Genomic DNA, 111,258 nt, shown 5'->3' on the forward strand with positions numbered 1-111,258 from the left:
ACGCTGAACGCCAGTGGAGTCAGCGTACTTCCGTCGCGGTGGCAGACCACCACCTGGTCAGAGGCGGCCATGGCAGGCGCAGTGAGGCTGATCAGGCCGAGACCCACTACTCCAAGAGTGGCAAAGGTGCGTTTCATTTTGTCTCCCCATATATGTGTGAAACGGACCATGGCGAGGAAAGGCCAGCGGTGACGCCGTATGCCCCAGCAGCACGGTCAGCTTGCTTGAGATTTCAGGCTAGGAGCGCCGCCTTGCGCAGTCGCCAGTAGGGGATACTCGTCTTTCAACGGGGTTGGCCGGGAAAGTTACCTGCCAGTACTTGAAACCCGGCCGGACACACCTGCTTCCGGCCGCAGCACCTTGTCCCCCGGAGGGGCCGCGCCTAACGTTTAAAGCGACGCAAGGAGGGGTTTCGTGGAAATCTTTATGTGGTGGCTGGACCTGGACCTCGCCAGCAAAGAGTGGCTGCGGGAAAACCTTTATGCGGAGGAACTGCCCCTTCCGGTGCTCCAGGGCATCGCTGAGGCGGGCGGCCCGCACCCCGGAAATCCCGCCGCCGTGCTGACCGTCGCCGACTGGGACTTCATCCAGACGCAGTCGGAGTTCGTGGACTGACTCCTGCCTCTGTGAATGTGGAGCCTGCGCACCTGGAAACGTTGCGCGGTGACTGATCCGGTGGTTGCATGGTCCGCATGGCAACGGCCGCAGAATCATTTGTCCTGGCAATCGGGACCAAGAAAGGGCTGTGGCTTGCCACGAGCCGGGACCGGCAGGAGTGGTCCTTCACCGGGCCGCACTTCCTCATGGCGGAGATCCCCAGCATCGGGATCGATACCAGGGAAGGCCGCACGCGCATCCTGGTGGGTGTCCGCAGTCCGCACTGGGGACCAACGGTTGCCCACTCCGACGACTTCGGCACCACCTGGACCGAGCCGGAACAGGGCGCCATCAAGTTCCCAGAGGACACCGGGGCAGCATTGGAGCGGGTCTGGCAGATCTATCCGGACGCCGGGTCCCGCCCCGGAGTGGTATGGGCCGGAGCCGAACCCATCTCCGTCTGGAAATCCACGGACGGCGGGGAGCACTTCGAGCTGAACCGCGGCTTGTGGGACCACCCGCACCGCAGCGAATGGGGAGCGGGCTATGGCGGGGCGGCTGCGCATTCGATCGTGGTCCAGCCGGCCGGGGAAACGGTGCACGTTGCCATGAGTACTGGCGGCGTTTACCGCTCGCTGGACGGCGGCACCTCCTGGGAGGCGCGCAACAAGGGCATCTCGGCCTACTTCATGCCGGACCCCAACCCCGAGTTCGGCCAGTGCGTGCACAAGATCGCCGCCGATGCCGCCGTGGAAGGGCGCCTTTATGCCCAGAACCACCATGGGGTGTACCGGACGGACGACAATGCGGACAGCTGGACATCCATCGCCGAAGGCCTGCCTGCCGATTTCGGCTTCGTCATGCTCACGCATCCCCGCAGGGAGGGCACCGCCTGGGTTATTCCGTTGAAGGCCGACGGCGAACGCATCCCGCCCGACGGAAAGCTTGCCGTCCACCGCACCGACGACGCCGGGAACACCTGGAAGCGGCTCAGCACCGGGCTCCCTGAGCACGAATACAACAGCGTGCTCAGGGACGCGGCGTCCGTGGACACCGCAGATCCCGCCGGCGTGTACTTCGGTACGCGGGGCGGGACGGTCTATGCGAGTGCGGATGAAGGGGAGACATTCAGGGAGGTGGCCTCCCACCTGCCTGATGTCCTGTGTGTCAGGGCGGCCGTGGTGGCAGGTGCCTGAGATTTCTTTGCTGCTGCCCAGCGTCCTGCAGCCCCTGGCCGGCGGGCAGTCCGTACTGACTGCGCCCGCGGACGGGCCGGTGACGGTGGAAAGCCTGCTCGATGCGGTGGCCTCCGACTACCCGGTGCTGGGCCGGCGGCTCCGTGACGAAACCGGTGCGCTGCGCCGGTTCGTCAACATCTACGTCAACGGCGACGAGGTGCGGCGGTTGCAGGGCCTGGATACCAGGGTGGCGCCGGGCCAGGAAGTACTGGTGATCCAGTCCGTGGCCGGCGGCTAACCGGGAGGCGGGCCGGTGGCGGGCAGTCCTTACTGACTACGCCCGCAGCCCCGCATCCAGGTCCCTATGCCACACGCCAGACGGTGCATTCGTCCGTATTGATTGCTTTCCGGACCCCCGTGATCCGGTCCAGGATCCACACCACCCCGATGCCGGGCGCCGTTTCCTGCACGCTGCCGCGGCGGATCACCACGTCGTCGTAGGAAGGGCCTACGGAGAGGCGGGCTTCGATTTCGTCACCGCGGTGGAGCTGGTCCAGGGCGCGGACTCTGGTTACATGCGTGGTCGCTTTCTTCAACATCGGGGGCCTCCTGGCTGGAGCTGGTGCCGGCTCTTGCCTGCACTACCCAGTGTGGGCCGGGAATGTTGCGTAGCGGTTTCCCCGTGGTTAGCGCCCGGTTAGTTCTTCGCGCCGCTGCGGTTTCCTGCCTCTGCTTACATGTCCCCGGCGTTATTCGTCCGTGCCGTTGCGGTAGGCGGCCAGGAAGCTGGAAATCCGCCGGACGGCTTCCTCGATGTCCAGCACCGAGGGGAGGATGACAAACCGGAAGTGGTCCGGCGCGGGCCAGTTGAAGGCCGAGCCGTGGGAGACCAGGATCTTTTGGTCCCGGAGCAGGTCCAGGACGAATTTTTCGTCATTGGCAATGGGATACAGGTCCGCGTCCAGGCGCGGGAACAGGTACATGGCGCCCGACGCCGGCACGCAGGTCACGCCGGGAATGGCGGTAAGGAGTCTATGGGCAAGGTCCCGCTGCTCGCGCAGCCGGCCTCCGGGTTTCACCAGCGCCTCGATGCTCTGGTAGCCGCCCAGGCAGGTTTGGATGGCATGCTGGGCGGGAACGTTGGCGCAAAGGCGCAGCGAGGCAAGCAGCTCAAGGCCTTCACGGTAGGCGGCGGTAGCGGCAAGCGGTCCGGTGATGGCCACCCATCCTGCCCGGTAGCCAGGCATCCGGTAGGCCTTGGACAGTCCGCTGAACGTCAGGCAGCACAGGTCCTCAGCCACGGACGCGGTGTGGATATGCTTTGCGTCGTCGTACAGCACCTTCTCGTAGATCTCATCCGAGAACAGGACCAGGTTGTGCTTCCGGGCCAGCGCCGCGAACTGCTCCAGGATGTGGCGGGGGTAGACGGCGCCGGTGGGGTTGTTCGGGTTGATGATCACGATGCCTTTGGTGCGGCTGGTGATCTTTGCCTCCACGTCGGCCATGTCCGGCCACCAGTTCTCCGCCTCGTCGCAGGCGTAGTGCACGGGTTTTCCGCCCGTCAGGGTCACGGCGGCGGTCCACAAAGGGTAGTCCGGTGCCGGGACCAAAATTTGGTCGCCGTTCTCCATGAACGCCTGGAGGCACATGGAGATCAGTTCGCTGACGCCGTTGCCGATCACGATGTCTTCGACCCCGATGTTCATCAGGCCACGCGTCTGGTAGTACTGCGAGATGGCGGTCCGCGCCGTGAAAATGCCCTTGGAGTCACTGTAGCCCTGGGCGCCGCGAAGGTGGTGGATCATGTCCACCACCACGGATTCAGGTGCTTCCAGGCCGAACGGCGCCGTGTCCCCGAGGTTCATCTTGAGGATCCGGTGCCCTTCGGCCTCCATGTTTTTGGCCGCCTGCAGGACTGGCCCGCGGAGCTCATACCGGACGTTTTCAAGCTTGCTGGAGTGCTGCATTGCGTGCATGGTTGATCTTTTCACACAGCGCACACCGGGGGCAGCGGGTCACGCGGCCCACCTGGCAATGTCGGGACCGCTTGTCCGATAAGTTTGAGACTTGTAGTACTTTGTCCTGCGGCGCGGCAGGATGCGGCGGGAGCGGAAGGAAGTACCCCACGTGGGCGGTGTGCTGATCGGACTGGCGGTGATCGGCGTCGTCATTGCCGTGGGTTACATCGCCGCACGCTGCGGCCTGGGCGATGAACCCACCATCTCGGCGCTGACCCGGACCGCCTTCTTCATCACCAACCCGGTGCTGCTCTTCACCGTGGTGCTGAAATCGGACCTCTCCGTGGTCCTCTCCGCATACGTTCCGCTCGCCATGATCACGGCGGCGATCACGGCCCTCCTGTATGTGGCCGCCAGCCGGATCTGGTTTCCGCGGCCGCTCGCGGAGACGGCCGTGGGCGCGATGGCGGGCTCCTACGTCAACGCCAACAACATCGGCATCCCCATCACGCTGTATGCCCTGGGGGACGCCACTCCCGTAGCTCCGGTCCTGCTGGTCCAGCTGCTCCTGTTCGCCCCGCTGGTCCTGACCCTGCTGGACCTCTCCGAGGCCGGCCGGTTTTCGCCCCGGCTCATGCTGACGCAGCCCTTCCGGAACCCCATGATCATCGCCTCGCTCCTGGGCGTGGTCCTGGCCGCGTTCCATGTGCAGCTTCCGGCTCCGGTGATGGCTCCACTGACGCTCCTGGGCGGTGCTGCAGTGCCGGTGGTGCTCCTGGCCTTCGGGATGTCGCTGCACGGAACAAAGATGCTTCGAAGCGGCGGCCACACGGCCGAAATCCTCACTGCCACGGCACTCAAGTCCGCGGTGATGCCGGCGGTGGCGTTCGTCGTCGGCCGCTTCCTCTTCAACCTGGACCACCACATGCTGCTGGGCGTAGTGCTCATGGCGGCGCTTCCCTCGGCCCAGAACGTGTTCCTGTTCGCCAGCAAGTACGGGAGGGGGGTGGCGGTGGCGCGGGAAACCATCCTGCTCTCCACCGCCGCCGCGGCGCCGGTGCTGGTGCTGGTGGTTTGGCTGCTGGCAGGCTGAAAACCACTCCGCCGCCGCGCCGCCCTACCGTGCAGGGCGCTGGCCGGGCAAGAATGGGCACTATGGAACTTCCCGTGATGCCGCCCGTCCCGCCCATGCTCGCCAAGGCCGTCAGCGGCATTGACGGCATTCCAGGAAGCGCGGACCTCAGCTACGAGCCAAAATGGGACGGCTTCAGGTCCATCATCTTCCGCGACGGTGATGACCTGGAGATCGGCAGCCGCAACGAGAAGCCCATGACCCGCTACTTCCCGGAGCTCGTTGCGGCACTGAAGGAAAACCTGCCGCCGCGCTGCGTGGTGGACGGCGAGATCATCCTTATCGGTGCGTCCGGCGACCGGCTGGATTTCGACACCCTGCAGCAGCGCATCCACCCCGCGGCCAGCCGGGTGAAGCTGCTGGCCCAACAAACCCCGGCGAGCTTCGTGGCGTTCGACCTGCTGGCGCTGGACGACGACGACTACACCGGCAGGCCTTTTTCTGAGCGGCGGGCCGCGCTGGAGAAGGCGCTCGCGGCCAGCAGCGCCCCGGTCCATCTCACAGCTGCCACCACGGACAAAGCCACGGCCGCGCAGTGGTTCGAACAGTTCGAGGGCGCCGGGCTGGACGGCATCGTGGCCAAGCGGCTGGACGGCCGGTACGAGCCGGACAAGCGGGTGATGTTCAAGGTCAAGCACGAGCGCACGGCCGACTGCGTGGTGGCAGGATACCGCCTCCACAAGAGCGGTCCCGATGCTATCGGGTCCCTCCTGCTGGGCCTCTACAAGGACGACGGCGGCCTGGCGAGCGTGGGCGTGATCGGCGCCTTCCCCATGAAGCGCCGCAAGGAACTGTTCGAAGAACTCCAGCCGCTGGTGACCGGCTTCGAGGGCCACCCGTGGGCGTGGGGCAAGCAGGAAGAAGGGGAACGGACGCCGCGGAACGCCGAAGGCAGCAGGTGGAGCGCCGGGAAGGACCTGTCCTTCGTCCCACTGCGGCCCGAACTGGTGGTGGAGGTCCGCTACGACCACATGGAGGGCGACAGGTTCCGCCACACGGCCCAGTTCAACCGCTGGCGCCCGGACCGGGACCCGGAGTCCTGCACCTATGAGCAATTGGAGGAACCGGTCAATTTTGACCTGGCCTCGGTGCTGGAGACCGGGCGGGGGTAAGTGCCCTGCGGGACGCTTCCGAAGCAGCCCATCTTTCACGAAGGAAAGCCCGCCATTTGGGGGAATGGCGGGCTTTCCGGCTCTAAACCGGGCTGGTGTGACGTCGGCGCCTACTTCACGCCCAGCAGGTTGGTGGGGGTCCGGAAGGACTCCTTGGCCGTGAGTGCCGAGACGGCGGCGATGGCGCAGATGATGGCGGTGAAGATGCTGATCTGGACCCAGCCGCCCGCCTGGATGCCGCCCATCGCAGCCACAATGGCCGGGGCGAAGCCAGCCATCAGGAACCCGAGCTGGGTGCCGATGGCCAGGCCGGAGAAGCGGACCTTGGTGCTGAACATCTCGGCGTAGAAGGACGGCCACACGGCGTTGGAGGCGGCGTAGCCGAAGGAGAAGAAGCCGATGGCTGCAACGAACATCAACGGGATGCTGTGGGATTCCAGGCTGAGCAGGAACAGCGGGGTGAGGATTGCGCTGGCCACGGCGCCGTAAATGAAGACGGGCTTGCGGCCGATCCTGTCCGCGAGCTTCCCGAAGAGCGGCTGGGTGCCCAGGGCCACCAGGTTGGCCCCCACGACGAGCCACAGGGTGGTGGTGCCGTCCACTCCGGCCACGGTCTTGGCGTAGCTGATGGCCAGGGTGCCGAAGACGGTGGAGACGGCGGCAATGAAGGCGCAGGCGACAACACGCAGGACGTCGCGCCAGTGGCCCTTGAGGAGGTCGGCCACCGGGAGCTTGGAGATCTGGGCGTTCTTCTGCGCTTCCTCGAAGGCCGGCGGCTCGTGCAGCGTGCGGCGGATGAAGAAGGCAACCATGACCACGACGGCGCTGAGCCAGAACGGGACGCGCCAGCCGATGCCGTACTTGATCTCATCCGGCAGGGCCAGGACGGGGATGAAGACCAGGGCGGCGAGGATCTGGCCGCCCTGGGTACCGGTGAGGGTCCAGGACGTAAAGAAGGAACGCTGGTTGTCCGGAGCGTGCTCCAGGGTCATGGACGAGGCGCCGGCCTGCTCACCGGCGGCGGAGAGGCCCTGGCACAGGCGGGCCAGCACCAGCAGGACCGGGGCCCACCAGCCGACCGTGTGGAAGTCGGGGAGGCAGCCGATCACGAACGTCGACGCGCCCATGAGCAGCAGGGTAAACATCAGGACCTTCCGGCGGCCCACCCGGTCGCCGAAGTGGCCCAGGATGATGGCGCCCACGGGACGTGCCACGTAGGCGAAGCCGAAGGTGGCGAAGGACATGATGGCAGCGTTGGTGTCTGCATCGGGGAAGAAGACCTTGGGGAAGATCAGCGCCGCAGCGGATCCGAAGATGAAGAAGTCGTAGTATTCGACGGCGCTGCCCAGGAAGCTGGCGAGGGCTGCTTTCCTGGGCGTCCCGGCACGGGTGAGGGCACCCGCCCCGGCGGACGGAAGTGTCTGGCTCATGGTGTTCCTTTGGTGTGACGACATTGTCGCGGATGGATCTGGAGGTCGCAGCCGCCGCTGCCTTGGTGCGGGCGGGGCGCGATGCGGCTGGAGTCCGGAAGAAGACCCGGCGTCAGTAGCCACATGGTGGGAGCTACTTGTGCGATATAGAAACTATGACTGTGAGGGCAGTCACCTGTCAAGAAAATAATCACCATCTAGAAATAGCTCTCACATTGTGGCAACATGATTGCCATGAGTGTGAACCAAACCACAGCGGCCAATGAAGAATCCGCTGCTGCCCCTGCCGCCACGGAGCCCGTGAACGCCATGCCCCCGGAGGCGAAGGTTGGCGCGCGTCCTGCGGAACGCACGGACATGGTGGGCAAGGCCCTGGGCCTGCTTGTCCTCCTGGGGGACGAACCCCGCGGTGCCAGCGCCGCGGAAATTTCCCGCCGCGCGGAACTGCCGTTCAGCACAACCTACCGGCTGCTCGGATCCCTGACCCGTGACGGCTTTGTTGACTACGAGCCGGACGGCCGCCGCTACCACCTGGGCCTGCGCATCTTCCAGCTGGGCCAGCGGGTCTCCAACCACCACGGTTTCGCGGGCACTGCCATGCCCATCCTGCGCCGGGTGACCGAGCAGACCGGGGAAGCCACCATCCTCAGCGTCCGGGACGGCCTGCACCACCTCACCGTCAGCAAGGTGGACGGGCCGCAGATCTTCCGCGTCACCAGCGATCCGGGCCACCTGGGCTCCTTGTCCACCACTGCCGTCGGCAAGGCCCTGGTGGCATTCGCCGAGGATGCGGAACGGGAGCGGCTGCTCGCGGAACTCCCGCTCGAGGCGCTCACCGCCCGCTCCATCACCGACCGGGACGCGTTCCGGGCGGAAATCGAGGAGGTGCGCCGCCGCGGCTACGCGGTCATGGATGAGGAGAACGAGGCCGGCATGCGTGCCGTGGCGGTGCCCCTGCTCAACAGCCAGGGCCACGCCTTTGCCTCCCTGGCGACGGCCGTTCCGGTCTTCCGCCTGAGCCTCGAGGAGCTGGAGGCCCACGTCCCCGTCCTGGTCGATGCGGCAGCCGAGTTGGCTGCACGCCTTCCGCAGCGCGGCTAAGGCGCCTGTGCCGTTACTCAAAATATTTGGTTCGTATCTCGAACAGTAGTGCGAGAAGTGAACAAATGCTGTACTGTAATCCCTATCACCGGCGCAGCCCATCCCCGCATGGACACTGCCGGTGCCGTTACCAAAGGAGCTGCACGGATGAGTATTCGAACTGAGTCCTACCTCGTGGGACTGGTTGGAGACGGTGTCACGCCGTCGCTCACGCCGCCCATGCACGAACGGGAAGGTGACGTGCAGGGCCTGCGTTACCTCTACCGCCCCATCGACCTCCTGGAGCTGGGCCTGGCGGGCGAGTCCGTCGGCAGCATCCTGCAGAGCGCCCGGACGCTGGGCTTCAATGGGTTGAACATCACCCATCCCTGCAAGCAGCTGGTCCTGGAGTACCTTGACGAAATCTCCCCGGACGCCCGCCGCCTGGGCGCCGTCAACACCGTGGTGATCCGGGACGGCCGCTTCATCGGCTACAACACCGACTTCTCCGGCTTCGCCGCGGCACTGGCTTCCGGCCTCCCCGGGGCGTCGCTGGACCGCGTGGTCCAGCTCGGTGCCGGCGGTGCCGGATCTGCCGTCGCCTACGCCCTGCTGACCGCCGGCGTCAGGACCCTGCACCTGGTGGACGTGGACCCGGGACGCGCGGCAGCCCGGGCCGCCGAGCTCCAGGGCTTCTTCCCGGACAGCACCGTCACGGCAGGTACGACGGCGGAGCTGCCGCAGCTGATGCGCGTGGCCGACGGCCTGGTTCACTGCACCCCCGTGGGGATGGCCGCCCACCCCGGCGTGCCGCTGGACCTGGACCTGCTGGAGTCCCGGCACTGGGTGGCGGATATCGTCTACCGCCCCATCGACACGGAACTGGTCCGCGGCGCCCGGGCCAAGGGCTGCGACGTCCTGGACGGCGGCCGGATGGCCGTGGGCCAGGCCGCGGACGCGTTCCGGATCTTCACCGGCCTGGACGCGGACCCGGACCGCATGCGCGCCCACTTCCTGGAGCTCGTGGCAGCGGAAGAGGTGGCTGCCTGATGCGCACCGGAATCGCCACCGTCTGCCTGTCCGGAACCCTCAAAGAGAAGATGCAGGCCTGCGCCATCGCAGGATTCGACGGCATCGAGATCTTCGAGCAGGACCTGGTGACGTCCCCGCTGAGTCCCGAGGACGTCCGCAAGCTGGCCGCCGACCTGGGCCTTGGCCTGGATCTTTACCAGCCCTTCCGGGATTTCGACGGCGTCAGCCCGGACCTGCTGAAGGCCAACCTCCGCCGGGCCGAGGCCAAGTTCCGGCTCATGGCCCGCCTGGGCATGGACACCATCCTGGTCTGCTCCAACGTTGCCACCGCCACCATCGACGACGACGGCCTCCGCGCCGAGCAGCTGGCACAGCTTGCCAACCTGGCCGGCGACCACGGCGTCAAGGTGGCCTATGAAGCGCTGGCGTGGGGCAAGTACGTCAACGACTACGAGCATGCCTACCGGCTGGTGGAGATGGTTGACCATCCCAATCTGGGCACCTGCCTGGACTCCTTCCACATCCTCTCGCGGGACTGGGAAACCGCCCACATTGAGGCATTCAACCCGGAGAAGATCTTCTTCGTCCAGGTTGCGGACGCCCCCAAGCTCTCCATGGATGTGCTGTCCTGGAGCCGGCACTACCGGGTGTTCCCGGGCGAGGGCCAGTTTGAGCTGGCCAAGTTCATGGGCCACGTGGTCCGGGCCGGGTACACCGGACCCGTCTCGCTGGAAGTCTTCAATGACGTTTTCCGCCAGTCGGACGTGGAGCGGACGGCCGTGGATGCCATGCGGTCGCTCATCTGGCTTGAAGAACAGAGCGCCAAATGGCTGGCCGGTACCGAAGCCGCACCAGGCAACGGAGCAGCGCTCCGCCGTCGTTACCCCATGGAACTTGCCACCCTGCCCAAGGTGAACGAACCCGCGGGCTTCAACTTTGCCGAGGTCAAGGCGGACGACACCGCGCAGCTGGAGAAACTCCTGGGCCAGCTGGGCTTCGCCTTCGAGGGCAGGCACCGCACCAAGGACGTCCAGCTGTGGACCATGGGCCAGGCCCGGGTGATCATCAACGAACAGGCGGCCCGGCATGCCGAGCCGGCCATTGCCGCACTGGGGTTCGACGTCGATTCCCCCGTGATTGCCTCGGCGCGCGCCCAGCAGCTCAAGGCCCCCGTGGTGGCCCGCAAGGTGCAGGCGGACGAGGAAGTCTTCCAGGGCATCTCCGCGCCCGATTCCACCGAGATCTTTCTCTGCCAGGGCAGCCCGGACGGCACGGCGGCGTGGACCCACGAGTTCGGGGAGGGGCTGGAGCACCCGTCCGCCGGAGCCAGTGCCGTGATCGACCACGTCAATCTTGCCCAGCCGTGGCAGCACTTCGACGAAGCTGTCCTCTTCTACACCAGCGCCCTGGCCCTGGAGCCGCAGCCGTTCGCGGAGGTGCCAAGTCCCAGCGGGCTGGTGCGCTCGCAGGTCATGCAGACCTCCGACGGCGCGGTGCGGCTGGTGCTCAACCTTGCCCCCATCCAGCAGGCACGGAGCGAGGTCCGCAAGACCTACCAGGAGCACATCGCCTTTGCCGTGGACGACCTCGTGGCCACAGCCCGGGCAGCCCGGGAACGGGGCCTGGAATTCCTGCAGATCCCGGCCAACTACTACGAGGACCTGGACGCCCGGTTCGACCTGGAGCCTGGGTTCCTGGCCACCCTGCAGGAGCTGAACCTGCTGTTCGACCGCGACGCCGACGGCGAATTCCTGCACTTCTACACCGCCACCGTGGGCAGCGTGTTCTTCGAAATGGTGGAACGCCGCGGCGGTTACGACGGCTACGGCGCCCCCAATGCTCCGGTGCGCCACGCCGTCCAGTACGACTCGCTGCACCGCACGCCTTAGACCGCACCACACAACCCCGGACGCAAGAAACCGAACAGATCAGAAAGGAGCCAGCCATGCCGGAAGACATCACCGCCGAGCTGGAGTCGGAGGAACTCGTGCCCCCGGCCGAACCGAAGGCTGCCCACCAGCCCCTGGACAAGGCCATCGAGTCACAGGCGGACCTCAGCGCAGAGATCAACGCCATCGGCGAGGCCTACCAGCGGGCATTGAAGGACGGCGCCCAGCCGGAAACCCAGCCGCGGCTGGACTACCCGCCGTACCGCAGCAGCATCCTGCGCCACCCCACCAAGAGCCTGCACCACGCGGATCCGGAGACCATCGAGCTGTACTCGCCGGCGTTCGGGCACCAGGACGTGCACGCCCTGGAGTCCGACCTGACCATCCAGCACAACGGCGAACCGCTGGGCGAGCGGATTATCGTCGCCGGCAAGGTCCTGGACGGCGACGGCCGCCCGGTGGCAGGCCAGCTGGTGGAAATCTGGCAGGCCAACTCGTCCGGCCGCTACATCCACAAGCGCGACCAGCACCCCGCCCCGATCGACCCCAACTTCACCGGCATCGGCCGCTGCATCACCGGCCCGGACGGCTCCTACCGGTTCATCACCATCAAGCCCGGCGCCTACCCCTGGAAGAACCACCTGAACGCGTGGCGACCCGCCCACATCCACTTTTCGCTGTTCGGCACGGAGTTCACCCAGCGCATCATCACCCAGATGTACTTCCCGGGCGACCAGCTCTTCCCGCTGGACCCCATCTACCAGACCATCGTGGACCAGGACGCCCGCGACCGCCTGGTGGCCACCTACGACCACAGCCTCACCGAGCCCGAGTGGGCCCTGGGCTACAACTGGGACATCGTCCTGACCGGGCCCAAGCGGACCTGGACCGAAAACGAGGCGCTCGGCGCAGAAGGTGACGAGGAGTAGGAAAATGAGCACCAAACTTGTTCCCACCCCGGGCCAGACCGTTGGCCCCTTCTATGGCTATGCGCTTCCGTTCGAGAAGGACAACGAGCTGCTGCCTCCCGGCTTCCCGGGCTCCATCCGCCTGCAGGGCACCGTCTACGACGGCGCCGGCCACACCATCCCGGACGCCATCCTGGAAATCTGGCAGCCGGACGCCGACGGCAGGGTTGTCCAGCGCACCGGCTCCCTGGTCCGCGACGGCTACACCTTCACCGGGTGGGGCCGCGGCGCCGTGGGCAACTCCGGCGTTTTCACGTTCACCACGGTCAACCCCGGCCCCACCAAACCGGGCGCGGCGCCGTTCATCTCCGTGGCGCTCTTTGCCCGCGGCCTGACCAACCGGCTGTTCACCCGCATCTACCTGCCTGAGGACGCCGAGGCGCTGGCCAACGACCCCCTGCTCAGCTCGCTGGATCCGGAGCGCCGCAAGACGCTCATCGCCCGCCGCGACCCTGACGGCGGCCTCACCTGGGACATCCGCCTCCAGGGTGAGGGCGAGACGGTCTTCCTGGACTTCCAGTGACCAACGCCGCCCCGGGAGATCTGCGCGCCTTCGCGGAAGAGGCCGACGCCGGCCTGCTCAGTCCCGTATCAGCGTCACCGTTGGTGGCGGCGCTGACGGGGGACCGGGCAGTGCTGGCGGCGATCCTCGCCGTCGAATCGGGCTGGGCAGCCGTGCTGCAACGGGCCGGCCTGGCACCTGCCGGTTCTGCCGCCGTCGTGGCTTCCGCTGCCGAGGCAGGGCGATACGACCTCGCCGACATCGCGCTGCGTGCCCAGGGCGGCGGCAACCCGGTCATTCCGCTGCTGGCGGACCTCCGGAAGAAGGTGGCCGCGCTGGACAGCGCCGGGATCGGTGCCGGGAAGGCCGTGCATACCTCCCTGACCAGCCAGGACGTGCTGGACACCGCCCTCATGCTGGTGGCCCGCAACACCGTCCACGCCGTGCTGGCCGACCTCAAAGGCACCGCCGCGGCGCTGGCCGCCCTGGCGGGGCAACATGCGCAGACGCTGTGCGTGGGCCGGAGCCTGACGCAGCATTCGCTTCCCTATACCTTCGGGCTCCGGGCCGCGCAGTGGTTCCAGGGCGTGGCCGCCGCGGGCCGGCAGCTGCAAGGCCTGGAGTTCCCGGTCCAGTTCGGCGGGGCTGCGGGAACGCTCGCCGCCGGAACCGTGCTGACCGACGGATCCACTGCCACCCCGTTTACCCTGGCCGATGCCCTGGCCGCCCAGCTGGGCCTGGCCCCCGCGGCGGCTCCCTGGCACACCAACCGGCTGGCCATCACGTCCCTTGGGCATGGGCTGGCTTCGGTTTTGGATGCGTTCGGAAAGATCGCCGCGGACGTCCTGTTCCTGAGCAGGCCCGAGGTGGCCGAGCTTGCCGAGCCACGCGCTCCCGGGCGCGGGGTTTCCTCTGCCATGCCGCAAAAGCAGAACCCGGTCCTGTCCGTCCTGGTCCGCAGCGCCGCACTGCAGGCGCCCGGCCTGGCTGCCCAGCTGCACCTGGCCGCCGCCACCTTCAACGACGAACGCCCGGACGGCGCCTGGCACATCGAATGGCCGGCACTCCGCCAGCTCCTGGCGCTCACGCTCGGCGCTGCCGGACATATCCGTGAGCTCGCCGAAGGACTCCAGGTGTTCCCCGACGCCATGCGCCGCAACCTGGACCTGTCCGGGCCGCTGCTGCTGGCAGAAGGCGTCAGCGCGGCCGTGGCGCCCCTCCTGGACGGGAAGGACGGCCGCACCGGCAAGCAGCAGCTGCAGGACGTGGTGGACGAGACCCTTCAAGCACCGCCTTCCGACCAGGCCGCCACCTACCGGAAGCTGCTCCGCGAGGCCGTCCCTGCCGCCGTCGTTCCCGACCAGCGGCTGGAGGAGCTCCTGGACCCCGGCAGCTACCTGGGCCAGGCGGCCGAGATCTCCCGCCGCATCCTGGCGGCGTTCCCCGACTTTGATTCCCAGACCACCGACGCGAACGGAGCTTCCCGTGGCTAAGCCAACCCTGAAGGCAGCGCTGCTGTCCCCCCAGCGACCCCTTGGCGACCACCCCCTGCTGGTGGCGGGCCCATCCCTGGGCACCTCCTCCATCCTGTGGAACAGGGTGGCCACCCTGCTCGGCAATGACTACGACGTGGTCGCCTGGGACCTGCCCGGCCACGGCGTCTCTCCGGCAGCCACCGAAACCTTCGACGTCGCAGCCCTCGCGGACGCCGTGGTGGACCTGGTGGATTCCATCGCCCCCGGTGAAACATTCCACTACGCCGGCGTTTCACTGGGCGGCGCCGTGGGCCTGCAGCTGGGCATCAAGCACGGCGAGCGGCTCAAGAGCCTCTCCATCCAGAACAGCGGGGCGAAGATCGGCACCCCGGAGGGCTGGCTGGAACGGGCCGAAACGGTCCGCGCCCAGGGCACACCCGTGATGATCCAGGGCTCGGCGCAGCGCTGGTTCGCGCCGGGCTACATGGACCGGGAACCCGAGTTCAGCAGCCGGCTCCTGCACGCCCTGCGCGACGCCGACCGTTTCAGCTACGCCTTCTGCTGCGAGGCCCTGGCCTCCTTCGACGTCCGCAGCCAGCTGGGCAGCATCCGCGTCCCCACCCAGGTCATCGCCGGCGCGGTGGACGGCGTGGCGACGCCGGCCATGGCTGACGAGGTGGCAGCCGGCATCACCGCCGGGGGCGGCACCGCCACTGCCGTCACGCTGGAAGGCGTGGCGCACCTGGCACCGGCCGAGGCTCCCGCGCATGTTGCCGATCTCATGCGCAGCCTGATCAGCTGGACCGAATCCCAAGGAGCAGCCAAGTGAGCGGAAATGAGCGGCACGGCGTGGTCCAGCCCGGCGCCACCAGCCAGGAGATTTACGACGGCGGCATGGTGGTCCGGCGCGAAGTCCTGGGGGACGCGCACGTGGACCGGGCCAACGCCAACAAGGATGAGTTCACCGAGGACTTCCAGGACATGATCACCCGGATCGCCTGGGGTGGTATCTGGACCCGCCCGGGGCTCCCGCGCCAGATGCGCTCCGCCGTCACCATCACTGCCATGGTGGCGCACGGGCACTGGGAAGAGCTGGCCATGCATATCCGCGCCGCCCTCCGGAACGGCCTGAGCAGGGACGAGATCAAGGAGATCCTGCTCCAGACCGCCATCTACTGCGGCGTCCCCTCCGCCAACACCGCCTTCAAGACAGCACAGCAGGTGTTCCACGACATGGACAACACCGGAACGGATAAAACCCCATGAACCAGGCATTTGTGTACGACGCCGTGCGCACCCCCTTTGGCAAGTTCGGTTCCGGCCTCGCCGGCGTCCGGCCGGATGACCTTGCCGCGCACGTTATCAGCGAGTCCGTGAAGCGGGCACCCGGGCTTGATCCGGAGCGGATCGATGAGGTGGTGTTCGGCAACGCCAACGGCGCGGGCGAGGAAAACCGCAACATCGCGCGGATGGGAACCCTTCTGGCCGGGTTGCCGGTGTCCATCCCGGGCACCACGGTCAACCGGCTCTGCGGCTCGTCCCTGGACGCGGCGATCATCGCGTCGCGGCAGGTCAACGCCGGCGACGCCGACCTGGTGCTGGTGGGCGGGGCCGAGTCGATGTCCCGTGCCCCGTGGGTGCTGCCCAAGACGGAGAAGCCCTACCCGGCCGGGGACATGACCCTGGCCTCCACCACCCTGGGCTGGCGGCTGGTGAACAAGGCCATGCCCAAGGATTGGACCATCTCCCTGGGCGAGGCCACCGAGCGGCTGCGCGAGAAGTACAACGTGACCCGCGAGGCGCAGGACGAGTTCGCCGCGGCCTCCCACAACCTCTCCGCCGCCGCCTGGGATGAAGGGTTTTACGACAACCTGGTCGCCCCGGTGCCCGGGACGGACCTGGTCCGCGACGAAGGCATCCGTGCCGGATCGTCGGTGGAGAAGCTGGCCGGGCTGAAGACCGTGTTCCGGACCGAGAACGGCACGGTGACCGCCGGGAACGCATCCCCGCTGTCCGACGGCGCCTCCGCGGCGTGGATCGGATCCGAGGCGGCCGCCGGGCTGCTGGGGCTGGACCCGCTGGCCCGGATCGCCGGCCGCGGCGCGCACGCGAATGATCCGCAGTACTTCGGCTACGCACCCGTCGAGGCGGCGAACAAAGCCCTCGCCAAGGCGGGCATCGGCTGGGACCAGGTGGGCGCCGTCGAACTTAACGAAGCGTTCGCCGCCCAGTCCCTGGCCTGCATCAACGCCTGGGGCATCGATCCCTCGATCGTGAACCGGCATGGCGGGGCCATCGCGATGGGCCATCCGCTGGGTGCCTCCGGCACCCGGATCCTGGGCACCCTGGCCCGGTCCCTGCAGGCCTCCGGCGAACGCTGGGGCGTCGCCGCCATCTGCATCGGCGTGGGCCAGGGCCTGGCCGTGGTACTCGAGAACGTCACCGCTGGAAAGGACCAGTAATGCTGACTTTTGTTGACACCGTCCAGGAAGCCGTGGCCGGCATCAAGGACGGCTCCACCGTGATGATCGGCGGCTTCGGCAACGCCGGCCAGCCGTTCGAACTGATCGACGCGCTGCTGGACTGCGGCGCCACGGACCTGACCGTGGTGAACAACAACGCCGGGCAGGGCGACCAGGGCCTGGCCCTGCTCATCAAGGAAGGCCGGGTGCGGAAGATGATCTGCTCCTTCCCGCGGCAGTCCGATTCCTGGCACTTCGACGCCAAGTACAAGGCCGGCGAGATCGAGCTGGAACTGGTGCCGCAGGGCAACCTGGCCGAACGGATCCGTGCCGCCGGGGCAGGCATCGGCGGGTTCTTCACCCCCACCGGATACGGCACCATGCTGGCCGAGGGCAAGGAAACGCGGATCATTGACGGCCGCGGCCAGGTCTTTGAAACCCCCATCCACGCCGACGTCGCCCTGATCAAGGCACTGAAGGCGGACGGCAAGGGCAACCTGGTCTACCGCAAGACGGCCCGGAACTTCGGCCCCATCATGGCTGCCGCCGCGAAGCAGAGCATCGTGCAGGTCTCCGAGATCGTGCCCACGGGGGCGCTGGACCCGGAAAACGTGGTCACCCCCGGCATTTACGTCAACACGGTTGTCCGCGTCCCGGCCTCAGACCGCAGCGCAACCGGCACCAGCGGAAAGGTGGCCTGACCTTGACCACTGCAACATCACTCCAGACCTCCGCCACGCCCCTGGGCCGGGATGACCTCGCCCGGCTCGTGGCCCGCGACATCGCCCCGGGCTCGTTCGTGAACCTCGGGATCGGCCAGCCCACCCTGGTGTCCAACTACCTCACCGAGGACCAGAACATCACCCTCCACACCGAGAACGGCATGCTGGGCATGGGCCCCGAAGCCAAGGGCGACGAGATCGATGAGGACCTGATCAATGCCGGCAAGATTCCCGTGACCGAACTCCCGGGCGCTTCCTACTTCCACCACGCCGACTCCTTCGCCATCATGCGCGGCGGGCACCTGGACATCTGCGTACTGGGCGCCTTCCAGGTCTCGGCCACCGGTGACCTGGCCAACTGGCACACCGGCGCACCCGGGGCGATTCCCGCCGTCGGAGGTGCCATGGACCTGGCCACCGGCGCCAAGGACGTCTTCGTCATGATGACCCTCCTGACCCGCGACGGCGCCTCCAAGATCGTCGAGGCCTGCACCTACCCGGTCACCGGCGTCAACTGCGTCACCCGCGTCTACACGGACAAGGCCGTCTTCCTCACCGGTCCCAACGGTGTCACCGTCCGCGAGACTTTTGGCTGCACCCTCGAGGAACTCCAGGAACTCATCCCCGTCCCGCTCAAGGCCGCCTCGGCCGGCTAAGGACGGCCCTAGGATTGGTTACCATGACCGACGCCGCAGGTACCGATATCCAGCCAACCCCGCAGGCCAGCGACCAGTACGTCCAGTCGCTGGCCCGCGGGCTGGCGGTGATCCGCGCCTTCGACGCCGACCGGCCGGTCATGACGCTCACCGAGGTGGCGGGCCGCACGGGCCTGACCCGTGCCACGGCACGCCGGTTCCTGCACACCCTGGTGGAGCTGGGGTACGTGCGCACCGACGGCAAGACCTTCGCGCTGACGGCCAAAGTCCTCCAGCTGGGCTACGCCTACCTCTCCGGGCTGTCGCTGCCCCAACTGGCCCAGCCGCACCTGGAGGAACTGTCCCTCAAACTCGGCGAATCGACGTCGGCCGCCGTGCTGGACGGCGCCGACATCGCCTACATTGCCCGCGTCACCACGCGCCGCATCATGACCATCGGGATCACCGTGGGCACCCGGTTCCCCGCCTACGCCACCTCCATGGGCCGGGTCCTGCTGGCCCACCTGCCGGCGTCGGACCTCAAGGCCTATCTCGCCGCGGCCGACATCAAGCCCCTGACCCCCCGCGCCCTCGGGTCCGTCCAGGAACTGCTGGCCGTCCTGGAAACGGTCCGTGCACAGGGCTGGTGCCTGCTGGACCAGGAACTGGAGCTGGGCCTGATGTCCGTTGCCGCTCCTGTGTACGACGGACCCAAGGTGGTGGCCGCCGTGAACGTCTCCCTGCAGGCCCAGTCCGTGGAGGCCAAACCGGACCGGGAAGCCTACCTGGCCTCGGTGGCGCAGGAGATCATGGCCACCGCGAAACTCATCTCCGCGGACCTGACCGCCCGCGGATAACAAAAACCCCAGCCGCGCGTCCACTCCTGGCCTGAGTGCGCCGGGACTGTTCCTGCGCACTCAACCAGGGCCACGCCGCGCCGCCAGGTTAAGCAAGAGGACGACGGCGGGTGCTTCCCGCCGTCGTCCTCTTCTGTTCGTTTTGGGGCTGTGAATGCCCCTACCGGACGGGGTTGCCCAGCTCCCGCAGCGGCGTCTTGGCGGTCTCGCGCGCCCACCAGGCGCCGGCCACGGCGAGGATCGACGAGCCCGCCACGATCCAGGCTGCCGGTCCCCAGTTCGCCTTGTCGGCGCCCACCAGGGCGGTGCCGAGCAGCGGGGTGAAACCGGCGCACAGTATGCCGATCTGGAGCCCGATGGCCATGCCGGAGTAGCGGACCTTGACGTTGAAGAGCTCGGAGAACCAGGCCGGGTAGATCGCGTTGGACATGGCATAGGTGCCGGCGGTGATCAGCGTGCTGGTCAGGAAGATCATGGGGATGTTGCCGGTGGCGATCACCGAGAAATACACGAAGATCATGATGCCGGAGCCCAGGACGCCGATGATGAAGATGGGCCGGCGGCCGAACGTGTCCGACAGGCGCGCGGTCAGGGGCTGGGTGAAGACGGCCAGGATGTTGCCCACGATGCTGACCCACAGCATGGTGGAAGCGGGAACGCCGACGGACACGGCGTAGGCCAGGCCGAATGACTGCATGAACGTGTTGGTGACCGTTTCGAAGGACATGAGCGCCACCTGGAAGAACTGCGCCGGGTGGGTCTGGAACATCTTGGCGAACGGAAGCTTCACCAGTTCACCGTGCTCCTGCTTTTCCTCGAAGACCTCAGGTTCGGCCAGTGACCGGCGGACCAGGTAGGCGACGATGAGCACGATCAGGGAGAGCCAGAACGGGATCCGCCAGCCCCAGGCGAGGCGGTCGGCCTCGCTCATGGCAGCCACGGGCAGGAAGGCCAGGGATGCCAGGACGATGCCCGCGGAAATGCCGCTCATGGCAAAGCTGGCGAAGAAGCCGCGCCGGCCCTCGGGAGCCTCTTCCGTGGAGAGGGCGGAGGCGCCGGCCGTCTCGGCGCCGGCGGAGAGGCCCTGCATCAGGCGGAGCAGGACCAGCAGCGCGGGTGCCCAGTAGCCGGCGGTGTTGAAGTCCGGCAGGGCGCCGATGAGGAACGTTGCGCTGCCCATGAGCACCAGGGTGAGCACGAGCGTATTCTTCCGGCCGATCTTGTCACCAAGGTGGCCGAACACCACGGCGCCGAAGGGCCGGGCCACGTATGCCACGCCGAACGTGGCGAAGGAGGCCAGCAAGGCAACCGTGGGGTCGCCCGCCGGGAAGAAGATCTTCGAGAAGACGAGGGAAGCGGCAGTGGCGTAGATGAAGAAGTCGTAGTACTCCAGGGCGCCGCCGAGGAATGCGGCCAGCGCTGCCTTCTTGGCGCGCTTTAGCCGGCGTTGTGCCTCAGGCGTCGGCTTGGCCTGGGCTCCTGCTGCGATGTCGGTCATGTCCGGGTTTTCCTTCCACGCTGAAGGCGGGGGATCTGTTCTATTTGTACGCATTGCGAACATGTGTGCGTAATGCGCCTAGAAAGAGGATACTAGTCGGTGACGCCAATCACAACGCCGACGGAAAGGTGCTTCACGATGGAACCCTCCCGCTTAGTCCTGATCGGATCAGCAGCTTCCAAGGCCATGTCCCCGCGCCTCTGGAATCCTGTTTTCCAGGAACTCGGCCTTGGATGGACCTACGATGCCTGGGATGTGCCGGCCGGCGGCGACCTCGACGAGGTCCGCAGGCGGCTCCTGGCGCCCGGCATCGTGGCGGCCAACGTGACCATGCCGCACAAGCACTGGGCGGCGGAAACAGCGGACGAGGCAACAGACCCGGTCCTGTTGAGCGGTGCCTGCAACCTCCTGGTTCGAAAGGGCACACGGCTGGTGGGGCACAACACCGATATATCCGCCGTGACCGCGCTGCTGGGCGGCCAGTACCAACGGCACGCCCTCCTCCTGGGCGCCGGTGGAGCGGCAAGGGCCGCGATGATCGCCCTGGAGGGGCATCTGGGGACCGTTTCCATCACTGACCGCGACCCGCACGCCGCGGCGGAATTGCTGGATCTCGCCCGGGAACGCGGCATGGACGCCCGGACGGTCTCCTGGCAGCAGGGGCAGGAGCTGTCCGCCGATGCCTCCCTGATCGTGAATGCCACTCCCATCGGCAAAAGCATGTCCGACGGTCCGGCATGGGGCGACGGCCCACTCGCCCCTGACGCCGTCCTCTATGACTTCGTGTATGCCCGCCACACCACTGCAAGCGTGGCCCGGGCGCGCGGCATGGGAGTCCGGTGCATCGATGGCTGGGAGCACCTGCGGGAACAGGCGGTGGCCATGGTGCCGCTCCTGGGGCTCGACGGGCAGTCCGGGAGGCTGCTCAAGGAAACGCTGGAACGCATCCGGGCCGCCTCCTGACCGGCGGGCCGCCCCCCCGCACTCCAGTGCCCACCGGGCCGATATGATCGGACAGGCGCTGAAGCCCGGCGGACCCTGTGCCGGGGCGCCGACAGTCGGGAGAGGAACCGCAACGTTCATGGAGGAGCAGCCAGCCTACTTTGTGAAGTCGGTTGAGAAGGCCTTCGACGTGCTGCTAACCTTTTCCGCCGACCAGCCACGGCTCACTGTTTCCCAGGTTGCTGCCCGGACCGACATGACCCGCGCCTCCGCGCGCCGGTTCCTCCTGACCCTGGCAGATCTTGGCTACCTCCGCGCCGAGGGCCAGGCCTTTGAACTGACCGCCCGTTCCCTGGACATCGGTCGGGCCTACCTGGCCGGCCTTACGCTTCCCGGGGTGGCCCAGCCGCACCTCAAGGAACTGGCGGAGGACCTGAACGAGACCACGGCCTTGTGCATCCTCGACGGCGGCGACGTGGTTTACGTTGCCTGCGTGCCGTCGCCGCGGCTGTTGAGCGTCTCCATTACCGTGGGGACCCGGTTTCCGGCCTGGGCGACGTCAATGGGCCGGGTGCTCCTCGCCGGAATGCCCCCGGCGCAGCTTGAGGAGTATCTCCGCACAGTCCAGCTGCACCGCTACACCGACCGCTCCATCAGCAGCATTGACGACCTGCGTTCCGAAGTGGAGCTGGCCCGTAAAAGGGGCTGGTCCATGGTTTCCCAGGAGCTCGAGGAAGGCCTGCGCGGCGTGGCCGTGCCGGTGCGGCGGGGGAACGAGGTGGTGGCTGCGGCGAATGTTTCACTGCAGACGCACCGGGCCGCCGCCCAGGACATTGAAGCGTCAGTCCTTCCCCCGTTGATGGAGACCGCGCGGCGGATCGCACTCGATTACGGCGGCCCTGGCCCAACCACCCGCGGCTGACCCTCCCTCCCGCGGTGGACCGCACTCAAGGCCGCTTGCCATGTAACTGTTTCCACACAAGCACAGCGCACCACTCCCGCCGTAGCTGAACGGGCCATAGACTCTAGCCAACTGCGTGCAGCAGAGCCGCTGCATCGCTTGTCAGGAGGAGGGGTCGGCGGGTGAAACTGGGCATACCGCGGGAACGCCGGGAGGGCGAGCGTCGTGTGGCCGCCACGCCGGATACCGTCAGGCAGCTGGCCGGGATGGGGCTGGAGGTCCTGGTGGAGACCGGGGCGGGGGACGGCGCCGGGCACGCCGACCAGGCATACCAAAACGCCGGCGCCGCCGTCGTCCCGGAACTCAACACCACGGCCCTCGACATCCTGGCGCATGTCCGCCCCCTTGACCCGCACACCGCCGCGTCCCTGAAAAGGGGAGCCGTCACCGTGGGGCTCGCGTCGCCGTCGTCCGAGCTGCCGGCAGTGCAGGCGCTCGCGGACAACGGGGTGACCTCCTTCGCCCTTGAACTGGTGCCCCGCATTTCCCGCGCCCAGTCCATGGACGCCCTCAGCTCGCAGGCGCTGGTGGCCGGCTACCGCTGCGTGCTGGAGGCTGCCATCCGGCTGCCCCGCTTCTTCCCGCTCTACATGACGGCCGCGGGAACCATTCCGCCCGCCAGGGTCCTGGTCCTCGGAGCCGGGGTGGCGGGGCTGCAGGCCATCGGCACGGCCAAGCGCCTGGGCGCCCGGGTTTTCGCCAACGACATCCGTCCGGCTTCCGCGGACGAGGTTGCCTCCATGGGCGGCACCTTCATCCGGCTGGACCTGGAGACGGCGGAGGCGGCCGGCGGCTACGCCCGGCAGCTGAGCTCCGATGCCGGCACACGGCAGCGGCAGCTGCTGGCGCCGCACGTGGCTCAGTCGGACGTGCTGATTACGACGGCGGCAGTCCCCGGGCGCCCCGCACCCCTCCTGGTGACGCGCGGGATGGTGCAGGGCATGCGGCCCGGGTCGGTGGTGGTTGATCTCGCCGCGGAGTCCGGCGGCAACGTGGAGGGTTCGGTACCGGGCCAGGACATCCCCATCCCCACCGCCGATGGAATGGGGCACGTCACCCTGGTGGGCCTGAAGGACCCGGCCTCGGCGATGGCGTCGGACGCCTCCCGTCTTTACGCCAAGAACGTGGCCAACCTGCTGGCCCTGCTGGTGCGCCCGGATGACGCCGGTGCCGGCGGGCTCACCCTGGATTTCGACGACGAAGTGGTGGCCGGTGCCTGCCTCACCCACGACGGCGTGGTGCGGCACCAGCCCACGGCGGAGCTGCTGGCCGCCCGCGCACGTGCCGCCGCAGAGCCGGCCACGGCCGCGGCCCGGCAGGAAGGAACGCTCTGATGGACGGAACAGCCCTGCTGACCATTACGGTACTGGCGGTGTTCGTCGGCTTCGAAGTGGTGTCCAAGGTCTCCAGCACCCTGCACACGCCGCTGATGTCCGGTGCCAACGCCATCCACGGCATCATCCTTGTCGGTGCCATCATTGTGGCCGGCCAGGCAGCAGACCCATGGGTCCTGGCGGTGGCGCTGCTCGCCGTTGTCCTTGCCACCGCCAACCTGGTGGGCGGGTTCGTGGTGACGGACCGGATGCTGCACATGTTCCATGCCAGGAAGGGCGCAGCCCCAAAAGGTGCCGTGCAGCCTGAAACGGGCAGCAAATGAGCCTCCTCGACCCCATCGGGACCTCCCTGCTCTACCTCGTCGCGGCGGTCTGCTTCATCCTGGCCCTGCGCGGGCTCAGTTCCCCGCGGACCGCGCGCCGCGGAAACCTGGTGGGCGCACTCGGTGCGCTGATCGCCGTCGTCACGGTGTTCCTGTCCGCCCGGCTGGAGAACATCCCCTGGATCCTGGCCGCCATCGCGGTGGGCAGCGTGGTGGCGGCACCCGTGGCCCGGCGCGTGAAGATGACGCAGATGCCCCAGCTGGTGGCGCTGTTCAACGGCGTGGGCGGCGGCGCGGCTGCCTTGGTGGCCCTCCTGGAACTGGGCCATGCCGGCAATCCCTGGGTCCGCGTGGCCATCGTGTTTACGCTCCTGGTGGGTGCCGTTTCCTTCGCCGGTTCCGGCGTCACCTTCGCCAAGCTGCAGGAACTGATGACCACCCGGCCCGTGGTGTTCCCGGGCCTCCCGGTGGTGATGGCCGTGGTCCTGCTCGCCGCAGTGGCCGCCGGCGTGGCCGTGGTGCTCACCGCCTCGCTGCCCCTTGCGGTCCTGCTGTTGCTGCTGGGCCTTGCCGCCGGCGTCCTGCTGGTGCTGCCGGTAGGCGGCGCCGACGTGCCAATCGTCATCTCGCTGCTGAACGCCTTTACCGGCCTGGCCGTCGCGGCGTCCGGCCTGGTGCTGGGCAACGTCCTGCTGGTGGTGGCCGGGACCCTGGTGGGGGCTTCGGGCACCATCCTCACCCGGGCCATGGCCGCCGCCATGGGCCGGAGCGTGGCGGGCATCCTGTTCGGGGCTTTCAGGGGAGGTTCGACGGCGGGGTCCACCGCCGTGAGCGAGCGTCCGGTCCGTTCGTCCTCGGCCGAGGACGTGGCGGTCCTTTTGGGGTACGCCCAGCGGGTGATCATCGTCCCCGGCTACGGCCTGGCCGTGGCGCAGGGCCAACATACGGCCGCCGAGCTGGCCCTGGCCCTGGAGGCCCGAGGCATCGAAGTGGATTTTGCCATCCATCCCGTGGCCGGCCGGATGCCCGGACACATGAACGTGCTCCTGGCCGAGGCCAACGTCCCGTACGAGTCGCTCAAGGAGATGGGCGAGATCAACCCGCAGTTCAAGACGACGGACGTGGCCCTGGTGGTGGGCGCCAACGACGTGGTGAACCCCGCCGCCAAGACTTCGTCCGGCTCACCGATCTACGGCATGCCCATCCTTGAAGTGGCGGAGGCGCGGCAGGTGGTGTTCCTCAAGCGGTCCATGCGCCCGGGATTCGCCGGCATCGAGAACGACCTGCTGTATGAACCCCAGACATCGCTGCTGTTCGGCGACGCCAAGGACTCCCTGGCCCAGGTGCTGGGCGCGGTCAAGGCCCTGTAGGCGCGGAACGGCGCACCGGGCGGGTTACCCTTCTCTCAGAAGCTTGCTTTCCATCCGCCATCAGAGGACGCCATGACTGACAACAGCTCCACTTCGCCCAAACGTGCCGCCATCATCGTCAATCCTGCCAAGCCGGTGGATATCGACGTGCGCGGCCTGGTGGCCAAGCACTGCGTGGAAAACGGGTGGGGGGAAGCCATTTGGCTGGAAACCACCAAGGAGGATCCGGGCGTCGGCCAGGCGAAGGAAGCGCTGGCCCAGGGTGCGGACATCGTGATCGCGGCCGGCGGCGACGGCACCGTGAGGTGCGTTGCCGAGGTCCTGGCCGGCAGCGACACCCCCATGGGCCTGCTGCCGCTGGGGACGGGCAACCTGCTGGCGCGCAACCTGGGCATGGACGTCACCGACTACGACGGCGCCATGGCCGGGGCCCTCATCGGCACGGAGCGGAAGATCGACGTGGTCCGGGCCCGGCGCAGCGACCCGGACAAGGACCAGCTCTTCCTGGTCATGGCCGGCCTGGGCTATGACGCCACCATCATGGCGGACACCAACGAGGACCTGAAGGACAAGGTGGGCTGGCTGGCCTACGTGGACGCCGGCATCCGGAACCTGCCCGGCAAACCGGTCAAGGCTACCGTGGTGATCGACGGCAAGCCCGTGGTGCACCGGGGCGTCCGCAGCGTGATGGTGGGCAACTGCGGCAAGGTCCAGGGCGGTCTTGAAATCTTCCCTGATGCCAAGGTGGACGACGGCCTGCTGGACATCGCCATCCTGGCTCCCCACCACGGAAAGCTGGGGTGGCTCTCCGTGGTGGCGGGAATGATCGGCAAGGGCCGCGGCAAGGACACCGCCGTGGAGTACTTCCAGGGCAAGACCGTTGAGATCACGCTGGAACACAAGGACGACTACCAGTTGGACGGGGACCACGAAGGCGAGAGCAAGCACGTGCTCATGACCATGGAGCCCGGCGCCCTGACCTTGCGGATGTAGGGCGGTTTAGCCCAGCAGCCGTCCCCAGCGTGGTTCCAGCAACGGCGCGCCTGCCAGTTTCAGAGCGTGCCAGAGGGTGACGGCAACGGAGTCCAACACCGGCACTCCGGTGCTGTCCTCGATTTCGGCGGCGATGTTGGCCCCGTAGAGGTTGGTGCACAGGTACACCAGGGCGTCCGGGGCATTGGCTGCGAGTTCCAGGGACCCCGGGCGCACCTCGTCGTCGGTGACCCGGGCAAAGGACTCGTTGTCGCTCAAACCCAGCGCCCGGTGGTCCACGGTCTTGATGCCTTCGCGCTCGTAGCAGGCGATGACCCGGTGGTTCACGTCCGCGGTGTAGGGGGTGAACAGGCCGATCCGCTCCGTGCCGAAGGTCCGGAAGGCTTCCAGGTAGGCAAGCGTGGAGGTGGTGGCGGGGATGCCCGTGGCGCCGCTGATCCCGGCCGCCAACTCCTGGTCGTGCGCCGGGCCCAGCCACGAGCCTGAAGTGCCGTTCCAGGCAATCACGTCCACGTCCGCCGTCGCCAGCAGCGCTGCTGCCTCCTGCATGACTGTGGGATCGAACTGGCGGTCGGAGGAGTCATCGAGCGCGATGCGGGTGACTGGGATCCGGGTGAAGTGCACCGTGACGTCGGTGCGGACGCCCAGGATGCGGTAGGTCTGCGGTTCCAGGCAGGTGTTGGAGGACGGCACGATCATGCCGATCCGGCGGGGGCGTGTGCTTGCAGGCATGGGGGCTCCTAGAGGGCGGCGGCGAGTCGGGAAGCTTCGGGGGCAGCAGACTGGTGCTGCCGGAAGCCGGTGCGGTTGATGAAGCGGCCCACGGCGCCGGGGTCATGGAAGCCGTCCGCGTCCAGGACCACGCGTCCCTTGGAAACAACGACGGCGGGCCAGCCAGTGAGTGCCTTCCCGTCAAAAGGCGAGAAGTCCGTTCCCATGTGCAGGGCCGCGCCGTTCACGGTGCGTTCCTCTGCGGGGTCGAAAACCACCAGGTCGGCGTCGAACCCCTCGGCGATGCAGCCTTTGCCGGGCACGGCGTTGATCCGTGCCGGCGCGGCAGCGAAAGCCTCCACGAACTGCTCCACGGTTGCCCCGGCGGAGGTCATCGCGGTGAACGTCACCGGCATCCGCGTCTCCACGCCGGGCAGTCCGTGCGGCATGGCGCGCACGTCGTCGGTGCGCTCGCGCTTCTGGGACAGGTCGTAGCAGGAGTGGTCGGAGGACATGGTGTGGATGGCTCCGGACACCAGCCGCTCCTTGAGGGCGGCCACGGTTTCCGGGCTGCGCATGGGCGGGCAGCAGGCGAACCACTCGGGGAAGGTGGATCCGTAGACGGAATCGTCCAGCGTGACGTAATGCGGGCAGGTCTCGGAGTAGGCCTCCAGTCCCCGGGAGCGGGCTTCGCTCACCAGGTCCACTGCCCCGGGCGTGGACTGGTGGACGAAGTACACCGGGGCGCCGGTGTATTCGGCCATGGCCAGGGTTTCCTTGACCGAGATCTCCTCGGCCAGTTCCGGCCGGGTCCGGTGCAGGTGTTCGATGCCGATCCGCCCGTCCTCCGCGTGCTGGGCGGTGCAGTCGGCGATGATGGGATCGTGTTCGGCGTGGATGTACGTCAACCCGTCCAGCCGGACCATTTCCCGCATGACCTTCAGGATGGTGTCGCCGTCGGCCATGGTGGTGCCCCGGTTGGTGGTGTACATCTTCACCGACCGGACGCCTTCCGCTGCCAGCTGCTCAAGCTGCCACGGGACGGTTTCGTCCCAGGTGACCACGGCGCCGTGAAGGGCAACATCGCAGCGGGACTCCGTGGCGAGTTCCTTCTTGTGCAGGGCGGCGGCGAGCGGGGTTTCCTGGGCGTCGCGGGGAATTCCGAAATCGATGATGGTGGTGGTTCCGCCCCACAGCGCTGCCGTGGAGGTGGTCCGGTAGTCGTCCAGGGTGCGGAATCGCCCCGTGACCTGGGCCACGTGGCAGTGTCCGTCCACGCCGCCGGGGATCACGAGTTTGCCCGCCGCATCGATGGTGCGGTCCGCCGCGGGGACGGGCCCGGCGGCGTCGACGAGCCGGGCAATGCGGCCGTCGTGGACCACGACGTGCGCCTCCCGGCGGCCGTGGCTGTTCACCACGGTGGCGTTGGCAATGACGAGTTGTGGCTGGTGGGACATCGGTGTCCTCCTAAAGTTGTTGGGCTCTGGCTAGGCGGCGGGCTGGGGGGTGCCGGCGTGCTCCTGGCGGGCGGCAAGGGCCGCGTCCAGATTTGGCGACAGGCCCTTGCGGTCCTTGGCCGGCGGCGGGGCGAAGGCGCCGGCGCGGTGCGGCCCGGATTGCAGCGCGGCAACGGCCTCGGCCATGCGGATGCCTGCGGAGATGCCATCCACCACAGGGACGGGAATCTGCCCCGTGAGGTCGCGGGCCAGGCCGGCCAGCGGGGCGCCGGCGAGGATCACGACGTCGGCGCCGTCCTCCGCCACGGCCTGCCGGCTGAGTGCCAGCAGGGTTTCCCTGAAGTCCTGCTGGACGGAGGCGATGCTGTTCAGGGAGTCATTGATGGAACGGATGGAGGCCAGACGTCCGGCAAGTCCGAACTGCTCCACGCACTCGCGGTACCAGGGCTTGATCCGGTCCGAGATGGCGATGATGGAGAACCGGTGGCCCTGCAGTGCTGCTGCGCACAGGGCGGCCTCGGTGATCCCGATGACGGGCACCTCGGCCAGTTCCTTGAGGGCCGGCATTCCCGGGTCCCCGAAGGCAGCCACCACCACGGCGTCCACCCGGTCTGCGCCGGGACGGGTGTGTTCGGCAATGATCTCTGCCACGGCACCCGCGGCGATGAGGGCTTCGAAGCGGGTCTCGATGTACTCCACGCCGTGCCCGGCAGTCCTGACCAGCAGTTCGGTGCCGGCGGAGGCGGAACGGAGCGCCTCGGATTCAATCAGCGCGGTGACATCGGCGCTGATGTTGGGGTTGATGACCAGGAGTTTCATTTTCTCTTCCGGTGGAATTCTGGTTCGGTCTTCTGGAAGTCCTCGGGAAACTGGTCCCGGTACTTTCCAATGTGTGATGCGGACTGGGCGGCTGCCTTGTCCGGATCGCCGCTGGCAATGGCGGTGTACAGGTCGCGGTGTTCGCGGATGAGTTCGGGCAGGTCGCTGACATGCCGGAACAGCCAGTGCATGCGGCCCTGGAGGGGTTCCAGGGCGGACTTGAGGAAGTTGTTGTCCGCGATGCGGGTGATGGCGTCGTGGAATTCGCTGTTGGAGCGGTGCGCCTCCATCACTGATCCCTTGGCCAGGAAGGTTTCCGCATCGTCCAGCAGCCCCTTCAAATGGGCGAGGTCCTCCTTGGTGGCCCGTTTGGCGGCGAGCCGGCATGCCAGGACTTCCAGGGACTGGCGGACATCGAAGAGGTCCTCCACGTCCTTGGGGCTGAGGCTGCTCACCTCAGCCCCGCGGGCGCCCCGGTCGCTGATCAGGCCTTCCTGGCGAAGCATGCGCAGGGCCTCGCGGACCGGCAGCCGGGAGACGGAGAATTCGGCTGCCAGGTCGCGTTCCACCAGCCGCGTGCCGGGAGCGTAGTGTCCTTCGAAAATCCTGGTGCGGAGGGTGTCCCGGACAGTCTCGCGGAGGGGGCGGTCCTTGTCCTGGGTCTCTTCTGCGGTCAGCATGATGCTCCATTCGGATTTTGTACGGCACTGCTCCCGGCTGCCGGGGCGTTGGTTGCAAGTTTCCCTGCGAGGGTCAGCTTAGACAGGAAGCCGCTTGTTGTAGTTCAGCGTCAGGACTGAGGCGCCCATGATCACCGCGGAACCCACGAAGTACAGCAGCGCCCAGGTGTAGGAACCTGTGGCTCCGACGATCAGGCCGACGGCGATCGGCGTGACGAAGCCGGAGATGTTGCCGCTGAAGTTCATGGCACCGCCCAGGACGCCTGCGTTGGTGCGGCCGCCCAGGATGGAGGGGATGCTCCAGAACAGGCCCACCCAGCGCAGGAAGAACATGACGAGGGACAGCAGGACCACAGCGGTGGTGGGGTCAGGGACCACGGTGACGCCCACCAGGCCGCCGATCACCACGACACTCGAGATGCCCAGGAGGGTGCGCATCACCCGGTTGGCTGACGCGCCGGACGCACGCCACTTGTCCGCAATGGTGCCGCCCAGGATTTCACCGACGAAGCCGGCACCGAAGATGACAAAGGTGGACCAGCCGATGGTCTTCAAGTCGAAGCCCTTGGCCTGGGCGAGATAGAGCGGGCCCCAGGTCAGCAGGCCATAGAACACTCCATTGAAGCCGAGCCAGCCGAAGCACATCGCCCAGAAGGAGCGGAACTTGAGGTAGGGGAGCAGTGCGCGTTTGCCCTGGCTGCCGTCGAGCTCAGCTTCGGCATCCTCGGCAGCGTGCGACGCTTCGATGTACTCGGCTTCGGCGGCATTGACACCGCGGTGCTGCCGCGGGTTGTCGCGGACGTACCACCAGACGGCCAGGCCCATCAGGACTGTTGCGGCGCCGGCGATGACGAACGAACTGCGCCAACTGCCCGTCGCTGCGATGAGGCCGGCGATGAGGATGCCGCCAAGGCCTGCACCCAGCGGGGCGCCGGCGTCCAGGATGGTGGCACCGCGGCCGCGCTCCGACTTGTGCATCCAGATGGCGTTGAGCTTGCCGCCGGCGGGCATGACACCTGCTTCGGTCACGCCGATGCCGAGGCGGGCGATAAACATGCTCAGGAAGCCGCCGGCCATGCCGGATGCGGCCGTTGCCGCGCCCCAGCCCACGCAGGAGGCGGTCATCACCTTGCGGGGACCGAACTTGTCGATGAGCAGGCCCACGGGGATCTGCATCAGGGCGTAGGTCCAGAAGAAGGCGGAGAGCAGCAGGCCCACCAGTTCCGGGGCGAGGTCGAACTCCTTTTGGATGATGGGCAGGGCCACCGAGATGGAGCCGCGGTCGATGTAGTTGACGGACACCAGGACCAGGAGCAGCAGGAACAGCCGCCAGCGGACGGAGGTGCGCCGTTGCGTTCCGTCCTTTCCGCGCGTTTCGGTAGTGCCGGGGGTGGCCTCGTCGGACGTGGCCGTTGTTTCAGTGTTTGGGATGGACACAGCTTCTCCTTCACGGGGAAGTTTACGGATGGGGAGGATGCGAATGGTGCGTTGTACGTACGTGCCGGGCAGGGTTGTTGCGCCTGCCGGCAGGGGGCCGCTGGACGATCCGGAGCGTCGAGCGTGAAATGCACTTTTGGGATCCCAATTTGGGATCCCAAAATCAAAGGTAGAAGTGACTCCGGCCACTGTCAAGGGTTTTTGCCGGCCGGGCGCTGCAGGGGCCCTGCTGACGGATTGTGACTGCCGCGCACGGGTAAGGCCGGGCGGCAGCAGCGCGGAAAGCTCAACGCGCCGTGGGGGATCCGTCCGGCCGGTGGGACAGGATCTCGGCCAGTTCCGCCAGCCGGTGGGCCCGCGCGGACTCGGCCGGCGTAAACGGCTCATCCGGCCGGGAGAAGGTGATGGGGCCATGCCAGGCCGTGGGGATCTTAAGGTGCGTCCCGTCGTCGGACGCTTTGAAGCCGGCGTCCGACGGCGGCACAATCCGTGCGTGCAGCAGCTCGGCCACCGCCAGGGGGAGTTCGTCCGGGGTGGCGGCGATCCTCGCTGCCAGGCTGAGCGCCCGGGTTTGCCCGTCAGCCATGGCCAGGGCGGTGGTGGGCCAGGCGTGCGGACTGCTGCCGCCGCCGTCGTGAAGTGCCGCCAGCAGTTCCCGTTCGCCCACGTCCCCGGGCACCGAGAGGACAAACTCATCCAGGACCCCAGCCGGTACCGGGTGGACGTGGATGCTCAGGATGTTGGTGTCCAGCCGGGCCAGCGCCGCCGTGATCCGCCGCAGCGAACCGGGCCGGTCCTGGAGAAGCGTCCGCGCCCGCCACAGGGACGGCGCCGACGCCAGCTGCCGCCGGTGCCGGAGGGCCGGGGCGTGCAGCCAGCGCAGCAGGATCCGGGCAGCCGAGGGCTCGGCCACCCAGATCACCAGGACTGTGGCCGTCAGGGTCAGCACCAGGACCTTGGCCACATAGGGAAGGTGGGTCTCCACCACCAGGGCGTGGACCAGCAGCTCGATGGGCAGCATCACGGCGACGTTCGCCAAGGTCAGCCGCGCCTTGGGCGGCTCAGGCATCAGGCCGCAGACCTCGCAGCGCAGTTCGGCAGCGGGTGTGTTGTGGGCAGGGCGCTTCATGACACAAGCATGGTGCGGTGCTGTTTCCACCGCATTGCCTCCCGATTCCATTCATGGGAACGCGCCGGGGGCCTTCCGGGTCCCGCACCGTAGGATTTATCAGGAACGTCAGCGCGGCCGCCCGTCAGAATCCACCCCAGGAAGGCGCTGCCCGTGAAGTTGTTTGCTGAAATGTTCAGCATTGCCCCCGGCAACAAGGACCACCACCCCGCGTTCAGGTGCGCCGTGGGCGTCTTCGTTCCGCTGATCACGCTGGTGCTGCTCGGCAGGCTGGACCTGGCAATCTTCGCGTCCTTCGGCGCCTTCACCGGAATCTACGGCCGCGGCGAACCCCACGCCGTCCGGTTTATCCTGCAGCTGCGCGCCGGTCTGCTGATGCTGCTCGTCATGCTCCTGGCGGCGCTGGCGGCGCGCATGGGTCCCGCCTGGGGCCTGGACGCCCCCACCCACACGTGGCTGCTGGTCCTGGCCACCACGCTGGTGGCCGGCGCCTGTTCGGTTGCCATTTCCTGGCTCAGGCTGCGCCCCGGCGGCTCGCTCTTCCATATCTTCGCCTTCGCCGCCATCGCATCCATTCCCAACCAGCCGCCGCTCTGGCAGGGCATGCTGGTGGCCGTCCTGACCACGGTGTTCGCCCTGCTGGTCGGCTTCTCGTCCCGCATCCTTCCCAGCCACAGGACTCCCTGGGCCAGGCCGCCCCGCATCCGCCGCACTCCCGCGGAGAAGCGCGCGGCCTGGGTTGAAGGGCTCGGCTACCTGGTGGCCGCAGGCCTTGCCGGCACGCTGGCCACGTGGGCGGGGGAGCGCCTGGGGTTCGGGCACAACTACTGGGCCATGGTTGCTGCCGTGGTGCCGCTGGTGGGCCACACCACCAGGCACCGGGTGCGCCGCGGCATACAAAGGATCATCGGCACGGTCCTGGGCCTGCTGGTCCTCGCGGCCGTGCTGCTGGTGGGCCTGCAGCCGTGGCAAACCGTGCTGGTGATGGCGCTGTGCCAGTTCGGGGCCGAGATGTTCATCATCCGCCAGTACCTTCTGGCCCAGGTTTTCGTGACACCCCTCGCGCTGGTCTCAACACTGCTGGTGGTCCCGGCGTCACCCTCCATCCTGCTGCGCGACCGCATCATCGAGACCGTGATCGGCGCCGCCGTCGGCATTGCCGTGGTGCTGGCGCCCGGCGCATGGCGCCGGATCAGGCAAAGGACGACGGCGGCCTGACCGCCTTGTGCCCGCCCCTGCAACACCAGGGGCAGGGGCGGGTGGTGACCCGTTACGGACGTTCCGCGGCTGATGCTTCCCGGACCGCTTCTTCCCGGACCGCAGCGATGGTGTGCGGCACCGTCACCAGCGCCACCACGGCAATCGCGGCAGCGGCCGCAAAGACGTAGAAGCCCCAGGGGTAGGCGATGTTGGCAGCGACCAGCGTGCCGGTGACGGCGGGGCCCATGATCGCGCCGAGCCGGCCCACCCCGGCGGCGAAGCCGAGGGCTGTAGCACGGAGGGTTGCCGGGAACAGCTGGCTGACCCATGCGTAAACCAGGACCTGTGCGCTGAAGACGAACACGCCGGTGACAAAGACTGCCGCGTTGAGCAGCAGTTCATTCTGGATCTTGACGCTCAGGACAGCCAGGAAAACCGCGGAGAGTCCGAACCACAGCAGCACCACACGCTTGGTGCCGTGTTTGTCGGCCAGGATCCCTGCGATCACCAGGCCCACCACGGCCCCTACGTTGAGGACCAGCAGGAGAACCAGGCCGGTGCTGACGGTGTACCCGGCGCCGGCCATCAGCTGCGGAAGCCAGGTGTTCAGGCCGTAGACCAGGAGCAACCCCATGAAGGACGCGGCCGCGATGGCCAGCGCCACCAAGGGATAAGGCTTCCGTGCCAGGTCCCGGAAGCCCGTGCGGGCTGCGGCAGGTTCTGTTCCTGCCGCCGCCGGGGGAAGGGTTTCGGGGAGCTTGAACCACAGGAAGGGTGCCAGGGCGAAGCCTGCCAGCCCGCCCACGATGAACATCATCCGCCAGTCCGGGATCAGCAGCAGGGCAAGGAAGGCCGTGGCCACAGCGCCGGCGTGGTAGCCGGTCATGGTCCGGGTGGTCGACTTTCCGGCGGTACCTGCCGGAGCGTAGTCGTTCATGTAGGCCAGGGCGGCCGGGAGGCAGGCGCCCAGTCCCAGCCCGGCAAGAAGCCGGAAGGCGCAGAACACCGCCACGTTGGGTGCGAACACCACGGCGATGGTGAAGATCGAAAACCACAGGACGCAGGCCACCAGGAGGCGGCGCCGGCCAAAGCGGTCGGACAGCGGGGCGATGAACAGGGCACCGGCGCCAACGCCCACCAGTGAGATTGTGGCGGCCAAGGTGGCACCCACCGCGTCGAAGCCAAGCTCATGGGTCTTGATCAGTGTGGGAATGACGGTGCCCAAAACCACCAGGTCAAAACCGTCAAGAACCATAGCCAGCCAGCAAAGCCAGACTGGCCACTTGGAACGGTGCTGGGATGGCGCAAATGACATAGAAATACCTCGGTGTATCTTCCAGGAGTTTTGAGCGGCAGGCTGCTTTGCCGGTAATGGGTGGGCAGCATTGCCCACATCCCCAGTGAGGTTTGTATCACTATCGGGTGTAATCTGGGACAACTTTTCCCATTCAACGGAAGCAGGTGTTCACGCTGGCCAACTCCCCGTCCGGCGACTCCGTGGTGGACCGGATCGTGCGGCTGATCTCCGCGTTTCCCCAGGACGTCAATGCCCTCCAGTTGTCTGACCTTGCCGGGCGGGCAGGCCTTCCGCTGACCACCACCCACCGGCTGGTGGGCCAGCTGGCAGGTCACGGACTGCTGGAGACTGCTCCCGGCGGGATGGTGCGGCCTGGACTCAGGCTGTGGGAACTGGTGAACCGTGCCTCGCCGGCGCTGGCGCTCCGGCAGGCAGCCATGCCCTTTATGGAGGACATCCAGCAGGTCCTGAACCAAAACGTGAACCTCGCGGTGCTGGATGGCTGGGAGGCGCTCTTTGTGGAACGGCTGTCCCGCCGGGGCTCGGTGGCCAACCGGGCGCAGGTAGCGGGCAGGATGCCCATCCATATCTCGTCCGCTGGACTGGCGCTGATGGCCCACCAGGACAAGGCCATGCAGCAGGAGTACCTGGGCCAGTTCACCGATCCCGAAGGAAGGCTGGCTCCGGCCGACGTCCGGGCGCTGCTGGCAGAGACCGCCCATCAGGGCTTTGCGCAACTGAAAGGCGTGGTGGATGCGGGCACCTGGGGGATCGCGGTGCCCGTGCTGGACCGCCGGCAGCGGGCCGTAGCCTCACTGGGCGTCGTGGTGCCCCTGCAGGAGATGCGCCTGCAGGCACTGGTTCCGGCACTGCAAACCGCCGCCCGGGGCATTGCCCGGCAACTTGCGGACGCCTGAACCATTCAACGGAATTTCTGTAACGCCGGTCACCCGGCTTCCCCCACACTGATGGCAGACAAACCGGTCCGGTGCCGCCCGTGGCGGGACCCGCAACGAAGCGAGACGCAGTCATGGCACGAAAAACCATCACCACCCAGGTGGCCATCATGGGAGGCGGCCCGGCAGGGCTGATGCTGTCCCATCTCCTGGCGAAGGCAGGCATCGAGTCAACGGTCATCGAGGTCCGCAGCCACGAGGAGATTGCCCACACCGTCCGCGCCGGCATCCTGGAGCACGGGACGGTCAACCTGCTGGTGGACAGCGGGGTCTCGGACCGTGTGCTGCGCGAGGGCGACCGGCACGATGGCATCGAACTGCGGTTCAACGGCGAGAGCCACCGCATCGACTTCAAGGACCTCGTGGGCGAGTCCGTCTGGCTGTACCCGCAGACGGACGTCTTCCTGGACCTCGCCGCGCGGAGGAAGGACGACGGCGGCGACGTCCGCTACAGCGTCACCGACACCACTGTCCATGACCTGGAAGGCAGCCCGAAAGTCCGGTTTACCGACTCCGAAGGCGTTGAGTTCGAGATCCAGGCGGATTTCCTGGTGGGTGCCGACGGCTCCCGCAGCCACTGCCGGTTCCAGATCCCGGAAGCCCACCGCAAGTGGTACTTCCACGAGTACCCCTTCGCCTGGTTCGGCATCCTGGCCGAGGCCCCGCGCAGCTCCGATGAACTGATCTACGCCAACTCGGCCAACGGATTCGCCCTGATCAGCCAGCGTACGGAGACAGTCCAGCGGATGTATTTCCAGTGCGACCCCAAGGAGAACGTGGCCGACTGGGACGACGAGAGGATCTGGGCCGAATTCCGGAGCCGTGTCAACGGCAACGGCTTCGAGCTCAAGGAAGGGCCCGTCCTGGAAAAGATGGTGCTGCCGTTCCGCAGCTTCGTCCACACCCCCATGCGCCACGGCAACCTCTTCCTCGCCGGCGACGCCGCGCACACCGTGCCGCCCACCGGTGCCAAGGGCCTGAACCTTGCCATCAACGACGTCAAGGTCCTCTTCGAGGGGCTGGACAGCCACTACAACTCCGGTTCCGGCCGCCTGCTGGAAACCTACAGCGACCGGGCCCTGGAGCGTGTCTGGAAGGCGCAGCAGTTCTCGTACTGGATGACCACCATGCTGCACACCCCCGCCGACGCGGACGATTTCTCCCGCGCGCGCCAGCTAGGCGAGCTGAACTCGGTGGTCTCCTCCCGCCACGGCATGGCTTACCTGGCCGAGGCCTACACGGGCTGGCCCGGCGGCGCCTAAAGCCGCGGGAGAAGGACGACGGCGGTCGGCCGGGGTGGGTTCAGGGGCCTGCCAGTCGCCGGACGGCCGCCGCGATGGCGGCAGCGTCAGGCTGCTCGTCGCGCCTGACGGTAAGCAGGTGCAACAGCACCCCGTCGCCGTAGTCCGCGATATCCCGGGCGCGTGCTGCTGCGTCAGCCACCCCCAGGGCTGCAAGAGCCTGTTCCAGCCCGCCCACCAGCAGGTGGTGCCCGCCGGTCACCGCCTCCGGATGGTCCAGGGACAGGGCCAGCCGGGCCCTGGTGAGGCCGGCATGCTGCCGGGCCAGCGCGAGAACCATCGCGGCCAGTTGCCCGGCCAGCTGGTCGACGTCCCGTGGGGGACCGGCCGGGCCAACGCGCTGCAGGAGCTCTGCGTCCAGCTGCAGCAAACGGTCCAGGACGCCTTCCACCAGTGCTGACCGGTTGCGGTAATAGTTTGACGTCGTGCCTTCGGACACGTCGGCGGCGGCATCCACGGCCCGGTGCGTGAGGCCTTTCAGCCCCTTGTTTGCCACCACGGACAGCGCGGCATCAAGGAGCTGGGTACGTCTGTCGCGCATGGCCACAGTCTAGTGGGACTCCTTTCAATTCACTACAAAAGTAGTAGAATCCTGCGTATGGAGACGATCACCATCGTGGGCGGGGGCATCTCCGGGCTTGCCCTCGCGGCGGCGTTGGACCCCAACCGCTTCCACGTGACGGTGTACGAGAAGCGTCCGGAACTGCCCGCCGTCGGCAACGCTCTCGGGATGTGGCCCAACGCCCAACGCGCCCTGGCCCGGCTGGGGATACTGGACCAGGCGCGGGCGGTGAGCCCGGTGCTCGGGAGCGGGTCGGTACGTAACGCCCAGGGGGAGCCCTGGGTTACGGTCGATGCCGGGGAAATGTTCGGCATTTCCCGGACCGACCTGCTGCGGCTCCTGGACACGGCCGTCCCGGGGAGCGTCCGCCGGGCCACCAGCCAGATACGGGGGCTGCCCGCGGACGGGGGACTGGTGGTTGGCGCCGATGGCGTCCACAGCGTTGTCCGCAGCACGGCCTGGGGTCCCGGCGCGGACGCACGTCTGACGCCCTACCTCGCCTCCGCGGGACCCTGCCTACTCCAGTTGCCCCGGACGAGGTGGGCGAGTACTGGGGCCGCGGGGACCTGTTCGGCATGGCCGCCGCCCGGGGCGGGTCCTTCTGGTACGCCAGTTACCGGTCCGGACTTGGCCCCTACGGGATCGACGTTCCGTCAGCGCTGGAACAGGCCAGGGAGCGCTATGCGGGCCACGCACCTGCCATCCGGCGCGCCCTTGCTGCAGCCACGCCGGAGGAATGCCTGGTCCAGCGCCTGTGGACGGTTCCGCGCCTGGGCTCCTACGTCAGTGGCAGGATTGCGCTCATCGGTGATGCGGCCCATGCCATGATGCCCACACTTGGCCGCGGCGCCTGCGAGTCGCTGGTTGACGCGGTGACACTTGCAGACCTGCTTAACACGCTGCCCGAAGACCAGGCACTGCGCGCCTACGACCGGCAGCGGAGGTTCCGGACCCGCGCGGTGAGCCTGGCGTCCTCGGCGCTGGGCCGCGTCGCGCTCACCGAACGCGGCCAGCCGCTGCGTGATGGCCTGCTCAACCTGGCCCGGCGGCGCAACAAACGCGCCGCCGTCGGCAGCAGTGCCGGCAGGTGATTCAGCGCACGGCCGCGGCAGGCCGTGTTGCGTCGTCCCCGCCCGGGGCCTGGGCGCCGGGGAGTCCTCCAGGAGCCTGCTGGACGGGCGGTACCGCGGGCAGTCGTTTCCTGGTCCGCCTGCGCCCCGACCTGCCGTAGACCAGGTACATCGTCACGCCGGTGATGATCATGAGGAGCACCGTGTAGACGAACGTGTTGGCAATACCCTCGGTGCCTTCTGCGCCATCGGTGTTGGCCTTGATCACCAGGCCCAGCGGCTGTACCAGCGGGTGGGCCAGGAAGATGGCTGTGTCATAGTCGTCCAACAGGCTGTTGAAGTTCAGGGCGGTTATGGCTGCTGCCGCCGGGAGTACCAACGGCAGGAGGATGCGCCGAAAGACGTACAGCGTCTTGGCGCCCATGATGGATGCAGCCTCCTCCAGCGATGAATTCACGGAGGCAAAGGATGCTTTGAGCATCCGGAGGGTGAACGGAATCTTCACCGTGACGAATGCGATGAGCAGGATCACCGTTGTTCCGGTGAGCACGGCACCGCCCACCAGCGGGCTGGGGTGGTCGTAGCTGACGATCAGGCCCAAAGCCAGCAGCGCAGACGGCAGGATCCAGGGAATGTGCAGCAGGTACTCGAAGGCCGAGGCCACCCAGTTTTTGTATTTCTGCAGCAGCCGGGCCACGAAGAGCAGTCCGCCGACGGCAATAACGGCCGCCGAGGCGCTGTACACAACACTGACGACAAATGGACGGAGCCCGGACTGCTGGGTGAGGACGCGCACGTAGTTGTCCAGCGTGAGGTTGGCCGGCGACAGCTGCCCCGTCTGGATGGCCACGCCGTCGGCAAACGAGTAGAGCACGATCAGGGCCACCGGGAGCGTGTAGATGGCAAAGAGGAGATATGCCACGGCGTGGACGGCCATGTTGGCTGCGGGGTTGGTGATGTCCTGCTTCTGCAGCTCGGAGGACACCTTGGACACCGAGAAGTAGGTGCCGCCCTTCTCAAGCCGGGACATGACGGCGAGCATCAGCATGGTGGCCAGGCCCAGGATCACTGCCAGCAGCGCTGCCAGGTCCCTGGACGTGGGGCTGTTGGTGAAGGTCAGGATCATCGGGGTAATGGTCTGGAATTCGCGGCCGCCCAGCACCTGCGGTGCGCTCAAAGCCCCCAGCCCGGTCAGGAACGACAGGATGGTGACGGCGAACAGCGTGGGCTTGAGCATTGGCAGGACGATGCGCCGAAGAATCGTCCAGGGGGATGCGCCAAGGTTCCGGGCGGCCTCGATGGTTTGGTAGTCGATCCCCTTGAGTGCGTTGGCCACGAAGAGCATGTGGTTGGTGGTGGTGGCAAAGGTCATGACCACCAGGACGGCGAAAAACCCGGAGAACCATCCCGGGTCCATTCCGGGGATCAGCTTGACCAGCAGCGAGGTGACGATGCCCTTGTCCCCATAAATGAATTTGTATCCCGCAGCCAGCACGATGCCGCCATAGATGAAGGTGGAGGCGTAGCCAAGGAAGAGGATGCGCGAGCCGCGGATCCGGAAATAGTGCGTCACCAGCACGATGAAGACCCCCACCAGGTTGACGGTGACGGAAAGGGTCACGGCCAGGAGGAAGCTGTTGCCGAGTGCCTTCATGGCCCGCTGCGACGAGAACAGCTTCTCCGCGGCGCGCCCCGAGAAGCTGCCGTCAGGAAAGAAGGTGGCAATCAGGATATTGACGTTGGGCCAGACCAAAAACGCGGTGATGAACCAGGTGAGGATGACGCCCACCACCAGGACGAAGGGTGAACGGCCCATGCTGCGCACAGTGGCGTTGGCGCTCATGGCAGGGCAACTGCCCGGTCCCGGCGCAGCGACGCACCGGTTTCCGGATGGTACTGGAGGATGTGTTCAGGCTGGACATAGACGGTGGTGTTCGTGCCGGCCTCCGGGTGCGTGCCTCCGTTCTCCCTGACAAGGAGGCGGATGTCCGCGCCGTGGCTGCGCACAACGTAGCGGCTGTGGAGGCCATGATAGGTGCGGGAGACGACAGTGGCCGGAAGCCCGACGGCGGTGCCTCCGCCGGAGGGCCGGTCCAGTGAAGCCTTTTCCACGCGGAGGTAGGATCTGGCGTCGGTGCTGAGGCCGGCCCCCGAAAGTTGGTTCACCTCGGAGACAAAGTCCGGAGTCAGGGTTGAGCTGTCGCCGATGAAGTTACAGACGAACTCCGTGGCGGCATGGTCATAGATGTCCTGGGGTGTCCCCACTTGCTCGATGACGCCCTTGTTGAACACCGCGACGCGGTCACTCATGGCGAGTGCCTCATCCTGGTCGTGAGTGACATAGACGGTGGTGATGCCAAATTCACTCTGCAGGTCCTTGAGCTGCTGGCGCAGCTGGTGGCGCAGCTTGGCGTCCAGGTTTGACAGGGGCTCGTCCAGCAGCAGGATCTTGGGCCGCAGCACCAGGGCCCGTGCAACGGCCACCCGCTGCTGCTGGCCACCGGAGAGCTCCGCCACATTCTTCGCCAGCTGCGCATCACTGAGCTCAACGCGCCGCGCGATATCCCGCACAAGTCGGTCGCTCTCGGCAGGTTTTTCTTTCCGGACACGGAGCCCGAAGGCGATGTTTTCCCACACGCTCATGCTGGGGAACAGGGCGTAATTCTGGAACACCATGCCCACCTGCCGCTTGTCGCTGGGAAGCCGGGTCACGTCCTTTCCATCCACCCGGACCGTACCCTTGGCCGGCTGGATGAAGCCGGCCAAGGTGCGCAGCGCCGTCGTCTTTCCACAGCCCGAGGGCCCCAGGAGGGTGAAGAACTCGCCGGGGCGCACATGCAGGTCCAGCTGCGGAATGGCGGTGAAATCGCCAAAGGTAACTTCGATGTTTTCCAAGCGGATCATGGCATACCTGTCTGATGGAAAGCGGAACGGTGACTGGCAGGACGGTTACGTCATGTACTCGAGCTCGATCTTCTCCACCCAGGCACCCATGTTCTTCTGGACGAAGTCCCAGTCGATGTCCTGCTGCTTAAGATCCGCGAAGAAGCCCACCACCTCGGGATTGGCCTTTGCCTGGGCGCCCTTGTTGACCGGCATGGAGTTGAACTTCTGGGCGAACTCGCCTTGGACCTCGGCGCTGCCAAACCAGTCGATGAACTTCTGCGCCTGGTCCTTTTTCTTGGTCCCCTTCACCAGCGCGATCTGCTCTACCGCCAGCGGGACGCCAACCGCAGGGATCACCGTGTCGACGTTCACCTTGAAGGACTTTTCGCGATCGGCAATGATCGAGGACGGCATCTGCCCCATGTCCACTTCACCGGATGCGATGCGGGCGAACAGGTCGGTTTTCGCCACGGCGGGACTTCCGTTCTTGAAGTACTGCTCAACCTGCTTCCAACCGTCATCGGAGATTCCCAAATCCCCTGAGTCGTCCCGGTAGCGCGAGAGGATGCCGGCAAAGACCAGCTGGGCTGTGGCGGTGCCCAGGCCGGTGACCCTCTCATAGCGGCTCTTGAACTCATCCTTGGCCCACAGGTCAGTCCAGTCCTTCGGTGCTGCATCCTTGGCGAACTTGTCAGAGTTGTAGCCAAGGAGGATCGCCTGCTTCACGAGGGGCCAGTACGTCTCGCCGTCACCGAGTCCCTTGTCCACGTCACCTGCCCACGCCGGCTGATAGGCCTCCAATGCGCCCTCGTTCTTGATCTGCGAGAAGTACATGTTGTTCAAGCCGAATGCGACGTCCGCGATCGGGTTGTTCTTCTCGGCAATGAGTTTATTGGTGGCATCAGCGCCGCCGGCACCCACGATCTCAATCTTGAATCCGGCCTCGGCCGCCTTGGCGGCCAGCCAGTCACCCCGGCCTTCACCGTTGGAGTTGGTGTAGACAACCAGGGTGTCCCCGGAAGCACCTTGCGGAGCTTTGGAAGCTTCCCCCGTTGAAGTTGGTGGGTTCGATCCACCACCGCATCCGGCGAGGAGGGTGACGGCGACGGCGGCGGCAACCAAAGTCTGCAATTTACGCACGATCAGGACTCATTTCTGGACTGGAATCGGAGCATGTCCGCACAGCCTATAGCCGTGCATGACAAAAACCGGGCTGTTATACCTATCGATTCGATAAACAGCCCGGCTGTCCACTTTGGACCAGATGGGGAAACTCTGGGGGCCCGCGGCGTGAACCGGGGGCGAACGTTAGTCCTTGACCGTGGTACCGCTGAGGTGGTGCGTGGGAATCCGGTCCCGGTCGTAGGTGATCTCCGTGTAGCCGTGCGGCTCGGGCTTGCCGTCCTGGTTCAGGTTCACGAACACGATCTCCTCGATGGTGAGGATGCTTTGCCGCGTGATCATGTTGCGGACCTCGGCGCGCATGGTGAGGGAGGTCCGGCCAAACCGGGTGGCCGTGAGGCCCATCTCGATGAGGTCGCCCTGGACGGCCGAGCTGACGAAGTTGATCTCCGAAATGTACTTGGTGACGGCGCGGCCGTTTCCCAGCTGGAGGATGGCATAGATGGCGGCCTCTTCGTCAATCCATTTCAGCAGGCTGCCGCCGAAGAGCGTCCCGTTGGCGTTGAGGTCCTCGGGCCGCACCCACTTGCGGGTCCGGAAGGTGATGTCCGCTGTTTCCATAGGCTGAGATTAGCCGACGGGGCGGTGCGCCCTTACAGTGTGACGGCGCGCCGGCACCGGCGCCATAGGCTCTACAGCTAGGCCATGGCGGTTTGCGCCGCGCTGCGGGCATTGATGCTCTTGGCGTAGCAGTACGAGTGTTCCACCCCGACGTAGGGCCCGAAGTTCGGGATGGCCTCGAATCCCGAATTCTCGTAGAAGTTCCGGCCGTCCGGCTGCGCGGACCCCGCCTCTGCCTTGATGCGGGTAATGCCCTGCCTGAAGGCCTCCGCTTCCAGGGCCGCCAGGATGGAGCTGGCCACCCCGGATCCCCGCGTGTACGGCAGTACGTAGAGGCGCTTGATTTCCGCCGTCGATCCGTCCAGGAGCCGCAGCCCCCCGCAGCCCACAGGCTGCCCCGAACCCTTGTCGTACGCCACCAGGAACACCGCACAGTCGGCGCCCGACGGCGGCGGGCCGGGTTCGTGGTCGGGCCGGCCAAAGCGGGCGTCAAGTTCGGCCTGCTGGGCGCGGCGGAGGTCGGCGCCCACGGGGTTGGACCAGGGGACCTGCCGGATGTTCAGCCTGGGGTTGGTCTGCATATCTGCCTCGATTCGCCGGAGGGGTATGCCTGATAAGGCTAGGCGCGGGGAGTTACACAGGTGTTTCCTGGCGGTAAGCACCTGGATAACGCGGATGTTGACGCGGCTGGGCAGGTTACTTGGCAGCCTAGTTACCAGCTGGTCTAAAATAAATCCATGGCTTCTATGGGCAACGAGGGATCCGGCTACTGGTACGGGCCCGACGGGCAGCTGGACTACAGTGCTGCGGTGCTGAAGTCGCTCCGCGACTACCGCGCGGCCGAAACCGAAATCCGCCGCACCACCAGGGACTCCATGGGCATGGGGGAAACCGACATTCTCGCGCTGCGGTATCTGCTGCGTGTGCAGGCCTCAGGCAAGCAGGTTGTCCCCAAGGACCTGAGCCAGTTCCTCAATATTACTAGCGCTTCCACAACCTCGCTGATCGACCGGCTGGTGGCCAGCGGCCACGTTCGCCGCGAGGCGCATCCCTCGGACCGCCGGTCCGTGGTGGTCATCCCCACCGTTGAATCGGACAAGGAGGTCCGCGAGACGCTCGGCGCCATGCACCGGCGCATGATGCAGGTGGCGGAAGGCCTGACCGCGGAGGAGGCCCGGGTCGTGGTCGATTTCCTCCAGCGGATGACGGACGCGCTCCAGGCGCCCGAAGGCAAGGACCAGAAAATTCACTAGCTGGACTAGCTAGATCAACTAGTTATATGTAAGCTTACGATTGTTCCCAAAGTTGCTTCCCAACGGAGTCGTGAGTGTGTTGGTTACTTTCACCGAAGTTTCACCGCCTGAACCCCGCTTGGCCGGGGCGGTCCTGACAAGCGACCTGCTGGAATCCACCTTGGACGGCACCACTGCGCCGCAGGGAGATCCGGCAGTCCACTGTGGTGCCGCCATGCAGCTCGTGACGCCGGCTGTGGGATGGCACCGCGCCAGCTACACCTTCACGCCGGCCGACGCAGGGGGTACGGAGCTTCCGCCCGTGTGGCGCTGCGCCTGCGGATTCCAGCTGGATGCCTGGCAGCCGGCCGATGTCCGCGCCACGCACACCTCTGCTGCCCTTTCAGCATGAGCATCGCCGGGACGGCAGCGCCTGTACTGCCGCTCAGCCCGCAGAAACCTGGCCCGGACGGTCTCATTGCCGGGCGCTACCAGCTCAGGGAACGCCTGGGCCGCGGGTCCGCTGCCGAAGTCTTCCGTGCGGTTGACCTGGAGGGCGGTCCTGATGCCGCAGTCAAGATCGCGGCAGTCAACGGCCGGAAGCAGCACCAGCGCATCCGCAATGAAGCAAGCGTGCTGGCGGGGCTCAACCACCCGTCCATCGTGCGGCTGCTGGCCCAGGGCGTCATGCCCGACGGCGGGCGCCATTCCGGGCGCCCCTTTCTGGTGGAGGAACTTGCGTTGGGCGCGAGCTTGGCCGAAACCATCCGGCTGCAGAATCCGGGGCCCGGGGATGTTGCACTCTGGGCACAGGGTTTCTTCCGTGCACTGGCGCACCTTCACTCCAGCGGGCTTGTGCACCGGGACATCAAGCCTGCCAACCTGATGCTGAGCGGGCTGCGCAGGAGTCCGGTCCGGATCATCGATTTTGGAATCGCCGCCGCGGCGGGGTCGGCTCCCGAGCCCGGAATTTCCTCCGGCACCGTGCATTACATGAGCCCCGAGCAGGCCTCCGGCGGCACGGCTGACCCCTCCTGGGATGTGTACGCCATGGGCCTGGTCCTGCTGGAGCTTCTCACCGGCTCCAAGGCGTTTCCGGGCACCGCCATCGAATCCCTTGTGGCCAGGACCCTGCGGTCACCGGATGTTCCGGACCACCTCGGTGAATGGGCCATCCTGCTGCGGTCCCTGACAGCCATGGATCCCGTCGAACGGCCGACGGCGGCAAGCGCCGCGGGGATGGCAGCACGGCTGATCCCCGCGGCCCCGGTGCAGGCCCAAGACAGCCGGCCCGGCGGGGACGACCAGCGCAGCCGTGTAAGTCAGCGCGTGGAGCCGGGTGCCGTCCCGTGCAAGGCAATGCGCATCTTCTCTCCCCGGCGCCACCGGCAGCAGATCTAGGGGGCGCCCGCGTCCCGCCCTGTCGGGTCCTCGGCGGTCGGGTCCGCCAGGGCGAGGCCGCCCACCGGGCTGCCGTCCCAATGGATCAGGTTCCAGCCGGCACGCGGGTCGCCCTCCAACGCCACGATCCCGGTATTGGCAAGGACATGGCGGGCGGCGAACTCGTGGTCAACGCCGTCGGCCCGCAACCCGGCCCACGTGCGGATGGCTGCACCATGGCTGACGACCGCAACGGTGCCGTGCTGGTGATGTTCGGCCCGCTCCACCACCCGGGCGATGGCACCGTCAAACCGTTCGAAGAAGGCGTGGCCGTCCGGACCCGCCGGCATGCGGAGATCCAGGTCCCCGGCGGCCCAGGAGATGACCGTCCCCATGTAGCGCTTGTGGGATTCGTGGTCGGTGAGCTTCTCCAGCGATCCGGCCTCGATTTCGTGCAGCCCTTCCAGCACTTCGACATCGAGGGTCTGCAGCCGCGCCAGCGGGGCGGCGGTGATCTGGGTCCTGATCAGCGTTGAGGCGTAGAGGGCCCCGATGCGTTCGTTGGCCAGGGCCCGCGCCATGGCCTCCGCCTGGCGCTCGCCCAGTTCGGTCAGCCCAGGGCCGGGATGGTCGGTATCAAGCTGGCCCAGCACGTTGCCGGGGGTTTCGCCGTGGCGGATCAGGAGCAACTTCATGATCCCAGTTTCGCACTCCGGAATGCTGCCGGCGTACGGCCGGAACGGGCGTCACATCGCCGGGGTCGCAGAAAGGCGCCGGGCCCTGGGGAGCCCGGCGCCGCCGTCGTAATCTTCTGCGTTGGTGCGGAGCCTACTTCAGGTGGTCCACCAGCTGGTCAGCGATGCCCGTGTACTTGCCCGGGGTAAGGGCAAGGAGGCGTGCCTCGGCATCTGGGGAAAGGCCCAGTCCCTGAACGAACTCGCGCATGCGCGCTGCGTCGACGCGCTGGCCGCGGGTGAGGTCCTTGAGGCGCTCGTACGGGTTCTCCATGCCTTCGACGCCGGCAATCGCCTCCGCGCGCATGACCATCTGGATGGCTTCACCCAGCACTTCCCAGTTGGTGTCCAGGTCCGCCGCCAGCACGTCCCCGGCAACGTCCAGGCGCTCCAGGCCCTTGGCCACGTTGGAGATGGCGAGAAGGGAATGGCCGAACGCCACGCCGATGTTTCGCTGGCTGGAGGAGTCGGTCAGGTCGCGCTGCCAGCGGGAGGTGACCAGCGTCGCGCCCAGCGTGTCCAGCAGGCCGTTGGAGATCTCCAGGTTGGCCTCGGCGTTCTCGAAGCGGATGGGGTTCACCTTGTGCGGCATGGTGGACGAACCCGTCGCGCCGGCCACCGGAATCTGGGCGAAGTAGCCGATGGAGATGTAGCTCCAGATATCCGTGCAGACGTTGTGCAGGATGCGGTTGAAGCGTGCCACGTCGGCGTAGAGCTCTGCCTGCCAGTCGTGGCTCTCGATCTGCGTGGTCAGCGGGTTCCAGGTCAGGCCCAGCCCCTCCACGAAGGTCTGGGACACCTGCTGCCAGTCAGCGCCCGGGACGGAGGCCACGTGCGCGGCGTAGGTGCCCGTGGCACCGTTGATCTTGCCCAGGTACTGCGTCTTTTCGATCCGGTCCAGCTGGCGGGTCAGGCGGTGCGCGATGACAGCCAGCTCCTTGCCCAGGGTGGTGGGCGTGGCCGGCTGGCCGTGGGTCCGGGACAGCATGGGGACGGCGCGGTTGTCTTCCGCCATCCTGCTGATCTGTTCCACCAGGGCGCGGGCGGCGGGCAGCCACACATCCTCCACGGCGCCCTTGATGCCCAGCGCGTAGGAAAGGTTGTTGATGTCCTCGGAAGTGCAGCCGAAGTGGACCATGGCGGTCAGGTTTTCGATGCCGATAGCGGGCAGCCGGCGGCCGATGTAGTACTCCACGGCCTTCACGTCATGGACGGTGACGGCCTCGATCTCTGCGAGTTCGGCTACCGAGGCGGCGTCGAATTCGGTGACGATGGCGCGGAGCTGGTCCTGCTGCTCCTTGCTGAGGGGACCGGCTCCCGGCAGGACGTTGTTGCTGGTCAGGTGGATGAGCCATTCAACTTCCACAGCCACCCGGTCGCGGTTCAGGGCGGCCTCGGACAGGTAGTCCACGAGGGGGGCGACGGCGGACTGGTAACGGCCGTCCAGGGGTCCGAGCGCGATTTTTTCCGATGACGCGGCGAGGGCCAGGCGTCCTGAGGGCGTACGGGTATCAGCTGTGGCGGCAGTTTCAGGCATGTGCTGATTCTTTCATGAAGTCCGGCACCGCCTTAAGCCGGGCAGCCACGTTACTTGTCCACATAGCCGACGGCGGTGCTTACCCCGCGGGGGCTGCCTGCCTAGCGTTGGACACAGCAGGGAGATGGCGAAACATCTGGCCGGGAAGGCCGTGACGGGAAGCTGGCATGGGGAACGATCTGACGGACGGGATATGGGGCAACGGGCTGGGCGTCAGCCTTGAAGTCCAGGAACTGGGGCGAAGGGTGGCGCAGTGCTGTCACACGGCGGAAGAGGTGCTCGCAGGATTCCACGACATCCAGTTGGCGAACTGGGAATCACCTGCCGGGCAGGCATACCGCGATTCGGTCAGCCTGCAGGCGGTGGCGGTCCGCAGGGCGCTTGACCGGGTGCGGGAGGCGTCTGCCGCGGTGGCCGCGCACGCCAGCGCAGCATTGACGGCCGAGTGCTCGCCGGGCAGCCGGTTCTGATGGCCGATGTGACGCCCTCCGGTTCAGGAGGTCCCATCCACGTTTCACCACCGCCCCCGGACGGCATCCTGACCATTTCCGGTGGCGTGGGTGGAATCACCGTCCAGCTGGAGGAACTGGATGCGGGGGCCGCGAAGCTCGATGGACTCGCTGGCCGTCTCGCCGCCATCGAGGCGGAGCTTTTCACGGTCTGGCGGGAGCTTGGTGAGTACCAGAACCAGCCGCGAACCACGGGGACTGCAGCGCTTATTGCCGTGGGGGAGTCAAGGGAGGCGGTCCTCAGGGTCCGGCTGGAGCTCCAGCGGATCAGCGGCCAGGTACGGAGCTGCAGGTGGGATTACCAGATGGCCGAATCCATTGCCCACACGCAGTGGATGCTGGGCCTGTCGAATCCGGACGTTGAGCTCCGGAAGCATGTGGACTTCTGGCGGACGGGATTCCTCAATGGGGATGCCATGGAGATGCTGGTGGCCAATGCCGTCACCACCCTTCCCTTGATCAAGTCTCTGGTCGAAGGCGTCAACCCCGCGCTGCGTCCGGGCCCGGTGACGGCCAGGCAGGAAGAGCGCGTGCCCATCGACCTCGACGCCACCCCCGCCGGGCTGCTTGAACGGGTCAGGCTGGTGGAGGAGCGCGGCAGTGGCTACATCGAAGTCATCGAGGTGGACAACGGAGGCGGAAAGGCCTACGTGGTGGTGGTTCCGGGAACCCAGGTCCATGACGAAGACGAAGGCACCAACCCGTTCGATCTTGCCGGAATCGTCGACGGCCTGGGCAGCAATTCCCGGCAGGTGAATGCCGCAGTCCTGCAGGCACTCCGGGAGGCCGGCGCCGAGCCGGGAGCGGACGTCGTTGCGGTGGGGTACAGCCAGGGCGGAATCCATGCCATGAACCTGGCGGCGGACAAGGAGTTCCTCAAGGAGTACGACATGAAATACGTCCTGACTGCGGGATCGCCCATTTCGCGCATAACGCCTCCCCCCGATGTCAGCACTCTTCACCTGGAACACCGCACGGACTGGGTGCCCGGCAGCGATGGCCTGGACAACCGGGATGCCAGGAACCAGGTCACGGTGACCGTGAACAACGACCTCTACGTGCGCGGGGGAGAAGACGCCGGACTGGGGCCGGGCCACCGCCTCACCGGCTATGAGGAGGCAGCCCGCCTGGTGGGCGCCAGCAAGGACCCGTCCCTGGCCCAGTCCACGGCGGTGCTGGGCGGGGTCCTGGGTGCCGGCGGTGCTGCCACTGCCACCAGGTTTTCCCTGTCCAAGCCGCCACCGCCTCCTCTTCCCAGGGAACGCAGGGACCCCTTTTCGGGGCGGCCGCAGCCGGGTGCCAGGTAAAACTTGCATCCAGCCAAAGCAGGGCAGGGCCTCAGGAGATCTGGGCGGCGTGCATTTCCGCGAACCTCTTGGTGCGCGTCTTTCCCTGCGGGTCCGGCTGCGGGGCGGGCTTCGGGGCCGGCGCCGGCACGGCGGCTGTGCACCGGTAGTCGTAGTCCAGGTCGCCTTCGGTGAACTGGGTCAGCGTGACGGTCCCGCCCGGCGCCAGGGGGGAAGCCGAGCAGTATTCGCGGGCAGAGTCCGTGGATTCCGCACCCGCCAGCCAGTTCCTCAGCCGGTAGAGGTTGCTGCCGGGGCCCACTTCCCCCACAATTTCACCGAATTGATAACCGGTGGAATAGATCCCCACGTCCAAGCCAGTGCCCTCCAGGAACGCGGTCATGCCCTCCAGCTCCGCAGCATTGGCGGTCTTGTCCCACAGCCAGCTGTTTCCGGTTTCAACATCCAGCCACCACATGCGCCGCAGCTCCCCGGCGCCCGAATCCTTCAGGATGGCAACGTCATTGGCGGCCATGGCGTACCCGTGCACGTAGGCGCAGGCAGGTGCCCCCGTGCCGTCACACACTCCGTAGGGGTTGCTGACGTCCATGCCACGGTAGTTGTTGCTCGCAGGCCACCACACCGACTCCACCGGTCCTGTTGCGGCGGTGTTCACGTACACCGCCGCCGGAGTTCCCCCGGCGGCATCCGACGTCTGGTCCGCCCACGCCAGTTGGGCAGCCAGGCATGGGTTGACGGTGTCCGGCCGTCCCCCGTTGACGCCCACGATTGCGAATGCCGGGGGTGCGGGGAGGTCTGCGCCGCACTGGGGCCAGGAGATGTCGTTGCCAAGCGCGGTCATGCTCCGCGGTGCCGGCCCTGTTTCGGCGTCTGCTTGTGCCGGGCCTGCCTGCCACGCCAAAAGCAGGCAGGCGGCAAGCAGGAATCTCATGGGCTTCATGCGTGGGCCCCCCGTGGTCCGGAACTGACAGCAACAGGGCCTCTGGAGGCCCCGGTTCGCAGCCTAAGCGGCCCGTCCGGCAGGGGTCATGGGTGGCGGGTACTGCTGTTTTGGGAGCTGGGTGGCGAAACGGCACCTGCCGGGTACCTGTTTCCGCCCGCCTTCCTACTTAGAGGCTGGATCCCGGACCCGGGGTCAGCGCCTGCCGCCCGGGAGCAAACCTGCCACCAGTGAGACCAGGGAGATGATGATCGCCGCCAGGACGGCGGTCCAGAAGAAGGAATCGATAGTGAGGTGCACCGGTGTGTAGCCGCTGATCCAGGCTGTCAGGTACAGCATGGCGGCGTTGATGACGATCGCGAACAGGCCCAGGGTCAGGATGGTGATGGGAAGCGCCAGGAGTCTGACCAGCGGCCGCACGAAGGCGTTCACCACCCCGAAGATGAGGCCGATGAAGAGGTAGGCCAGGACGATCCCGATGGCATCGGTGTCCTGTGAAATACCGCTGCGGGCCACGGCATCCGATGCCGCCGTGCTGGAGATGTCCATGCCCGGCAGGATCCAGCTGGCCACCCAAAGAGCTGCGGCATTGACGATGACCCGGAGGATGAATGAACCCATGGCACCATGCTTCCACAAGGTGCTGATGTGCGGCCGGCAGCGTGCCCTGAATTTCGGTGCATGGTCCCCCGATTCCCGTGGGGGCTTGGAAGTAGGCTAGAAGCCATGACCTCATCTGAGACCAGGGCAGGCGGCATTGCACCCCGCCCGGTGCTGGAGCGGCTGCCCCGCTACGCTGCAGGAAAGCCACCGGCCGCCGTCAGCGGGCTGGCCAGCTACAAGCTGTCGTCCAACGAGAACCCGCTGCCCCCGATTCCGGCCGTCCTCGAGGCGATCGCCCGGCAGCGGGACTTCAACCGGTACCCGGATCCGCTGAGCAGCAGGCTCCGCGCGGCGCTGGCGGAATTCCTTGGCGTGCCCGCCGAGGACATCGTCACCGGCGCCGGGAGTTTGGGCGCACTGAACCAGATTCTGGCTGCCTTTGCGGGCCAGAACGAGGACGGCAAGGCGGACGAGGTCATCTATGCGTGGCGTTCCTTTGAGGCGTACCCCATCAGCGTGGGCCTGGCAGGTGCGGAAAGCGTGCGCATCCCCGTGACCGCGGACGGACGGCATGACCTGGAAGCGATGGCGGCTGCAGTAACGGCCCGCACCAAAGTCATCCTTCTCTGCACGCCCAACAATCCCACGGGCCCGGCACTCGGCGCTGCTGAAACCGAAGCCTTTATCCGTTCCGTGCCGGCGGACGTGGTGGTGGTCATCGACGAGGCCTACCAGGAGTTCGTCAGGGCCCAGGACGCCGTTGAGGGGATCGACCTCTACCGCAAATACCCCAACGTGGTGGTTTTGCGGACCTTCTCCAAAGCCCACGGACTGGCCGGCCTTCGGGTGGGCTACAGCGTCTCCCAACCGGAACTGACGCAGTACCTCCGCGTTGCCGCCACCCCGTTCGCCGTGTCCCAAATTGCCGAGGACGCAGCAATTGTTTCCCTTGGGAATTACGCCCAGGTTGTGGAAAGGGTACAAAAGCTCGTGGACGAGCGGGCGCGGGTAACCGCCGGCCTGAAGGAGCTCGGATGGGCCGTCCCGGATGCCCAGGGCAACTTCGTATGGCTGGCACTCGGTCCTGAAAGTTCAGCCTTTGCGGAGCTGGCGGGGACGCGTGCCCTTTCCGTGCGGGCCTTCCCCGGGGAGGGCGTCCGGGTCAGTATCGGGGAACCCGAGGCCAACACCCGGTTCCTCCAGTTGTGTGCCGACTATACAAAGGCACCGGCAACTTCCTAGCACTTAACAAGTAGCCCTCCCGCTACTTACCGAAGATAAAGTTAGGATCAGTAAGCCAATGTATATGCCGCAAAGGGAATGTATTCCTTTTGAGGCATATATCCCAGCGACATTTGCATTGCATCCGGATGCGGCAAGCAAGGAGACGGTATGGGCACTCATCTGCCTTCCACCGAGTTCGACGGAACAGCGGTAGACGATCAGCGGGAAGCCGATGCTGAAGCCGTCATGGGCGAGCCCGCGGCCCAGATGGTGCAGCTGCTCGGCCCCGACGGGAAGCTCGGCAGCGATCCGGTCTTCAGCGGCTACGCGGACAAACTGACCCCGGAGGACCTGCGTGGGCTGTATGGGGACATGGCCGCTATCCGCCGGTTCGATATTGAAGCCACCGCCCTCCAGCGCCAGGGCCAACTGGCACTGTGGGTACCGTTGACCGGCCAGGAGGCAGCGCAGATTGGCTCGGGCCGTGCCAGCCAGCCGCAGGACTACATTTTCCCCACGTACCGGGAGCACGGCGTCGCGCTGACCCGCAACGTGGACCTGGCCGAACTCCTGCGCCAGTTCCGCGGAGTTTCCAACGGCGGCTGGAACCCCAAGGACACCAACTTCCACCTGTACACCCTGGTCCTGGCTGCCCAGACCCTCCACGCCGTGGGCTACGCGATGGGGATCCAGCGCGACCAGAAGCTCGCCGCCGCCACGGATGCGGCCAATGAGCAGCCGAACGCCGCCGTCATCGCCTACTTCGGTGACGGCGCCAGCTCGGAAGGTGACGTGCACGAGTCCATGGTGTTCGCCTCCTCCTACAAGGCGCCGGTGGTGTTCTTCTGCCAGAACAACCACTGGGCCATCTCCGTACCCACCAACGTCCAGACCCGGGTTCCGCTGTCCAACCGCGCCAAGGGCTATGGTTTCCCGGGGATCCGGGTGGACGGCAACGACGTGATCGCCGTGCATGCAGTCACCGAATGGGCCCTGGAGCATGCCCGCCAGGGCAACGGACCCGTCCTGATCGAGGCCTTCACCTACCGGGTGGGCGCGCACACCACCGCCGACGACCCCACGAAGTACCGCCCGTCGACGGAAGAAGACGCATGGCGGGCCAAGGATCCGCTGACACGGCTCGAGAAGTACCTGCGTGCCGAAGGCCTGGCGGACGACGACTTCTTCGCCAAGGTCAAGGCCGACGGCGACGAGCTGGCCGCGTATGTCCGGCGCACCGCCCATGATCTTGAAAACCCGGACATCCGGCAGGCCTTCGCCAACGTCTATGCCCAGGCGCATCCGCTGGTGGCCGAGGAACTGGCATGGTTCGAGGAGTACAGCGCAGGATTCGCCGGCGAGGAAGAAGCCGCCGCGCAGGAAGCAAAGGCAGGCCACTGATGACCACCATGACCATTGCCAAGGCCATCAACGAGGGCCTCCGGGCCACCCTGGCGGCAAACCCCAAGTCGCTGCTGATGGGCGAGGACATTGGTCCCCTGGGTGGTGTGTACCGGGTGACCGACGGGCTGATCGGCGAGTTCGGCCCGGACCGCGTGGTGGACACCCCGCTGGCCGAATCCGGCATCATCGGCACCGCCATCGGCCTGGCCCTGCGCGGCTACAGCCCCGTCTGCGAGATCCAGTTCGACGGCTTCGTCTTCCCCGGCTTCAACCAGATCACCACCCAGCTGGCCAAGATGCACGCCCGCAGCCACGGCAACCTTACGGTTCCCGTCGTCATCCGCATCCCGTACGGCGGCGGCATCGGCTCCGTGGAGCACCACTCCGAGTCCCCCGAGGCGCTGTTCGCGCACACGGCAGGCCTGCGCATCATCACCCCTTCCAACCCGCACGACGCCTACTGGATGATCCAGCAGGCCGTGGAATGCCAGGACCCGGTGATCATCTTCGAACCCAAGCGGCGCTACTGGCTCAAGGGCGACGTCGACGTTGACGCTCCGGGCCCCTCGGAGGACCCCTTCAAGGCCCACGTGCTGCGTGAGGGTACTGATGCCACCATTGTTGCCTACGGCCCCCTGGTTCCCGTGGCGCTTGCGGCCGCCAACGCCGCGGCGGAGGACGGCAGGAGCGTTGAGGTCATCGACCTCCGGTCCATCTCGCCGATCGATTTCGACACCGTCACCGCCTCCGTCCAGAAGACCGGACGGCTGATCGTGGCGCACGAGGCGCCCACCTTCGGTGGAATCGGCGGCGAAATCGCCGCCCGCATCAGTGAACGTGCCTTCCATTCGCTCGAGGCCCCGGTGATCCGCGTTGGCGGATTTCACATGCCCTATCCCGTTGCCAAGGTGGAGGAAGACTACCTTCCGGACATCGACCGCATCCTGGAGGCGCTGGACCGCGCCCTCTCCTACTGAGGACACCATGACCCTGAACAAGTTCAACCTGCCCGATGTCGGCGAGGGCCTCACCGAAGCGGAAATCGTCTCCTGGAAGGTCAAACCGGGCGACGCCGTCGCCATCAATGACGTCCTCTGCGAGATCGAAACCGCCAAGTCCATCGTGGAACTGCCGTCCCCGTTCGCCGGGACGGTCACCGAACTGCTGGTGGGGGAAGGGGTGACCGTGGACGTCGGCACGGCCATCATCAGCGTCAGCGACCACGTGTCCGGCGATCCCACACCCGCTGACGTCCGTGCACCGGAAGCACCAGTGCAGCCGCTCTACGGCAAGCTCCCGCAGGATGCGGCAGTGGACACAACGGCCGACGGCGGCGCTGGCGGAAGTGCCCCGGCCGCCGGCCCGCTGGTGGGGTCCGGCCCCAAGGCCGACGCGGTCAAGCGGCGCCCGCGGAAAACGGCGCCGGCCGCTGCCGTGACGGTCAATGCCCCGCAGGTTGAACCTGTCCAGCCGGGCACGCCGGCTGCAGTGTCCGCCACCGAACCCGCGGCCGTCGACAACCGTCCTACCCTTGGCGGTACCATCACGGGCCTGGTCAACCGGGTCCTGGCCAAGCCGCCCGTCCGGAAAATTGCCCGTGACCTGGGCATCGACCTGGCAGATGTTGTTGCCACCGGTTCACGGGGTGAAGTAACGCGCGAGGACCTGGTCAGCTACCAGTCTCAGCGCGATGCCGAGCTGGACAAGGCGGACGGCTTCTGGGGCAAGGCCGGAAAGCCGCAGGACCAGCGCGTGGAGCGGATTCCGGTCAAGGGCGTCCGCAAGGCCACCGCAAAGGCGATGGTGGAATCCGCCTTCGCAGCGCCGCACGTCAGCATCTTCGTGGACGTGGATGCCAGCCGCACCATGGAATTCGTCAAGCGGCTCAAGGCCTCCCGGGACTTCGAGGGCATCAAGGTCTCGCCGCTGCTCATCCTGGCCAAGGCCGTCATCTGGGCCGCGGCCCGGAACCCCAGCGTGAACGCGTCGTGGGTGGACAACGAAGACTCCGACACCGCTGAAATCCATGTCAAGCACTTCATGAACCTGGGGATTGCCGCCGCAACCCCGCGCGGCCTGATGGTCCCGAACATCAAGAATGCCCAGGACCTGTCCCTGAAGGAGCTGGCGCTGGCGCTGAACAACCTGGCCACCACCGCCAGGGCCGGGAAGACCCAGCCGGCCGAGATGCAGGGCGGCACGCTCACCATCACCAACATCGGTGCCCTGGGCATCGACACCGGCACGCCCATCATCAACCCGGGCGAGGTGGCCATCGTTGCTTTCGGAACCATCAAGCAAAAGCCCTGGGTCCTGGACGGTGAGGTGATTCCCCGCTGGATCACCACCTTGGGAGGATCCTTCGACCACCGCGTGGTGGATGGTGACCTGTCCGCACGCTTCATGGCCGACGTCGCAGCCATCCTGGAAGAGCCCGCGCTCCTGCTGGACTAGGGCCCGGACCAGGACGTGACGGTAAGCAGCGGCTCAATCCGGGCCAGGAACCACACCGCCAGGTGGCTGACTGAGGTCTTCCAGCCGCCGGTGGTGGTGAGCATCCAGCTGTTGATCAGCCCCCTGACGGAGGCAGGATTCCCCGGGACCATGGGTTACGGGGCGCTGGCGGCCCTCTTTGTGTGCGTGCTTCCGCTTGTGGTGCTGCTGGTGCTGGTCAGGCTGGGGAAGGTGACGGACCATCATGTGAGCGACCGCAGGCAGCGCGCCCCGGTGCTGCTGATGGCGCTGGCCTGCATTGCCGTGGGGCTGCTGGTGCTGGACACCGTGAACGCCCCGCAGAGCGTGACCGCCATGGTCCTGGCGGTGGTGGGCGGCGTGGCCGTGCTGGCAGTCGTCAGCCCGTTCTGGAAAATGAGCGGCCATGCCGCTGCAGTGTCCTGTGCCGCCGTCGTATTGGTGCTGATGCTTGGCGCGGCCTGGGCCCCGCTGCTGCTCCTGGTTCCGGCGGTGGGCTGGTCACGCGTTGTCCTGCGGGCGCATACCCCGGGGCAGGTGGTGGCAGGTTCGCTCTTTGGCGGAGTGGTGATGGCCGGGATCTGGTGGCTGCTCCAGGGCTGGCTGGTGGGCTGAACGCCTAGTACGCGGAGTAGGCCGTGAGGGCCTCAAGCAGGGCAGGATCAGCTGTGGTTCCCAGAACCACAGCGGCTGCGGTCATCAGGCCGCCCATCAGGGCCGCCATCCCGGCCCAGGCGCCCAGCAGCTTCCAGTCCTCGCGCAGGACGCTCCGCACGGTCTGGGGAAGCTCGAGTCCCGGCGCGATCAGGTTGGGGGCGCTGTCCAGGCTGCCGTCGTCAAGCAGCGCAACTACCCTGCCGTTGCTCCGGTCCACGCGCATGGAGGAGATGTGGTTTCCGTGGCGGGCCAGGAGGATGTCGTGGCCAACGAGCTGCCGGCGCTGCAAGGTGATCAAGGGGGAGCCCTTCGATGGGGGTGGATTTGTCAATGTCCACGCCTTTGGGGCCTTTTCCAATTTTATCGTTGGAGAACGCAGCGAAACCGGTTTCAGCCGGTGAGAACGGACACCCCCCGCAGCGACATGCACCACCACGGGGAGTGTCCGGCGTTACGCCGGCGGCCGGTCCTGACGGTTCAGTCGGCGTCGTAGGTGTTGGCGATGTACACGTCGCAGGGTGCGTTGTGGGCAACGCTGTTGGCCACGCTGCCAAGGACGCGCCCGATGCCGTGCATGCGCCGGTTGCCCACCACGATGATCCTGGCGTCCATGCGGATGGCTTCCTTGATGAGGGCGTCGGCCGGGCGCCCGCGCGCTGCCGAATACGTCACCGTGATGTCGCGGCCCAGCGATTCCGCCACCGTCCGGGCCACCTGCTCCGCGGCGTCCGCGTCGGAGACGATCCAGCGGTCGCTGCCGCTGCCGAACACCTCGGTCCGGTCGCTGTCGAAGGCGGACACGACGTGCAGGGAAGCGCCCAGGGCCGCAGCCAGGTCCCTGGCTGACTGCGCCGCCTTCTTCGCCGTCTCGCTGCCGTCAACCCCTACAACGATGATTCCAGCCATATGCATGCTCCTTTGCTAGGTTTCGGCACTCGTGTGGCTTACGCTACAGCGCGGCGATGGCTTCCTGCAGCACCGGCGCCAACCGGCGCACTCCCTCGGCGATGGCATCGGGTGGTACGGCGCTGAAGGCGAGCCTGAGCTTGTTGGACGGTTCGTCCGACGGCGTGAAGGCGGCGCCGGGGATAAACACGACGCCGGCATCGATCGCCTTGTGCAGCAATGGGTAGGTATCAACACCCTCCGGCAGCGTCACCCAGACGAAGAAGCCGCCCTGCGGGTTGGTCCAGGTGGTTCCCGCGGGCATGTATTCCCTGAGGGCGGCCAGCATGGCGCGGCAGCGCTCGGCGTACAGCCGGCGGTAGGTCTCGACCTGTCCCTTCCAGTCGTAGTCGCGCAGGTAGGCCGAGACAAGCATCTGGTTCAGGGCGGGCGGGCAGAGCGTCACGGCTTCGGCGGCCAAGTAGTAGCGGCGCTGCAGGTGCTCCGGCACGAGGGCCCAGCCAATGCGCAGGCCGGGCGCGAAGATCTTGGAGAATGATCCCAAATAGATGACATCGTCTGGGTTTGCGGCCCGTAAGGGAGCCAAGGGCTCCCCCTCGAAGCGGAGCAGGCCATAAGGGTTGTCCTCGAGGACAAGGATATTCGCCCTGCGGCATATATCGACCACCTGCTGCCGGCGTTCCCGGGCCAGGGTGATGCCGGATGGATTGTTGAAGTTGGGGATGGTGTAGAGGAACTTGATGCTCCTGCCCGCCAGCTGCAGGGCGGCGATCCGCGCCTCCAGCAGTTCCGGAACCAGGCCGTACTGGTCCATCTCCACGGTCTCCACCTGGACCTGGTATGCCTCGAACGTGTTCAGTGCGCCCACGTAGGTGGGGTCCTCCACCAGCACCACGTCGCCCGGATTGCAGAACAGCTTGGTGGCAACGTCCTGGGCGGACTGGGAACCTGCGGTGATCACCACGTTCTGCGGACGGGCATCCAGGATTCCTTCTGCAGCCATGACATCGCAGATCTGTGCCCGGAGTTCCGCTGTGCCCTGCCCGGCCCCGTACTGGAGGGCGGTAAGGCCGTCCTCCGCGATGATTTTCGCCGCCGTGGCTGCGAGCCGGTCCAGGGGGAGCGACTGCAGGTACGGGCTTCCCCCCGCCAGCGACACCAAGCCGGGCCGCATGGAGATGTCGAAGACATCCCTCACCGCCGACTGCCGGATGTTCGCCGCGCGCTCGGAGAACAGTTCCTCGTGCCGGTGTGCCGACGTTGCCGCCCGCTCGATTGCATCAATGGCTTCCGCCGGCAGCGTGCCTGCCGCGGTGTCAAGTGTCTCGTGGGTCACAGAGTCAGGATACAGCCAGTTGTTGCTCTAAAAGCAACATATGTTTATTACTGATTTACCGGCGGCCGGCTACTTCAGTTTCAGGGAGTCCGCCAGGGTCTTTCCGTTGATGTAGATATCAGCCCGGACTGCACCCACTGCCTCAAGGGCGGTCTGGGTGAGCTGGGCGTCAATGCGCGGAAGGTCGCAGGTTCCGCCGGGCTTCAGCGCGCCCGCCAGGTAGACCGTGACCGTGGTGCCGTCAAAGCTGCCGGACAGGAACTTCAGCCTGGAGCCGCCCAGCGCGTTGTACAGTCCATCCGCCTGCTGTCCGCCGTCAAGGAGCGCAGCGATTGCAGCCTTCAGCCGGCCATCCCCGGCGCCGGCCAGTGGGGCGGAGGCGACCAGGCTGTCATTGCAGCCAAAGCGGATACCGTGCCTCCCGCCGTCGTCCACCATCACGAAGTAGGCCGTTACCGGCGGGGCCGTGGCGGCGGCGCTGGCCCGGGGACCTGCGGGTGCCGCTGCCTGGGGCGTACTTTGCGGCCTTCCGGCCGGTCTTCCTTGCTCCGCCCCCGGAGGGCTGCTTTCCATCGTCGCCGGAAGGAGGGCCAGCGGCGCTGCGCTGGTTCCGGCATTTCCGCCGGTGGCAGGCACGGATGGCCCTTCCGGTTGGGGGAGAGGGGCGCTGCAAGCGCTGAGCAGCAGCGCAAGGCACCCTGCTGCCGCTGCCAGGCTGCCGCTGCCACCGCCGCCCCAACTCCGTCTCTTTGCCATGCGGCACGCAATCCCATCCGGTAGGTCCAGTGGATTAACGCTACGGCGGCCCTGGTCCGCGCAGATGTCCGGAAGGTACCGGTTGGGACAAGAGTTGGTCACGGCTGGGAAGTGCCCCTTAAGCCGGCAGCGCCCGGCATGCAAAGCTGCATGCCGGGCGCTGCCGGGCTCCCTAAGCTGCCAAGTGGCGCGGGAGGTTAGGCTGCCGGTGCTGCGGCGGCCAGGGTGTCGAAGATGCCCTTGATCTGCTCCACGATTTCGGCGTCGTCCTTCGGGTGGACCTCGGCGAAGCGGACCATGGAGCCCGGGACGGCCAGCTTGACGTCGTCGAGGATCTGCGCGCCGGCGATGCCGGCGGCCTTGCGTGCCTCATCCTGGGCCCACACGCCGCCGTACTGGCCAAATGCTGTACCGACGACGGCGGTCGGCTTGCCCGCCAGGGCGCCGGCACCGAAGGGGCGGGACAGCCAGTCAATGGCGTTTTTCAGGGCGGCGGGAACGGTGCCGTTGTGTTCGGGGGTGACCAGCAGGAGGGTGTCGGCCTCTTCGGCGGCGGCGCGCAGTGCCGCGGCGGCAGCCGGGACCTGGCCTTCCACGTCCAGGTCCTCGTTGTAAAAGGGGATGTTGCCCAGGCTCTCGTGGATCACCACGTCCACCTGCTCGGGCGCGTTGAGCTGGATGGCTTCCGCCAGCTTCTGGTTGGTGGACTCGGCGCGGAGGCTGCCGACAAGGGTAAGGACTGTGCTCTTGGTCATGGAATCTCCTGGCTAGGGTCGCGGCGGGGACCGCGTTCGGGTGAACAGAGGCTCATGGAGCCTTCACCGTACTAAACGGACCGCAGTCCGCTTATATTCCCGGTGGCTACACTGTCTGTGTGAGTTCCATCCCAGTGCGGCCGGGAATGACCCCGGTAACGGCCGCGGAACGCAGCGACGCTGCCCGGAACCGGGAACGTCTCCTGCTGGCTGCCCGGGAGCTGATTGCGCAGGGCGGAGCGGCGGCGCTCACCATGGACCGCCTCGCCGGGCACGCCGGGGTGGGCAAGGGCACGGTCTTCCGCCGCTTCGGCAGCCGCGCCGGACTGATGCTGACATTGCTGAACGATTCGGAGGCCGCCTTCCAGGCCCGCGTCCTGTTCGGCCCGCCGCCCCTGGGCCCAGGGGCTGCGCCGCTGGACCGGCTCATCGCCTTTGGCGCCGAGCGGATCGCTTACGTACTGGAATACGGCGACCTGGTCCTCGCTGCCGGACACGCCTCCCGCAGCAGGTTTGACGTCCCGGCCGCCGCCCTCTGGAACCGGCACGTGGAGATGCTCCTGCGCGAAGGCGGCTTCGAGTCCCCCGAACCGTGGCTGATGGCCGGATCCCTTAATGCCACCCTGGACCCCGAGCGGCTCCTGCACCTTGTCCGCGAACATGGGGTCACCAGTGAACGGCTGGCAACTTCCTGGCGCGATCTTGTCACACGCGTGGCGGGCGGCGCGTAGATTACGCGGTGGAACGCCCTTGCGTCCAGTCAAACCAACTTCACAGAACTATTCATAACGATCTGATACGGCCCGCCTGATTTCGGGGGATTGCGGCGCTTTTCCGGTGAATGCTTGTGATAGTTTCCTCTGGAATGTGACCCGCGACATAGTCCACCAGGACCTGCCCATGGGGCTGCGGGAGGCCAGCTACCCGCTGGTGCAGAACCCGGTGAGGCGGCACAACCCGTGCTTGTCCGGGGACGACGGAAGGATCCAGCAGTGATGGTTGACTTGGCCAGCGGCACGGCACGACATCGGACATTGGAGTGTTCCTCCGTCCAGCATCCGGCGGCGCGGCCAAAGAAATAGCCCCATGCTCAAGTACCTCGCCAAACGCGGCCTCACGTATGTGGTGATGATCTTCCTCACCACATCCGCCGGATACTTCCTGGCTGTCAGCTCGCTCAAGCCGGCGCTGCTCGAGCAGGAACGCATCCCCCGGCCCACCCCGGAGCAGGTGGCCAACTCCATGCGGCTGAAAGGCCTGGACCCGGACCTCAGCCCGTGGGAGCGCTACGTTGACTGGCTCACCGGGATCGTCACCCGCTGGGACTGGGGCCGGAGCCCCAACGGCGCCTACATCAACGCCGAGTTTGGGGACCGCGTCTGGATCTCCACCCGGCTCTTCCTGGCGTCCATCATCCTTACCCTGGTTATCGGCGTCGCGCTCGGCGTCTATTCGGCCGCACGGCAGTACAAGTTCCAGGACCGCGTCATCACGTCCTACAGCTACCTCGCATACATCGTGCCCGCGCCCATCGCGTACTTCCTGGTTCAGCTGGGAGCCATCAACATCAATGAGTCCGTGGGGGACCGGATCTTCTTCGTCACCGGCATCTCCACACCGGGCGTAGCGGCCGGCTGGCCCCAGGCCATGGACCTGGCCGCGCATTACGTGGTGCCTACGGTGGCCATCACACTCGTGGGCTGGGGCGCCTACCAGATTGCGCAGCGGCAGTACCTGCTGGACAACGTGAACGCCGACTTTGTCCGCACCGCCCGGGCCAAGGGGCTCAGCCGGAACCAGGCAATCGCCCGGCACGCCCTCCGCGTCTCCTTCATTCCGGTGGCCCAGAGCATCGCGTTCACCATCCCGGCCATCTTCGCCGGCGGCTTCTTTGCCGAAAAGATCTTTGCCTGGCCGGGTGTTGGCTCCTGGAGCATTGATGCCATCTCGCTGCAGGACGTCAACGCCGCCACGGCCACCCTGGCCTACGGCTCCGTGATCTTCGCCCTGGGCGCCATCCTGGCGGACTTCGCCACCACGCTTGTCGACCCGAGAGTGCGGGTGCAGTAGCCATGACCAACCTGAACGCCGTTGACCCGGCAGCCGTGGCGCAGGACGCGCACCTGGAGAGCGCCGACGTCGTCATCGGCAAAAACACCATTATCTTTCGCCGCTTCCTGCGGAACAGGACCGCAGTGGCGGGCCTGGCCATCTTCCTGGCCCTGACGGTTTTCTCGTTCATCGGGGGATTCTTCACCCCGTGGGACAAGGAAACCATCGACCCCTTCAACATCGGAATGCCGCCATCGGCCGACCACTTCCTCGGTACGTCCCAGGCCGGAATCGATCTCTACGCCATGACCGTCGAGGGCACCAGGATCTCCATCCTGATTGGCCTGGTGGTAGGCCTCGTGTCGGTCCTGATCGCCGCCGTCTACGGCTGCAGCATGGCCTACTTCGGCGGCAAGGTGGACAAGGTGATGCTGTTCATCCTGGAGGCCCTGATCATGATGCCGGCACTCCTGGTGGTGGCCGTCGCCACCAGCGGCGGCGCTGCGGGCCTCAAGCGGGACCTTCCCTCATGGCTGCTGCTCATCATCGTGCTGCTGGTATTCAGCTGGATGGGGACGGCCCGCCTGATCCGTTCCATGTCCATGTCCCTCATGCAGCGTGACTTCGTCAAGGCCGCCCAGTACATGGGCGTGCCGCCGCGGCGGATCGTCTGGCGCCACCTGGTTCCGAACATCGGCTCGCTGCTGATCCTGGACATCACCCGCGGGGTCACGGCGGCCATCCTCGCCGAGGTGGCCTTTTCCTTCATCGGCATCGGGATCAAGGTCCCGGACGTGAGCCTCGGCGTCCTGATCGGCGGTGCCACCTCCCAGGTGCAGACCTTCCCCTGGATGTTCTGGGTACCGCTGACCGTCATGTTCCTCCTGACCGGCTCGCTGGCCATGATGAACGACGGCCTGCGGGACGCCTTCGACCCCAGCTCCAGTTCCACCGGCAAGGCCAGGAAGGCCAAAGCCCGGACCATCCCCGCGGAAAAGAAGACGGCATGAGCAGCGAAACCACCACCGGAGCCATGGAACCCGCCCGGTCGGACGTGGAGCGCCTGCACGTGGCAGGACTGCACGCCCCTGCCGACGCAGTGCTGTCCGTCCGCGACCTGAATGTCCGCTTCAGTTCAGAGAACGGCGTGGTCCACGCCGTCAGGGGCGTCGACTTCGACCTGATGCCCGGCAAGACCCTGGGGATCGTTGGTGAATCAGGCTCCGGCAAATCGGTCACCTCGCTGGCCATCATGGGACTCCTCCCGCCCGCGGCCCAGGTCTCCGGCTCCGTCCGGCTCAACGGCAGGGAACTGCTGGGGCTGAGCGACAAGGCCATGTGCCAATTCCGCGGGAACGACCTTGCCATGGTGTTCCAGGACCCCCTCTCCTCCCTTACTCCCGTCTTCACGGTGGGCACCCAAATCATCGAAGCGCTGGCCATCCACCACCCCTCCATGAGCAGGAAGGCCAAGGAAGCCCGCGCCGTCGAGCTTCTCGCCATGGTGGGGATCCCCAGCCCCCGTGAACGGCTGAAAGCCTTCCCGCACGAGTTCTCCGGCGGCATGCGCCAGCGCGTCATGATCGCCATCGCCATCGCCAACAACCCGCGCGTCCTGATCGCGGACGAGCCGACGACGGCCCTGGACGTCACCATCCAGGCCCAGGTCCTCGAGGTGCTCCACGCGGCACAGGAGGAGACCGGTGCCGCCGTCGTGATGATCACGCACGACCTCGGCGTGGTGGCCGGGATGGCAGACGACATCATGGTCATGTACGCGGGCAAGCCGGTGGAAACCGGTGCCGTGGACGACATCTACTACAACCCGCGGATGCCCTACACCATGGGCCTGCTGGGCGCCGTGCCCCGGGTGGACGTGGCGGAGAAATCCTCGCTCGTCCCCATCGAGGGAATGCCGCCCAACCTGCTCCACGCCCCCACCGGATGCTCGTTCGCACCCCGCTGCCCCCTTGCCTCGGAGGCCTGCCTTGACGGCGAGCCCGCCCTCGCACCCGTCGACGGCGGCGCACTGCACCGTGCCGCCTGCATCAAGTCCGGATCGCTGGGCGGAACTGTGGATGTCCACGACGTGTTCGCCGCCCCGCCGGTGCCTGTGTCCCGCTTCGACGCCATCCCCCGTGCCCAGCGGGACACCGTGCTGAGGCTCAAGGACGTGCGGAAGCATTTCCCGCTGACCAGGGGCGCCTTGATCAAGCGCAGGATCGGCACGGTCAAGGCCGTGGACGGCGTGACCTTTGATATCCGCGAAGGTGAATGCTTCTCCATCGTGGGCGAGTCCGGATCGGGAAAGACCACCACGCTCCTGGAGATCATGGAGTTCCATCCGGACCAGGACGGCGAGGTGGTGATCGGCGGGCTCAGCAACAAGCAGGCTGCCGACGCAAAGACCAAAGCCAGGATGCGCCGCGAGCTCCAGATGGTGTTCCAGGATCCCACCGGCGCCCTGGATCCCCGGTTCACGGTGTACGAGGTCCTTGCCGAACCCCTGCAGAACGCGGGCATGGACCGGGCGGCCACCAGGAAGCGGATCATGGAGCTGATGAAGCTCGTGGGCCTGCAGCCGGACCACGTCAACCGCTTCCCCAACCAGTTCTCCGGCGGCCAGCGCCAGCGGATCGGGATCGCCCGGGCGTTGGCCGTGAACCCCAAGCTGGTGGTTTTGGACGAACCCGTCTCCGCCCTGGACGTATCGGTCCAGGCCGGCGTGATCAACCTCCTGGACCACCTGCGCGCCGAACTGGGCCTGAGCTACCTGCTGGTGGCGCACGACCTCTCCGTGGTGCGCCACATCTCCAACCGGGTGGCGGTGATGTACTTGGGCAAAATCGTGGAGATCGGTGCCGTGGACCGGGTGTTCGACAACCCCCGGCACCCTTACACCCGCGCGCTCCTCTCCGCCATTCCCGTTCCGGACCCCCAGCTGGAACGCACCCGCGAACGCATCATCCTGCAGGGTGACCTGCCCTCGCCGCTGCAGGCACCCAAAGGCTGCAACTTCGCCACCCGTTGTCCTGTCTTCGCGGCGTTGCCGCCGGCCAAGCAGGAAAAGTGCCTCACCCTGGAACCGCCCCTGGAAGCTGCGGCATCCGCCGCGGACCAGCAGTTCGCCTGCTTCTTTCCGGATGGGGAACTGGATGAGGACATGCTGGTGGTCCACGAACCGGCGGACCACCATGCGCCCTAGGACTTCTCGACCCACAAGCACCACCACTCGCACCAATGAAGGGAAAACCATGAGGAAACTGAACAGGATCGGCGGAGCTGCGGCTGTTGCTGCGGCCCTGGCGCTGACGGCCTGCGGCGGTGGCGGTGCCAGCGGCCCCGAAACGGCCAAGGGACAGGAGTCGGGAAGCGACCTGGCCAAGCTGATCAGCATCAACGAGAAGCCGGCTGCCGACCTGCAGCAGGGCGGCAAGGTTACCCTTCCGTTGGGCAACATCGGGCCGGACTTCAACGGGTTCTCCAACAACGGCAACAGTGCGGACAACTCAGCGCTGCAGGTTCCCATGAACCCGGTCGCCATGAACGGCGGCGGCATGGGCGGCTGCTGGAAGGTGGACTTCAAGGGCAAGGTCACGCCGAACACGGATTTCTGCGAGTCAGTGGACAGCGTGGTCAAGGACGGCAAGCAGACCATCACCATCAAGGTGAACCCCAAGGCCACCTACAACGACGGCACCCCGATCGACGTCAAGGCCTTCAAGAACACCTGGAACATCCTCAAGAGCCCGGATGCCGGCTACGACATCGTCAGCTCGGGCGCCTACGAGTTCGTTGACTCCGTCGAAGCGGGCAGCAACGACAAGGAAGTCATCGTCAAGACCAGCCAGCCGGTCTTCCCGGTGGATTCGCTGTTCTTCGGACTCATCCACCCCGCCGTCAACACCCCCGAAATCTTCAATGAGGGCTTCAACGGCAACCTGCACCCCGAATGGATGGCAGGTCCCTTCAAGCTGGACCAGTACGACACCGCCGCCAAGACCGTCACCATGGTGCCGAACGACAAGTGGTGGGGCCAGAAGCCGGTCCTTGCCAACGTGACCTTCCGGCAGCTGGAAACCAGCGCCCAGATCGCCGCGTTCAAGAACGGCGAGATTGACGCGATGTCGGCCAACACCATCTCCCTCTACAAGCAGCTGGACGGCACCAAGGACTCCGACATCCGCCGCGGCCAGCGGCTGTTTGCCGGCGGCCTGAACCTGAACGCCCAGCGCATCACCGACGTCAACGTCCGCAAGGCCATCTTCGCCGCCGTCGACCGTGAAGCCCTGCGCAAGGTCCGCTTCAACGGGTTGAACTGGGAGGAGCCCAGCTCCGGTTCCATGATGCTCCTGCCGTTCTCGGACTACTACCAGGACAACTACCCGGTCAAGGAAACCGGCGCGGACGCCGCCAAGAAGGTCCTCACCGACGCCGGCTACACGGCCAACGCCAACGGGATCATGGAGAAGGACGGCAAGCCCGCCGCCTTCAAGATCAGCAACTTTGGCGACGACCCCACCACCCTGGCAGTGGCCCAGACGCTCCAGAAGCAGCTCCAGGCCGGCGGCATGGATGTCGGGATTGACCAGCGCGCCTCCGCCGACTTCGGCAAGGTCCTGGGCAGCCGTGAGTTCGACCTGAGCATCTCCGGCTACACGGTTGGTCCGGACGCCACCGATGCCGTCAAGCAGTACTACGACTCCAAGACCAACGAGAACAAGCTGGGCGACGCCGAGCTGGACAAGAAGATTGCCGACCTCGCCTCGATCGAGGACAACGCCGCCCGCAACAAGGCAGCCATGGATGTGGAGAAGGAGCACATGGCCAAGTACTACTCCATGGGCGTGGTCTTCAACGGCCCGCAGATCTCCTTCGTCCGCACCGGCCTGGCCAACTACGGCCCGTCCCTCTTCAAGAGCCTCTCGCAGGTTCCGGACTGGACCACCATCGGCTGGGAAAAGAAGTAACGTCCCTCCCGCGGCAGTAGCCGCACAACGCCGAAAGACGGCACCCCTGGTGACCAGGGGTGCCGTCTTTCGGCGTTGTGCGGATCTTGTTCGACGTCGCCACGCCAGGGGTAGCGTTGGTTCCATGACCGGAACTGAAGGCGACCAGCGCACCATCCGTACCGCCGTCGTCGGCTATGGGCTCGCCGGCAGCGTGTTCCACGCGCCGTTGCTCGCGGCCAACAGCAGCTACTCGCTGGACGCCGTGGCCACGTCCGACGCCGGGCGGAGGGCGGCTGCCTCATCCAGGCTTCCAGGGGTGGAGGTAATGCGGGACGGGGCCGCCGTCCTTAAGCGGGCAGCCGACCTTGACCTGGTGGTCCTGGCGACGCCGCCCGCGACGCATCATTCGCTGGCCAAGGCAGCGTTGGAAGCGGGGCTGGACGTGGTGGTGGACAAGCCATTTGCGGTCACCAGCGGGCAGGGGCAGGAACTGATCGACCTGGCGCGGCAGCTGGGCCGCGTGCTCACGGTGTTCCACAACCGGCGGTGGGACGGGGACTTCCTCACGCTGCGAAAGCTGCTGGCCGCGCAGTCGCTGGGAAGCGTCACCAGGTTCGAGTCGCGTTTCGAACGCTGGTCCCCGGCCATCAGCAAAGCCTGGAAGGCCCGGGCCACAGCCGTCGACGGGGGAGGCATCCTGTTTGATCTTGGCAGCCACCTGATTGACCAGGCGCTGCAGCTGTTCGGCCCGGCCGCCGTGCTCCACGCCGAGCTGAAGGCGCGGCGCTCGGATGAGCGGACCGATGATGACGTCTTCCTGGTCCTGCGGCACGATTCGGGGGTGACCAGCCACCTGACCATGAACATGCTGTGCGCGCAGCAGGGTCCGCGCTTCCGGGTGCTGGGCTCGATAGGCGGCTTCACCAAGAACGGTGTGGACCCCCAGGAGCCCTACATGGCGGCCGGCGGCAGCCCCCTGGATCCCGCCTACGGCCAGGAGGCGCCGGAGTGGGCCGGCCTCTTGGGCCGCGACGGCCACCTGGACCGGCTCCCCACCGAACGCGGCGCGTACCCCGAGTTCTACCGGATCCTGGCGGACAAGATCCTCGACGGCGGCACCGCGTCGGCCCGTCCCCTCCCGGTAGACCCGGAGGACGCGGTCGCGGCCCTGAAAATCATGGAAAAAGCGCGCGAACTGGCTTAGGCCCGTCGATTGCTCCCCACAGGGCCCCCGTAGACGCCGTTTTGAGGGCGCAAAGGGGCGAGAGGGAGCAATCGACGGAGGGGCTTACGCGGAGACCAGTTCGTGCCAGTCCTTGACGAGGGGCAGGTTGTGGGCTTCGGACACGGAGTGGTGTGCCACGTGGCCGGCGGCGATGTTCAGGCCGGCGGCGAGGGCGGGGTCGCGGTCGAAGGCGGCCCTGACCCCCAGGTTGGCCAGGGACACGGCGTAGCGCAGGGTGACGTTGGTCAGCGCGTAGGTGGAGGTGTTGGGCACGGCGCCGGGCATGTTGGCCACGCAGTAGAAGATGGTGTTGTGCACCTTGTACGTGGGTTCCTGGTGCGTGGTGGGGTGCGTGTCCTCGAAGCAGCCGCCCTGGTCCACCGCGATGTCCACCAGGACCGAGCCGGGCTTCATCCGGGCCACGAGGTCGTTGGTGACCAGCTTGGGGGCCTTGGCGCCCGGGATCAGGACGGAACCGATCACCAGGTCGGCGTCCACCACTGACTTTTCGATCTCGTACTTGTTGGAGGCAACCGTCTTCAGCCGTCCCTGGTACTGGGCGTCCAGTTCGCGCAGGCGGTTGATGTTGATGTCCAGGATAGTGACGTCGGCACCCAGGCCCAGGGCCATGGCTGCGGCGTTGGTGCCGGCAACACCGGCGCCCAGGACCACCACTTTGGCGGGGCGCACGCCGGGAACGCCGCCCAGCAGGACGCCCTTGCCGCCGGCCGGAGCCATCAGCGAGGTGGCGCCCACCTGGACGGAGAGGCGGCCGGCAACCTCGGACATCGGGGCCAGCAGCGGCAGCGAGCGGCCTTCCTGCACCGTTTCGTAGGCGATGGCAGTGACGCCGGAGTTGATGAGTTCGCGGGTGAGTTCCGGCTCGGCAGCCAGGTGCAGGTAGGTGAAGAGGATCAGGCCCTTGCGGAAGCGGTGGTACTCGGACTTGATGGGCTCCTTGACCTTCATCACCATGTCGGCGCGGGCCCAGACATCGTCCGCCTCGTTAACGATCTCGGCGCCCGCGATCGAGTATTCCTCATCGGTAATGCCTGATCCAAGGCCGGCACCGCGCTCCACCAGGACGGTGTGTCCGTGGGTGCGGAATTCGTGGACTCCGGCCGCGGTGATGGCCACGCGGAATTCGTTGTTCTTGATTTCTTTGGGGACGCCGATGATCATCGTCTGCTCCAGTGTGCGGGGCCGGTGGGCCGAAAAAACGGAAAGGATTTCGTGTTTCAACGATAAATCCGGCTGTGAGCCACGTGACACGGAGCGGGCTTGCAGCCATGCCAAGGACCCCCGTGATTCCGCGGTTTTGACGCTTCAGTGCTCGACAGGTGTCGAGCACTGAAGCGTCAGGTGTCGCCTCGTGTCCGTTCGTCTGTAGAGCTTCCAGCGCAGTAGTGTTGCCCCATGCAGCAGCAGGGTGTGGAACAGCTCGTCGAACAGGTGGCGCAGAAGCTGGGGCGCGGCCTGTCCCTCGAGGACCTGGACGGCCTTTTGCTGGCCTACAGCTCCAACCAGTCCCACGCCGACCGGGTGCGGGTGAACTTCCTGCTGAGCAAAAAGGTCCCGGCGGACGTGAGCGCGTGGCAGCTCTCGCACGGCATCGCCACCGCCGTGCGGCCCGTTGTGGTCCCGGCCAACCCTGATCTGGGCATGCTGGGCAGGGTCTGCGTTCCGCTCATGGTGCGGGGCTTCCGCGTGGGTTACCTCTGGGTGCAGCAGGACTCCGCGGAGGAAAGCCCGACGGCGATCCTCACCCAGCTGCCGGGCGTGAACCATGAGCTTGAGCTGCTGTCCGGCCTCCTGCTCGATTCGAATACGGCCGAATCCGAATTCCTGCGGGGCCGGGAGCGGGAGTTCCTGGCCGCCTGCGCGGGAGAACCCAACGCCGTGGCCGCCGTGGCCGGATGGAAGGAAGTCCAGGGCCGCGGTCCGTGGCAGATGGTCACGGTCCTCGATGCGGACGGCTGGGCCAGCGGCCCGGACCCCATCGCGTCCACCCTGATCCACCGCTCCACAGCGCTCCAGGCAACCGTGGGCGTGGACGCCGCCCTTTTCAGCGCCGGTACGGAAACCCACTCGGTGGTGCTGTTCCGCGAGTCGACGGGCCGGGCCAACCACGCCCAGGTCCTGGTCCACTACCAGCTGGAGCTGGCCAAACGGTCCGGCCGCCCGGTCCACCGGATCATCCTGGGCATCAGCGAGGGCTTCTCCAAGACCCGCCAGCTCTCCGAGGCATACCGGCAGTCGCGGGTGGCAGCGCAGGCGGCAGCCGTGGACCCGCAGCTGGGTGAACTGGTGGACATCCGCGCAACGGGCGTCTACCAGCTTCTCGCTTCGGCCGGGGGAGGGGTGGGGGCCTGGGCGGATTCCGGTTCGGTGTACTTCCGGATGCTCGAGGACCACGACCGCAACGACGAGCTCATCCCGGTCCTTGAACTCCTGTATGACAACGATGGGTCCGTGCAGGATGTGGCCGGCAAGCTCCACCTGCACCGCAGCAGCATCTACAACAGGCTGGGCCGGATCCGGCAGCTGCTGGGGGTGGACCCGCTGAAGGGGATGCCCCGCCTGGAGCTGCACGCCGCGTTGAAGATGCGGCGCTGGGCGGCGAGGCCAAGGATCTGAGTACCCAGACCTGGCGTTAGGCACCGGCCTCGTTGAAGGACATGATGGCGGCCGCTACCTGCCGTGGCCGCAGGTGCTGGGCCACGTGTCCTGCCCGGTCGATCTCAACAAAGCGTCCCTGCGGCACCACCTGGGCGAGGAGGCGCGACCAATCCGCGCCCGCCACCGGGTCCTGTTTCCCGCGCAGGACCAGCACCGGCACATTGATGCCCGCCAGCCGCAGCTCCGTGGGGTAGCCCATCATCACGGGGAGCACGGTGAAGTACCATCGCGGACCGCAGCGGAAGTAGTCCGACACCACCAGCCAGTTGGAGGAGGCGCTTTCCCGGAGGAGCGAGTCCAGGAACAGCGCCAGGCCCTGCCGCCCCACGCTGCGGTGCCGCGAATCGACCACGGGACCCATCAACACCAGCCGCAGTGCCTGGTCCGGTGCGCAGAGTGCCGCCTCGATGGCGAACTGGACGCCCATCGAATGTCCCACCAGGATGTACGGGCCAATGCCGCTGGCCTTCAGAGCCTGCGCGATGAAGGCGCCGTAGTCCTCCACGGACAACTGCCTCCCCGGCCTGGGGGTGCCGGCAAAGCCCGGCAGGTCCAGGGAATAGGTGGGGGCAGTGGCGGCGAGCTCACCGTGCAGGCGGCGGAGGTAGCGGTGGGAAACGCCGATGCCGTGGATGAGGATGTATGCGGGCTCTCGCGAACCGTCCGCGCGTTCCATCCCCGGTGCAGGTGTTCCATCAGCCCAGAGGATCCGGCCTTTCAGCCCGTGGGCTTCCAGGTCGGCTGACTGCAGCGGAGGGCTTGTCCGGCCTCCGGCCTTCGCCATGGGCACTATTCCCCCGGGCCAGCGTCTGCGCCGGCGTTCTTGTCCTGCCTGCGCTTGTGTTCGGCAAGTTTCTGGCTTTCGAGCCACGCCATGATGTCAGCCTGCCGGATCCGCCGGTGCGAGCCGCGGTACTCCACCGGGATCTCACCGCGGTCCGTCATGTTGCGCAGGTAGGTGTGCGAAATCCCCGCCAGCTCTGCCGCCTGCGACGTGGTCAGCATTTCCGCCACGCTGCTCACGGTCACCGTTTCGCCGCGGCCCAGCCGGGCAAGGAGGTCCACGACGGCGTCCCGCGCCTGCCCGGGCAGCCGATGGACCGTTCCGTCGACGAAGACAGTGATGTCATTGCTGTCCTCGAGGGCGCGCGTCAGGACGCGGGCTTCGCCGGCGGGCAGGCCGGCCGTGACGCGGGGGGCTGTCAATGCCATGGACGTAGCCTATCCCGGCCGCAGCCGGCGTGGCCGCGGACCCGTCAGAGCCCCAGCTCCTCCAATACCGGCAGCTTTTCCCGGACCCACGCGCGCGCCTCGGTGGCGCTCGGCGCGGACAGGGCGAGCTTGGCCAGGTCCTGGGCTTCGGACAGGGTTACCGTCTTCAGGACTGCTGCCACCGCGGCGAGGGACCGCGCCGTCATGGACAGGGTGCTGACGCCCAGGCCGGTGAGGACGACGGCGAGGGCGGGATCGGCGGCGGCCTCGCCGCAGACACCCACCGGTTTGTTGTGGCCCTCCGCCCGGGATCCTTCAACCGTCAGTCCGACCAGCCGCAGGACGGCCGGCTGCCACGGGGTGTTCAGGTTGGCCAGCGGGCCGAGCTGGCGGTCGGCGGCCATGGCGTACTGGGTCAGGTCGTTGGTGCCCAGGCTGGCAAAGCTGACTTCGCGGAGGATGGCCTCGGCGGTGAGGGCCGCCGAGGGGACCTCCACCATCACGCCGGGGGTCTTGATGCCCGCATCGGCGCACATGGAGGCGAACCGGGCCGCTTCTTCCGCAGTGGAGATCATCGGGGCCATGACCCAGACGTCGGCTTCTGACTGCTTCTGAGCCAGGGCAATGGCTTCCAGCTGCCGGTCCAGGACGCCGGGGGTGGTGAAGTCGGTGCGGTAGCCGCGGACGCCAAGGGCCGGGTTGGGCTCCGTGGAATCCGTCAGGAACGGCAGCGGCTTATCCGCGCCGGCATCCAGCGTCCGGAGGACCACCTTCTTGCCGGGGAAGGCATCAAAAACGCTCTTGTAGGCAGCAGCCTGCTCTTCGACGCTGGGTTCGGTGTCGCGCTCCAAAAAGCAGAACTCGGTGCGGAACAGGCCCACGCCCTGGGCGCCCAGCTTGGCGGCCGCTTCGGCGTCCTTGCCGCCGCCCACGTTGGCGAGCAGCGGCACCTCGTGGCCGTCCGCCGTCGCGCCCGTGCCGGTGAATTCAGCCAGCAGCGACGCCGTGGCGGCCCATGCTTCCGCTGTTGCCCGGAGGGATTCGTCGGGGTCGGAAGTGATGAGGCCGGCCGCGCCGTCCACGTACACCTCGGTGCCGTCCGGCAGTTCGTCCACTCCCACGGCGGCAACCACGGCGGGCAGGCCAAGGGACCGGGCGATGATGGCGGTGTGGGACTGGGGGCCGCCGCCGGCGGTGACCAGCGCCAGGACCTTGTTCGGGTCAAGCGTTGCGGTGTCCGCGGGGGCCAGGTCCTCGGCCACCAGGACGAACGGGGTGTTGGACGCGGGAATGCCGGGCGCGGGCACGCCGCGGAGCTCGGCCACGATGCGGGCGCGCACGTCCAGGACGTCGGTGGCACGTTCGGCCATGTAGCCGCCCAGGTTGTGCAGCATTTCGGAGACGGAGGAGCCGGACTCCCAGATGGCGCGTTCGGCAGAGGTGCCGCGGGCCACCAGCTTGGCCGCACCCTTGATCAGCATGGTGTCCTTGGCCATCAGGGCGGTGGCCTCCAGGACGGCCTTGCCGTCGCCGGTGGCATGGGCGGCGCGGTCCTTCAGTTCGTCGTGCACGGCCTGCGCGGCGGCCTTCAGTGCTGCGGTGGCTTCTTCTGCAGTGGTGTCCGGGGCCAGCTGTTCACCGGCGGGAGGCTCACTGATCGGTTTGGGCATCTGCCGGATGGTGCCGATGACGCGGCCTGGACTGACGCCTACTCCTGGGAAGTTCTGCACTGAAGGTCCTCATTCTCTGCCGGTAGACAGGCCCGCCAAGTTCCCCCGGCGCCGTGCCGGGTCCGCCGGAGGACTGCTACGTCCAGGGCGGGAAACGTGCCTGAAAAAATTGTATGTGATTCAGTTCATATAGCAACGCTATAGGTGCTAGGGTAGCGGTTATGAGTTTGGATGGCCAGCTTCCCCCCAAAATGCGGCTGCTCCGTGCTGCCGCGGAACTGCTGGCAAAATCCGCGGGGGCTCCGGTGTCCACGCGCCAGATCACGCAGCTGGCCGGGGTTTCGGCTCCTACGCTGTACCACCACTTCGGTGACAAGGAAGGTTTGTTCGACGCCGTCGTCGCCGCAGGGTTTGAAGAATATGTCGCGGGCGAAAGGGATTTCGCCCCCTCCGGACAGCCCATCGAGGACATCCGGAGAATGTGGGACAACCACGTCCAGTTCGGACTGAACCAGCCCGAGCTGTACCTGGTGATGTTCGGCAATATCCGCCCGGAGAGCCGGCCTGCCATCGTGGCGGACGCTGAGGCGCTCATGGAGGAGATGCTGAACAAGGCAGCGGCGGCGGGCCAGCTGAACGTCCAGCCCCGGGAGGCAGCCAGGTCCATCCTGGCTGCCAACGTGGGCGTGACGCTGATGCTGATTGCGGAGCCCGCTTCCGAACGCAACCTCGAACTGTCCACCATGACCCGGGACGCCATGATCTTCGCGGTGTCCGCCGAGCCCGCCAGCGGCCCGGCCCCGGGCGGCACCGGAAAGTCCTCGGTGGTGGTGGCAGCGATCGCCCTGAACGCCGCACTTCAGGCTTCGCACTCTGACCAGCTTTCCAGCTCGGAACTCAAGCTCTTCCTCGAATGGCTTCACCGGATCTCCACCAGCCCTGCCGGCTAGCCCCGGACCCCCGTAGTACCCAGCAGTACGTCGTCGTAATCATCGGACCACTCCTGCGGAGCAGCAGGAATGAGGTTAGGAAATCACATGGCAACAGAGACAGTTGCAAAACCCCGCACCAGCGCGCGCGTGCACGTCCAAAAGTTCGGGACATTCCTGTCCGGCATGATCATGCCCAACATTGGGGCGTTTATCGCCTGGGGCATCATCACGGCCCTCTTCATTGAGAAGGGCTGGCTGCCCGTACCCGTCCTCGGTGGCTTCGGTGAGACCGGCGGGAAGCCCAACGTCGGCCTTGTGGGCCCCATGATCACCTACCTGCTGCCACTCCTGATCGGATACACCGGCGGCAAGAACGTCTATGACGTCCGCGGCGGCGTGGTGGGGGCCATCGGCACCATGGGCGTGATCGTCGGTGCCGGCATCCCCATGTTCATCGGCGCCATGATCATGGGCCCGCTGGGCGGCTGGACCATGAAGAAGATCGACATGCTGTGGGAGGGCAAGATCCGCCCCGGCTTCGAGATGCTGGTCAACAACTTCTCTGCCGGTATCTGGGGCGCATTGCTCGCGATGCTGGGCTTCTTCGGCATTTCACCGCTGGTCACGGCCTTCAGCACCGGTGCCGGGAACGTGGTGCAGTTCCTGGTCAACAACGGCCTCCTGCCGCTGACCAGCATCTTCATCGAGCCTGCCAAGGTCTTGTTCCTGAACAACGCCATCAACCACGGCGTGCTGACCCCGCTGGGCGTCCAGCAGTCGCTGGACCAGGGCAAGTCCATCCTGTTCCTGCTTGAAGCCAACCCGGGTCCCGGCCTGGGCATCCTGCTGGCCTACATGTTCTTCGGCCGCGGTGCCGCCAAGGCGTCGGCGCCCGGTGCTGCGATCATCCACTTCCTGGGCGGCATCCACGAGATCTACTTCCCGTACGTGCTCATGCGCCCGCTGCTGATCCTGGCCGCAATCGCAGGCGGCATGACCGGCATCGCCACCCTGGCCGTCACCGGCGCGGGCCTGGTTGCGCCGGCCGCTCCGGGATCCATCCTCGCCGTGCTGGCCCAGACGTCCCGCGACAGCTACCTCGGCGTGATCCTGTCGGTGGTGCTCGCCGCCACGGCATCCTTCCTGGTGGCCTCCGTCATCATGAAGACCACCAAGCACAGTGACGAAACAGACCTGGGCGACGCCACCGCCCGCATGGAGGCAATGAAGGGCAAGAAGAGCTCGGTTTCCTCCACCCTGACCGGTGCAGGTGCAGGCGCTTCCGCAGGTGCCGCGTCCGGCGGCCGCGGCGGAGTGGGCGTGCTGGCCGGACCCGTCCGGAACATCGTGTTCGCCTGCGACGCCGGCATGGGCTCCAGCGCCATGGGCGCCTCGGTGCTGCGGAACAAGATCAAGGCGGCCGGATTCCCGGACGTCAAGGTCACCAACGCCTCCATCGCCAGCCTCAGCGACACCTACGACGTGGTGATCACGCACCAGGACCTGACCGAGCGGGCCAAGCCGGCCACGTCCAGTGCCGTCCACTACTCGGTGGACAACTTCATGAGCAGCCCGCGGTACGACGAGATCGTCGAGCTGGTCCGCGAGAGCAACACGGAAGGCGGAACGTCCGACGCCGGCACCGCCCACGGTGCGCACGCCGCCGAGGCGCCGGTGGACGCAGCGCCTGCCGCAGCAGGTGCGGCAGCGGCAGCTCCTGCCGCCGGCAGCTCCGACATCCTGGCCCGCGAGAGCGTGGTCATGCGCGGTTCGGCCACCACCCGCGACGCCGCCATCGACGAGGCGGGCCGGCTGCTGCTGGCCCGTGGCGCCGTGGATGAGGGCTACATCGCCGCCATGCATGAGCGGGAAGAGTCCGTATCCACCTACATGGGCAGCTTCCTGGCCATCCCGCACGGCACCAACGCCGCCAAGGACCACATCCGCAAGTCGGCGGTTTCCGTCATCCGGTACCCGGAAGGCATCGACTGGAACGGCAAGCAGGTGAAGTTCGTGGTGGGCGTCGCCGGCATCAACAACGAGCACCTGCACATCCTGTCGTCCATCGCCAAGGTCTTCACCAACAAGGAACAGGTTGCCCGGCTCGAGGCCGCCACGTCCGAGGATGAAGTCCTGGAGCTTTTCGGAAAGGTCAACGCATAGTGAAGGCAGTACATTTTGGGGCCGGCAACATCGGCCGCGGCTTCGTGGGGCTGCTCCTGCATGACGCCGGCTACGAAGTGGTGTTCGCGGACGTGGCCGAAGACCTGATCAACCGGCTCAAGGAAGCGGACAGCTACGCCGTGCACGAAGTGGGGGAGAATCCCGCCGTGCGGACCGTGGACAACTTCCGGGCGCTGAACTCCAACGCCCAGGAAGCGGAACTGGTCTCCGAGATCGCCACGGCGGACATCGTCACCACCGCAGTGGGCCCGCACATCCTGAAGTTCGTGGCGCCGGTGATCGCCAAGGGCATCGCCGCAAGGGAGCCCGGCCGGGCGCCCCTGCAGGTGATGGCCTGTGAGAACGCCATCAACGCCACGGACATCCTGGCCAAGGAGGTGGCCGCCCAGCCAGGGGCCACCGCCGCAGTGCTGGACGGCAAGGCAGTGTTCGCCAATACTGCCGTGGACCGGATCGTGCCCAACCAGGAGGCCGGGCAGGGGCTGGACGTAACAGTGGAGACTTTTTACGAATGGGTCATCGACCGCACCGCGTTCGGTGACTCCGCTCCGGCCATTCCCGGCGCCACGTTCGTGGACGACCTCTCGCCCTACATCGAGCGGAAGCTGTTCACCGTGAATACCGGCCACGCCTCGGCGGCATACTTCGGGTTCGAGGCGGGCCTGGAGAAGATCTCCGACGCCATGGCGGACCAGGACGTGGCGGAGGATGTCCGGGCGGTGCTGGAGGAAACCAAGCAGCTCCTGGTGGCCAAGCACGGGTTCAGCAACGATGAGCAGGAAGCCTACGTCCAGAAGATCCTGGTCAGGTTCTCCAATCCCTATCTTCCGGACACCGTCAACCGGGTGGGCCGTGCTCCGCTGCGGAAGCTGAGCCGGAACGAGCGCTTCATCGGCCCCGCCGCCGAGCTGGCCGAACGTGGCGTGGTGCCGGAGGCCCTGCTTGGTGCCATCGCATCAGCGCTCCGGTTCAACGACCCCGCTGATACAGAGGCCACGGAGCTGGCAGAAATCCTTCGCTCCACCAGCCCCGCCGACGCCACGGCAAAAATCACCGGGCTGGCGCCTGGCCACCCGCTGTTCGCCGCCGTTGCCACCCTCGTCGAGGAGCGGCAGGCCGAAATGGCCGGCACCCCCGCCTGACGCGCCAACTGACACGCTCCATCATTACCTGCGCCCTCAAGCGCAACGCTCCATCAGATCCTGCAGGAATTCCGGCGACGCTCCATCAGAACGACGCCGGCACTTACCCAAGTGCCGGCGTCGTTCTTTGTCTGTGCCAAGCTGGGCGGGTGAACCAGAACCCAAATGCCGCGCCTGCTTTGCTCACCGCCGACGTCGACGGCGGGACGTTCCGCCTCAGGCACGCGACGCGTGCCGACATCCCGGACATGGTGCGCCTGCTGGCCGACGACGCCCTGGGCGCCGGCCGCGAGACCGCGAAGGATATGGAACCCTACGAACGCGCCTTTGACGCGATCCACGCCGACCCCGCCCATCTCCTGCTCGTCGGCGAAAGGGTGCCGCAGGGGGAAGAGGAGGGGCCGGTGGTTGCAACCTTCCAGCTGAGCTTCCTTCCCGGCATCTCCAGGCAGGGCGCGTGGCGCTCGCAGCTCGAAGGTGTCCGCGTGGCCGCGTCCCTTCGCGGGCAGGGCCTGGGGAGGCTCATGGTGGGCTGGGCCATCGCGGAGTCGCGGCGCCGGGGCTGCGACCTGATGCAGCTGACAACGCACCATAGCCGTTCGGCAGCCCAGCGGTTCTACCAACAGCTGGGCTTCGAGGCCAGCCACGTCGGCATGAAGCTGGCCCTCTAGGCCTTGACCGTTAGGTACCCTAACTGTTAGGGTACCTAACGATGACTGACGACGATCCCCAGCTCCACGAACTTGCCGCCGCCTTCCGTGAAGCCCTGCGGCACAGCGTCTACCTGGTCCGGCGCCTCGACGCGGACGGCGAACTCAGCGCCGCCCAGCTCAGTACCCTCAAGATGCTGCTCGGCGAGGGCCAGCGCGTCGGTGAGATCGCCCGGAACCTCGGTGTCCGCGTGCCCAGCGCTACCGAACAGATCATCAAGCTCGAACGCGCAGGCTTGGCGCGCCGGGAACCGGACCCGGATGACTCCCGCGCCGTCAGGGTGATCCTGACCCCCGAAGGCCGTTCCGCCGTCGACTCCGCAAACCGGCGGCGCAACCAGGTGATGGCCGCCATCCTCAGCACGCTCACCGACCAGGACCGCCAAGCCCTGGCGGAGGCCCTGCCGGTCATCGACAAAATCAACGCATCCCTCCAGAACTGAACCAGCCACGAACTTAGGAGCACCCTCCATGGACGGCCAGCTCGCAGAAACCCTGCAAGCACCAGAATCAACCTTGACGGCCGAAAAGGCCTCATTCCTCAAACAGCCGAAGGCGGTTTGGGCCACCGCCCTCGCCGCAGTGTTCGCCTTCATGGGCATCGGCCTGGTGGACCCCATCCTTCCGGCCATCGCCACCAACCTGGACGCCAGCCCCAGCCAGGTCTCCCTCCTCTTCACCAGCTACTTCCTGGTCACCGCGCTGGCCATGCTGATCACGGGGTTCGTCTCCTCCCGCATCGGCGGCAAACGGACGCTGCTGATCGGCCTGGCCGTCATCGTCGTGTTCTCCTCGCTGTCCGGCCTGTCCGGCAGCGTCGATGAGCTGGTGGGCTTCCGCGCCGGCTGGGGACTGGGCAACGCCCTGTTCGTCGCCACCGCCCTCGCCGTCATTGTTGGGGTGGCCAGCGGCGGCGCCGGCACCGCCATCATCCTCTACGAAGCCGCACTGGGCCTGGGCATCTCGCTCGGCCCGCTGCTCGGCGCCCTCCTGGGCGGCTGGCAGTGGCGCGCCCCGTTCTTCGGCACCGCCGTCCTCATGGCCGCCGCCTTCATCGCCCTGATCGCCCTCCTGCCCAGGACGCCGCTGCCTGAGCGCAAGGTGCGGTTGCGGGACCCCCTGCTGGCGCTGGGTCACAAGGGACTGCGGACGACGGCGGCAAGCGGCTTGTTCTACAACTACGGCTTCTTCACCATCCTGGCTTTCACCCCGTTCATCCTGGGCATGGACGCGTACGGCATCGGCGGCGTCTTCTTTGGCTGGGGTGTGGCCGTGGCGGTATTTTCCGTCTTCGTTGCACCGGTCCTGCAGACCCGCTTCGGCGCGGTGAAGGTACTGACCGGCACTTTGTTCGTCCTCATGCTGGACCTGGCCGGGCTGGGACTGGCCGCGGGGCACTCGGTGCCTGCCGTCGTCGTCCTGGTCATTGTTGCCGGCGCGCTGCTGGGCATCAACAACACCATCTACACGGAACTGGCCATGGGCGTCTCTGATTCGCCCCGGCCGGTGGCTTCCTCCGGCTACAACTTTGTCCGCTGGATGGGCGGTGCCCTGGCCCCGTTCGCGGCGGCGCAGCTCGGTGAGCACTTCGGCCCGCAGGTCCCGTTCTTTGCCGGGGCGGTGGCCATGGTGATCGCCATCCTGGTCGCGTTCGGCGGCCGGGCCTACCTGTCCTCGCACGAACCGCACGTCGTGTAGCCGCTGCCGGCGCACCAACGGACAAACCCTCCATCACGGCATGTGATGGAGGGTTTGGTGTTTTCCTGCGGAAGCTGATGGGGCGTTCCAGGGAAGGCCGCCAAAAGTGATGGGGCGTTGCTAGGCCTTGGCGGAGCCCTTGGGTACGAACAGCGTCTCGGCCTGCTCCAGGGACATGCCGTTGGTCTCCGGGACCTTGAACATGACGAAGAAGAAGGAAGCCGCAGCGAACAGGGCGTACATGGCATAGGTCAGCGGCAGCGAGCCCGCTGCCATGACCGGGAAGCTCAGGGTGATCACGAAGTTGGCCACCCACTGGGCCGCTGCGGCCAGGCCCAGCGCCCGGGCACGGATCCGGGACGGGAAGATCTCGCCCAGGAGGACCCACACCAGCGGTCCCCAGGACGCGCCGAAGCTGATCACGAAGACGTTGGCGGCCACCAGGGCCACGGGGCCCCACGCGCCCGGCAGGCTGATGTTCTCGCCGCTGCCTGTTGCCGAGGAGAACGCCACGGCCATGGCGCCCAGGGACACGGCCATGCCCACGGACCCAGCCAGCAGGATGGGCCGGCGGCCCACGCGGTCCACCAAGGCGATGGCCACGAGGGTTACCAGGATGTTGGTGACGGAGGTTGCCACCGAGATGGCCAGGGAGTCCTTCTCCTGGAAGCCCACGGCCTTCCACAGGGTGGTGGAGTAGTAGAAGATCACGTTGATGCCCACGAACTGCTGGAGCACCGACAGCGTGATGCCCACCCAAACCACAGCCTGCAGGCCAAAGGCCTTGCCGCGGAGGGACCCCTTTTGCCCGGCCAGCTTGTCTTCCTCAATGGCTTCCCGGATGTCCCGGATATGCCGACCGGCATCCTCGGTGGGTGCGATGGACTCAAAGACTTCCCGGGCCTGGTCCTCTTTGCCCTGGAACACCAGGAACCGCGGGGACTCGGGCAGGGTGAACGCCACCCAACCGTAAACGACGGCCGGGACGGCGGCGGCCAGGAACATCCAGCGCCATGATTCAATGCCCAGCCAGAAGGCCTGGTCCGCACCGCCGGCACTGGTGGCCAGGAGCGCGTCAGACAGCAGCGCGGCAAAAATACCCGTAGTGATGGCCAGCTGCTGCAGCGAAGCCAGGCGGCCGCGGACCTTTCGCGGCGAAATCTCGGAGATGTAGGCGGGCGCGATGACGGAGGCCAGCCCGATGCCCAGGCCGCCCACCAGGCGCCAGAACACCAGGTCCCAGACGCCGAACGCGAAACCCGTGCCCACGGCGCTGACCAGGAACAGCAGGGCGCCCAGCTTCATGGCCGGAATGCGGCCGTAGCGGTCCGCCACCTTGCCGGCCAGGAAGGCGCCTGCAGCACAGCCCAGCAGGGCAATGGCTACGGCGAAGCCCGTGACGGCCTCTGACAGGGCAAATTCTTCCTTCATGGCGTCCACGGCGCCGTTGACCACCGATGAGTCGAAGCCGAAGAGGAATCCGCCCACCGCCCCCGCGAGCGCCAGCCAGATCACCCGCCGCGGTATCCCGGTTGTGGTCTGCTCCTGTGCAGTGGGCATGGTTCTCCCTGGGTTTGGGGGTTTTATGGATGCGGTGCGGACGTCGTCGGCTGCGGTACCGGCAGAATGGCCGGCGCACACGCGCTAAACAGTGTGGCACGTCACCGCCCGAGGTTCCACTTGGCGCCGTTTGCCCCGTTAACGCAGGACGACGACGGCGGGCTGTGCCGCCGTCGTCGTCCCACCCGTGCGCTTACGGGCTAGTGCGCCGGAATCTCCATGCTGTCCTTGTCCTGCGGGGATGCCTTCTGGTCGGTCAGCTTCTTCCGCGGAAGGGCGAAGCTGATGAGGAACGCCAGGCCGGTGAGCGCCGCGGCCGTCAGCATCACGGTGTCGATGGACGTGGCGAAGCCCTCGGTGATGGGCCTGGTGAGGGTGCTGTTGGCGGTATGCAGCCAGCTGGTGTCGTTCAGGGAGTCGTTCGAGGCGCCGTTCTTGAAGAATTCATAGAGCTTGGCGTTGGCAGGGTCCGACGCGACGGCAGGGTCCTTCAGGACGGCCAGGTAGGCCGGGTCCGTGGTGGCGGCCTTCATGCCGTCGGCAATGCGGCTTGCCGCCATGCTGAAGAGCATGGAGATGAAGACGGCGGTGCCCACGGCGCCGCCCATGGAGCGGAAGAACGCTGCGGAGGAGGTTCCCACGCCCATGTCCCGCGGCGGTACCGAGGTCTGCATGGCCAGGGTGAGCGGCTGCATGCAGAAGCCCAGGCCGACGCCGAAGAAGACGGCGATGAGTCCGGGGACCCAGAGTTCGGTGTCCACTGCCAGTGAGAAGCCCATCACCAGGGCGGCGGCGGTCAGGATGCCGGTACCCATGATGGGGAAGATGCGGAACGTGCCGGAGGCCGAGATGGTGCGGCCGGCGGTGATGGAGCCGAACAGGATGCCCACGGTGAAGGTGATCATCATCAGGCCGGCCTCGGTGGGGGTGAGGCCCTTGACCAGCTGGAGGTACATCGGAAGCATGGCGATTGCGCCGAACATGCCGATGCCGATGATGAAGTTCAGCAGCGAGGACAGTCCGAACGTGATGTTGTGGAAGAGCCGGAGCGGGATCAAGGCGTAGTCGCCGGCGCGCTTCTCCGCCAGCAGGAACCAGGCAATGCCCACCACACCCAGGCCGTAGCAGAGGAAAGAGTTCACGGAGGTCCAGCCCCACGTGCGGCCCTGCTCAGCCACCAGGAGGAGCGGAACGATGGCCACGGTGATGGCGGCGGCGCCCCAGTAGTCGATTTTCTGTTTCAGGTGCTTGGCGGGCAGGTGCAGGAACAGGAACACCACCGTCAGCGCGGCAAGGCCAATGGGAATGTTGATGAAGAAGACCCAGCGCCAGCCGTCAAAACCGAGGATGTTCGCCGAGCCGGCGAATGCCCCACCCACCACCGGGCCCAGGACCGAGGAGATGCCGAACACGGACATGAAGTAGCCCTGGAACTTGGCGCGGTCCTTGAGCGAGACGATGTCGCCGATGATGGTCAGCGCCAGGGCCAGCAGGCCGCCGGCGCCAAGGCCCTGGATGCCGCGGGCAACTGCGAGTTCGGTCATCGAGTGGACCGAGCCGGCGTAAAGCGAGCCCACCAGGAAGATGAGGATCGCGGTCAGGTACAGCGGGCGGCGTCCGAAGATGTCACTCAATTTGCCGTACAGCGGGGTGCTGACCGTGGAGGTGATCAGGTACGCGGTGGTGGCCCACGCCTGCAGGGAGAGCCCGTCCAGGTCATTGGCAATGGTGTAGATGGAAGTGGAGACGATGGTCTGGTCAAGGGATGCCAGGAACATGCCCAGCATCAGGCCCACCATCACGGTGACGATCTGGCGTTGCGTCAGGGTTTCTCCGGGGCCGGGCGCGGCAGTGGTTTTGGACATGGGTGCTCCAAGGGGAAGGAAAAGATATAAGCAGCGATAGTTGCTTTCAGTAACTATCTTACTCGTTGTTTTTATTCCCCGCCCTGCCGGGCTTCCTGCTGGCGCTCCACGAGGATGCCGTCCGGATCGCACCAGACGATGGCTCCGGGGCGGAAGGTCACGCCGTCGATCACCACATCCACGTCAACCTCGCCGGCCCCCGCCTTCTGGCTCTTCCTGGGGTTGCTGCCCAGGGCCTTGACGCCAAGGTCCAGGTCCGCGATCGCCAGCCGGTCACGGATGGCGCCGTTGATGACGACGCCGGCCCAGCCGTTTGCCACGGCGCTTTCGGCGATCATGTCCCCCATCAGGGCCGTGCCCAGCGATCCGCCGCCGTCCACCACCAGGACCGCCCCGTTCCCCGGTGACCCCAGCGTGGACTTCACCAGGGCGTTGTCCTGGAAGCAGCGAATGGTGCGGACCGGGCCGCTGAAGTGCGAGCGGCCACCCAGGGACTGGAACTGCAGGGAGACGGACGCCAGCTCGTCGCCGCGCTCATCGTAGAGGTCGGCGGTATTGACCGCTGTGCCTTCGGTCGGGGTGGGTGCGCTCATCTGGTTCTCCTCGATACTCGGCAATTTGTTACCCGGCAACGTGATCCCCCGGGCGGCGTTGACCGCCGCGTGCCCGGTGGCCCGGTACCGCCCACGATAGTCTGATTCCACCGCCAGCCGGCCGCACCAGGGGGAGCACGCCAATGAGTCCGTTCAACACGCCCGCGCCGCCGGATGATGCCGCAGGCAAAACCGCGACGGCGGCGCTCGCCGAGCCGGTGCAGAAGGTCACCGCCCGTTGGGTCACCGGCCTGGTGCTGGTGAACGTGGGCATCAACGCGGCGTTCTTCGGTCCCATCAACGTGTTCATCGGCCAGCAGGCCATCAGCATTGATGCGCCTTCCAAGGAAGCCATCCTCTCGCTGGTGACGGCCTGCGGTGCGGGGGTTTCGCTGGTGGCCAACCCCCTCTTCGGTGCCCTCTCGGACCGGACCACGTCCCGGTTCGGCCGGCGGGCCCCGTGGGTGCTGGCCGGGGCAGTCCTGGCCACGGCGGCGCTGCTGGCCATGTCCTTCTCTGCCGCGGTGGCCCTGATGGTGCTTTTCTGGTGCCTGGTGCAGCTGGGTGCAAATGCCGCGTACGCGGCCATTACCGCCGCCGTCCCGGACCGGGTTCCCGTCATCCAGCGCGGGGGAGTGGGCGGACTCGCGGCCATGGGGCAGACCCTTGGCATCCTCACTGGCGCGGTTTTCGGGGCAGTGGTCTCCGGCAACTTCATGGTGGGCTACTGGCTGTGTGCGGGCGCCGTGCTGGTGTCCGTGCTGCCGTACCTGTTCCACCGGAATGATCCCGCCCTGCCCAAGTCCGGGCTGGAGGCTTTCCGGCCCAGGGTTTTCCTCAAGGGTTTCTGGATCAGTCCCCGGCGCCACCCGGATTTCGCCTGGGCCTGGCTCACGCGCTTCCTGGTCAACGTGGGAAACCAGCTGACCATCGTCTACCTGCTCTTCTTCCTGCGTGACGTCATAGGCCATGAGGATCCTGCCGCGGGGGTTCTGGTCCTGACGGGTATCTACGCGGTGATGGTCATGGCCACCGCGGTGGTGGCCGGTCCCTGGAGTGACCGGGTGGGCAGGCGGAAACCGTTCGTCATCGCCTCCTCGGCCACAATCGCCATGGCCGGAGCCATCATGGCCTTCTTTCCCGTCTGGCCCGGCGCGCTCGCCGGCGCCGCCGTCCTGGGCGTCGGTTTCGGCGCCTACCTGGCCGTGGACTTTGCGCTGCTGACCCAGGTCCTGCCGTTCGCCGTCAGCCGCGGCAAGGACATGGGGATCATCAACGTGGCCAACTCGCTGCCGCAGGTGGTTGCCCCGGGACTGGCGCTGCTGGCCGTGGCCTACTGGGGTGGCTACCGGACGCTGTTCCTCACGGCGGCTGCCATCGGGCTGCTGGGTGCCGTTTTCGTGGTGAAAATCAAGGGCGTCGACTGACCTGCCGGTGCCCGAAACTAAGGCCGCTGACTAATTAGGGCACACGCCTGTGCCGTATAGTTGAACCGGGCTGCAGGGCGGTACGGAAGTGGGGGCGCTCCTGGCCGCAGTCCCTACGACACAACCCCGGAATGCTGATGCCCGAGACTTTTTCAGACCATCCGCCCATGGCCGCCCGGCCTTCCGCTCCACGCCAGCGCCTCCGCTACACGCGGATCCTGGACACCGCCGCAGGGTTCGCCCGCACGGGTCTTGACGCCGTGGAACTCTCCGAAGTCGCAGAAAAAGCGGACGTGCCACTGGGAACCCTCTACCGTTACTTTCCGTCCCCCACCCACCTGATGCTGGCGCTGTACCGGCAGCAGCTGGACGAGCTGCAGGCCGGTTCCCGGGGCTCGTCGCCGCGCTTCCGGGGCCGGGCGCTGTCCGGCCTGCTGATGGAAATCTTCCACATGCGCGTCATGCAGCCCGCGGTGGAGCAATGCCTCAGCCGGGGCGTGTACCACCCGGACAAGGACACCACCGCACTCCTGCGCGAGATTGATGCACTCAGCGAAAAGCTCGTTGCGGGTGCCTGCGGCGACGCCGTGGGAGCCAGGGTCCTCCTCCTGACCGTCACTGGTCTGGTCCAGTCCGTCCGGAACCGGCGACTGTCCCTCTTCGAAGCCGAGGAGGACCTGAAAAAGGCGTGCGGTCGGCTGTCCCCCGGGGCCGAGGCGGGCTTCACAGTGTCCCGGTCGGCGTAACTGGTCTAGACCAAAAGGCAATTAAATACGCCATAATGCCGTGATCTGGATCACAAATCGTCCTGCATAAACGTTTTGTCAGGCTAAAGCTGTGTCAAGCAGGACCCGGCAGCCCTTTCGGGCCTGCCTACCATTGGGGCACAGGAGCGGCAGGGCGGAAACATCCCCGGCGTTCCCGCGGACCCGCCACCCTTGGGTTTCCTGTCGCACTACCTTCCACGCCTGGGCCCGGGAGGGCCCGGTTCCCGATGTGCCGTGTGCCCACGGCCAGCACCAGGAGACAACGACGTGTCCATTGACGCAATCACAGCCACCGACGATTCAGCAGCCACGGCCTTGACCGAAGACGAAATCTTCACGGCCCACCAGGGCGGCAAGCTCTCCGTCACCAGCACTGTTCCGCTGTCCAACAAGCGGGACCTGTCCATCGCCTACACCCCCGGAGTGGCCGAGGTGAGCCGGGCCATCCACGCCAAGCCCGAACTGGCCCGCACCCTGACCTGGGCCGAGCGCCTGGTGGTCGTGGTCAGCGACGGCACTGCCGTCCTGGGCCTGGGCAACATCGGGGCCAGCGCCTCGCTGCCGGTCATGGAAGGCAAGTCCGCCCTCTTCAAGACCTTCGGCGACCTTGATTCCATCCCCCTGGTCCTCAACACCACGGACGTGGACGAGATCGTGGAAACCCTGGTCCGCCTGCGCCCCAGCTTCGGCGCCGTGAACCTTGAGGACATCTCCGCCCCGCGCTGCTTCGAGCTCGAGGAAAAGCTGATCGAAGCCCTTGACTGCCCGGTCATGCACGACGACCAGCACGGAACCGCCGTCGTGGCCCTGGCAGCGCTGACCAACGCCGCCAAGGTGACCGGCCGCGGCCTCGAGGGCCTGAAGGTGGTGGTGTCCGGCGCCGGCGCGGCGGGGATCGCAGTCGCCGAGATCCTGCTCGCAGCCGGGATCACCGACGTCGTCCTGCTCGACTCCCGCGGAGTCATCAACAGCGGCCGCGCCGACCTCGCTGCCAGCCCCGACAGCAAGAAGGCCGACATCGCCGGCCGCAGCAACCCCCGCGGCATCACCGGCGGACCTGCTGAAGCGCTGGCCGGTGCCGACGTCTTCATCGGCGTCTCCTCCTCGAAGCTGGACGAGGCGCACCTGGCATCGATGAACCAGGACGCCATCGTGTTCGCCCTGTCCAACCCGGATCCCGAAGTCCTGCCCGAGGTGGCCGTAAAGTACGCCGCCGTGGTGGCCACCGGCCGCAGCGACTTCCCCAACCAGATCAACAACGTCCTGGCGTTCCCCGGCATCTTCCGCGGTGCCCTCGACGCCGGCGCCCGCCGCATCACCCCGGCCATGAAGCTCGCAGCGGCGCGCGCCATCGCCGGGCTCGCCGCCGAGGACCTCTCGGCCGACTACATCGTCCCCAGCCCGCTGGATCCCCGCGTGGCACCGGCGGTCACCGCGGCCGTCGCCGCGGCGGTGGAAGCGGAGTAAATCCCCTTTCCGGCAGAAACCACGACGGCGGTGCCTCCTTCCCCGAAGGAGGCACCGCCGTCGGGCGTTAAGGGCCGGCCCTAGACTGAAGTCCATGAGCTCCGAAACCGTGGTGACCATCCTGTGCGGCCTGGCGATCCTGGTGGGGGTGGCCGGCACCATCATTCCCGTCCTGCCAGGCAGCGTCCTCATTGGCGTGAGCCTGCTGGCGTGGGCCATCTGGGGCGGCGCCGGGTCTGCGGGGTGGGTCGTGTTTGCGGTGGCCATGATCTTTGTCGCCGCGGGGATGACGGCGGGTGCCGTCCTCACCGGCAGGAAGCTCAAGCAGCATGCCATTCCCAGCCGCAGCATTGTGGTGGCCCTCGTGGCGGGCGTGGTGGGGATGTTCATCATCCCTGTGGTGGGCCTCTTCGTTGGTTTCGCGGCCGGGCTGCTGGCCAGCGAGTTCCTCCGGACTCGGAATTTTTCGACGGCGGCGAAGTCCAGCTGGGCCGCGCTGAAGGCCACCGGGCTGGGGATGCTCGCGGAGTTCGGGCTGGCCTGCCTTGCCGCCAGCACCTGGGTCATTGGTGTGTGGATCGCCGCCGCCAACGGCTGAGTCCATTGCGCCCCGGACCCTGCCCGGGTACAACCAAGGTATGACCCAGCCAGCTTCAGCCCGGGACCATGTCCACGCCTGGATGGAAAAATACCAGGCTGCCTGGACCAGCAACGGCGCCGATGACATCCGCAACCTGTTTGCCCCGGACGCGCTCTACGAGACGCGTCCCCATGATCCCGAACCCTGGCGCGGCCAGGACGGGATCGTCCAGGGCTGGCTGGCGGCACGTGACGAGCCGGCCGACTGGACGTTCAGCTGGGAACTGCTGGGGTGCGACGGCGACACCGCCTTTGTCCAGGGCCTCACCACCTACTCGGGCGGCAGGCCCACGTACGACAATCTGTGGGTGATCAGGTTTGATGGATCCGGCCGTGCCCGCTCCTTTACTGAATGGTTCATGGCGGGGAAGCCGGAGATCCCTCCCGGTTAGCATGGAAAGATGAGCGCCGGGGAGACCGCACCGATCTACTGGGACCACCGCGACCTCACACCGTTCGGGCAGGCCCAGCTGCGCACCCCTGTCCACGACCTTGCCGGGGGAGTGGGCGGCCTGCTGACCGGCGTCCTCGGCGGCCGCAACCCTGCCCTGCTCTCCATCGACGGCGAGGTGCCGCGGCTCAAGCGGCTGCTGCCCAAGCCTGCCAAGGCGGTTCATGAAGCCGTCTTCACCAGCCACGAACCGGAGCGCCTGATCACCCTGGCGCGCGCCTACCCCGGGTGGGCGGGGCTCTGCTACCTCATGGGCGGGCTCCTGGCGTACAAGCACGGCGGCTACCTGCGGGCGTCGGAACTCCTGCAACGGGGGCTCGCCACCCGCAATGACGACGAAGCCAACCGTTACTCATCGACCTACCTCACCCGTATCGTCACCCGGATCGAACTGGCCGAGCGGGTGGAGATCCCCGTGCTGTTCAGCGAGGAATCGGTGTTCCTCGCCCTGTCCCATGCGCTGCGCGAGACGGGCCGCACCGAAGCGGCGCTCGACGCACTGGGCGGGCTGCCGCCATCGCTTCCCATGGCCCTGGCGCGCTGCTCGCTGGCCCTCACCCTGGGACGAAGCCGCACGGTCATTGACTGGACGGAGGGGCTGCTGAACGCGGACGATCTCTCCGCTGCCCTGCTGCTGGTCCGCGCCCGTGCCCTGCGGCGTGAAGGCCGGCTGGAGGCTGCGCACCAGGCCATCGCCGAAGTTTTGCGCCGCCGCAAGACACACCTTGTGCTCCGCAACGACGCGCTGACGGACCGGGCATTGCTCGTGCTGGAATCGGGCCGGCGGTCGCTGAATCCCCGCGACTGGGGACGCCGGCGCGGGGACCCGGAACCGCAGCGCGAACTCGAGGCGCCGCCGCCCATCCGCAAGGATGAGGAGATGCGGCGGATCTGGGAGCAGGACTGGAAGGAACTCGGCGGAGAGTAGGAACCCGGACCGGCTACTGGGGGCGGCCGGCCAGGAACGGCACCAGCTGCTCGCCGAGCAGCACGGCCCCCAGTGCCACCATGATGATGCCGCTGGCAAGCGTTACTGCCCGGGCGGCGCCGGGCCTGCTTTGCAGCAGGGAGCGCGAGAGCAGGGCCACCACCGTGTAAACCAGGCCCGCCAGTGCCACGAACGTCATGCCCAGCAGCCCGGACTGCACCGGCACGGGCAGGGAGGCCTCGGAGCTGACGAACTGCGGTATGAGGGCCACATAAAAGAGCAGGCCCTTGGGGTTGATCCCGCTGGTGCCCATCCCCTGCAGGAAGGTGCGCAGCTGTGTTCCGGCGGCCTGTATTCCGGCGGCGCCGGGCGCGTCCGCGCTGAAGCTCGCGCCGCGCCAGGACCGGAGGGTTCCCACCCCCAGCCACAGCAGGTAGCCCGCGCCGGCCAGGGTAATCCAGCCCAGGACCCCGGGCATGCCTGCCAGCACGGCGGCCAGCCCGGCCACCAGCAGGACGGTGTGAAGGACGTATCCGCCGCAGAGCCCGGCAACCGCGGGGACGAAACTGCGCTGCCGCAGGCCCGCCGCGATGGTGTAGGCCCAGTCCACCCCCGGCGTGCAGGCCAGGGCTGCAGCAACCACCAGGAAGGCAAGGAACAACTGCGGGTTCATCGGGTTTCTCCTGTCGAAGGGCTCTCAGGAGCAACCATAGGGAGAATCCAGCCATAAGTGCTGTCCTGTTTTCGCCCGCCCCGCGGTGACAGCAGTATGTTTATTGCGTGATAGACAAGATTGACAGGAATATCTTGCGGTACCTCCAGGAGGACGGGCGCATGACCGCCACCGCGCTGGCAGCGAAGGTGGGCCTGACGGTGGCTCCCTGCCACCGGCGGCTGCGCGACCTGGAGCGGTCCGGGGTGATCCGCGGGTACAAGGCAGACATCGACCCCGCGGCGGTGGGCCTGGGATTCGAGGCGATCGTTTTCGTCACGCTCCGCCAGGTGGACCGCCCCACCATGGAGATTTTCGAGAACCGGGTGGCGGACAACCCGAACATTGTGGAGGCACAGCGGCTGTTTGGTTCCCCGGACTATCTGCTGAAGGTCATAGCGGAGGACCTGCCGGCGTACCAGCGCTTCTACGACACCGAGCTCACATCGCTGCCCGGCGTTGAACGGCTGACGTCAACGCTGGTCATGAAGAACCTCAAGTCCAACGCGGGCCCGCCCGTCTAGGTCCCCGCGGTCCGCAAGTCAGTCGGCAGGCAGAATGTGGACGATGATCACCTGCGTGTCCTTGCTGCCGTCGTAGCGGAGATCGTAGTTCACCGTCAGTCCGGTGCCTGTTCCCGGCGTGATGGAGAAATCGCTCTTGGAAGCAGGATCCGCCTGGGTGCTGCTGATCCATTCTTCAGCCGGCTCCGCTGCTATCCCGTAGCGCTGCACGCCGTCCCTGATCAGCTCAAAGTACTCGTCAGGTGAGCTGGCGGTGAGGAAGTAGGTGACCTCGCTGAAGTCCGTCCGCCGGTCTGTGGTGTTGAAACGGATCCGGTCCGTTTCGGCGGTTATTTCGCCGTTGGGCGCCAGGATGCTGAGGCTGATCTTGCCCGAACCCCGGGTATTGATCTCGGGGCCGTAACTGTCCTTGGTGACGCGGACGGCGTCCTTTTCCAGGCGTCCCGAGCTCATATCCAGGCGGGCCGTCCCGGTGGTGCGGATACTTTCCACGCCGGCGGCGTCAAGGGTGGAGAAAGCGGAGGTTTTCACGGGGCTCCCTGCAGAAGATGAAGTGGCGGTGGTCGGATCGGCCGGAGTTGGCGCTTTGCAGCCGGCCAGGACAAGGAGTGAAACGAGGGCAATGACGACGGCGGTCCGTTCGCCGGGTGCGGCGCATCGGCGGGGCGCAATCACTGGTGGACCTCCGCGTCGAACCCGTCAAGGAACCGGTCCATGATGCCGGGAATGTTGTTGGTGGGACGGTACTGGTCCACCCGGCCGTCAAAGTCGGAGCCGATGATCTGCGCCGCCCGGTCCGGGTCCGTGGCCAGAAGATGTTGGTAAGCGGGGAGGGTGTCCTGCCGGATGAGGTTCCAGCGCTGGTCCGCGTTGGCGATGTTGCCGTCGGGGAAGCCCGTGGTGAAGTCGGTGCGGAACTGGGCGGGATTGTCCCAGCTGGTGAAGGGGATGTTCTCGGGACCGGGGCTTTCCACGCTGAAACTGTAGGGAAACACCTCAGGGTAGCTTTTGGCGCCCGGGATGGAGGGTTCCCCGGCGAGCGTCACCATATAGGTCACGGCTTCGCCTCCAGGGTGGCCGCGCATGTTGTCGTAGTCGTCCGCGATAATTTCGTTCTGCTCGCGGTACAGGAGGGCCGTGTTTCCTTCACGGACCTGGTCGGGATCTCCCGAATCGATCTGCGCCCACGCGTTGGCCGTGGCCTGGTCGATGGCGCCGGAGTCGCGAAGGCGGTTGATCTCATCGATGCCGCCGTTCAGATACGCCTGGTGCTGGCGCGCCTGGTCCAGGAAGATTTCCTTGTTCATGTCCAGCATGCTGGTTTCATAAAAGCGGATTTCCGCATCCGTCATCCCTGCGAGCTGTTCCAGCTGGTCCAGGACGGGAAGGGGGATGTCCGAGGCTGGATTGTCGGTGATTTGTTGAGCCAAATCCCGCAGCATGGCCATGTCCCGGAATCCGCCGGCGAAGGACGGGCCAATCATGTTGGCCATGCCTGCCCACTGCAGATCCGGGTTGGCAAGGTAGGCCTGGCCGTAAAAGTCGTAGACCTTGGTGATGGTCTCCCAGTTGTATTCCGTACCTTTTGACGTGTCCCAGTCGGCTGGATCAATGCCCATGTCCAGCATCGCCTGCCGGTTCCAGTAGGAATTGAGGAAGTCCTGGTAGCCCTTGGAGTTCTTGCTGATCAGGCCGGAGTCCGCCGCGGCGTCCATGGCGGTTTTGGCTGCCTCCGGGTTCGCCTGGGCCCACTGGCGGAACCCGTCGCTCAGCAGGTAGGCGCGCCGCTCGGCCGGGGTCATGGCCTTCAGTCTGTCTGTCAGGTCCTGGGCGGTTCCGCTCCCGGATCCGCCCGACCCGGGTCCTCCCGGTCCACCAGTGCTGGCCTTCTCCTGTTCGTCCGCGTTGGCAAGGAGTGTCCTGGCGGCCGACTCCAGCCCTGCCGTTGCCGACCTCAGCAGCCTGGTGTGCGATGACGTCCACTCGCTGCGGAACCTGTCGCCGTCGCGCCCTTTCCACAGGCCGGAACCAATGCTGCTGCTGAGCTGCTGCCCCAGGACGTTGAGCCGGTTGGCGCCGGCAGCCAGGTCCTTGGCGAGTTGCCGCAGCTGCGCCACATCGCCGCCGTAAAAGTTTCCCGCCATGCTGCCCCCTGTTGGCTCCCCCGCTGTTGGCTCTTCCGTGCCAGCCTAACGGGGCATCCTCCGCGCGGCGATGGGGAGTGGTGCCCCTGTGGTCCCCGCCTACTCGGCCTGGTCCCCCAGGAGCCCGGTGGTCCGGTACGGGATGACTTCGCGGAGGAACATGCTGGTGGACGTGCGGACGATGCCCGGGCAGAGCCGGATCTCCTCCGACACCCGGTAGAGGTCGTCGGGGCTCTTGGCCACCACGCGGATCAAGAGGTCGGTATCGCCGGCCGGCGCATGGCACTCCAGGACTTCGGGAATTTCACGCAGGGCAGCGATGGCCTCGTTCAGGTGGCTCTGGTCCAGCGCTGCGCTGACCGCGGCGGCCACGCCCCGTCCCAGGGCCGCCGGAAGCACCCGGCTGCTGTTGGGGCGGAGGGCGCCGGATGCCGTCATCCGCTCCAGCCGGCTCTGGACGGTTCCGCGCGCGAGGCCCAGCCGCTGGGCAAGCACCATGATGGGGACACGCGGATCCTGGTCCAGGGCATTCAGGATGCGCCGGTCGGTGGCGTCCAGTTCCTGCAATCTGACCACTTCCTGTTGCTGCTGGCCTCAGGGATTGATCAAACTGATCAACTCAAGTTGGGCCAATTGTCCCAACTGTATGTTCTCTGCTGGAATAGTGGCAACAAGGACAAAAGCTACCGCTGGTCCGCGCAGGCTACAGTTTCCCCGGCACACCACCCGGCACTTGGACACCGCTTCCCGCAAGGAAGCCGCCGCTGATTGACGCTTGTTCACACCACGCTCATTCTGCAAACACGGCAAGAGCCCCTGAGCTACCGACGCCCGCCTCCCGGAGTCATCGGTAGCTGAGGGGCTCTTGTGTGCTTCCGTCTAGGGTTGATCCATGACCTCCGCCGGCCGCTTCGCCCCCAGCCCGTCCGGTGAGCTGCACGTGGGGAACCTGCGGACCGCAATCCTCGCCTGGCTTTTCGCCCGCTCCACCGGACGCCGCTTCCTGCTGCGGGTGGAGGACCTGGACCGCGCCCGCGCAGGAGCGGAGGCCGTGCAGCTGCGCGATCTGGCGGCAGTGGGCATCACCTGGGACGGCGATGTGGTCCGGCAAACCGACCGCGGGCCCCTCTACGCCGCGGCGATCACACGGCTTGAAGAGTCCGGCCTGACGTACGAGTGCTTCTGCACCCGCCGCGAGATCCAGGAGGCGCCGTCCGCCCCGCATGCTCCGCAGGGTGCCTATCCCGGCACATGCCGCAACCTGGACCGGGCGGAACTGGACTACAAGCGGTCCACGCGGCCGGCCGCCATCCGCCTGCGGGCGGATGTGCGGGAATACACGGTCCAGGACGTCCTCCACGGCGAGTTCACCGGGGCTGTGGACGACTTCGTGCTTCGCAGGAATGACGGGGTAACCGCCTACAACCTTGCCGTCGTGGTGGATGATGCCGCGCAGGGCATAGACCAGGTGGTCCGCGGCGACGACCTGCTCCCCTCAACGCCCAGGCAGGCTTATCTCGCCTCGCTCCTGCATATTCCCGTCCCGGAATATGTGCATGTTCCCTTGGTGGTGAATCGCGACGGCCTGCGGCTGGCAAAGCGCGATGGAGCGGTCACGCTGGCGGACCTCGCCCAGGCCGGGGTGGGTGCCCACGACGTGCGGAACCTGCTGCTGGAGTCCCTGGGATTACCCGCCGGAACGCTGGGCCACGCACTGCAGGCCCTGGACCCGGCACGGTTGCCCCGCGAACCCTGGGTGTGGCCCGGGATGGACCGCCCGGCCGCTGGCTAAGCTTGGTAGATGTCAGACGAGCACATTCCGGCCCAGGCCCGGACGCCAAGGTTCACGGTGGAGACCGCCAAAGTCCTCGCAGAGGTTGCCCACAACCGGCAGAAGGACAAGCTGAAGCGGCCCTACCGGGACCATGTCCTTGCCGTCGGGGATGCCCTGGCGGACTTCGACGACGAGATCCGGATCGCGGGTTACCTCCACGACATCGCCGAGGACACACCGATGACACGGCAGGCCCTGCTGGACATGGGGGTTCCCGAGCGCTCCGTGGACATCATCGAGCGCGTCACCAACCGCCTGCACAGCGACCCCGACGATTACCAGTCCGGCATCCGTGAGATCGCCGGGGACCATGACGCCGCCCTGGTCAAGATCGCCGACAATGCGCACAACTCCCTGCCCGAACGCGTCCAGGCGCTGGCGGAGAAGTGGCCGGACAAGCCCCCGGTGACAAAGTACCGGGACGCCAGGCCGGTGCTTTACGCAGCCGTGGAGGTGGAGGAGGTCCGCAAGATTTTGGCTCGGGCCAATCCGTGGCTGCTGGAGGAATTCGACGCGCAGCTGGATGAGGCCGATGACACCGACTACGAGAACCTCCGCTACGATTCCGGCCCGGGCTCCCGCTCCAAGTAGACCAGGAACTCCTCCGCGAACCGCCGCACCCCGTCCCATTCCGTGTAGATGTAGTCGCGGCCGGTGTCCGTATCCGGGCTGCCCTGGCCGCTGACGATCTTCTTCATCATCATGCGCTTGAGGAATCCGTACTGGGTGTAGAGGAGGGCGCCGCCGAACATCGCCACCTTGTCAGGATGCCAGCCGGTGCTGTCCTCGAACTCCGCAACGTACTTTTCCGCCTCTTCCGGCTCCGCGTGCGCCGAGAGGCTGACCGAGAACAGGGCGGCCGGCAGGCGCTCCAGGCCGGACCGGTTCCGGCGGACAAAATCGGCCACGTAGCCCTCGTGCTTCCCGGCATGGATGGAAGCACCCACTATGACGCCGTCATAGCCGTCAGGCAGGTCGTGGTCTGCGTGCTTGAGGTCCAACGTGTCGGCCTGGTGCCCGTGGGCCTGCAGGACATCAGAGATGTAGTCGGCGATGCGGGCCGTTTGCCCTTCCGAAGTTCCGTACGGGATCAGGATTCTTGCCATGACCACTACTCTGGCGTCCGCCCGGAACCGGGCAAAGGGGCAAAGGTCCTTGCATGCGGTGCCCTGCAGGCGTCCTGCGGAGCAGCCGGGGACTAGACCCGTCCCAGCGCTTCGATGTCCTCCAGGAAGTCCGCCTGCACCTCCGCGCTCACGGTGGTGCGGGTATCACCAATGGCGTCGAGGTAGTCCTGGGTGGAGGGACCTTTCCTGACGGCGGCGCGGACGGAAACGTCGCCCCCGGAGGCCAGCCCGCCGTCGTCGTACACGGCTTTTTCCAGCGCCCGCTGGGAGGCGCTGCGGGCCGCGTACTCGATGTCGGCCGGGGAGAAGCCCTCGGTACGTTCCACCAGGAGTTCCACGTCCACGGCATCCACCACGGCCGCCGGGATGAAACGCTGCCACATCGCCTCCCGGGCCTGCCGGTCCGGCAGCCCGATGGGGATGACGTAGTCGAACCGCCCGTGGCGCAGGAAGGCCGAGTCGAGGGCGCGGATGAAGTTGGTGGCGCAGACCAGGAGCCTGCCGGGCTGTTCCCGGAATGCGGGAATGATCTTCAGCAGCTCGTTGGTCACCCCCTGCAGCGGTGACGGCGGATCACCGGCGCGCTGGGAAGCGATCTCCTCCACCTCGTCGATGAACACCACCGCGTGCTCCAGTTCCGCGATTTCCAGGAAGGTCTCGCGAAGCGCGCCGGCCAGGCCCTGAGGGTCGCCGGCCAGGCGGGACGGGAAGACCTCCACGAACGGCCACTCCAGCCGGGAGGCGATGGCCTTGGCAAAGGTGGTCTTGCCGGTGCCGGGAGGCCCGAAAAGGACGACGGCGCGCGGCGGCACCACGCCGAATTCATCGGCCAGGTCCGCCTCGGCGAGCGGCAGCACCAGGCGCCGTTCCAGCAGTTCCTTTTCCCTGCGCATGCCGGCAACGTTTTCCCAAAGGTCGCGGGCCAGGACGCGGCCGCCCAGCTGGCCCAGGGCGCCGAGCTCCTGGCGCTGGACGGGAATGGTCCGCTCGAAGTAGCGCAGGTTTTTCTTGAGTGCGAAGCCGCGGCCCAGGAAGGCCTCCACACGGGTTTCGGACTCAGGCATCAGGGCGGAGAGCTTGTTCAGGCCGTGCGGGGCCATCCGGTTTTCGACGGCGGCGAGCAGCGAGGTGCCGATGCCCCTGCCGCGGTACTCGGGAAGGGTGGCCAGGAACACGATCCAGCCCTGGTCGTGCGCGGCCCGTCCCACAGCGGCGCCCACCACCTGCTCGCCCTGCACCGCAACCACCGCATGGTCTTTTTCGCACGATGCCAGGACCTCGGACAGGGCGTATACGGGTTCGACGTTGTGGGCCTTGAGCGTCTCCCACAGGTGCAGGATGCCGTCCAGGTCCGCCGAGTGGAAATCCCTGATCCGCCAGTTGGTCATGCGTTACTCCTGTTGGTTCGTCATTGAGCCAGTCGTGGTCGAGCCAGCGTGGACATCTCAGGTGAGCATATGTGAAGCAGGCACCGGGCGGGGTTGCGGTGGCGTTGCATGACGTGCCGCTGCTCAAACCCCCAGCATGTCCATCGTGTTCCGCAGCGTGTCCGCGGAATGGTGCAGGGCGGCCAGCTCGACGTCGTCCATGGGCGTTTCCAGGACACGGTGCACCCCGCCCCTTCCCACCACGCTGGGGAGGGACAGCGCCACGCCGGAGATCCCGTACAGCCCCGACAGCACAGTGGAAACCGGAAGGACAGCGTTGTCGTCCCGGAGCAGCGCCTCCACAATGCGGGCACCGGACAGGCCGATGGCGTAGTTCGTGGCCCCTTTTCCGGCGATGACCTTGTAGGCGGCCTGCACCACTTCACGGGCGGTGCCGGCGAGGTATTCGGGCGTGAAGATCCGCTCCCCGCCCACCGTCCAGTCCCTGATGGGGACCGGACCGATCGTGGCGCCGGACCACAACGGGAACTCCGTGTCCCCGTGCTCTCCCACCATGCTGGCGTGGACGCTGGTAACGGAAACCCCGGCCTCCAGGGCCAGGAGCCACCGCAGCCGGGACGTATCCAGCACCGTGCCGGAGGAGAAAATCCGTTCCGGTGGCAGCCCGGAGATGCGCTGGGCAGCCACCGTCAGGACGTCGCAGGGGTTGGTCACCAGGACATAGACAGCATCCGGCGCACGTTCCAGCAGAGGCGGCATCAGCTGCTCGAGGATCCGGACGTTGGTCCCCGCCAGGTCAAGGCGGCTCTGGCCTGGGTTCTGTTTGGCGCCGGCCGTGATGACCACGACGTCGGCGCCTTCCGTGACGGCGATATCCCCGCCGCCGGTGACGGTGGCCGACGCCGCGGCGAACTGGCTGCCGTGGGCAAGATCCAGTGCTTCCGCCTCCGCCTTGGGCGTGTTGACGTCGTACAAGGCGATACTGCTGGCGGAGCCGCGGATCAGCGCGGCGTACGCCAGCGACGTCCCGACGCTCCCGGCGCCCACCACTGCGAGCTTGGATCCTGCCATGGTGCACTCTGCCTTTCCGGAGCCGTTGAGTGTGCCCTACCCGAAGAGTAGCGTGGCCCACATCACTCAAATCCCCAATTAGGAGCCACCATGCCACATTATGGAGGCCGGCTCGCAGCTGTTACTGCAGCGCTGGCTATGAGCGTTACCACCGGGGCCATCAGTCCTGCTTTTGCCACCAACCAACAGGGCGCCGATGAACGGCACACGGACAAGAATCCCACCGCCACCGGTTACGGCGGTGCCGTCAGCACCGTGGACCCGGAAGCTTCAGCGGCGGCCATTGACGTCCTCCGTCACGGGGGCAACGCGGTGGACGCCGCCGTGGCTGCTGCGGCCACCCTTGGCGTCACCGAACCCTACAGCGCCGGCATTGGCGGCGGCGGTTATTTCGTTTACTACGACGCGAAGTCCGGAAAGGTCAGCACCATTGACGGCCGCGAGACGGCTCCGGCGGGGATTACCCATGATGCGTTCATCGATCCGGCCACCGGCAAGCCCTACCCGTTCACTCCCGAGCTTGTCACCAGTGGCGTCTCGGTGGGTGTTCCGGGGACGCCTGCCACCTGGGAGCGCGCGCTGGAGCGCTGGGGAAAGTTCAGCCTGAAGAAGGCGCTGGAACCCGCCATCCAGGTGGCGGACCGCGGGTTCGTGGTGGACGAGACGTTCCGGAGCCAGACGGCGGACAACCAGAAACGGTTTGAAGCCTTCACCTCAACCAAGGATCTGTACCTGCATAACGGGAAGCTCCCGGAGGTGGGCTCGGTCTTCAAGAACCCTGACCTCGCAGACACCTACCGGCTGCTGGCAGACAAGGGCATGGACGCGTTCTACGACGGAGCGTTGGCCAAGGAGATCGCCAAGACCGTACAGAACCCGCCCAAGTCTCCGGACACCAAGCTTCCTGTGCCCAAAGGCTCCATGACCGAGGAGGACCTGGAGCACTACAAGGCCCTGGACCAGGACCCCACCCACGTGAACTACCGTGGCTATGACGTCTACGGCATGGCACCCTCCAGCAGTGGCGGCACCACCGTGGGTGAGTCGCTGAACATCCTGGACGTGTTCAACCTCCCGTCCCTCAAGGCTGACCAGCCCGCCGTGCTGCACCACTACCTGGAGGCCAGCGCCCTGGCTTTCGCGGACCGTGCCAAGTACGTGGGGGACCCCGCGTTCGTGAAGGTGCCCACCAAGGCGCTGACCGATCCCATCTTCGGCAAGGAGCGTGCCTGCGAGCTTGATCCCATGCACGCGGCTATTAAGCCCTTGAAGACCGCAGGCGATGTCACCTCCTACGACGGCACCTGCCCGGTCAAACCGGCTGCGCTCGCGGATGAGAAGGACACGGAAAACATCTCCACCACCAACATGACCGTCTCGGACAAGTGGGGCAACGTCGTCGAGTACACGCTGACCATCGAACAGACCGGCGGCTCCGGCATGGTGGTTCCCGGCCGCGGGTTCCTGCTCAACAACGAGCTGACCGACTTCTCCACGGTCTATGACCCTGCCGACCCCAACCGGATCGAGCCGGGCAAGCGGCCGCGGTCGTCCATGTCGCCCACCATCCTGCTGGAGGACGGCAAGCCGTTCCTGGCCCTGGGCTCCCCGGGCGGCTCCACCATCATCACCACGGTGCTGCAGACGCTGGTCAACCGCATCGACCTGGGCATGAGCATCCCGGACGCCATCGCCGCTCCCCGTGCTTCACAGCGGAACACCAAGGCCGTCACTGCTGAGCCGGCGTTCATCGACAAGTACGGCGCAGCACTGACGTCGCGCTTCGGGCACACCCTGACCCCATCGGGCGACTCGTTCTCCTCCGCCTCGGAGATCGGGGCGGCCACCGCCATCGAATTCCTGGGGGACGGCCGGACACTAGCGGCAGCCGAGCCGGTCAGGCGCGGCGGCGGATCGGCCATGGTGGTCAAACCGTCAAAGTAGAAGAGCCACTGCCTTAAACGCCCGACGGCGGCACCCGGCTCCTGGATTTCCAGGACCTGGGTGCCGCCGTCGTTCAGGGCAGCTACTTTTTGAAGGTCTCCGCCGGGGCATTGGCAACCACCGGCGACATGCCGGTGTAGCCGTCGCGGGTTTCGGCGATTTGGCGGATGCGGGTGCGGCAGGCGTACCAGCCGGCGACCATGAGGATGGAGGCGATGGCGGTGACGAGCATGGTCAGGGGTGAGTCGATGAAGACCATGATGAGGACGCCGATGAGGAAGAGCAGGGAGAGGTAGCCGGTGTAGGGGGCGCCGAACATGCGGAAGGAGGGGCGGGTGACCCAGCCTTTGTCGGCCCAGCGTTTGAGTTGGATTTGGCACAGGACGATGGTGGCCCAGGTCATGATGATGCCGACCGAGGCGATGTTCAGGACGATTTCGAAGGCTTCGGCGGGGACGAGGTAGTTCAGGGGGACGCCGAGGAGGGAGACGGTGGCGGTGATGGCGATGCCGCCGTAGGGGACGCCTGCTTTGTTCATGCGGGAGGCGAAGCGGGGTGCGGAGCCGTTGACGGACATGGAGCGCAGGATCCGGCCGGTGGAGTAGAGTCCGGCGTTCAGGGAGGACAGGGCGGCGGTGAGGACGACGAGGTTCATGATGACGTCTACGCCCTGGACGCCGATGGAGCCGAAGAAGGTCACGAAGGGGCTGACGCCTTTTTGGTAGGAGGTGAAGGGCAGCAGCAGGGCCAGGAGGATCACGGAGCCGACGTAGAACACGGCGATGCGGAAGACCACGGAGTTGATGGCCTTGGGCATGATTTTTTCGGGGTTTTCGGTTTCGCCGGCGGCGGTGCCGACGAGTTCGATGGAGGCGTAGGCGAACAGGACGCCCTGCATGAGGATGATCATGGGCAGCAGGCCGTTGGGGAAGATCCCGCCGTTGTCGGACAGGAGGCTGATGCCGACCTGTTGGCCGTCCACGGGGGTGCCGAAGATGACGAAGTAGGTGCCGATGATGAGGAACGCGACCAGGGCGGCGACCTTGATCAGGGCGAACCAGAATTCCATTTCGCCGAAGACCTTGACCGAGACCAGGTTCAGGGCCAGGACGACGATGAGGGCGGTCAGCGCCCAGGCCCACTGGGGGACGTCGGCCATCCAGGGGATGTAGTTGCCGAAGAAGTGCATGTAGAGGGCGGCGGCGGTGATGTCCACGATGGTGGTGGTGGCCCAGTTGATCCAGTAGAACCAGCCGGAGACGAATGCGGCTTTTTCGCCGAAGAATTCGCGGGCGTAGGAGACGAACGAGCCCGAGGAGGGCCGGTGCAGGACCAGTTCGCCCAGGGCGCGCAGGATCAGGAACGCGAAGAACCCGCAGACCGCGTAGGCGATGACCAGGGACGGGCCGGCGGCGTTGAGCCGGCCGCCGGCGCCCAGGAACAGGCCGGTGCCGATCGCGCCGCCGATCGCGATCATCTGGATCTGCCGGGGCTTGAGGTTCTTGTGGTAACCCTTGTCCTCCGCGTGCAGGGAGGTCTCGGACGCATGCGCGTGACCACCATCAATAACGTGGTCAGGAAGTGGAGTATTTGTCATGGGAGTGTCCTTTGGGGATGTGGGGACTACTTGGGACTACTTGCTGAGGTTTGCCAGGCGTTCGGGGCTCAGGAGTTCCTGGAGCTGGGCGTCGGTGAGGAGCCCGTGTTCCAGGACCAGTTCAGCCACGCCCTTGCCGGTGGCAAGCGCCTCCTGCGCGATGGCGGTGGCGGTGGCGTAGCCGAGGTGGGGATTCAATGCGGTGACCAGGCCGATTGACTGCTCCACGGTGCGGCGCAGGTGTTCGGTGTTGGCGGTGATGCCACGGATGCAGCGGGCCGTAAGGGTGCGGCATGCTGCTTCCAGGTGGGAGATGCTCTTGTGGAGGCTGTGGACGATGATGGGTTCGAAGGCGTTGAGCTGCAGCTGCCCGGCCTCGGCGGCCATGGTGATGGTGACATCGTTGCCGATCACCTCGTAGGCCACCTGGGAGACCACTTCCGGGATGACCGGGTTGATCTTGCCGGGCATGATGGACGATCCGGACTGGACGGCCGGCAGGTTGATCTCGCCGAAGCCGGCGCGGGGGCCTGAGGAGAGCAGGCGGAGGTCGTTGCAGATCTTGGACAGCTTGACCGCCACACGCTTCAGCACGCCGGACAGGTGCACAAAGGCGCCCACGTCCTGGGTGGCTTCAATGAGGTCGACGGCGGTCACCAGCGGCAGTCCGGTGACCTCCGCAAGGTGCCGGCAGGCCGTTGCGGCGTAACCGGCCGGGGCATTCAGGCCGGTGCCGATGGCGGTGGCCCCGAGGTTGATCTCGTGGATCAGCAGCTCTGCCTCCGCCAGGCGCAGCCGGTCCTCGCCGATGGTGACGGCGTAGCTGCCGAACTCCTGGCCCAGGGTCATGGGGACGGCGTCCTGCAGTTGGGTGCGGCCCATCTTGACCACGGTGCGGAATTCCATGGCCTTGGCAGCGCAGGCATCCTCGAGTTCTTCGAGTGCAGCCAGCAGCTCCCTGGCGGCGAAGATGGTGCCCAGCTTCACGGCCGTGGGGTACACGTCGTTGGTGGACTGGCTGAGGTTGACGTGGTCGTTCGGGTGCAGCCGCGCGTAGTCACCCTTGGGGTGGCCAAGGATTTCCAGCGCCCGGTTGGCGATGACCTCATTGGCGTTCATGTTCGACGACGTCCCGGCACCCCCCTGCACCACGTCCACCACGAACTGGTCGGCAAGCCGTCCGGCCAGGACGTCCTGGCATGCCTCTTCGATGGCGTCGGCGCGTTCGGCGTCCAGCAGGCCAAGCTCGCGGTTGGTGCGGGCGGCGGCCAGTTTCACGGCGGCAAGCCCGCGGACCAGGTGCATGTTGGAGGACAGCTTCTGGCCGGTGATCGGGAAGTTCTCTACCGCGCGGAGCGTGTGCACGCCCCAGTAGGCGTGGGCCGGTACGTCGCGGTCGCCGAGCAGGTCGTGCTCGGACCGGACGTCTGCGGTGGTTTGGGTGATGGTCATGGGGTCCTTACGGGGCGTCGTTGTCGGGTTCGGACGGTGGTTATGCGGAAACAGGGGCAAGAAAATCGGTGGCCAACAGTCGGCCCACCTGGTGGCCGCCGCCCAGCACGGGTGCGGTGGCGATACCGGTGAGCGCTTCGATGTCCACGCCCAGCGCATCCAGCAGGCGGACGGTGGCCGGCATCCGGGCGCGGTCGCCGCCGTCGGAAATCTTTACAGCCACGGCGCTGCCGTCAGCCAGGCCCACCAGCTGCACGCCCTCAAAACCGTCCTTGGCCACGGTGCCGGGCAGCAGGCGCATCAGTTCGGTGACGTCGCGGCCTTCCCCGGCCACCATGTGCGGGTGCTGCTGCATGGCCAGCCCGACGGCGGCCTCCGCACTTCCCGAATCCAAGGCGTCATTGTGCGCGGCCGCTTGGGCGATCCGGCCAAAGGCGCGGGCCATGCCGCGCAGGCTCAGGGCAAACAACGGGGTCCCGCAGCCATCGGTGCTCGCCGCGGCCGGCTCCTCGCCGGTCAGGTCGGTGACGGTCTGCGTAACGAGCTGCTGCAGCGGGTGGGCGGGATCCAGGTAGCCCTGCACGGACCAGCCGTTGATGGCGCAGGTGGCGGCCATGGCGGCGTGTTTCCCGGAGCAGTTCTGGGTGATCCGGGTGGCGTTCCCGCCGTTCCGCAGCCAGTCCTCACGCTCGGTGGTGCCGTAGGGAAGGTCGGTGCTGTTTTCCAGGTCGGTGGGGGCGAGTCCGTGCAGTTCCAGGATGCGCAGGGCGCCGTCCCGGTGGACTGCGGCACCCGAATGGCTTGCGGCGGCCAATGCCAGGAGGTCTGCGGGGAGTTCAAGGCCGGCGCGGACCAGGGCGACTGCCTGGAGGGGCTTGAGCGCAGAGCGGGGGTAGAAGGGAGTCTGGGGATCCCCAGCGGCTGCCGCCACTGAACCGTCAGCCGCAAGGGCGATCGCCGAGCCGTAGTGGACACTTTCCACCAGGCCGTCACGGGTGGCGGCCACCAGCGGGACGTGCTGCGGCAGGGCCAGCTGGGCCGGGGCAGCGGTGTGGGCAGCAGAAAACACGGGGGATGGCATGGAGTCCTAGGAAGGTTTGGTTGGATACGGCTAGTTGTTAAGGATGGAGTCCAGGGCCACGCCCACGGCTTCCAGGTGCTGGGCCATGGCGGCGCGGGCGTTTTCCGCCGAGCCGGCCTCGATGGCTGCGAGGATCTGCTGGTGCTCAATATCGGAGGCATGCTGGCGGTCTGCCACCATGTTCAGGGTCTCGGACTGGTGCGCCAGAGCGTCGCGGATGTCAGCCACGACGCTGGCAAACACTTTGTTGCCGCTGGCGCGTGCGATCGCGGCGTGGAAGCTGGAGTCCAGGGCCACCCAGGATTCCGGATCGGTTTCCGTGGCCATGGCGGCAACGATCCCGCGGAGGACGTCGAGCTCCTCCGGAGTGCGGCGTTCCGCTGCCAGCCCTGCAGCCGGGACCTCGATGTGCGGACGCGCTTCTGTCAGGTCCCGCGCCGAGTATTGCCCCAGCATGAGGTCGTTGGCCACCTTGCTGGCAATGACGAACGTGCCCTTGCCGGTCCTGGTGACCGTGAGGCCCAGCGCGGTGCAGGAGCGGAGGGCTTCCCGGATTACTGATCGGCTGACTCCGTACTGCTGCGAGAGGGTTGCCTCCGAGCTGAGCTTGCTTCCCACCGGAAGCGCGCCGGACTCGATGTCCTCACGGATGGCGTTGAACACCGCCTCGGCAGCGCTCAGCCGGGCAAGGGGGCGGAATGCAGGCTGTCCTGCTGTCCGGCTGTCTGACAGGTTCACGCCTTAAATATGGCACTGGTCACAGTTGCTGTCAAGCTCTCCCTAGTCCTGCCGCCGGCTGGCCGCACGCCGCCGGTCGCGCCGCCGTCGTGACCGGACGTGCCAGATGATGAGCCCTGCCACCGCCACGATCGCTATGACGACGGCGAGATCCCGGCCCGCTGCCTGGGCAACGGCTTCGTAGGAGTTGCCCGCGAGGAAACCCAGCAGGACGAAGCCGATGCCCCACACCATGCCGCCCACCGCGTTGTAGGCAAGGAACCGGCCATAGGGCATCCGGGACGTGCCCGCGAGGGCGGGCATGACGGCCCGGAAAAAGGCGGTGAAGCGGCCCAGGAAGACTGCCGAACCGCCCTTGCGGCGGAGGAAGTCCTGCGCGTTCTCCAACCTCCCGGCATGGCGGCGCAGCATTCTTGCCTTCATGATGCGCGTGCCCAGATGTTTGCCCACTTCGTAGCCCACGCTGTCGCCGATGATGGCGGCAGCGACCACCAGGGCCATCATCGCGCCCAGCTGCACTTCACCGCGGCTGGCCACTACTCCACCCAGGACGGCCGCTGTCTCACCTGGAACCACGAAGCCCACAAACAATGCGTCCTCGGCAAAGACCAGGCAGAAGACGGCAATATATGCCACAAGCGGGCTGACGTTTAGGAGGCCGTCGATGAAGCCCGTCATGGCTGCTGGTCAGCCTTGCGGGGCCGGGACGGGGCCGAGCTTTGCCAGGAACGGGACCCGGGCCAGCAGTGACAGCCCAAAGCGGTTCCACAGGCCGGTCAGGAACGCGGCTCCGGTAGCTGCGGTAAGGAAGGATGCCGTGACGTCGGTGGGGTAGTGCACGCCGAGGTAAACACGGGAGAAGGCCACGAGGACCGCCACGGCGATTCCGAGGACGGCAGCCGCCCGCTGCCACCTGGTGCCGCGGGCCAGCAGAAAGACGGCAATGGCCAGCGCGGAAGCCAGCGCCACATGCCCGCTGGGGAAGCTGTCCGTTCCCGGCTCCGGGATGAGCGGGTTGTACAGGGCTGTCGAGTCCGGGCGGTGCCGGGCCACCAGCACCTTGAACAATTCGCTGCTCACCCAGGCGCCGGCCGCAACCAGGCCCGTGGCGACGGCGTTAACGGGGCTGCGGCGGACCAGCAGCAGATAGAGGCACAGGGCTGCGATCATCAGCACCCCGCCCGCCGGGCTGAACACCACATTGATGAACATCGCCATGCCGGTCAGGGGTGCGGTGTGGTCATGGCTCAGCTCGGCGTCCACGGACATGTCCGCTGACGTCAATGCCGGGCTGAACCTCAGCGCCAGTCCGCCTGCCACAATCAGGACTGCTGCGATGACGGGCACGGCAATCCAGTGCCGAAGCTGGGGGAGCACGGCCATGCGGATGGCTGCAGCCTCCGCTGGAGGTCCTGCCTCATGGGAACGGTCGGGGTGGGACATCAAGGTCAGCCTGGTTCTCTCGCCGGTCAGGGTACCTACGAGTATGCGCCTGCGCGGCTGGAAGAAAGCTGGGAAACCGTCCGCTAAAGGTGCTGGATGCCTGCCCGCTGCATGGCATCACGGTAGGTGTCCACGCTCTTGGCCAGCAGTTCTTCCTGCTTGGCTTCGGAAACAGCAAAGGCCCTGCCGCCGAGGGCAGAGGCCTTGTAGATTTTGATGCCGGCGTTCTTCAGCGATGAATGGTAGGTCTTCTCGAACAGGGTCAGGAACGTGGAGGCGTCCGTGCCGTGCGCGATGATCGCCGAAACGCGGGAATTGATTTTGAGGAACTGCCGGAAAGGACGCAGGCCGTCGGTCTTTTCCTGGACACTCAGGGCCGATGGGCTGCCACTCTCGCGGACCCACGGGTAGGCGTTCCACGGCATGACGTAGCGCGGATCCAGTTCAGCGAGCTCGTAGATCTGGGTGGCTCGGCGGGCCGCTTCGTCGTCGTTGTTGTGGGAGACGAATCCGGACTCCGTCCCCTTGCCGGGGCTCGCCTGAAGGCTGATGATCCTGCACTCGTCTTCGTCGTGGACGGGGTCGATATAGGGGACGACGGAACCGGGCTTCTTTTCCATCAGCTCATCGCAAAGCTGGGTTACCTTCGCGATATTTGGTTCCTGTAGCAGGGCCTTTTTTTCGTCCCAATCAATCGTCACGATTTCTCCCTTTGCAGCGAGGCGTCCAGAATCAGGCGTCCTATGCCACTCTACGCTTTTGCGGGGAGGGGTGGGCACACCAAATTTGGGCCGGCCGGGCTGTGGGAGTAAATGACGACGTCAGGGGGCCTCATGCGCGAACGCCAGCCACTCTTCGTGGGAGTTGCGTGATCGTGCTCCTGCCGGCGGGCGAGCAGGGGTGTGGCGTTCCGGGTGGTGGTGGTGCGGTGGTGGTGGTGCGGTGGAATGGTAGGTGTGGCCGGTGGGGGTGGTGGTTGCCACTGTATGCCGCGGGCCGGGCACCTTTTGGGCGGTCCAGCCGGGGGTTTCCTTGGTGTGGTTGCAGGCTTCGCAGAGGCCCTGGCCGTTGCCGGCGCTCGTGGAGCCGCCATCGTGCCAGGCGGCGATGTGGTCGTGGTGCCGGATCGGGGCGTCGCAGTACGGGGTGCGGCAGGTATCGTCCCGGATCTGCAGGAAGCGTTTCAACCCCGCCGGGAACAGCCGGGCCCTGGAATCCATGCCCACCAGATCCCCGCTGCCGGGGGCGGTGTAAAGCCGGCGGACCCACAGGCTGGGTTCGGTGTGGCCGGCGCCGGTGAGGGCGACGTTCCGGGCCCAGGCGGCGGGGATGGTGCCGTAGCCGGGGAGCCGTGCGGGTTCGGCATCACCCTGGAGGAAGGTCCGGTCGGTCATCACGAGCTGGATCTCGACCCCGCTGACGCCTCCAGGGGTCCCGGTGACGCGTTCGACGAGGGCGTCAGCCATGACCTGCCCCCGGGAGCGCCCATTCCCGGCCGAACGCACCGTATCCGCCTCGCGGGACAACGCGGCGTAGGCGGCCACGGCCTGGGCGACGGACAGCAGCGCGGTCAGGTAGGCCATGGTGTCCGGGGCCGGCCGCAGGCTCACCGTCCGTTCCGTGACCGCACGGGCGGCCCGTTTGGCGACCGCTGCCGGGTCCCGCCGGTACGCGGCGGCCCGGACCGCGGCAATGATGGCCTTGTCGCCGGCGCCGTCCAGGGTGCCGGTGTCAGCGGGAGTGCCTCATCCACCCCGGCCCGGTCCTCCGCTGACAGACAGATGGTTTCCTTCACGATCAGGGTTGCCTGCCATTCATTCAGCCGGCCCGCCCGGAACGCCGCGAACGTGCGCGGCATCCTGGGAAGGGTTCTGGCCAGGCCGAGCAACCGGGACCCCCTGGCCGGGGATTCCCGCCGGGCCAACGCGAGCTGCGCCGCGACCCCGGCACCCTGCTCATGAGCCGGGACCCCGGCGGCGGCCTGCTCACCCCGCTGCTGTAGATCAAACGCCACCGCGGTATCGGCCTGACGGGCACCGGCAAGGCACTTCAAATCCTCCAGCCCACGCATCTGGTCGATCATCCCCGCGCTGTCGGCAGCCAGCGGAACAGAAGCGAGCAGCTTCAAGACATCACCAATCGAAGGCGCAGCAGGCGGGAACGGAAGCCCATCCTTGACACCCGTAACAGCAAACGTGCGATGCGGCGGACCAGCAGCCAACAGCCCCCGAGGCTCCGCCCCAAGCACTGCCGCCATCCCACCAACCGCTTCCATGACCAAAGTCTTCCACCAGGGTCCGACAACGACAGCCACCCAAAAGCCCTATGTGGAAAACGGCAGGCTGCAACAGTGAGCGTCCGAGGACATGCTGTTCAATGGATTATGCAGTTCACCAGGAAGGGCCTGAAGGCCGAAGGTTTCGCTGGCTTCCGGCCCATCCAGGATCTCGAGACCATGAGGATCCCGCAGGCAACAGGCCTCTTCACCGTCGTGGCTCCGGAAGGTTTCCAGCCGCGCTTCCTCACGAAAAGCACAGCAGGAGTCTTCAAGAAGAAGGAACCGTCCCTCTCCGCCGCCGCTCTGACCGCCGAGTGGGTAG

109 protein-coding genes and 2 pseudogenes (2 of these 111 cut by a window edge) are annotated in these 111,258 nt (G+C 66.7%); 62 read left to right on the forward strand and 49 right to left on the reverse strand.

Going from position 1 to position 111,258, the window contains the following annotated elements:
* Window positions 1-137, reverse strand: the start of a protein-coding gene (locus AC6JAM_RS09090; protein ID WP_497934508.1) for a hypothetical protein. Its footprint begins 571 nt before the window's first position; the window shows 137 of its 708 coding nt (coding positions 1-137); its start codon is at window positions 135-137; its stop codon lies beyond the left edge, outside the window.
* A 277-nt stretch (window positions 138-414) separates the two neighbouring features.
* Here AC6JAM_RS09090 and AC6JAM_RS09095 point away from each other — a divergent pair, with 277 nt between their 5' ends.
* The 3 genes from AC6JAM_RS09095 (at window position 415) to AC6JAM_RS09105 (ending at window position 2,073) form a co-directional block, all read left to right on the forward strand.
* On the forward strand, window positions 415-615 hold the full coding sequence (locus tag AC6JAM_RS09095; RefSeq protein WP_018769813.1) for a hypothetical protein: 201 nt from the start codon (window positions 415-417) through the stop codon (window positions 613-615).
* Between the two features lie 68 nt (window positions 616-683).
* On the forward strand, window positions 684-1,793 hold the full coding sequence (locus AC6JAM_RS09100; protein WP_223993138.1) for a WD40/YVTN/BNR-like repeat-containing protein: 1,110 nt from the start codon (window positions 684-686) through the stop codon (window positions 1,791-1,793).
* Window positions 1,753-2,073: a MoaD/ThiS family protein gene (locus AC6JAM_RS09105; RefSeq protein WP_377204588.1), complete on the forward strand. Its 321-nt coding sequence runs from the start codon at window positions 1,753-1,755 to the stop codon at window positions 2,071-2,073. The genes AC6JAM_RS09100 and AC6JAM_RS09105 overlap by 41 nt, the downstream gene beginning before the upstream one ends.
* Before the next feature lie 64 nt (window positions 2,074-2,137).
* On the opposite strand, the gene AC6JAM_RS09110 is transcribed toward AC6JAM_RS09105, so the two are convergent.
* Both AC6JAM_RS09110 and AC6JAM_RS09115 read right to left on the reverse strand, forming a co-directional pair.
* A complete protein-coding gene (locus AC6JAM_RS09110) occupies window positions 2,138-2,374 on the reverse strand; it encodes a hypothetical protein (RefSeq protein ID WP_056392396.1) in 237 nt (78 codons plus the stop codon).
* A gap of 150 nt (window positions 2,375-2,524) precedes the next feature.
* Entirely contained in the window at window positions 2,525-3,751 is a 1,227-nt protein-coding gene (locus AC6JAM_RS09115; protein WP_018769809.1) for a pyridoxal phosphate-dependent aminotransferase, read from the reverse strand.
* A gap of 151 nt (window positions 3,752-3,902) precedes the next feature.
* Here AC6JAM_RS09115 and AC6JAM_RS09120 point away from each other — a divergent pair, with 151 nt between their 5' ends.
* Together AC6JAM_RS09120 and AC6JAM_RS09125 are read left to right on the forward strand one after the other, a co-directional pair.
* Window positions 3,903-4,826, forward strand: coding sequence for an AEC family transporter (locus AC6JAM_RS09120; protein WP_018769808.1), 924 nt, complete (start codon window positions 3,903-3,905; stop codon window positions 4,824-4,826).
* Window positions 4,827-4,888: 62 nt separating this feature from the next.
* Entirely contained in the window at window positions 4,889-5,977 is a 1,089-nt protein-coding gene (locus tag AC6JAM_RS09125; RefSeq protein ID WP_018769807.1) for an ATP-dependent DNA ligase, read from the forward strand.
* A gap of 110 nt (window positions 5,978-6,087) precedes the next feature.
* Here the strand turns inward: AC6JAM_RS09125 and AC6JAM_RS09130 are convergent, their stop codons facing one another.
* Window positions 6,088-7,407, reverse strand: coding sequence for an MFS transporter (locus AC6JAM_RS09130; RefSeq protein ID WP_018769806.1), 1,320 nt, complete (start codon window positions 7,405-7,407; stop codon window positions 6,088-6,090).
* 234 nt (window positions 7,408-7,641) lie between these two features.
* Between AC6JAM_RS09130 and AC6JAM_RS09135 the strand changes: the two genes are divergently transcribed.
* The 12 genes from AC6JAM_RS09135 (at window position 7,642) to AC6JAM_RS09190 (ending at window position 19,029) form a co-directional block, all read left to right on the forward strand.
* Window positions 7,642-8,508, forward strand: a complete 867-nt coding sequence (locus AC6JAM_RS09135) for an IclR family transcriptional regulator (RefSeq protein ID WP_018769805.1) — start codon at window positions 7,642-7,644, stop codon at window positions 8,506-8,508.
* Between the two features lie 147 nt (window positions 8,509-8,655).
* Window positions 8,656-9,537 carry a shikimate dehydrogenase gene (locus AC6JAM_RS09140; protein ID WP_018769804.1) on the forward strand — a complete coding sequence of 294 codons (882 nt, stop codon included), beginning with the start codon at window positions 8,656-8,658 and terminating at the stop codon, window positions 9,535-9,537.
* Window positions 9,537-11,408, forward strand: a complete 1,872-nt coding sequence (locus AC6JAM_RS09145) for a bifunctional sugar phosphate isomerase/epimerase/4-hydroxyphenylpyruvate dioxygenase family protein (RefSeq protein ID WP_018769803.1) — start codon at window positions 9,537-9,539, stop codon at window positions 11,406-11,408. Before AC6JAM_RS09140 ends, AC6JAM_RS09145 begins: the two co-directional genes overlap by 1 nt.
* A 56-nt stretch (window positions 11,409-11,464) precedes the next feature.
* Window positions 11,465-12,337, forward strand: coding sequence for a protocatechuate 3,4-dioxygenase subunit beta (gene pcaH, locus AC6JAM_RS09150; RefSeq protein ID WP_018769802.1), 873 nt, complete (start codon window positions 11,465-11,467; stop codon window positions 12,335-12,337).
* Between the two features lie 4 nt (window positions 12,338-12,341).
* Complete coding sequence (pcaG, locus tag AC6JAM_RS09155; protein ID WP_018769801.1) at window positions 12,342-12,899, forward strand: protocatechuate 3,4-dioxygenase subunit alpha; 558 nt, start codon at window positions 12,342-12,344, stop codon at window positions 12,897-12,899.
* Window positions 12,896-14,371, forward strand: a complete 1,476-nt coding sequence (locus AC6JAM_RS09160; protein ID WP_018769800.1) for a lyase family protein — start codon at window positions 12,896-12,898, stop codon at window positions 14,369-14,371. The genes pcaG and AC6JAM_RS09160 overlap by 4 nt, the downstream gene beginning before the upstream one ends.
* Entirely contained in the window at window positions 14,364-15,182 is an 819-nt protein-coding gene (locus AC6JAM_RS09165; protein ID WP_018769799.1) for an alpha/beta fold hydrolase, read from the forward strand. The genes AC6JAM_RS09160 and AC6JAM_RS09165 overlap by 8 nt, the downstream gene beginning before the upstream one ends.
* Window positions 15,179-15,619 (forward strand): 4-carboxymuconolactone decarboxylase, encoded by a 441-nt coding sequence (pcaC, locus tag AC6JAM_RS09170; RefSeq protein WP_018769798.1) that lies wholly within the window; start codon window positions 15,179-15,181, stop codon window positions 15,617-15,619. The genes AC6JAM_RS09165 and pcaC overlap by 4 nt, the downstream gene beginning before the upstream one ends.
* Window positions 15,616-16,815, forward strand: a complete 1,200-nt coding sequence (locus AC6JAM_RS09175) for a thiolase family protein (protein ID WP_018769797.1) — start codon at window positions 15,616-15,618, stop codon at window positions 16,813-16,815. Before pcaC ends, AC6JAM_RS09175 begins: the two co-directional genes overlap by 4 nt.
* Complete coding sequence (locus tag AC6JAM_RS09180; protein WP_018769796.1) at window positions 16,815-17,516, forward strand: 3-oxoacid CoA-transferase subunit A; 702 nt, start codon at window positions 16,815-16,817, stop codon at window positions 17,514-17,516. The genes AC6JAM_RS09175 and AC6JAM_RS09180 overlap by 1 nt, the downstream gene beginning before the upstream one ends.
* A gap of 2 nt (window positions 17,517-17,518) precedes the next feature.
* Complete coding sequence (locus tag AC6JAM_RS09185) at window positions 17,519-18,193, forward strand: 3-oxoacid CoA-transferase subunit B (protein WP_056392424.1); 675 nt, start codon at window positions 17,519-17,521, stop codon at window positions 18,191-18,193.
* A gap of 23 nt (window positions 18,194-18,216) precedes the next feature.
* Window positions 18,217-19,029 (forward strand): IclR family transcriptional regulator domain-containing protein, encoded by an 813-nt coding sequence (locus AC6JAM_RS09190; RefSeq protein ID WP_497934510.1) that lies wholly within the window; start codon window positions 18,217-18,219, stop codon window positions 19,027-19,029.
* 160 nt (window positions 19,030-19,189) lie between these two features.
* Here the strand turns inward: AC6JAM_RS09190 and AC6JAM_RS09195 are convergent, their stop codons facing one another.
* Entirely contained in the window at window positions 19,190-20,527 is a 1,338-nt protein-coding gene (locus AC6JAM_RS09195; protein WP_142070083.1) for an MFS transporter, read from the reverse strand.
* Window positions 20,528-20,665: 138 nt separating this feature from the next.
* Here AC6JAM_RS09195 and AC6JAM_RS09200 point away from each other — a divergent pair, with 138 nt between their 5' ends.
* The 6 genes from AC6JAM_RS09200 to AC6JAM_RS09225 all read left to right on the forward strand — a co-directional run bounded on the left by AC6JAM_RS09200 (window position 20,666) and on the right by AC6JAM_RS09225 (window position 26,450).
* On the forward strand, window positions 20,666-21,490 hold the full coding sequence (locus AC6JAM_RS09200; protein WP_497934511.1) for a shikimate dehydrogenase family protein: 825 nt from the start codon (window positions 20,666-20,668) through the stop codon (window positions 21,488-21,490).
* 118 nt (window positions 21,491-21,608) lie between these two features.
* Complete coding sequence (locus tag AC6JAM_RS09205) at window positions 21,609-22,391, forward strand: IclR family transcriptional regulator domain-containing protein (RefSeq protein WP_497934512.1); 783 nt, start codon at window positions 21,609-21,611, stop codon at window positions 22,389-22,391.
* A gap of 161 nt (window positions 22,392-22,552) precedes the next feature.
* Entirely contained in the window at window positions 22,553-23,764 is a 1,212-nt protein-coding gene (locus AC6JAM_RS09210) for a Re/Si-specific NAD(P)(+) transhydrogenase subunit alpha (protein ID WP_018769789.1), read from the forward strand.
* Window positions 23,764-24,087 carry an NAD(P) transhydrogenase subunit alpha part 2 gene (locus tag AC6JAM_RS09215; protein WP_497934514.1) on the forward strand — a complete coding sequence of 108 codons (324 nt, stop codon included), beginning with the start codon at window positions 23,764-23,766 and terminating at the stop codon, window positions 24,085-24,087. Before AC6JAM_RS09210 ends, AC6JAM_RS09215 begins: the two co-directional genes overlap by 1 nt.
* Window positions 24,084-25,457 carry an NAD(P)(+) transhydrogenase (Re/Si-specific) subunit beta gene (locus AC6JAM_RS09220; RefSeq protein WP_018769787.1) on the forward strand — a complete coding sequence of 458 codons (1,374 nt, stop codon included), beginning with the start codon at window positions 24,084-24,086 and terminating at the stop codon, window positions 25,455-25,457. Before AC6JAM_RS09215 ends, AC6JAM_RS09220 begins: the two co-directional genes overlap by 4 nt.
* A 72-nt stretch (window positions 25,458-25,529) precedes the next feature.
* A complete protein-coding gene (locus AC6JAM_RS09225) occupies window positions 25,530-26,450 on the forward strand; it encodes a diacylglycerol/lipid kinase family protein (protein WP_056392433.1) in 921 nt (306 codons plus the stop codon).
* 6 nt (window positions 26,451-26,456) lie between these two features.
* Here AC6JAM_RS09225 and AC6JAM_RS09230 read toward each other — a convergent pair whose 3' ends face one another.
* The 6 genes from AC6JAM_RS09230 to AC6JAM_RS09255 form a co-directional block, all read right to left on the reverse strand.
* Window positions 26,457-27,182 carry a maleate cis-trans isomerase family protein gene (locus tag AC6JAM_RS09230; RefSeq protein WP_497934515.1) on the reverse strand — a complete coding sequence of 242 codons (726 nt, stop codon included), beginning with the start codon at window positions 27,180-27,182 and terminating at the stop codon, window positions 26,457-26,459.
* Between the two features lie 8 nt (window positions 27,183-27,190).
* Window positions 27,191-28,618: an amidohydrolase family protein gene (locus AC6JAM_RS09235; RefSeq protein WP_488315394.1), complete on the reverse strand. Its 1,428-nt coding sequence runs from the start codon at window positions 28,616-28,618 to the stop codon at window positions 27,191-27,193.
* Between the two features lie 30 nt (window positions 28,619-28,648).
* Window positions 28,649-29,437 carry an aspartate/glutamate racemase family protein gene (locus AC6JAM_RS09240; RefSeq protein WP_018769783.1) on the reverse strand — a complete coding sequence of 263 codons (789 nt, stop codon included), beginning with the start codon at window positions 29,435-29,437 and terminating at the stop codon, window positions 28,649-28,651.
* A complete protein-coding gene (locus AC6JAM_RS09245) occupies window positions 29,434-30,117 on the reverse strand; it encodes a GntR family transcriptional regulator (protein WP_018769782.1) in 684 nt (227 codons plus the stop codon). Before AC6JAM_RS09245 ends, AC6JAM_RS09240 begins: the two co-directional genes overlap by 4 nt.
* Before the next feature lie 78 nt (window positions 30,118-30,195).
* Window positions 30,196-31,554, reverse strand: a complete 1,359-nt coding sequence (locus AC6JAM_RS09250) for an MFS transporter (RefSeq protein ID WP_018769781.1) — start codon at window positions 31,552-31,554, stop codon at window positions 30,196-30,198.
* 286 nt (window positions 31,555-31,840) lie between these two features.
* Window positions 31,841-32,683, reverse strand: a complete 843-nt coding sequence (locus tag AC6JAM_RS09255; protein WP_497934516.1) for an ACT domain-containing protein — start codon at window positions 32,681-32,683, stop codon at window positions 31,841-31,843.
* A 153-nt stretch (window positions 32,684-32,836) separates the two neighbouring features.
* On the opposite strand from AC6JAM_RS09255, the gene AC6JAM_RS09260 reads away from it, so the two are divergent.
* Window positions 32,837-33,901, forward strand: coding sequence for an FUSC family protein (locus tag AC6JAM_RS09260; RefSeq protein WP_134164882.1), 1,065 nt, complete (start codon window positions 32,837-32,839; stop codon window positions 33,899-33,901).
* Window positions 33,902-33,953: 52 nt separating this feature from the next.
* On the opposite strand, the gene AC6JAM_RS09265 is transcribed toward AC6JAM_RS09260, so the two are convergent.
* A complete protein-coding gene (locus tag AC6JAM_RS09265) occupies window positions 33,954-35,138 on the reverse strand; it encodes an MFS transporter (protein WP_497934517.1) in 1,185 nt (394 codons plus the stop codon).
* Between the two features lie 215 nt (window positions 35,139-35,353).
* Between AC6JAM_RS09265 and AC6JAM_RS09270 the strand changes: the two genes are divergently transcribed.
* Together AC6JAM_RS09270 and AC6JAM_RS09275 are read left to right on the forward strand one after the other, a co-directional pair.
* The gene (locus AC6JAM_RS09270) at window positions 35,354-36,097 is read left to right on the forward strand and encodes an IclR family transcriptional regulator (RefSeq protein ID WP_268003456.1); all 744 of its coding nucleotides are present in this window, start codon (window positions 35,354-35,356) and stop codon (window positions 36,095-36,097) included.
* 113 nt (window positions 36,098-36,210) lie between these two features.
* Window positions 36,211-37,398 carry a 4-hydroxybenzoate 3-monooxygenase gene (locus tag AC6JAM_RS09275; protein ID WP_134164884.1) on the forward strand — a complete coding sequence of 396 codons (1,188 nt, stop codon included), beginning with the start codon at window positions 36,211-36,213 and terminating at the stop codon, window positions 37,396-37,398.
* 40 nt (window positions 37,399-37,438) lie between these two features.
* On the opposite strand, the gene AC6JAM_RS09280 is transcribed toward AC6JAM_RS09275, so the two are convergent.
* Window positions 37,439-37,978 carry a TetR/AcrR family transcriptional regulator gene (locus tag AC6JAM_RS09280; protein WP_018769775.1) on the reverse strand — a complete coding sequence of 180 codons (540 nt, stop codon included), beginning with the start codon at window positions 37,976-37,978 and terminating at the stop codon, window positions 37,439-37,441.
* 57 nt (window positions 37,979-38,035) lie between these two features.
* On the opposite strand from AC6JAM_RS09280, the pseudogene AC6JAM_RS09285 reads away from it, so the two are divergent.
* A pseudogene (locus tag AC6JAM_RS09285) lies at window positions 38,036-39,090 on the forward strand (FAD-dependent monooxygenase).
* Between the two features lies 1 nt (window position 39,091).
* Here AC6JAM_RS09285 and AC6JAM_RS09290 read toward each other — a convergent pair.
* The 5 genes from AC6JAM_RS09290 to AC6JAM_RS09310 all read right to left on the reverse strand — a co-directional run bounded on the left by AC6JAM_RS09290 (window position 39,092) and on the right by AC6JAM_RS09310 (window position 44,279).
* Window positions 39,092-40,912: an ABC transporter permease gene (locus AC6JAM_RS09290; protein ID WP_134164885.1), complete on the reverse strand. Its 1,821-nt coding sequence runs from the start codon at window positions 40,910-40,912 to the stop codon at window positions 39,092-39,094.
* Entirely contained in the window at window positions 40,909-41,973 is a 1,065-nt protein-coding gene (locus tag AC6JAM_RS09295) for an ABC transporter ATP-binding protein (protein WP_134164886.1), read from the reverse strand. The genes AC6JAM_RS09290 and AC6JAM_RS09295 overlap by 4 nt, the downstream gene beginning before the upstream one ends.
* 45 nt (window positions 41,974-42,018) lie before the next feature.
* Window positions 42,019-43,095 carry an extracellular solute-binding protein gene (locus tag AC6JAM_RS09300; protein WP_026265846.1) on the reverse strand — a complete coding sequence of 359 codons (1,077 nt, stop codon included), beginning with the start codon at window positions 43,093-43,095 and terminating at the stop codon, window positions 42,019-42,021.
* 168 nt (window positions 43,096-43,263) lie between these two features.
* Window positions 43,264-43,698 carry an acyl-CoA thioesterase gene (locus tag AC6JAM_RS09305; RefSeq protein WP_018769770.1) on the reverse strand — a complete coding sequence of 145 codons (435 nt, stop codon included), beginning with the start codon at window positions 43,696-43,698 and terminating at the stop codon, window positions 43,264-43,266.
* A 77-nt stretch (window positions 43,699-43,775) separates the two neighbouring features.
* Window positions 43,776-44,279, reverse strand: coding sequence for a GNAT family N-acetyltransferase (locus tag AC6JAM_RS09310; RefSeq protein ID WP_018769769.1), 504 nt, complete (start codon window positions 44,277-44,279; stop codon window positions 43,776-43,778).
* 156 nt (window positions 44,280-44,435) lie between these two features.
* Here AC6JAM_RS09310 and AC6JAM_RS09315 point away from each other — a divergent pair, with 156 nt between their 5' ends.
* The 3 genes from AC6JAM_RS09315 (at window position 44,436) to AC6JAM_RS09325 (ending at window position 46,331) form a co-directional block, all read left to right on the forward strand.
* Complete coding sequence (locus AC6JAM_RS09315; RefSeq protein WP_043425008.1) at window positions 44,436-44,951, forward strand: MarR family winged helix-turn-helix transcriptional regulator; 516 nt, start codon at window positions 44,436-44,438, stop codon at window positions 44,949-44,951.
* A gap of 70 nt (window positions 44,952-45,021) precedes the next feature.
* Window positions 45,022-45,342, forward strand: coding sequence for a hypothetical protein (locus AC6JAM_RS09320; protein ID WP_134164888.1), 321 nt, complete (start codon window positions 45,022-45,024; stop codon window positions 45,340-45,342).
* Window positions 45,339-46,331 (forward strand): serine/threonine-protein kinase, encoded by a 993-nt coding sequence (locus AC6JAM_RS09325; RefSeq protein WP_056392461.1) that lies wholly within the window; start codon window positions 45,339-45,341, stop codon window positions 46,329-46,331. The genes AC6JAM_RS09320 and AC6JAM_RS09325 overlap by 4 nt, the downstream gene beginning before the upstream one ends.
* On the opposite strand, the gene AC6JAM_RS09330 is transcribed toward AC6JAM_RS09325, so the two are convergent.
* Both AC6JAM_RS09330 and purB read right to left on the reverse strand, forming a co-directional pair.
* On the reverse strand, window positions 46,328-47,005 hold the full coding sequence (locus AC6JAM_RS09330) for a histidine phosphatase family protein (protein ID WP_497934519.1): 678 nt from the start codon (window positions 47,003-47,005) through the stop codon (window positions 46,328-46,330). The two genes, AC6JAM_RS09325 and AC6JAM_RS09330, sit on opposite strands and share 4 nt — an antisense overlap.
* Window positions 47,006-47,138: 133 nt before the next feature.
* On the reverse strand, window positions 47,139-48,581 hold the full coding sequence (gene purB, locus AC6JAM_RS09335; RefSeq protein ID WP_056392462.1) for an adenylosuccinate lyase: 1,443 nt from the start codon (window positions 48,579-48,581) through the stop codon (window positions 47,139-47,141).
* 167 nt (window positions 48,582-48,748) lie between these two features.
* On the opposite strand from purB, the gene AC6JAM_RS09340 reads away from it, so the two are divergent.
* Complete coding sequence (locus AC6JAM_RS09340) at window positions 48,749-49,051, forward strand: hypothetical protein (protein WP_056392466.1); 303 nt, start codon at window positions 48,749-48,751, stop codon at window positions 49,049-49,051.
* A complete protein-coding gene (locus AC6JAM_RS09345) occupies window positions 49,051-50,397 on the forward strand; it encodes an alpha/beta hydrolase (protein ID WP_223993108.1) in 1,347 nt (448 codons plus the stop codon). Before AC6JAM_RS09340 ends, AC6JAM_RS09345 begins: the two co-directional genes overlap by 1 nt.
* Before the next feature lie 31 nt (window positions 50,398-50,428).
* Here AC6JAM_RS09345 and AC6JAM_RS09350 read toward each other — a convergent pair whose 3' ends face one another.
* Together AC6JAM_RS09350 and AC6JAM_RS09355 are read right to left on the reverse strand one after the other, a co-directional pair.
* Complete coding sequence (locus AC6JAM_RS09350; protein ID WP_497934520.1) at window positions 50,429-51,337, reverse strand: hypothetical protein; 909 nt, start codon at window positions 51,335-51,337, stop codon at window positions 50,429-50,431.
* A 195-nt stretch (window positions 51,338-51,532) separates the two neighbouring features.
* On the reverse strand, window positions 51,533-51,958 hold the full coding sequence (locus tag AC6JAM_RS09355) for a phage holin family protein (protein WP_018769761.1): 426 nt from the start codon (window positions 51,956-51,958) through the stop codon (window positions 51,533-51,535).
* Window positions 51,959-52,063: 105 nt separating this feature from the next.
* Between AC6JAM_RS09355 and AC6JAM_RS09360 the strand changes: the two genes are divergently transcribed.
* From AC6JAM_RS09360 to AC6JAM_RS09380, 5 genes are all read left to right on the forward strand, one after another.
* Window positions 52,064-53,182 carry a histidinol-phosphate transaminase gene (locus AC6JAM_RS09360; RefSeq protein WP_018769760.1) on the forward strand — a complete coding sequence of 373 codons (1,119 nt, stop codon included), beginning with the start codon at window positions 52,064-52,066 and terminating at the stop codon, window positions 53,180-53,182.
* A gap of 150 nt (window positions 53,183-53,332) precedes the next feature.
* Window positions 53,333-54,565 carry a pyruvate dehydrogenase (acetyl-transferring) E1 component subunit alpha gene (gene pdhA / locus AC6JAM_RS09365; protein ID WP_018769759.1) on the forward strand — a complete coding sequence of 411 codons (1,233 nt, stop codon included), beginning with the start codon at window positions 53,333-53,335 and terminating at the stop codon, window positions 54,563-54,565.
* The gene (locus tag AC6JAM_RS09370) at window positions 54,565-55,545 is read left to right on the forward strand and encodes an alpha-ketoacid dehydrogenase subunit beta (protein ID WP_018769758.1); all 981 of its coding nucleotides are present in this window, start codon (window positions 54,565-54,567) and stop codon (window positions 55,543-55,545) included. The genes pdhA and AC6JAM_RS09370 overlap by 1 nt, the downstream gene beginning before the upstream one ends.
* 7 nt (window positions 55,546-55,552) lie before the next feature.
* The gene (locus AC6JAM_RS09375; RefSeq protein WP_056392469.1) at window positions 55,553-57,022 is read left to right on the forward strand and encodes a dihydrolipoamide acetyltransferase family protein; all 1,470 of its coding nucleotides are present in this window, start codon (window positions 55,553-55,555) and stop codon (window positions 57,020-57,022) included.
* Window positions 57,023-57,037: 15 nt separating this feature from the next.
* The gene (locus AC6JAM_RS09380) at window positions 57,038-57,655 is read left to right on the forward strand and encodes a phosphatase PAP2 family protein (RefSeq protein WP_026265843.1); all 618 of its coding nucleotides are present in this window, start codon (window positions 57,038-57,040) and stop codon (window positions 57,653-57,655) included.
* 4 nt (window positions 57,656-57,659) lie between these two features.
* Here the strand turns inward: AC6JAM_RS09380 and AC6JAM_RS09385 are convergent, their stop codons facing one another.
* The 5 genes from AC6JAM_RS09385 to AC6JAM_RS09405 all read right to left on the reverse strand — a co-directional run bounded on the left by AC6JAM_RS09385 (window position 57,660) and on the right by AC6JAM_RS09405 (window position 61,450).
* Window positions 57,660-57,995, reverse strand: a complete 336-nt coding sequence (locus tag AC6JAM_RS09385) for a hypothetical protein (RefSeq protein WP_018769754.1) — start codon at window positions 57,993-57,995, stop codon at window positions 57,660-57,662.
* A gap of 179 nt (window positions 57,996-58,174) precedes the next feature.
* A complete protein-coding gene (locus tag AC6JAM_RS09390; RefSeq protein WP_018769753.1) occupies window positions 58,175-58,603 on the reverse strand; it encodes a universal stress protein in 429 nt (142 codons plus the stop codon).
* A gap of 43 nt (window positions 58,604-58,646) precedes the next feature.
* On the reverse strand, window positions 58,647-59,939 hold the full coding sequence (locus AC6JAM_RS09395) for an aminotransferase-like domain-containing protein (protein WP_497934521.1): 1,293 nt from the start codon (window positions 59,937-59,939) through the stop codon (window positions 58,647-58,649).
* Between the two features lie 69 nt (window positions 59,940-60,008).
* Window positions 60,009-60,575, reverse strand: coding sequence for a GerMN domain-containing protein (locus tag AC6JAM_RS09400; RefSeq protein ID WP_223993104.1), 567 nt, complete (start codon window positions 60,573-60,575; stop codon window positions 60,009-60,011).
* 317 nt (window positions 60,576-60,892) lie between these two features.
* Window positions 60,893-61,450, reverse strand: coding sequence for an NAD(P)H-dependent oxidoreductase (locus AC6JAM_RS09405; RefSeq protein ID WP_018769750.1), 558 nt, complete (start codon window positions 61,448-61,450; stop codon window positions 60,893-60,895).
* A gap of 119 nt (window positions 61,451-61,569) precedes the next feature.
* Between AC6JAM_RS09405 and AC6JAM_RS09410 the strand changes: the two genes are divergently transcribed.
* The 7 genes from AC6JAM_RS09410 (at window position 61,570) to AC6JAM_RS09440 (ending at window position 69,658) form a co-directional block, all read left to right on the forward strand.
* Window positions 61,570-62,181, forward strand: a complete 612-nt coding sequence (locus tag AC6JAM_RS09410; RefSeq protein ID WP_442781094.1) for a TetR/AcrR family transcriptional regulator — start codon at window positions 61,570-61,572, stop codon at window positions 62,179-62,181.
* 136 nt (window positions 62,182-62,317) lie between these two features.
* A complete protein-coding gene (locus tag AC6JAM_RS09415) occupies window positions 62,318-62,446 on the forward strand; it encodes a hypothetical protein (protein ID WP_018769748.1) in 129 nt (42 codons plus the stop codon).
* Window positions 62,447-62,536: 90 nt separating this feature from the next.
* Complete coding sequence (locus AC6JAM_RS09420) at window positions 62,537-63,520, forward strand: ABC transporter permease (RefSeq protein ID WP_018769747.1); 984 nt, start codon at window positions 62,537-62,539, stop codon at window positions 63,518-63,520.
* 2 nt (window positions 63,521-63,522) lie between these two features.
* Entirely contained in the window at window positions 63,523-64,512 is a 990-nt protein-coding gene (locus tag AC6JAM_RS09425; RefSeq protein ID WP_018769746.1) for an ABC transporter permease, read from the forward strand.
* Window positions 64,509-66,707: an ABC transporter ATP-binding protein gene (locus AC6JAM_RS09430; protein WP_495635025.1), complete on the forward strand. Its 2,199-nt coding sequence runs from the start codon at window positions 64,509-64,511 to the stop codon at window positions 66,705-66,707. The genes AC6JAM_RS09425 and AC6JAM_RS09430 overlap by 4 nt, the downstream gene beginning before the upstream one ends.
* 49 nt (window positions 66,708-66,756) lie before the next feature.
* Window positions 66,757-68,472: an ABC transporter family substrate-binding protein gene (locus AC6JAM_RS09435; RefSeq protein ID WP_497934522.1), complete on the forward strand. Its 1,716-nt coding sequence runs from the start codon at window positions 66,757-66,759 to the stop codon at window positions 68,470-68,472.
* Between the two features lie 124 nt (window positions 68,473-68,596).
* The gene (locus AC6JAM_RS09440) at window positions 68,597-69,658 is read left to right on the forward strand and encodes a Gfo/Idh/MocA family protein (protein WP_134164895.1); all 1,062 of its coding nucleotides are present in this window, start codon (window positions 68,597-68,599) and stop codon (window positions 69,656-69,658) included.
* An 84-nt stretch (window positions 69,659-69,742) separates the two neighbouring features.
* On the opposite strand, the gene ald is transcribed toward AC6JAM_RS09440, so the two are convergent.
* On the reverse strand, window positions 69,743-70,861 hold the full coding sequence (gene ald, locus AC6JAM_RS09445; RefSeq protein WP_026265840.1) for an alanine dehydrogenase: 1,119 nt from the start codon (window positions 70,859-70,861) through the stop codon (window positions 69,743-69,745).
* 234 nt (window positions 70,862-71,095) lie between these two features.
* On the opposite strand from ald, the gene AC6JAM_RS09450 reads away from it, so the two are divergent.
* Window positions 71,096-72,316: a PucR family transcriptional regulator gene (locus AC6JAM_RS09450; protein ID WP_497934524.1), complete on the forward strand. Its 1,221-nt coding sequence runs from the start codon at window positions 71,096-71,098 to the stop codon at window positions 72,314-72,316.
* A 16-nt stretch (window positions 72,317-72,332) separates the two neighbouring features.
* Here the strand turns inward: AC6JAM_RS09450 and AC6JAM_RS09455 are convergent, their stop codons facing one another.
* From AC6JAM_RS09455 to ptsP, 3 genes are read right to left on the reverse strand one after another with little or no spacing between them, the layout of a single operon-like run.
* Entirely contained in the window at window positions 72,333-73,142 is an 810-nt protein-coding gene (locus AC6JAM_RS09455) for an alpha/beta fold hydrolase (RefSeq protein WP_268002197.1), read from the reverse strand.
* A 5-nt stretch (window positions 73,143-73,147) separates the two neighbouring features.
* Window positions 73,148-73,570: a helix-turn-helix domain-containing protein gene (locus AC6JAM_RS09460; RefSeq protein ID WP_134164898.1), complete on the reverse strand. Its 423-nt coding sequence runs from the start codon at window positions 73,568-73,570 to the stop codon at window positions 73,148-73,150.
* A gap of 44 nt (window positions 73,571-73,614) precedes the next feature.
* Window positions 73,615-75,300: a phosphoenolpyruvate--protein phosphotransferase gene (ptsP, locus tag AC6JAM_RS09465; RefSeq protein WP_018769738.1), complete on the reverse strand. Its 1,686-nt coding sequence runs from the start codon at window positions 75,298-75,300 to the stop codon at window positions 73,615-73,617.
* A 161-nt stretch (window positions 75,301-75,461) separates the two neighbouring features.
* On the opposite strand from ptsP, the gene AC6JAM_RS09470 reads away from it, so the two are divergent.
* From AC6JAM_RS09470 to AC6JAM_RS09495, 6 genes are all read left to right on the forward strand, one after another.
* Window positions 75,462-76,190 (forward strand): TetR/AcrR family transcriptional regulator, encoded by a 729-nt coding sequence (locus tag AC6JAM_RS09470; RefSeq protein WP_026265838.1) that lies wholly within the window; start codon window positions 75,462-75,464, stop codon window positions 76,188-76,190.
* Window positions 76,191-76,277: 87 nt separating this feature from the next.
* A complete protein-coding gene (locus AC6JAM_RS09475) occupies window positions 76,278-78,335 on the forward strand; it encodes a PTS mannitol transporter subunit IICBA (RefSeq protein WP_018769736.1) in 2,058 nt (685 codons plus the stop codon).
* Complete coding sequence (locus tag AC6JAM_RS09480) at window positions 78,335-79,498, forward strand: mannitol-1-phosphate 5-dehydrogenase (RefSeq protein ID WP_018769735.1); 1,164 nt, start codon at window positions 78,335-78,337, stop codon at window positions 79,496-79,498. The genes AC6JAM_RS09475 and AC6JAM_RS09480 overlap by 1 nt, the downstream gene beginning before the upstream one ends.
* Window positions 79,499-79,677: 179 nt before the next feature.
* Window positions 79,678-80,169: a GNAT family N-acetyltransferase gene (locus AC6JAM_RS09485; RefSeq protein ID WP_018769734.1), complete on the forward strand. Its 492-nt coding sequence runs from the start codon at window positions 79,678-79,680 to the stop codon at window positions 80,167-80,169.
* 41 nt (window positions 80,170-80,210) lie between these two features.
* On the forward strand, window positions 80,211-80,651 hold the full coding sequence (locus AC6JAM_RS09490; RefSeq protein WP_134164900.1) for a MarR family winged helix-turn-helix transcriptional regulator: 441 nt from the start codon (window positions 80,211-80,213) through the stop codon (window positions 80,649-80,651).
* 28 nt (window positions 80,652-80,679) lie between these two features.
* Window positions 80,680-81,906, forward strand: coding sequence for an MFS transporter (locus AC6JAM_RS09495; protein WP_018769732.1), 1,227 nt, complete (start codon window positions 80,680-80,682; stop codon window positions 81,904-81,906).
* Between the two features lie 120 nt (window positions 81,907-82,026).
* Here AC6JAM_RS09495 and AC6JAM_RS09500 read toward each other — a convergent pair whose 3' ends face one another.
* The 3 genes from AC6JAM_RS09500 to rraA form a co-directional block, all read right to left on the reverse strand.
* Window positions 82,027-83,466 (reverse strand): sugar porter family MFS transporter, encoded by a 1,440-nt coding sequence (locus AC6JAM_RS09500; protein WP_026265837.1) that lies wholly within the window; start codon window positions 83,464-83,466, stop codon window positions 82,027-82,029.
* Window positions 83,467-83,666: 200 nt separating this feature from the next.
* Window positions 83,667-85,331 (reverse strand): MDR family MFS transporter, encoded by a 1,665-nt coding sequence (locus AC6JAM_RS09505; protein ID WP_497934526.1) that lies wholly within the window; start codon window positions 85,329-85,331, stop codon window positions 83,667-83,669.
* Window positions 85,332-85,402: 71 nt separating this feature from the next.
* Window positions 85,403-85,924, reverse strand: a complete 522-nt coding sequence (gene rraA, locus AC6JAM_RS09510) for a ribonuclease E activity regulator RraA (RefSeq protein WP_268002194.1) — start codon at window positions 85,922-85,924, stop codon at window positions 85,403-85,405.
* Between the two features lie 143 nt (window positions 85,925-86,067).
* Here rraA and AC6JAM_RS09515 point away from each other — a divergent pair, with 143 nt between their 5' ends.
* The 6 genes from AC6JAM_RS09515 (at window position 86,068) to AC6JAM_RS09540 (ending at window position 91,603) form a co-directional block, all read left to right on the forward strand.
* On the forward strand, window positions 86,068-87,351 hold the full coding sequence (locus AC6JAM_RS09515; RefSeq protein ID WP_497934527.1) for an MFS transporter: 1,284 nt from the start codon (window positions 86,068-86,070) through the stop codon (window positions 87,349-87,351).
* A 137-nt stretch (window positions 87,352-87,488) separates the two neighbouring features.
* On the forward strand, window positions 87,489-88,097 hold the full coding sequence (locus tag AC6JAM_RS09520; RefSeq protein ID WP_134164906.1) for a TetR/AcrR family transcriptional regulator: 609 nt from the start codon (window positions 87,489-87,491) through the stop codon (window positions 88,095-88,097).
* Between the two features lie 288 nt (window positions 88,098-88,385).
* Window positions 88,386-89,585 (forward strand): NAD(P)-dependent malic enzyme, encoded by a 1,200-nt coding sequence (locus tag AC6JAM_RS09525; protein ID WP_142070184.1) that lies wholly within the window; start codon window positions 88,386-88,388, stop codon window positions 89,583-89,585.
* 94 nt (window positions 89,586-89,679) lie between these two features.
* On the forward strand, window positions 89,680-90,183 hold the full coding sequence (locus tag AC6JAM_RS09530) for a DUF456 domain-containing protein (RefSeq protein WP_018769725.1): 504 nt from the start codon (window positions 89,680-89,682) through the stop codon (window positions 90,181-90,183).
* A 40-nt stretch (window positions 90,184-90,223) separates the two neighbouring features.
* The gene (locus AC6JAM_RS09535; protein ID WP_268002193.1) at window positions 90,224-90,616 is read left to right on the forward strand and encodes a nuclear transport factor 2 family protein; all 393 of its coding nucleotides are present in this window, start codon (window positions 90,224-90,226) and stop codon (window positions 90,614-90,616) included.
* Between the two features lie 9 nt (window positions 90,617-90,625).
* Entirely contained in the window at window positions 90,626-91,603 is a 978-nt protein-coding gene (locus AC6JAM_RS09540; protein WP_497934528.1) for a hypothetical protein, read from the forward strand.
* A gap of 13 nt (window positions 91,604-91,616) precedes the next feature.
* Here the strand turns inward: AC6JAM_RS09540 and AC6JAM_RS09545 are convergent, their stop codons facing one another.
* A complete protein-coding gene (locus AC6JAM_RS09545; RefSeq protein WP_018769722.1) occupies window positions 91,617-92,276 on the reverse strand; it encodes a LysE family translocator in 660 nt (219 codons plus the stop codon).
* A 107-nt stretch (window positions 92,277-92,383) separates the two neighbouring features.
* Here AC6JAM_RS09545 and AC6JAM_RS09550 point away from each other — a divergent pair, with 107 nt between their 5' ends.
* The gene (locus tag AC6JAM_RS09550) at window positions 92,384-92,839 is read left to right on the forward strand and encodes an Lrp/AsnC family transcriptional regulator (RefSeq protein WP_268002191.1); all 456 of its coding nucleotides are present in this window, start codon (window positions 92,384-92,386) and stop codon (window positions 92,837-92,839) included.
* An 18-nt stretch (window positions 92,840-92,857) separates the two neighbouring features.
* Here the strand turns inward: AC6JAM_RS09550 and AC6JAM_RS09555 are convergent, their stop codons facing one another.
* The 3 genes from AC6JAM_RS09555 to AC6JAM_RS09565 form a co-directional block, all read right to left on the reverse strand.
* Window positions 92,858-93,370, reverse strand: a complete 513-nt coding sequence (locus tag AC6JAM_RS09555; protein WP_442781092.1) for a hypothetical protein — start codon at window positions 93,368-93,370, stop codon at window positions 92,858-92,860.
* 140 nt (window positions 93,371-93,510) lie between these two features.
* Complete coding sequence (locus AC6JAM_RS09560; RefSeq protein ID WP_497934529.1) at window positions 93,511-94,983, reverse strand: WXG100 family type VII secretion target; 1,473 nt, start codon at window positions 94,981-94,983, stop codon at window positions 93,511-93,513.
* A 99-nt stretch (window positions 94,984-95,082) separates the two neighbouring features.
* A complete protein-coding gene (locus AC6JAM_RS09565; protein ID WP_208324269.1) occupies window positions 95,083-95,550 on the reverse strand; it encodes an Lrp/AsnC family transcriptional regulator in 468 nt (155 codons plus the stop codon).
* 325 nt (window positions 95,551-95,875) lie between these two features.
* On the opposite strand from AC6JAM_RS09565, the gene gluQRS reads away from it, so the two are divergent.
* Together gluQRS and AC6JAM_RS09575 are read left to right on the forward strand one after the other, a co-directional pair.
* Complete coding sequence (gene gluQRS, locus AC6JAM_RS09570) at window positions 95,876-96,775, forward strand: tRNA glutamyl-Q(34) synthetase GluQRS (RefSeq protein WP_144601176.1); 900 nt, start codon at window positions 95,876-95,878, stop codon at window positions 96,773-96,775.
* A gap of 9 nt (window positions 96,776-96,784) precedes the next feature.
* Complete coding sequence (locus tag AC6JAM_RS09575; protein ID WP_018769716.1) at window positions 96,785-97,408, forward strand: HD domain-containing protein; 624 nt, start codon at window positions 96,785-96,787, stop codon at window positions 97,406-97,408.
* Here AC6JAM_RS09575 and AC6JAM_RS09580 read toward each other — a convergent pair.
* From AC6JAM_RS09580 to AC6JAM_RS09590, 3 genes are all read right to left on the reverse strand, one after another.
* On the reverse strand, window positions 97,375-97,923 hold the full coding sequence (locus tag AC6JAM_RS09580; RefSeq protein ID WP_495635012.1) for a flavodoxin domain-containing protein: 549 nt from the start codon (window positions 97,921-97,923) through the stop codon (window positions 97,375-97,377). The genes AC6JAM_RS09575 and AC6JAM_RS09580 overlap by 34 nt on opposite strands.
* Before the next feature lie 92 nt (window positions 97,924-98,015).
* On the reverse strand, window positions 98,016-99,332 hold the full coding sequence (locus AC6JAM_RS09585) for an ATP-binding protein (RefSeq protein WP_018769714.1): 1,317 nt from the start codon (window positions 99,330-99,332) through the stop codon (window positions 98,016-98,018).
* A gap of 123 nt (window positions 99,333-99,455) precedes the next feature.
* Window positions 99,456-100,403 carry an L-lactate dehydrogenase gene (locus tag AC6JAM_RS09590; RefSeq protein ID WP_018769713.1) on the reverse strand — a complete coding sequence of 316 codons (948 nt, stop codon included), beginning with the start codon at window positions 100,401-100,403 and terminating at the stop codon, window positions 99,456-99,458.
* A gap of 90 nt (window positions 100,404-100,493) precedes the next feature.
* On the opposite strand from AC6JAM_RS09590, the gene ggt reads away from it, so the two are divergent.
* Window positions 100,494-102,347, forward strand: a complete 1,854-nt coding sequence (gene ggt / locus AC6JAM_RS09595; protein ID WP_497934530.1) for a gamma-glutamyltransferase — start codon at window positions 100,494-100,496, stop codon at window positions 102,345-102,347.
* A gap of 82 nt (window positions 102,348-102,429) precedes the next feature.
* Here ggt and AC6JAM_RS09600 read toward each other — a convergent pair whose 3' ends face one another.
* From AC6JAM_RS09600 to AC6JAM_RS09635, 8 genes and pseudogenes are all read right to left on the reverse strand, one after another.
* Window positions 102,430-103,944, reverse strand: coding sequence for an amino acid permease (locus tag AC6JAM_RS09600; RefSeq protein WP_497934531.1), 1,515 nt, complete (start codon window positions 103,942-103,944; stop codon window positions 102,430-102,432).
* Window positions 103,945-103,980: 36 nt separating this feature from the next.
* The gene (locus AC6JAM_RS09605; protein ID WP_497934532.1) at window positions 103,981-105,396 is read right to left on the reverse strand and encodes an aspartate ammonia-lyase; all 1,416 of its coding nucleotides are present in this window, start codon (window positions 105,394-105,396) and stop codon (window positions 103,981-103,983) included.
* A 40-nt stretch (window positions 105,397-105,436) separates the two neighbouring features.
* Complete coding sequence (locus AC6JAM_RS09610) at window positions 105,437-106,477, reverse strand: asparaginase (protein ID WP_497934533.1); 1,041 nt, start codon at window positions 106,475-106,477, stop codon at window positions 105,437-105,439.
* 30 nt (window positions 106,478-106,507) lie between these two features.
* A complete protein-coding gene (locus AC6JAM_RS09615; protein ID WP_497934534.1) occupies window positions 106,508-107,215 on the reverse strand; it encodes a FadR/GntR family transcriptional regulator in 708 nt (235 codons plus the stop codon).
* A 42-nt stretch (window positions 107,216-107,257) separates the two neighbouring features.
* Window positions 107,258-107,893: a DedA family protein gene (locus AC6JAM_RS09620; protein ID WP_018771936.1), complete on the reverse strand. Its 636-nt coding sequence runs from the start codon at window positions 107,891-107,893 to the stop codon at window positions 107,258-107,260.
* A gap of 9 nt (window positions 107,894-107,902) precedes the next feature.
* The gene (locus tag AC6JAM_RS09625; RefSeq protein WP_144601525.1) at window positions 107,903-108,658 is read right to left on the reverse strand and encodes a phosphatase PAP2 family protein; all 756 of its coding nucleotides are present in this window, start codon (window positions 108,656-108,658) and stop codon (window positions 107,903-107,905) included.
* Window positions 108,659-108,741: 83 nt separating this feature from the next.
* On the reverse strand, window positions 108,742-109,359 hold the full coding sequence (locus tag AC6JAM_RS09630) for a uracil-DNA glycosylase family protein (RefSeq protein WP_018771934.1): 618 nt from the start codon (window positions 109,357-109,359) through the stop codon (window positions 108,742-108,744).
* A 120-nt stretch (window positions 109,360-109,479) separates the two neighbouring features.
* Window positions 109,480-110,741: pseudogene (locus AC6JAM_RS09635) on the reverse strand (HNH endonuclease).
* A gap of 300 nt (window positions 110,742-111,041) precedes the next feature.
* Here AC6JAM_RS09635 and AC6JAM_RS09640 point away from each other — a divergent pair.
* A protein-coding gene (locus tag AC6JAM_RS09640; RefSeq protein WP_134164923.1) for a hypothetical protein crosses the window boundary here: on the forward strand, window positions 111,042-111,258 show its start. 296 nt of this gene lie beyond the right edge of the window; the window shows 217 of its 513 coding nt (coding positions 1-217); it begins with the start codon at window positions 111,042-111,044; its stop codon lies off the right edge, out of view.

It is taken from the genome of Arthrobacter sp. GmRoot5-12 (assembly GCF_059739365.1).

What these genes read in the sequence shown, in the direction of transcription:
- AC6JAM_RS09100 (WP_223993138.1), top strand. Translation starts at nt 684, where the DNA reads ATGGTCCGCATGGCAACGGCCGCAGAATCATTTGTCCTGGCAATCGGG.
- AC6JAM_RS09105 (WP_377204588.1), top strand. Translation starts at nt 1,753, where the DNA reads ATGTCCTGTGTGTCAGGGCGGCCGTGGTGGCAGGTGCCTGAGATTTCT.
- AC6JAM_RS09110 (WP_056392396.1), bottom strand. Translation starts at nt 2,374, where the DNA reads ATGTTGAAGAAAGCGACCACGCATGTAACCAGAGTCCGCGCCCTGGAC.
- AC6JAM_RS09115 (WP_018769809.1), bottom strand. Translation starts at nt 3,751, where the DNA reads ATGCACGCAATGCAGCACTCCAGCAAGCTTGAAAACGTCCGGTATGAG.
- AC6JAM_RS09125 (WP_018769807.1), top strand. Translation starts at nt 4,889, where the DNA reads ATGGAACTTCCCGTGATGCCGCCCGTCCCGCCCATGCTCGCCAAGGCC.
- AC6JAM_RS09130 (WP_018769806.1), bottom strand. Translation starts at nt 7,407, where the DNA reads ATGAGCCAGACACTTCCGTCCGCCGGGGCGGGTGCCCTCACCCGTGCC.
- AC6JAM_RS09135 (WP_018769805.1), top strand. Translation starts at nt 7,642, where the DNA reads ATGAGTGTGAACCAAACCACAGCGGCCAATGAAGAATCCGCTGCTGCC.
- AC6JAM_RS09140 (WP_018769804.1), top strand. Translation starts at nt 8,656, where the DNA reads ATGAGTATTCGAACTGAGTCCTACCTCGTGGGACTGGTTGGAGACGGT.
- AC6JAM_RS09145 (WP_018769803.1), top strand. Translation starts at nt 9,537, where the DNA reads ATGCGCACCGGAATCGCCACCGTCTGCCTGTCCGGAACCCTCAAAGAG.
- pcaH (WP_018769802.1), top strand. Translation starts at nt 11,465, where the DNA reads ATGCCGGAAGACATCACCGCCGAGCTGGAGTCGGAGGAACTCGTGCCC.
- pcaG (WP_018769801.1), top strand. Translation starts at nt 12,342, where the DNA reads ATGAGCACCAAACTTGTTCCCACCCCGGGCCAGACCGTTGGCCCCTTC.
- AC6JAM_RS09175 (WP_018769797.1), top strand. Translation starts at nt 15,616, where the DNA reads ATGAACCAGGCATTTGTGTACGACGCCGTGCGCACCCCCTTTGGCAAG.
- AC6JAM_RS09180 (WP_018769796.1), top strand. Translation starts at nt 16,815, where the DNA reads ATGCTGACTTTTGTTGACACCGTCCAGGAAGCCGTGGCCGGCATCAAG.
- AC6JAM_RS09190 (WP_497934510.1), top strand. Translation starts at nt 18,217, where the DNA reads ATGACCGACGCCGCAGGTACCGATATCCAGCCAACCCCGCAGGCCAGC.
- AC6JAM_RS09195 (WP_142070083.1), bottom strand. Translation starts at nt 20,527, where the DNA reads ATGACCGACATCGCAGCAGGAGCCCAGGCCAAGCCGACGCCTGAGGCA.
- AC6JAM_RS09200 (WP_497934511.1), top strand. Translation starts at nt 20,666, where the DNA reads ATGGAACCCTCCCGCTTAGTCCTGATCGGATCAGCAGCTTCCAAGGCC.
- AC6JAM_RS09205 (WP_497934512.1), top strand. Translation starts at nt 21,609, where the DNA reads ATGGAGGAGCAGCCAGCCTACTTTGTGAAGTCGGTTGAGAAGGCCTTC.
- AC6JAM_RS09215 (WP_497934514.1), top strand. Translation starts at nt 23,764, where the DNA reads ATGGACGGAACAGCCCTGCTGACCATTACGGTACTGGCGGTGTTCGTC.
- AC6JAM_RS09220 (WP_018769787.1), top strand. Translation starts at nt 24,084, where the DNA reads ATGAGCCTCCTCGACCCCATCGGGACCTCCCTGCTCTACCTCGTCGCG.
- AC6JAM_RS09225 (WP_056392433.1), top strand. Translation starts at nt 25,530, where the DNA reads ATGACTGACAACAGCTCCACTTCGCCCAAACGTGCCGCCATCATCGTC.
- AC6JAM_RS09230 (WP_497934515.1), bottom strand. Translation starts at nt 27,182, where the DNA reads ATGCCTGCAAGCACACGCCCCCGCCGGATCGGCATGATCGTGCCGTCC.
- AC6JAM_RS09235 (WP_488315394.1), bottom strand. Translation starts at nt 28,618, where the DNA reads ATGTCCCACCAGCCACAACTCGTCATTGCCAACGCCACCGTGGTGAAC.
- AC6JAM_RS09240 (WP_018769783.1), bottom strand. Translation starts at nt 29,437, where the DNA reads ATGAAACTCCTGGTCATCAACCCCAACATCAGCGCCGATGTCACCGCG.
- AC6JAM_RS09245 (WP_018769782.1), bottom strand. Translation starts at nt 30,117, where the DNA reads ATGCTGACCGCAGAAGAGACCCAGGACAAGGACCGCCCCCTCCGCGAG.
- AC6JAM_RS09255 (WP_497934516.1), bottom strand. Translation starts at nt 32,683, where the DNA reads ATGAAGCGCCCTGCCCACAACACACCCGCTGCCGAACTGCGCTGCGAG.
- AC6JAM_RS09265 (WP_497934517.1), bottom strand. Translation starts at nt 35,138, where the DNA reads ATGGTTCTTGACGGTTTTGACCTGGTGGTTTTGGGCACCGTCATTCCC.
- AC6JAM_RS09275 (WP_134164884.1), top strand. Translation starts at nt 36,211, where the DNA reads ATGGCACGAAAAACCATCACCACCCAGGTGGCCATCATGGGAGGCGGC.
- AC6JAM_RS09280 (WP_018769775.1), bottom strand. Translation starts at nt 37,978, where the DNA reads ATGCGCGACAGACGTACCCAGCTCCTTGATGCCGCGCTGTCCGTGGTG.
- AC6JAM_RS09290 (WP_134164885.1), bottom strand. Translation starts at nt 40,912, where the DNA reads ATGAGCGCCAACGCCACTGTGCGCAGCATGGGCCGTTCACCCTTCGTC.
- AC6JAM_RS09295 (WP_134164886.1), bottom strand. Translation starts at nt 41,973, where the DNA reads ATGATCCGCTTGGAAAACATCGAAGTTACCTTTGGCGATTTCACCGCC.
- AC6JAM_RS09305 (WP_018769770.1), bottom strand. Translation starts at nt 43,698, where the DNA reads ATGGAAACAGCGGACATCACCTTCCGGACCCGCAAGTGGGTGCGGCCC.
- AC6JAM_RS09310 (WP_018769769.1), bottom strand. Translation starts at nt 44,279, where the DNA reads ATGCAGACCAACCCCAGGCTGAACATCCGGCAGGTCCCCTGGTCCAAC.
- AC6JAM_RS09315 (WP_043425008.1), top strand. Translation starts at nt 44,436, where the DNA reads ATGGCTTCTATGGGCAACGAGGGATCCGGCTACTGGTACGGGCCCGAC.
- AC6JAM_RS09325 (WP_056392461.1), top strand. Translation starts at nt 45,339, where the DNA reads ATGAGCATCGCCGGGACGGCAGCGCCTGTACTGCCGCTCAGCCCGCAG.
- AC6JAM_RS09330 (WP_497934519.1), bottom strand. Translation starts at nt 47,005, where the DNA reads ATGAAGTTGCTCCTGATCCGCCACGGCGAAACCCCCGGCAACGTGCTG.
- purB (WP_056392462.1), bottom strand. Translation starts at nt 48,581, where the DNA reads ATGCCTGAAACTGCCGCCACAGCTGATACCCGTACGCCCTCAGGACGC.
- AC6JAM_RS09340 (WP_056392466.1), top strand. Translation starts at nt 48,749, where the DNA reads ATGGGGAACGATCTGACGGACGGGATATGGGGCAACGGGCTGGGCGTC.
- AC6JAM_RS09345 (WP_223993108.1), top strand. Translation starts at nt 49,051, where the DNA reads ATGGCCGATGTGACGCCCTCCGGTTCAGGAGGTCCCATCCACGTTTCA.
- AC6JAM_RS09350 (WP_497934520.1), bottom strand. Translation starts at nt 51,337, where the DNA reads ATGAAGCCCATGAGATTCCTGCTTGCCGCCTGCCTGCTTTTGGCGTGG.
- AC6JAM_RS09355 (WP_018769761.1), bottom strand. Translation starts at nt 51,958, where the DNA reads ATGGGTTCATTCATCCTCCGGGTCATCGTCAATGCCGCAGCTCTTTGG.
- AC6JAM_RS09360 (WP_018769760.1), top strand. Translation starts at nt 52,064, where the DNA reads ATGACCTCATCTGAGACCAGGGCAGGCGGCATTGCACCCCGCCCGGTG.
- pdhA (WP_018769759.1), top strand. Translation starts at nt 53,333, where the DNA reads ATGGGCACTCATCTGCCTTCCACCGAGTTCGACGGAACAGCGGTAGAC.
- AC6JAM_RS09370 (WP_018769758.1), top strand. Translation starts at nt 54,565, where the DNA reads ATGACCACCATGACCATTGCCAAGGCCATCAACGAGGGCCTCCGGGCC.
- AC6JAM_RS09375 (WP_056392469.1), top strand. Translation starts at nt 55,553, where the DNA reads ATGACCCTGAACAAGTTCAACCTGCCCGATGTCGGCGAGGGCCTCACC.
- AC6JAM_RS09390 (WP_018769753.1), bottom strand. Translation starts at nt 58,603, where the DNA reads ATGGCTGGAATCATCGTTGTAGGGGTTGACGGCAGCGAGACGGCGAAG.
- AC6JAM_RS09405 (WP_018769750.1), bottom strand. Translation starts at nt 61,450, where the DNA reads ATGACCAAGAGCACAGTCCTTACCCTTGTCGGCAGCCTCCGCGCCGAG.
- AC6JAM_RS09420 (WP_018769747.1), top strand. Translation starts at nt 62,537, where the DNA reads ATGCTCAAGTACCTCGCCAAACGCGGCCTCACGTATGTGGTGATGATC.
- AC6JAM_RS09425 (WP_018769746.1), top strand. Translation starts at nt 63,523, where the DNA reads ATGACCAACCTGAACGCCGTTGACCCGGCAGCCGTGGCGCAGGACGCG.
- AC6JAM_RS09430 (WP_495635025.1), top strand. Translation starts at nt 64,509, where the DNA reads ATGAGCAGCGAAACCACCACCGGAGCCATGGAACCCGCCCGGTCGGAC.
- AC6JAM_RS09435 (WP_497934522.1), top strand. Translation starts at nt 66,757, where the DNA reads ATGAGGAAACTGAACAGGATCGGCGGAGCTGCGGCTGTTGCTGCGGCC.
- AC6JAM_RS09440 (WP_134164895.1), top strand. Translation starts at nt 68,597, where the DNA reads ATGACCGGAACTGAAGGCGACCAGCGCACCATCCGTACCGCCGTCGTC.
- ald (WP_026265840.1), bottom strand. Translation starts at nt 70,861, where the DNA reads ATGATCATCGGCGTCCCCAAAGAAATCAAGAACAACGAATTCCGCGTG.
- AC6JAM_RS09450 (WP_497934524.1), top strand. Translation starts at nt 71,096, where the DNA reads ATGCAGCAGCAGGGTGTGGAACAGCTCGTCGAACAGGTGGCGCAGAAG.
- AC6JAM_RS09455 (WP_268002197.1), bottom strand. Translation starts at nt 73,142, where the DNA reads ATGGCGAAGGCCGGAGGCCGGACAAGCCCTCCGCTGCAGTCAGCCGAC.
- AC6JAM_RS09460 (WP_134164898.1), bottom strand. Translation starts at nt 73,570, where the DNA reads ATGGCATTGACAGCCCCCCGCGTCACGGCCGGCCTGCCCGCCGGCGAA.
- AC6JAM_RS09470 (WP_026265838.1), top strand. Translation starts at nt 75,462, where the DNA reads ATGAGTTTGGATGGCCAGCTTCCCCCCAAAATGCGGCTGCTCCGTGCT.
- AC6JAM_RS09475 (WP_018769736.1), top strand. Translation starts at nt 76,278, where the DNA reads ATGGCAACAGAGACAGTTGCAAAACCCCGCACCAGCGCGCGCGTGCAC.
- AC6JAM_RS09490 (WP_134164900.1), top strand. Translation starts at nt 80,211, where the DNA reads ATGACTGACGACGATCCCCAGCTCCACGAACTTGCCGCCGCCTTCCGT.
- AC6JAM_RS09495 (WP_018769732.1), top strand. Translation starts at nt 80,680, where the DNA reads ATGGACGGCCAGCTCGCAGAAACCCTGCAAGCACCAGAATCAACCTTG.
- AC6JAM_RS09500 (WP_026265837.1), bottom strand. Translation starts at nt 83,466, where the DNA reads ATGCCCACTGCACAGGAGCAGACCACAACCGGGATACCGCGGCGGGTG.
- AC6JAM_RS09505 (WP_497934526.1), bottom strand. Translation starts at nt 85,331, where the DNA reads ATGTCCAAAACCACTGCCGCGCCCGGCCCCGGAGAAACCCTGACGCAA.
- rraA (WP_268002194.1), bottom strand. Translation starts at nt 85,924, where the DNA reads ATGAGCGCACCCACCCCGACCGAAGGCACAGCGGTCAATACCGCCGAC.
- AC6JAM_RS09515 (WP_497934527.1), top strand. Translation starts at nt 86,068, where the DNA reads ATGAGTCCGTTCAACACGCCCGCGCCGCCGGATGATGCCGCAGGCAAA.
- AC6JAM_RS09520 (WP_134164906.1), top strand. Translation starts at nt 87,489, where the DNA reads ATGCCCGAGACTTTTTCAGACCATCCGCCCATGGCCGCCCGGCCTTCC.
- AC6JAM_RS09530 (WP_018769725.1), top strand. Translation starts at nt 89,680, where the DNA reads ATGAGCTCCGAAACCGTGGTGACCATCCTGTGCGGCCTGGCGATCCTG.
- AC6JAM_RS09535 (WP_268002193.1), top strand. Translation starts at nt 90,224, where the DNA reads ATGACCCAGCCAGCTTCAGCCCGGGACCATGTCCACGCCTGGATGGAA.
- AC6JAM_RS09540 (WP_497934528.1), top strand. Translation starts at nt 90,626, where the DNA reads ATGAGCGCCGGGGAGACCGCACCGATCTACTGGGACCACCGCGACCTC.
- AC6JAM_RS09545 (WP_018769722.1), bottom strand. Translation starts at nt 92,276, where the DNA reads ATGAACCCGCAGTTGTTCCTTGCCTTCCTGGTGGTTGCTGCAGCCCTG.
- AC6JAM_RS09560 (WP_497934529.1), bottom strand. Translation starts at nt 94,983, where the DNA reads ATGGCGGGAAACTTTTACGGCGGCGATGTGGCGCAGCTGCGGCAACTC.
- gluQRS (WP_144601176.1), top strand. Translation starts at nt 95,876, where the DNA reads ATGACCTCCGCCGGCCGCTTCGCCCCCAGCCCGTCCGGTGAGCTGCAC.
- AC6JAM_RS09575 (WP_018769716.1), top strand. Translation starts at nt 96,785, where the DNA reads ATGTCAGACGAGCACATTCCGGCCCAGGCCCGGACGCCAAGGTTCACG.
- AC6JAM_RS09580 (WP_495635012.1), bottom strand. Translation starts at nt 97,923, where the DNA reads ATGGCAAGAATCCTGATCCCGTACGGAACTTCGGAAGGGCAAACGGCC.
- AC6JAM_RS09585 (WP_018769714.1), bottom strand. Translation starts at nt 99,332, where the DNA reads ATGACCAACTGGCGGATCAGGGATTTCCACTCGGCGGACCTGGACGGC.
- AC6JAM_RS09590 (WP_018769713.1), bottom strand. Translation starts at nt 100,403, where the DNA reads ATGGCAGGATCCAAGCTCGCAGTGGTGGGCGCCGGGAGCGTCGGGACG.
- ggt (WP_497934530.1), top strand. Translation starts at nt 100,494, where the DNA reads ATGCCACATTATGGAGGCCGGCTCGCAGCTGTTACTGCAGCGCTGGCT.
- AC6JAM_RS09600 (WP_497934531.1), bottom strand. Translation starts at nt 103,944, where the DNA reads ATGACAAATACTCCACTTCCTGACCACGTTATTGATGGTGGTCACGCG.
- AC6JAM_RS09605 (WP_497934532.1), bottom strand. Translation starts at nt 105,396, where the DNA reads ATGACCATCACCCAAACCACCGCAGACGTCCGGTCCGAGCACGACCTG.
- AC6JAM_RS09610 (WP_497934533.1), bottom strand. Translation starts at nt 106,477, where the DNA reads ATGCCATCCCCCGTGTTTTCTGCTGCCCACACCGCTGCCCCGGCCCAG.
- AC6JAM_RS09620 (WP_018771936.1), bottom strand. Translation starts at nt 107,893, where the DNA reads ATGACGGGCTTCATCGACGGCCTCCTAAACGTCAGCCCGCTTGTGGCA.
- AC6JAM_RS09625 (WP_144601525.1), bottom strand. Translation starts at nt 108,658, where the DNA reads ATGTCCCACCCCGACCGTTCCCATGAGGCAGGACCTCCAGCGGAGGCT.